The following is a 113,300-nucleotide window of genomic DNA, read 5'->3' on the forward strand; positions in this document are numbered from 1 at the left end:
GGCCCAGATCGGCGAAAGCTTCCGCGCCTATGGCCGTCACGCCAATATGCGCGTCGCGGTGATTTTCGGCGGCGTCGGCTTCGGCCCGCAGCTCAAGGCGCTGCATGGCGGACTCGACGTGCTCGTCGCCACCCCCGGCCGCCTGCTCGACCATCTCTCGCAGGGCAATCTGCGGCTCGACAACACCACCGCCGTGGTGCTGGACGAGGCCGACCATATGCTCGATCTCGGCTTCCTGGTTCCGATCCGCAAGATCTTCGCCAAGCTGCCCAAGACCCGGCAAACCCTGTTCTTCTCCGCGACCATGCCGAGCGAAATCGCAACGCTCGCCGGCGAAATGCTGCACAACCCGATCAAGGTCTCGGTGGCGCCCGTCGCCAAGACCGCCGACCGCGTGTCGCAGCGGGTGATTCTGGTCGAGGGCTCGGGCAAGCGCGACGCGCTGATCCAGCTGATGAAAAACCCCGATTTCAGCCGCTCCATCGTGTTCACGCGCACCAAGCGCGGGGCCGATCGCGTCGCGGGCTTCCTCAATGACGCCGGCTTTTCCGCCGACGCCATCCATGGCAACAAGAGCCAGAACCAGCGCATTCGCGCGCTCGATGGCTTCAAGAATGGCGAAGTCGGCGTGCTGGTGGCGACCGATATCGCCGCGCGCGGCATCGATGTCGACGCCGTCAGCCATGTCGTGAATTTCGAACTGCCGGAAGTCGCGGAAAGCTATGTCCACCGCATTGGCCGCACGGCGCGCGCCGGCGCCGAGGGCGAAGCCATTTCGCTCTGCGACAACAGCGAGCGCGCCTATCTGCGCGCCATCGAGAAGCTCACCAAGCAGAGCATTCCGGTGACCGACCTGCGCCTGAACCCGCTTGCTCCGGAAGAGGCGCCCCCGGCGCGCGGAAAACCGCAGGGCCGTCCGGCGCATCGCCCCGACGACCGTCGCGGCCCGGCGCCGACGCGTCACGGCGACGCCCGCCGCGAACACGGCCGCCAGCAGGAGGCCAATCGCCCGGAGAGCCGCAGCGAGCGCCCGCGTCCCGCCGGCGGCGGCCAGCGTCCCGCGCGCAGCGGCGGCGCCTCGCGCAACGGCCCGCGCGGCTGAGGAAACAAAAAGGCCGGGGAAAACCCCGGCCTTTTCTCTTTTGCGACGCCTGAACCCGAAAAGTCCGCGACTTTTCTAGTGTCCTTCAAAAGCCAAAAGCGAGCGCACCGGCACGCCGAGGTCGCGGATTTTCTGGGCGCCGCCGAGTTCCGGCAGGTCGATCACGAAACAGGCGGCGACGATGTCCGCGCCCATCTGGCGCAGCAGCTTCACGGCGCCTTCGGCCGTGCCGCCGGTGGCGATGAGATCGTCGACCAGCAGCACCTTTTCGCCCGGCTTCACCGCGTCGCGGTGCATTTCCATCTCGTCCACGCCATATTCGAGGCTATAAGCCACCGAGACCGTGACATGGGGCAGCTTGCCCTTCTTGCGGATCGGGATGAAGCCGGCGGAAAGCTGATGCGCCACCGCGCCGCCGAGGATGAAGCCGCGCGCCTCCATGCCCGCGATCTGATCGATCTTCCGGCCAGCGAAAGGCTGCACCAATTCGTCCACGGCGCGGCGGAAGCTGCGCGCGTCGCCCAGCAGAGTAGTGATGTCGCGGAACATGATGCCCGGCTTGGGATAGTCGGGAATGGTGCGGATGATGGTCTTGAGATCAGTCTCGAACGTCATGACGGCGGCGGTCTTTCTCAATGGGAATGGCGGCGGCGCGGATATGCCGGTTTGAAGAACCGGCTAGGAGCGAACGCGACCAAAAGTCCGTTTAAAAAACGGGCGTCATGTGACGCCCTTTCGGCTTACGCGAGGGAATCCTTGAACGCGACGAGCCGCGGTCAAGGCGAACAGGTATCAAAGACGTCAGTCGAACAGGCTGGAGACGCTCTCTTCCTTCGCGGTGCGGGCGATGGCCTCGCCGATCAAGGGCGCGATGGTGATGACGCGGATATTGCTCGCCACGCGCACGGCTTCGGTCGGGAGGATGGTGTCGGTGATGACCAGCTCCTTGAGCCGCGACGACGAAATGCGCGCCACCGCGCCGCCCGAAAGCACGCCATGGGTGATATAGGCGCGCACGTCCTTGGCGCCCGCCTGCAGCAAGGCGTCGGCCGCGTTGCACAGGGTGCCGCCCGAATCGACGATGTCGTCGACGAGGATGCAGTTCTTGCCGTGAACATCGCCGATGATGTTCATCACTTCCGATTCGCCGGCGCGTTCGCGGCGCTTGTCGACGATGGCGAGCGGCGCGTTGATGCGCTTGGCGAGCGCGCGGGCGCGCACCACGCCGCCGACGTCGGGCGAGACCACCATGACATTGGAAAGATCAAGATTGGCCTGAATGTCGCGCACCAGCACCGGCGCGCCATAAAGGTTGTCGGTCGGAATGTCGAAGAAGCCCTGGATCTGGCCGGCGTGGAGATCGACCGTCAGCACGCGGTCGGCGCCGGCGCGCGTGATGAGATTGGCCACCAGCTTGGCCGAAATGGGCGTGCGCGGGCCGGGTTTGCGGTCCTGCCGGGCATAACCGAAATAGGGGATGACCGCCGTGATGCGCCGCGCCGAGGCGCGCCGCAGCGCGTCCGTCATGATCAAGGCTTCCATCAGATGGTCATTGGTGGGAGCCGAGGTGGACTGAACGATGAAAGCGTCTTGTCCGCGAACGTTTTCCTGGATTTCGACGAAGATTTCCATGTCGGCGAAGCGACGCACCTGACATTTGGTCAGCGGAACGCCAAGATAGGCCGCGATCGCTTCAGTCAGGGGGCGATTGGAGTTGCCCGCCAGAATTTTCATTGCACCAGCCATGACGCTGCCTTTGCCTTGCCCGACTTCGGGCGCGTCTTAGCAGGGGGTTGAACAATGAACAATACGACTGCGGGACGCTGTCGTGATTTTGTTAAGAATCACGCGCGATCAACGGGCCGGCGCATAGGACAGGGCCTGCGGGGGCGGTGCGTCGAGGGAGGCCGGAGCAACGGCGTTTTTGACCGCGTCATTGGCGTTTTTAGCGGTGGCGGCGAGGGCTTCCGGCGTATTGGAGAGAAAAGCGGCCAGTTCGCTGGCGCTGCGCTGGGCGAGCGCGGCGAGCGCGGCGGAATCCACCAGCGACCAGGGATCGGGCGCGGCGCCACGGAGCGCGATTTCGTCGTTCAGCCTTTGCGCGCGATGATTGGTCCGGTCATAAATGTCCCAGACGCAGGTGAGTCGCGCTCCGCCATCGACGGGAAAGGCGGAGATATAGCCTCGGACGAGATAGCGCGCGGCGGCCGAATCGGTCAGCGCGACATCCTGCTGCCCGGCGGCGGCGTTGAAATAAGCCATGAACTGGCTTTGCAGCGGCGCCGGCGCGCCCTCCATCTGGGTGATGGCGATGGCGGCGGGACGGGGGCTGTAGCCCGAGGCGACGATCTGCGCGCCGGGCGCGGCAGATGTGGAGGCTGCGGGGCTGACATGTTCGTTGCAGCCGGATAGCGCCAGCGCCGCGATGACGGCGGAAAAGGGGATGAACCCGCGAAAAAGCGCTGACACAGCCGCCATGAAATTTCGCCCCTGACGAATTATTGACTATTCGTTAATGAAAGAGCTAGCCGCAATTGTGACGGACGTCCAGCCCCGGTTGCGCTTTTGCTTAAGGGGGCCATTTCACGGCGGCCTCAAGACGCTTAAATGAAGGCCATGAGCCGCACCAAGAACCCCATCGACCTGCCGCCGCCGGAGCCTTTCGAGGCAGAAGACCTCGCGGCAGAAGACCTCGCGGAAAGCGCCGAAGACATCCTGATCGACGAATCGGACGCCGAGGAAAGCTCGGGGGTCGAGCTCGACCTGGAGGGCGAGGCCGGCGCCGCCTCGCTCAAGCGCGGCCTGCGGGCGATTCGAGACCATTGGAAACACGCGCCGATGAGTCCGGGCGTCTATCGCATGCTCGGCGAAGGCGGCGAGGTGCTATATGTCGGCAAGGCGAAAAGCCTGCGCAAGCGCGTCGCCTCCTATACGCGCTTCGCCGGCCACACCAACCGCATTGCGCGGATGATCGCGCTGACCGCGTCGATGGTCTTCGTCTCGACCCGCACCGAGGTCGAGGCGCTGCTGCTTGAATCCAATCTCATCAAGCAGCTCAAGCCGCGCTTCAACGTGCTGATGCGCGACGACAAGAGCTTCCCCTATATCCTGCTAACCCGCGACGAGCGCGGCGCGCGGCTCACCAAGCATCGCGGCGCGCGCAGCCTCAAGGGCGATTATTTCGGGCCCTTCGCCAATGTCGGGGCGGTCAACCGCACGCTCAACGTGCTGCAGCGCGCCTTTCTGCTGCGCTCCTGCGAAAACTCCTTTTACGACAATCGCTCGCGGCCTTGCCTGCTGTTCCAGATCAAGCGCTGCGCCGCCCCCTGCACTGGGGAAGTTTCGCAGGAGCAATATTCCGAGCTGGCGTGCGAGGCGCGCGACTTCCTGGCCGGAAAATCGCGGGCGGTTCGCGAGCGGCTCGCGGGCGAGATGAACGAGGCGTCGGAAAAGCTCGAATTCGAACGCGCGGCGCGGCTGCGCGACCGCATTTCCGCGCTCGCCGCCATTCAGGGACAGCAGGGCGTCAATCCGCGCGGCGTCCCGGAGGCCGACGTTTTCGCCGTGCATGAAGAGGCCGGACAGTTCTGCGTCGAGGCGGTGTTTTATCGCGCCTGTCAGAACTGGGGCAATCGCGCCTATTTCCCGCGCGCCGACCGCACGCTTACGCCCGGCGAGGTGCTGGGTCCCTTCATCGCGCAATTTTATGCCGAGCGGCCGCCGCCTGGGCTGGTGCTGCTCTCGCATGCGGTCGAGGAGTCGGCCTGGCTGTCCGAGGCCTTGTCGCAGCAATACCAGCACAAGGTCGAAATTCATGTGCCGCAGCGCGGCGAGAAGCGCGAGATGGTGGTCGACGCCCAAAACAACGCCCGGGAGGCTTTGGGCCGCCGCCTTGCCGACAGCGCCAGCCAGACGAAGCTGCTGGAGTCGCTTGGCGCCGCGTTCGGCATGGAGAAACCGCCGCGACGCGTCGAGGTCTATGACAATTCCCACATCATGGGCAGCTCCGCCATAGGCGGAATGGTCGTCGCGGGGCCGCAGGGCTTCGTGAAAAACCAGTACCGCACCTTCAATATCAAAAGCGAACTCACGCCCGGCGACGACTACGCCATGATGCGCGAGGTCCTTTCGCGCCGCTTCTCGCGTCTGTTGAAGGAGGCCCAAGAGGAGAGCCAAGCGCCAGCGCCCTCTGACCCCGACGCCTTTCCGCAAGCGCCCGATCTGATCCTGATCGACGGCGGGCGCGGCCAGTTCGAGGCGGTGCGGGCCGTGATCGACGAGCTGGGCGTGACGGGCGTGACGCTGGCCTCCATCGCCAAGGGCGCCGACCGCAACGCCGGCCGCGAGACCTTTTTCGTCGCCGGGCGCGAGCCGTTCAAACTGGCGCCGCGCGATCCGGCGCTTTATTTCGTGCAGCGGCTGCGCGACGAAGCGCATCGCTTCGCCATCGGCACGCATCGGGCGCGGCGCAAGAAGGAATTTGCGAAAAACCCGCTTGATGAAATCGCCGGAATCGGGCCGGCGCGCAAAAGGGCTTTGTTGCAAGCCTTTGGCACGGCCAAATCCGTGGCGGCGGCCGCGCTGGCCGACATCGAAAAGACGCCCGGCTTTTCCGCAGCCACCGCCAAGCTGGTGTTCGACCATTTCCATGAAAAAGGGTGAGGGAAGGGGCGCGGCGCTTTCGCTCGGAAAAAGCCGTTGACGCGGCTGCGCGAAAAAGCTTCCCTCCGGCGATGTTATTCCGCCCCGTTCGCACCGGCGCCAGCCGCACTTTCAATCTGCCGAACATTCTGACGTTCGGCCGGGTCGTGATCGTGCCGGCGGTGGTGGCCTGCCTGTTCTGGCCGGACGAATATGCCTTGCGCTGGACGGCGCTCGGTCTGTTCATCGTCGCGGCGATCACGGATTTTTTCGACGGCTACCTCGCCCGCGCCTGGGGGCAGCAATCGGCGCTCGGCCGCATGCTCGACCCCATCGCCGACAAATTGCTGGTCTCGGCGGTGCTGCTCATTCTCGTCGCCGACGGCACCATCAAGAGCTGGTCGCTCTGGGCGGCCATCGTCATCCTCTGCCGCGAAATCCTGGTGTCCGGCCTGCGCGAATTTCTGGCCGAGCTGAAGGTCTCGGTGCCGGTCAGCAAGGTCGCCAAATGGAAGACAACCATGCAGATGATTGCTTTGGGCTTCCTCATCGCGGGCCGCGCGGGCGAACTCGTCCTGCCGGGGACCACGCGGATCGGCCTCTTCCTGCTCTGGATTTCCGCGATCCTCACGCTTTACACCGGCTGGGACTATATGAAGGCCGGGATCAAACATGTGGTCGAGGAATGAGGCTGGTCTATTTCGCATCCCTGCGTGAGCGCATCGGCAAGTCCGAGGAAGAGCTGGACCTGCCCGACTCCTTGCGCACCATCGGCGAATTGATCGACTGGCTCGCCGCGCGCGACGAATTCTACGCCGCCGCCTTCGCCAAGGGCATTGCCCGCGCCGCCATCAACAAGAAGCATGTCAAGCCCGAGGCGCTCATCGCCGGCGCGCGCGAAATCGCTTTCTTCCCGCCCATGACGGGGGGGTAGGCGCCATGATTCCGCGAAAGATCCGTGTCCAGAGCGAGAATTTCGACGCCGCCGCCGAGAGCGCGGCTCTGACCGAGGGGCGGCGCGACATTGGCGCCATCGCCTCCTTCATCGGCTTGTGCCGCGACGAGGCGGGGACGCTCGAAGCCCTTGAGCTTGAGTATTATCCGGGCATGGCGGAGGAGGAGATCGCCCGCATCGCGGACGAGGCCGAGCGCCGCTGGCCGTTGCTTGGCGTGACCGTGATCCACCGTCACGGCCGGATCAGACCCGGTGAGCAGATCGTGCTGGTGCTCTGCGCCAGCGCTCATCGCGCGGCGGCTTTTTCCGCCGCTGAATTCCTGATGGATTTTCTGAAATCCCGCGCGCCTTTCTGGAAGAAAGAGCATCGCGCCGACGGGACGCAAGGCGAATGGGTCGCCGCCAAGGACGCCGACGAAGCGGCGCTGGAGCGGTGGAGCCGCGACGCCTGAAACGGCGGGCGGAAGCCGCGCCGCGTCCGGACTCCGCTCAGAGCCGTTCGATCTTGCGCGCCGCCTCGTCGATCAAGTCCGCGATTTCGAACAGGATTTTCTTGTCGGGTTCGCTCGAAAGGCGCTGGCCCAGAGCGGTCTTCAGATTTTGCATCGCACGGGCGACAGGGCCAGCTTCCATAGGCCGGGCGCGGTCGCCGAGGGCGTCGAGTCGCGCCAGCGCCGCATCGGCCTCCCGGCGATGTTCGCCCAGAAAACTCTTGCCGGCTTCGGTGAGCGTGAACTGCCTTTTGGCGCCTTCCGAGGCCTGGGCTTCGATATGGCCGATTTCCTCCAGAAGGGTGAGGGTCGGGTAAATGATGCCCGGGCTTGGCGCATAGGCGCCGCCGGTGCGCGTTTCGATCTCGCGGATGAGGTCATAGCCGTGACGCGGCTCCGTTTCCATCAGCGCAAGCAAGACGAGCTTCAACTCGCCGCCGTCAAACATGCGGCGCTTTTCGCCGCGGCCGAAGCCATGCCGGCCGAAGAACGGGCCTTCGCCGGCCTCGAACATGCGGCGTCCCCGGCGGGAAGGGCGGTCGAAGGGGCCGTCAGCCATGGATGCATCCTTGTTGTGGAAAAACGGCCGATGGCCGTGCCGGTCGGAATGAGGGCCGCGCCCGCGTCCGCTGAATTGTTCAAACATGTGTTATCTCCGATATATCTTTTTGCAGGTTGTGAAAAGTCTCCGAACCTTCCGCAGTCATGGTTTGGGGGATTCGAAGGCGGAGCAAGTCGTTCTTAGCTCGCTCTTGAACGAGACAGATATATCTTAGATATGAAACTGTCAACAGGGTCGTTGTGCAACAAAAAAGGCGCCGGACGTGGAGCGTCCGGCGCCTGGCCGCCAAAGCGGCTTGATCCTTACAGAGTCTTGCCCCTCAGAGGGAAATATCCGCAGAAACGGCATTCTCGGCCGGCTCGACTTCCCTCGTATAGGCTTCAATCAGCGTGCGCGAAATCGCGCCGGGGGTGAAGTGGTAAGGCCCGATCTCGGAAACGGGCGTGACCTCCGCGCCCGTGCCGCAGATGAAGCATTCGTCGAAGCTTTCCAGCTCCTCGGGCATGATGCGGCGTTCGTTGACCTTGATCCCATTCGCCTTGGCGAGGCCGATCACGGTTTGGCGAGTGATGCCATTCAGGAAGCAATCGGCGATCGGGGTATGGATTTCGCCATCCTTGACGAACAGGATGTTCGCTCCGGTGCATTCGGCGACGCGACCCTGCCAGTCGAGCATCATGGCGTCGGCATAGCCGCGCCGTTCCGCACGATGTTTCGAGATCGTGCAGATCATGTAAAGGCCGGCGGCCTTGGAGGCGCAGGGCGCGCAGGCCGGATCGGGGCGGCGATATTCGGCGATGTCGAGGCGGATGCCCTTCATCTTGGTGGCGATATCGAACATCGAGGGCCAGTCCCAGACCGCGATGGCGACATTGATCGTGGCGTGCTGCGCGGAAATGGCCATCATTTCAGAGCCGCGCCAGGCGACCGGGCGCACATAGCAATTGGTGAGGCCGTTTTTCGCGACGACCAGATCCTTGGCCGCGTCAAGCTCCTCGACCGTATAGGGAATTTCGAAATCGAGCAGTTCCGCCGATTTCTTGAAGCGCTCGGAATGCTCGCGCGACTTGAAGATGCGGCCGCCATAGGCGCGCTCGCCCTCGAACACGCAGGAACCGTAATGCAGCCCGTGGGAGAGGACGTGCAATTTGGCGTCTTTCCATTCTACGAGGGCGCCGTTCATCCAGATGAAACCGTCGCGCTGGTCAAATGGCAGAACCGTCATGGCATGATCCTCGTAAAACGTCCCTGTGGGGAGGCTTGACTGCTAACAACCGACCTGAAATATGTCAATAGAACTGACATAATTTGCAGGACGCCGGACGGGAGACCGCATGGCAGACGCTTTGCCGAAGAAAAGCGCGCAGCCCGAGACGAAGGACCAGTCGCCGCAGCCCGAGCCGATGTTCGATCTGATCGAATTGTTCTTCTTCGCCTATCGCGATTTCGTCGGCGACGCCGACCGCCTGCTGACCCGCTATAATTTCGGCCGCGCCCATCACCGCGTGCTTTATTTCGTCGACCGCCGCCCGGGCCTTTCCGTGGCGGAGCTGCTGGATCTGCTGAAAATCACCAAGCAAAGCCTGTCGCGCGTGTTGAAGGACCTGCTCGATCAGAATTACATCGAGCAGCATCCGGGACTGCTCGATCGCCGCCAGCGCCTGATGTTCCCGACCCGGAAGGGCGAGGCTCTGGCGCTTGAGCTGGCCGAGCTTCAGTCGCGCCGTTTCGCCCGCGCGCTCGAAATCCTGCCCGGCGGGGCGCGCGCCCAGGGCGCCGCCTTCCTCGCCGCCATGTGCGATCCAGCCATGTGCGACCCGGCCACATCCGACCCGGTCATATGCGATCCCGCGAGGGGTTCGAATGTGAAAGGCGATCCCGCGACCGGAGGCGCGTCATGACTGAAGCCGACAACCTGCCGCCGGCCGACGACGCCTTGCATCTTCTGGTAGTCGACGACGACCGCCGCATTCGCAATCTGCTCAAGCGCTATCTACAGGGCGAGGGCTATCGCGTGACGGCCGCCGAAAGCGCCGAGGATGCCTACGCCCATTTGCGCGGGCTGCATTTCGATCTCATCATTCTTGACGTCATGATGCCCGGCCAGAGCGGCTATGAATTCGCCGCCCAGATCCGTGCCGAGAACGCGCCGCTTGCGGAGGCGCCGATCCTCATGCTGACCGCCCGTTCCGAGACCGAGGACCGCGTGAAGGGGCTGGAGGCCGGCGCCGACGATTACATGGCCAAGCCCTTCGAGCCGCGCGAGCTGGCCCTGCGGGTCGCCTCGATCCTGCGCCGCGCCGCGCCGCGCATGGTCGCGCAAAGCGCGCCCGGTCAGAACGCCGTGCGCTTCGGCGAATTCACATTCGACCCGGATCGCGGCGAATTGCGCCAGGGCGACGAGGTGATCCGCATCACCGAGCGCGAGCGCGACATGCTGCGCCTGTTGCTTGAGACGCCCGGCGAGGCCGTGTCGCGCGAGGCTTTGGGCGGCGGCGGCGGAGCGGCCAATGAGCGCACGGTGGACGTGCAGGTCAACCGGCTGCGCCGCAAGATCGAGACGGACCCGGCCAATCCCCTCCATCTCCAGACGGTGCGCGGCTTCGGCTACAAGCTGGCGATCGACCGATGAATATTGTCGCGCGGGCGCTTGTCGAGACGCGGCGGCTCTGGCGCGGATTCGCGCGGGGGCTGGCCGCCGTCATGCCGAAGGGGCTTTACGCCCGCGCGCTGCTCATCGTCATCCTGCCGATGGTCGTGCTGCAATCGGCCATCGCGCTGGTCTTCATGGAGCGCCACTGGCAGACGGTCACATTCCGCCTGTCCAATGCGGTGACGCAGGATATTGCGGCGCTGATTGACATCTATCGCGATTTCCACAGCCTCGATCCCGATAACAGCAAGTTCGAGGGGATCGCGCGCTACCGGCTCAATCTCGATGCGGAAATCCTGCCGCCCGGGCCGCTGCCACCGACCCTGCCAAAGCCGTTCTTCTCGCTGGTGGACCGCGCCATGTCGAGCGAGATCGAGAGGCAGATCCGCCTGCCGTTCTGGATCGACACGGTCGGGCGTTCGGATTTCATCGAAGTGCGCGTCGATATGGGCGAGGCCATCCTGCGGGTCGTCGCGCGGCGTAGCCAGGCCTATGCCTCCAACACGCATATTTTCATCATCTGGATGGTCGGTACGTCGGTGGTGCTGATTTCGGTGGCGATCCTGTTCCTGCGCAATCAGATCAAGCCCATTCTCGCGCTCGCCGACGCGGCGGAGGAATTCGGCAAGGGCCGCGAGGTCGAGTTCCGCCCGCGCGGGGCGCGCGAGGTGCGGCGCGCGACCTATGCCTTCCTCGAAATGAAGCGGCGCATCGAGCGCGCGATGGAGCAGCGCACGACGATGCTCAATGGCGTCAGCCACGATCTGCGCACCATTCTCACGCGATTCAAACTGTCGCTCGCCTTGCTTGGCGACGAGGCCGACGTGCAGGAACTGTCCGGCGACGTCGATGAAATGCAGCGAATGCTCGAAGCCTATCTCGCCTTCGCGCGCGGCGACATTGGCGAGGCGGCCTCGCCGACCGACATTCCGGCCATGCTCGAAACCCTGCGCCAGGAATCCGAGCGGCTCGGCCATGACACGGAAGTGATCTATGGCGGCGAGCCCATCGCCACGGTGCGGCCGGACGCCTTCAAGCGTTGCCTCGCCAATTTGTTGAACAATGCGGCGCGGCACGGCGACAGGATTCGGCTCGAAGGCTCGTGCGACGAGAAATTCCTGCAAATTCACGTCGATGACGACGGGCCGGGCATTCCGGCGGAAGCGCGCGAAAAAGTGTTCCGGCCCTTCGTGCGGCTCGACGAGGCGCGCAACCAGGACGAGGGCGGCACGGGCCTCGGACTGTCGATCGCGCGCGACATCGCGCGCTCGCATGGCGGCGAAATCTTTCTCGGCGCCAGCCCGCTCGGGGGCCTGCGCGCCAGCGTGCGGGTGCCGGTCTAAATCCCTTTCGTTCGCGCTTCGCCTGTGCGAAAGGCTAGGATAATGCGATGGCCGTTCAAGGAGCGCCCGGAATGAATCTCGTCGATATGGCCCTGGCCGATCTCTCTGGCGCGGAGACCTTTCCGCTCGACGCGCTCCTGACATTGCGCCAGAAATGGCCCTCCGCGCGCGAGCCCTTGTTCGCGGCGCTGAACGCTTTCGCCTCGGGCGCCGACCGTTCGCCTGAAAATGCCGAAAAGGTGTTTTTCGGCCTGCATCTGATGGCGGAAAAGCGCGAGGCCGAGGCCTGGGCTCCGCTGCTGTCCGTAGCGATGGAAGGCGCGCCGCTTTATGACATGATCGGCGACGCCGCCTCGGAAACCATGCCCGCCATTCTGCTCAGCCTTTATTCCGGCGATCTAGCCGGGCTGAAAAAGCTGATCGAGGCGCCCGCGGCGGACGAATGGGCGCGCGTCGCGGCGCTGGAAGCCTTCTGCGGGCTGGCCGCCAATGGCGAAATTCCGCTGGAAGACGCCAAGACCTATCTCGCGCAATGTTTCGACAGCCTGCAGCCGCGCGAAGCCCATCCGATCTGGTATGGCTGGCAGGGCTGCGTCGCCTTGCTCGGCCTGAGCGAATTGGAGCCTTCGGTCGCGCGGGCCTTCCGCCAGGGCTATGTCGACAAGAATGTGCTGAATTTCGAGGATTTCCAGACCGAGCTGCGCGCCAATCGCGCCGCGCCTGATCGTCGCGAATTATTCGAGGAGCGCGGAATCAAACCGATCGACGACGCGCTGGAGACCTTGTCCGTCTTCGAGGAAGAGGACGAATCCGAGCCCGAAACGCCAGCGGAAAACAAGTTCCGCGACGTGGGCCGCAATGATCCGTGCCCCTGCGGGAGCGGCAAGAAATTCAAGAAATGCTGTTTGGTTGGGGAGTGAGGGTGCAGGCGGCTCACGGATTTATCGGTTGACGAAGATCCGTTCCGCCAGCCCGATCAGCGGTGCCGCGAACGGCGCGAGGCGGCGGCGGGCGCCCTCGACGCGCTCCACAAGTTCCTCGCCGCGCGCCAGCTCCTTGTCGAGTGCGGCCATGGTTTTGGCCCCGTCCTCGCTGTCGTCGGCGAGCCAGACATGGAACACGTGGGTCCAGGACAAGGCGAGGCCTTGCAGCTTCAGCGTTCCGAGCGGGCCTTCGCTGTTGAGCCCGGCCGCCTCCAGCATGAAGCGCAGCGAATTGAGCGCAAGCTGGTTGAGCGCGGGCAGGGCGAGCGGATCATGCATCGCCCAGTCATTGATGTTTTTCAGCGCCGCCTTATAGGGCGCCATGGCGTCGAAGCGCCGCATCAGCACGTCGAACAGCCGGTCTTTGGGGCTCAGGTCTTGGGGGCTCTCGCCGGCAAGCTTTTCGCCGCCTTCGAGTACGATCTTGTCGATGCGCCGCGAAAAGCCGCCCAGAACGGCGCCCTTGGAGGGGAAAAAGTCGCGGAATTGCGCGAGCGTGATCCCGGCGCGGTCGGCGACATCGGCGAGTGAAATCTCGTCCCAGCCTCGCTCGGCCGCCAGCCCCATCAGCGCGTCAATGATTTTCTCGCGCGGGTCGCTTTTGGCTTGTGGGCCTTTTTCTTCGTTCTTGGCCTTGCTCATCGGCGCGCTCCCGCTTGACTGCCGCGAACATGGGGCAAAAGCCGCGCCGCAGCAAGCGCGCACCCTCAGCCGGACAATTCTCCGGCGCGCTTTTCGGCGGCGGCGGTCGCGCGAGCCATCAGCGCGGCGAGGCCGTCCGGACCCATCAGCACATCGAGCGCGGCCTGGGTCGTCCCGCCGGGGGAGGTGACGTTCTTGCGCAAGATCTCGGCGGAGATCTCGGGCGAGCGATGCAGCAATTCGCCCGAGCCTTCGACCGTCGCGCGCGCCAGCCGCAAGGCGAGATCGGGGGGGAGGCCCAGCGCGGCGCCGGCCTCGGCCAGAGCCTCGACGAGGTGAAACACATAGGCGGGGCCGGAGCCGGAAATGGCGGTGACCGCGTCGATCAGCTTTTCCTCGCCGACCCATTCCACGCCGCCGACCCCAGCCAGCAGGCTTTGCGCCGTGTCGAGCTGGGCGCTTGTCACATCTGCGCTGGCGAAAGCGCCGGTGATCCCGCGTCCGATGGCGGCGGGCGTATTGGGCATGGCGCGGACGATAGCCCTGGCCGGCAGGCGCGCGGCCAGATTTGCGACGGTTTTTCCCGCCAGAATGGAAATCAGCAGGCTGTCGGCGGAAAACAGCGGCGCAAGCGCAGGCGCGGCGGCCTCCAGCATTTGCGGCTTGATCGCAAGCACGATGGTTTGCGCGGCGGCAGGGGCGGGATTGAGCGCAAAGCCTTTTTCCGCCGCGAGACTGTTCAGGGCGTCGGACGGATGCGGCTCATGAACGGCGATAGCGCGCGGCGGGATTCCGGCGCCGAGCCAGCCACCGAGCAGGGCGAGGCCCATCTTGCCGGCGCCGACCAAGGCGAGCGAGGTTTCGTCGCCCATCACGCCTCGCCGCGCGTGTCCATCAGCGCGCCTTCCAGCGCCTCGGCGGCGTTCTTGCCGGCCCAGACCACGAACTGGAACGCCTGGTAATAGCGTTCGCAGGCTTCTGTCGCGGCGGCCAGCGCCGCCTCGCATTGCGCGTCATTGGGCTCGGCGCCGCCGGCGAGCAGGATGGCGTGACGGAACATCACGACGCCGTCCTTGGACCAGACGTCGAAATGGCCGATCCACATATGTTCATTGATGCGCGCGACCAGATTGGCGGCCTCGGCGCGGCGGCGCTCCGGCACCTTGAGATCGAAGGCGCAGGCGAGATGCAGCGCCTCGCATTGCGGCAGCCAGGTGAAGGCGACATTGTAATCGGCCCAGACGCCCGCGACGCAGATGGAGATCTCGTCGGGATCGTCGCGGTCGAAGGCCCAATCCCTCAGGGTGGCGATCCGTTCGACGACGTCGACCGGGTGCTCGACCCTGTCGTTCAGTTCAATTCCAGAGAGCAACATCTACAGGTCCTGGGCGCGAGCGGCGCGGCAAAGTAAAGGAACGCGGCTTGATACTCGTGCAAACTCCGGACCCCCGACTCGGCTGTTTCAGCAGCCGAATCACCGGACAAAATCAATATAGTCAGATTTGCCCGGCGACGGAATCCTGTCCGCGTCTCGGGTTAAGTTGCTGGATTCGCGTGGATTCGTCCACCGGACCTGAGGCGGCGTCCACAGCTAAACGCGAATTCAGCTTTTCTTTTCGGTTTCCGCGAGCTTCGCCTCGAGTTCGGCGATGCGGCGCTCCAGCGCGTCATTGGCGTTGCGCGCGGCGACAGCCATGTCGCGCACGGCCTCGAATTCCTCGCGGTTGACGATGTCCATGTTGGCGAGCAGGCGCTCGACCTGGGTCTTGATGGCGGCCTCCGCCTCGCGGCCGAGGCTGCGCGCGGCGCCGGCGGCGTCATTGAACAGGCGCGACATGTCGTCGAAGAAGCGATTGGGCGAGGCGCTCATGAACAGGCTCCAGATGTTTCAGGCCAAGGGGCATTGAAAATGACCCTTGGTTCCGCGCTGGCTGGCGCGGCGGCGGCTGACGCCGCCTGGCGCCCCGCTCTTTGACGCGTCAAAGAGCGGGGCCGACAGGATTGTGCCGCAGACATGGGCGCCATTTCGCCCGAGCGCAAGAATTTTGTTGAACGGCTTTTACACAGCCGGCCTATTCAGGCTCTTGAAGCCCGGCGCTGGCCGCTTTACTCCGGCGCTTCATCTCACGGGACGCCGACATGCCGCTTTTCCTGATGAATTATCCGGTGATCGATCCGGTGATGGTCAATCTCGGGCCGCTGCCGGTGCGATGGTACGCCATGGGCTATATCGTCTCGCTCCTCGCGGGATGGTTCATCGCGACGCGGCTCGCGCGCAGCGACGCGCTCTGGGGCGGGGTCAGGCGTCCAGTGCCCAAAAGGCTCGACGATCTGCTGGTTTATGTCGCCTTCGGCGCTGTGCTCGGCGGGCGCATCGGCTATGCGCTGTTTTACAACCTGCCCTTTTTTCTTGAAAATCCGCTGGAGATTCCGGCGGTCTGGAAGGGCGGCATGGCCTTTCACGGCGGGTTGGCCGGGGCGACGCTCGGCGCCTGGCTGTTCGCCCGACGCGAGAAAACGCCCTTCTTCAGCGTCGCCGATCTCGTTTGCGCGGTGGCGCCCATCGGCCTGTTTCTGGTCCGCATCGCCAATTTCATCAAGCCGGAGCTGTGGGGGCGGCCTAGCGATGTCGCCTGGGCCATGGTCTTCCCCGGCGCGGGGCCGCTGCCGCGCCATCCGAGCCAGCTTTACGAGGCCGGTCTGGAAGGGCTCGCGCTCGGGCTTGTCATGGCCATTGCCGTGCGCGCCGGAGCCTTCCGGCGACCCGGCTTGACCTCGGGTCTTTTCATCGGGCTTTATGGCGTAGCGCGCATATTCTGCGAGTTTTTCCGTGAGCCGGACGCCCAGCTCGGCTTTCTGTTCGGCGGCGCGACCATGGGCATGCTGCTGTCGGCGCCTCTGGTCCTGTTTGGCGTTGTTCTGATTCTTTATTCCCTGCGCCGCGCCCGGCGCGCGGCAAATGATTTGGCGGCGGAGGGACCATGACCGAAACGCAGGAACGCGCGCATCAGGAGCGCAGCCTCAAGGACGACATCCGCGAAATCGTCGCCGATGAAGGGCCGATCTCGATCGAGCGCTATATGGCGCTCGCCCTGACCCATCCGACCAAGGGCTATTACACCACCCGCAATCCTTTCGGCGTTGAAGGCGATTTCGTCACCGCGCCCGAAATCTCGCAAATGTTCGGCGAATTGATCGGCCTGTGGGCGGCGGAAATCTGGACCTTGATCGGCGCGCCGCCGCGCATCCGGCTGGTCGAACTCGGCCCGGGGCGCGGCGCCCTGATGGCCGACGCCCTGCGCGCCGCCCGAGCGGCGCCCGATTTTTTCCAGGCGATCGACGTTCATCTGGTCGAGGCCAGCGACCTGCTCGCCGAGCAGCAGCGGCAGGCGCTCCGCGACAGCGGCAAGCCCGTGACTTGGCACAAGGGCCTCGACGAAGTCCCGCAAGGCCCGGCGATCTTCATCGCCAATGAGTTTTTCGACGCTTTGCCGGTGCGCCATTACCTCAAGACGGCGAAGGGCTGGCGCGAGCGGCTGGTCGGGCTCGACCCGGAGGGCGAACTGGCCTTCGGACTGAGCGAAGAGACCGAGCCTTATATCAAGGCCAAGGCGGAGGACGGCTCCATTCTCGAAATTGGCGCCGCCGCGCAGCGCCTGATGACCCAGATCGCCGCGCGCATCGTCACCGAAAACGGCGCGACCCTGGCCATTGATTACGGCTATGCCCGCACGGCCTTCGGCGAGACCCTGCAGGCGGTCAAGGCGCATCAATTCGTCGATCCGCTGGCGGAGCCCGGACAGGCCGATCTCACCACTCATGTCGATTTCTCCGCGCTCGCCCGCGCAGCGTCGTCCGCCAACGCCCGCGTCCATGGGCCGGTCGAGCAGGGCGCCTTTCTGCGCGAGCTGGGAATCTTTCAACGCGCGGAAACGCTGAAACGCAATGCGACGCCGGAACAGGCGGCGCAGGTCGATTCCGCTCTGGCGCGGCTGATCGGCGACGCCGCGGATGAAATGGGCGCCTTGTTCAAGGTGCTGGCCGTGACCCGGCGCAGTGTAAAAGAGGCGCCGGGCTTCGCGCCGGCGGGGGCGGAAGCGTGACGGAAGAAATCTTGCGCGCGGCCATTCGCGCGCCCGTTCTCGATGGCGCCGCCCACGCTTTTTTCACCCGGCAGGGCGGGGTGTCGCAGGGCGTTTATGCGACGCTCAATGGCGGCGTCGGCTCCAATGACGATCCCGTCGCCGTGGCGGAAAACCGAGCCCGAATGGCGCGCGCGCTTGGCGTCGCGCCGGAAAATTTCCTTGTGCCTTATCAGATCCATTCCGCCGACGCCCTGGCGGTTTCGGCGCCCTGGCCGGAGGGCGAAAGGCCGCGCTGCGACGGGCTGGTGACGGCGACGCCGGGCCTCGCTTTGGGCGTGACAGGCGCCGATTGCGGCGTTCTGCTCTTCGCGGACAAAAGTGCGGGCGTCATCGGCGCGGCCCATTCCGGCTGGAAGGGCGCGCTGACCGGCATGGTCGAGGCCCTCGTCACGGCCATGGAGTCCCTCGGCGCGCGGCGGGCGAATATCGCCGCCGCTCTGGGGCCGACCATCGCGCAGCAAAGCTATGAAGTCGGGCCGGAGTTTTTCGCGCGTTTCGAGGCCGAGGACGCGAGCTTCACGCGTTTTTTCGCGCCCTCCGGCAAGCCGGATCATTTCCTGTTCGACCTGCCGGGCTTGATCGAAATGCGCGCGGAACGCGCGGGGATTGGCGCGTTCGAAAACCTGCGCCTCGACACTTATACGGATGAGGCCCGCTTCTATTCCTATCGCCGCAAGACCCATCGCGGCGAGGCCGATTATGGCCGTCTCGTCGCCGCCATCGCCCTGCCGGAATAGGCGGAGCCATGTTTCGTATCGCCGCCGTCCTGATCGCGCTCGTGGCGCCGCAAGCGGCCCAGGCGGCGGCGCCGCTCTGCGGCGTGGCGGCCGGCGAGATCGATGGATCGCTGCGCGCTTATTCGCCTCGGAAAGAGGCGCGCTATCCGGCGCAGCGCATTTCGATCCGCAACGCGGTCTTGCAGCATCCGGCGGCGGGCCTGGATTTCGGCGCCAGGATCGATGTCGCGGAGCTTGCGGCTTTTCCCCTGACCAAGGCGGATCGCGCCGCTTTCGACAACGCCTTGTCCTATGTCTATCGGGCAGGAGGTGACAAGGGACTGGTCATGCTCGACGCGGTCGCGGGCACGGCCCTGTGCCACAATCCCTTCCTTTTCTCGCGCCGGTCGGGGGCGTGGACCCAGGTGAAAATTCCCGAAGCGGAGCCGTTTTCGCTCTGCGCCTCGGGCGGCGTTGCGCTGGGTTCCATTGTGGCCCAGGCGTTTTACGCCCAGACGAATGACGATTTTCTCGAATCCGACGAGCTGACGATATTCCCCTTCGCCAAGGATTCGCTCAGCGAAGCCTGCGTCATCGCCGCGCATTACCAGATCCTGTTCGAGACGGCCGAGCGCTTTTGCCAGGAGCCGGGTCTTTGCCAGGATTATGCCGAGAAAGCCGCCTCCTGGGCGGAGCGGTTGCGAAGCTTCGGCAGTGTCGAGGCGCCCGAGTTGACGCCGGCCAAGGCCCCGGATTTGAAGGATGAGCGGGATGAATTGCCGCTGTTCGGAGCCAAGGAAAGCGCGCTGGTTCCCCAGCCTTTCCGGTTCGATGGCGCCGAAACATGGTTTGCGCTGAAGGACGACCCGCGCGCGGATTTCCTGCGGCTTGGGCCGGCGCATGACGGCCCAAGGAATATGGCGAATTGGGACGCCTTCACCCTCGCGGCGCTCTACAAGGGCGGCCAGCCCGTGGCGAGCTTCGTCGTCGAGAAACGTCGCGGCGCGTTTCAGGACCTCGGCCTTTATGAAAGCCTTGGCCCGCAAGCGACGCCCTCGGCCGTCGTCGCGGCGATCTATCGAACCGCGGCGGGCGTCGGCGGCGATTATTCCCATTCGATCTCGGTGATCGCGGATCCGCGCAGCCGCGCCCATTATCTGTCGGAACGGCTTCAGCGCGAACTCAAGGAGATGGATGCGCGCACGCCAGCCGGCGACGCGCCCGATCTCGATTTCGACCCCGTCACCGGCAGCCAGGACCCCGACGTGCGCGGCCTCAGGATCGCGACGGAAGCCGAAGGCGCCCAAGTGGCGAGTGTCCGCGTGGAATTTCATCGTGGCGACGCCAAGGGCAGGCCGATCGTCCTGCTCTATACCCTGACGCGTGAAAGCGGCGGCTGGCGGGTTGACGATATCGCGGAGCAAGGCAAGGGCGGCTGGCGCCTGAGCGCCATCCTCAAACGGCGCTGACAGCGTCTCTCACGTCCCGCGCGGTTTGGCGCGGGCGGTGGCGATAGCGGCGGCAGGGTCGTCAGGCCAGAGGTGGCGCGGATAGCGGCCCTTCATTTCGGCCTTCACCGCCGCCCAGGACCCTTTCCAGAAGCCGGGCAGGTCGCGCGTGATCTGGATCGGGCGATGGGCGGGGGAGAGCAGGTGCAGCGTCAGCGGCGCGCGGCCCCCGGCGAGGCTTGGATGTGTCGAGAGACCGTAAAGCTCCTGCACCCGCACCGCCAGAACGGGACCTTCGGCCGCGCCATAGTCCAGCGCGATGGATGAGCCGGCGGGGGTGTGGAAATGGGTCGGCGCCTCGTCCTCCAGCCGGCGGGCGAGATCCCAGGGGATCAGCGCGGCGAGGGCGGCGTCGAATTGCTGCGGCCCGATGTCGTCGAGTTTCTGGAGGCCGAGAAGGTAAGGCGCGAGCCATTCCTCCGGCGCTTGCGCCAGCGCCGCCTCGCTGAGGTCGGGCCAGGGGTTGTTCTCGCCCTCGCGGGCGTTGCGGGCGAAAGTCTCGCGCAAAAAACCAACCCTGTCGCGCGTCTGCCGCTGGGCCTTGCTCCAGCCAAGCCGGTCAAGCCCATGAGCCGCCGCACCGCGCGCCAATATTTGCGCATTGTCCGGCGTGGCCTCGACGGGGAGGTTCTTTTCGGCAAGCACCAGCGCGCCGAAGCGCCGCGCCTCGCGCCGCCGCAAGGCGCCGCTGGCCGGGTCGAAGCGCGTCTCGTCGCGCAGGGCGATCTCGGAGGCGAACAGATTTTCGAATTCGGTCTCGTCCAGCTCGGCGGCGGCGACGATGCGGCCCGCGCCGGCACGGCCCGCCACCTCGGCGACCGCGAGCAGCCTTGCGCGCCCCAGCGCGATATGCGGCTCCAGGCTCGCGGCGCGGCCATTGGCCATCAGGAAATCGCCCAACTTGCCGCGTGGGCGGGCGATGCGGTCCGGAAAAGCCAGGGCGACCAGCGCGCCGGCCGATAGCGCACGTTTCTCGGCTGTTTCGCCAAGCTCCCGCGCCGCCGAGCGCAGCGAATGTTTCCAGCCGTGGGCGAGGCGGCGGCCGTCCTTGCTCCTCGGCGAATTGTCGCGAATGAAACGGTCCAGCCTGTCGCCGAGATCGGGAGAATCGCCGCCCAGCCCCCGCTCGGTCAGCACTACGGCGAGTTCGCAGGCTTCTTCGCCAACGCCGAAGGCTTCCGCCTGCAAGGCCATGCGGGCGAGACGGGGCGGCAAGGGCAGGCGCCGCATGGCTTTTCCGCGCGGCGTGATGGCCCCTTCGGCGTCCAGCGCGCCCAGCTCCTGCAACAAGGCGCGGGCCTCGGCGCAGGCGGGCGCGGGCGGCGGATCGAGCCAATTCAGCTCGCCCGGGTCACGCGCGCCCCAGGCGGCGAGATCCAGCAGCAGGCCGGAGAGATCGGCGGCGAGGATTTCTGCTTGCGCGAAGGCGGGCAGGGCTCCGGTCCCGGCCTCCTCCCACAGCCGGTAGCACACGCCCGGCGCCGTGCGGCCCGCGCGGCCCCGCCGCTGGTCGGCGGCGGCGCGCGAGACGCGCAGGGTTTCCAGTCGGGTCAGGCCAAGGTCCGGCTCGAAGCGCGGCGCGCGGACAAGGCCGCAATCGATCACCACGCGCACGCCGTCGATGGTGATGGAGGTTTCGGCGATGGAGGTCGCCAGCACGATTTTGCGCCGCCCTTCCGCCGCCGGTCGGATGGCGCGGTCCTGCGCCGCGCGCTCCATTGCGCCGTAAAGCGGGCAGATGTCGATGGCGGGATCGCGCGTTTTCTCATCAAGCAGGGCGGCGAGCCGCAAAATCTCGCCCTGTCCGGGCAGGAAGACCAGTAGCGAGCCCTGCTGTTCCGCCAAAGCGCGCCGCACCGCGCGGGCGGCGGTGTCCTCGATGCGCTCGCGCGCGTCGCGGCCGAGATAGACCGTCTCGACCGGAAAGGCGCGGCCCTGCGATTCGATGACCGGCGCGTCCCGCATCAGGCTGGAGACGCGGGCGCCGTCGAGCGTCGCCGACATGACCAGCAGGCGCAGATCGGGCCGCAGCGCCGCCTGCGCGTCGAGCGCCAAGGCGAGGCCGAGGTCGGCGTCGAGCGAGCGCTCGTGAAATTCGTCGAACAGCACCGCCGCGACGCCCTCCAGCGAGGGATCGTCGAGGATCATGCGGGCGAAGACGCCTTCGGTGACCACTTCGATCCGCGTCTTCGGCCCGCTCAGCGACTGCAGGCGGACTTTTAGGCCGATCGTCTCGCCCAGAGGCTCGCCGAGCAGGCTTGCCATGCGCTCGGCGGCGGCGCGGGCGGCGAGGCGGCGCGGCTCCAGAACCACAATCTTGCCATCGCCGCGCCAGGGGGCGTAGGCGGCGGACTCGAGCAGCGCCAGCGGAACGCGCGTGGTCTTGCCGGCGCCCGGCGGCGCGACCAGCACGACGCATGGGGACTCGACCAGCGTCGCGCCGAGAAGGGGCAGAACCTCTTCGATCGGCAAGGCCGGGGCGGAATGCGGGGGCGATGCGCTACGCATGCCGCCTCTTGCCAGCATTCGCCGCGCGGGGCAATCGCCCGTGCCGAAAGGCGAAGTCCTGCCCCCTTCTCCCCCAAGGCGGAAAGGTTTATAGCTCTGCCTTGGTCACGCCTCGGTTCGGCCGCCGCCAGGAAGTATTCATGTCGCAAGACGCTGTCCCCACGCCTGCCGCCGTCACGCCCGCCCCCGAATCCGTTCAGCAGCCGGCGGACGCCCCGGAGCATCCGGAAGGCTTCTGGACCATGCTGCTCGGATCGATGGGCGTGGTCTATGGCGATATCGGAACCAGCCCGCTTTATGCGCTGAAAGCCGCGCTCGACCATATGAAGGCCGACGGCGTGGTCGAATCCGAGGTCATCGGGATCGTCTCGCTGCTAATCTGGGCGCTCGTCTTCGTCGTTACGCTTAAATATGTCTTCTTCCTGATGCGTGCGGACAATAAGGGCGAAGGCGGCACGCTGTCGCTGATGGCGCTGGCGCAAAATGCGCTCGGCCGGCGCTCCAAGCTGATCTTCCTTCTCGGCGTGGCCGGCGCGGCGCTGTTTTCGGGCGACGCCATCATCACCCCGGCCATTTCCGTGCTTTCGGCTGTCGAGGGCCTCAATACGGCTTCGACCGCGTTCCAGCCCTATGTCCTTCCGATCGCCGTGGTGATTCTGGTCACCCTCTTTGTTGTCCAGAGCAGCGGCACGGCCAAGGTCGCGACCTATTTCGGCCCGATCATGGTTGTGTTCTTCGGCCTGATCGGCGCGCTGGGGCTTTATCATATCGCCGACGCGCCGCGCATCCTTCACGCCTTCAATCCCGTCAACGGCCTCTCCTTCCTGTTTGGCCACGGCGCGGCGGGCTTCGTCACGCTCGGCCTCGTCTTCCTGGCCGTCACCGGCGCCGAGGCGCTCTATGCCGACATGGGCCATTTCGGCCGCAAGCCGATCCAGATCGCCTGGCTCTGCTTCGTCCTTCCATCGCTGGTCTGCAATTATCTCGGGCAGGGCGCGCTGGTTCTGAATTCGCCGGAATCGGTCAAGGACCCTTTCTATTTGATGGCGCCAGCCTGGGCGCTCATCCCCTTCGTTGTGCTCGCCACGGTCGCCACGGTCATCGCCAGCCAGGCCGTCATCACGGGCGCCTTCTCTTTGTCGCGTCAGGCGATCCAGCTCGGCCTGCTGCCGCGTCTCGAAATCCAGCATAAATCCGCGACGACGGAAGGCCAGATCTTCGTCCCGCGCGTCAACCGCACCTTGCTGATCGGCGTGTTGCTGCTGGTTTTCCTGTTCCGTAGTTCCGAGAATCTGGCCAATGCCTATGGCATCGCCGTCACCGGAACCATGGTGGTGACGACGAGTCTCGCCTTTTTCGTGGTTTGGAAGCTCTGGCGCTGGCCGCTCTACTTCGCCATTCCTTTCATTGGCTTCTTCCTCGCCATCGACGGCGCCTTCCTGGCAGCCAATCTGGTCAAGGTGCTGGAAGGCGGCTGGGTGCCGCTGAGCCTGGGCTGCCTGTCCATGATCGTGATGTGGACCTGGGTGCGCGGCACGGAGCTGCTGGCGAAAAAGACCCATCGCGACTCGATCCCCACCACGGATCTCATCCGCATGATGGAGAAATCCAAGACGACGCGCGTGCCCGGCACGGCGGTCTTCCTGACGGGCGATCCCAATGTCGCGCCCTCGGCGCTCATGCATAATCTCAAGCACAACAAGGTGCTGCACGAGCGGGTGGTGATCATGAATGTCATCACCAAGCCGACCCCGCGCGTCTCGGAAGCGAACCGCTTCGAGATCGAGAAGCTCTCGCATGACTTCATGCGCGTGACGCTTTACTTCGGCTATATGGAAAGCCCGCGCGTGCCCGCCGCCATGGCGCTGATGCGCAAATGCGGCGTCAAATTCGACATCATGACCACGTCCTTCTTCCTCGGCAAAAGGACGCTCAAGACGTCGCCGGCCTCGGGCATGCCGCCATGGCAAGACAAGCTTTACGTCGGCCTGTCGAAACAATCGACCAACGCCACGGATTTTTTCTCCATCCCGTCCGATCGCGTGGTCGAACTGGGCGCGCAAGTCACGATCTGACGCCTTGACCTGAACGCGCCGCCGGGCAAAGAGGTCTTTCCATGCTTCCGCGCATGAGTAACCCGGAACTGATCCTGTTCCGATCCTTCCAGGCGAAAAGCGCGCGCTATCTCGAATTCGGCTGCGGCGGTTCGACGGTCCTCGCCAGCGCCGACGCCAAGGAGTGGATCGTCGCCGTCGATTCCTCGGAAGAATGGCTCCAGCATGTGGCGGCGGCATGCGCGACGGCCCCGACGGCGCCCGAACTGGTCTTCGCCGATATCGGAAAAATTGGTGATTGGGGCTATCCGGTTGACCCGGCGGCCCGGCCGCGATGGGCCGGCTATCATTCCGATGTCTTCCAAACGCTCCCGAAGAGCCGGGACGCCGATTTCATCATGGTCGACGGCCGTTTCAGGGTCGCCTGTTTCGCGCAGGCGATTCTTCACTGCCCGGCGACGGCGCTCATCGGCTTTCACGATTTTAAATCGCGGCCGCAATACCACATCGTGCGCGAGCTGGGGCGCGAGATCGCCACGATGGAAGACATGTCCGTATTCGCGCCGCTCGAAGGCGCGCGCGAGAGGGCGATCCAGATCCTGGACGCCTTCAGGGAAAATCCCGCCTGAGGCTTACTCCGTGAATACAATCGTCTTGGAGCCGTTGATCAGCACGCGGCTTTCGATGTGGTAGCGCAGGGCGCGCGCCAGCACGCGGCGTCGCTCATTAGACACAGTCGACCACGCATTATTGTCCAGAGCACACGAACATGGGGGCATGGCGTCGGATTTCACCGGCTCTGTCCCCGACCGCCCCCATCACAACGAAAGCCAGCGCCGCACTATCGATGCGCGCGGCGCTGGCGTAGCCTTCACGGAAATTGGAAGTCTTATGTAACTGAATACTATTCGAAAGCAGGCAACCAATCGCCGCTAGCAGACTGTTAGCTAAAACGCCACTCGCAAATAAGCGTTATTTTATTCAAATGTTAAGCTTACGCAAGTCAGCGCGAACGGAGCGTTGCCATGATTAGCTTGATCATCATTTATGGCGATATGCCATTTCAAAAATTAGTCGTATAATAACTTAACAGTAGCGTTCCCAGCCAAAATTATTCAGCTTCACCTTTGCAGAGCTCCAACTTCGATACGCCTATCGATTTTAGGAGACAAAATGGGTTCTCCTGGTCCTGTCACCACCCTGCACTATGCCGCGAACGGGAATTTTGTGAACGGCGTTTATGCGCCCGGCGCCGACGGTTTCAACCTTGCCGACGTCGGCTCCGCGGATGAACTCAAGGCGCTGCCGGCGGGGGTCAAGGGACTCGTCTGGCTCGGCATGACCGACGGCGTGACGCCAGCGTTCATCGCAGCCGTCACCGCCTGTATCGGCAATCCCAACCTTTATGGGTTTTATCTCGCGGACGAACCGGATGGAAGCGCGACTATTGCCGCCAACCTGAAGGCCGAGGCCGATTATATCAAGGCGAACGCGCCCGGCGCCGTCACCTACATGACCGAGCAGAACCTGAGCGGCGACACCAGTCCGACGTTTTATTACACCCCTGCAAATACGGACATCGATCTATTCGGCCTCGACCCCTATCCGGTGAACACGAACGTCCCGAACAGTCTCGATTACACAATCATTCCCGCCGCCGTGGCGGCGGCCGAAACGGCCGGCATTCCACTGGCCGACATTGTGCCCATCTATCAAGCCTTCGGCGGCGGGTCCTATTCGACCTATATCTTGCCGACCGCCGAGCAAGAACAGCAGATTCTGGCGACATGGGCTTCAGTCGTTCCCAATCCGTCTTTCGACTACGCCTATAGCTGGGGCGTCCAGGAGAGCGATACGGCGCTGAGCAACGATCCATCTCTTCAGGCCGTTTTCGCCATCCAAAACGCAGGGGGCAGCGCTCCGACGCCGCCAGCGGCTCCGACGATCACGACCCCAGCCAATGGCGGGACCTACGCCACCGCGACGCCAGTCATCGCGGGAACGGGGATCGCCGGCGACACCGTGACGATTTCTATCGATGGAGCCGTCGCCGGCTCGACGGTCGTGGCGGGCAGCGGAAGCTGGAGCTACACGCCGACATCGCCATTGAGCGAGGGCGGCCACACGATCACAGCGACCCAGACCGACGCCGCCGGCGTCACCAGCGCGCCCAGCGCCGCTGATGGCTTCATCGTCGACACATTGACGACCGAAAGCGCGATTGCCGACGTTGCGGTCACAATTGGAACGGACGGCAAGATCTACATCAACAGCGCCAATTTCAACGGCGGTTCGACCATCTTGACGGGCAAAGCCGAAGCGGGTGACAGCGTGACGGTGAGCGTCAATGGCGGCGCAGCTTTGACGGCGACGGTCGCAACGGACGGCAATTGGTCGGCAACCCTCGCCGGCCTGACTGACGGCGCCAGCTATTCCGCGGTGGCGACGGCGACCGACCCGGCGGGCCACACGGCGCAAAGCCCCGTTTTCACCCTCACCGTCGATGCCACGTCTCCCGCCGCGCCTATGTTCAATGCGCCGACCTACGCCGGGACCGCTTCGAGCGGTCACTGGAATTTGAGTGGCGTGGCGGAGACCGCCAGCACTGTCAAAATCTACGACAGAACGCAGATCAGTTCGAGCAATCCAAGCGGACTGCTGGCGACTTTGCTCAACAGCGCCGCGAATGGCGCGTGGTCCTATTTAGGTCTTGCGTCAAATTCCAAGAACAGCCGAAGCGCGGCGCACGATTTTTATGCCACCTCCACCGATGCAGCGGGCAATGTGGGCGCTCCATCCGGCGATTATTGGATCGGGACGTCGGGCAACGACACATTCACCTTCGGATCGGAGCCGACGCTGCTCAACGGCGGCGTATGGGGAAACGGCGGGTCCGACATAATCGCGTTCAGCGCGGCGGCGACGTTGACCGACGCGGACTTCGCCAATGTCCGCCTTGGCGGTCTCACTCTGCCTTCGGGCGCGACGGCCAACAGCACAAAGATGACGCTGACGCTGAGCGGCGCAAGCGCCGTCACCTTGGGGACCAACGCATCCAACGCCAAAATATCGGCAATCGGTGTCGGCAACGGAAACACCAGCATTACAGACAGCAATCCGGGGACATTGACCGTCAACGGCGCGGCGCTCGGCTCCGGCAAGACGCTGACCTTGACCGGCTCCGGTCCCGTGACCGTCACTGGCCTGACCGGCAATCTGGACGCGAGCGGCGACAGCGGCGCTCTGACCATCACCGCCACCGGCACGACGCCGCAAACGGTCAAAACCGGCTCGGGCGCGATCGCCATCGCCGACAGCGCCGCTGGCGGCGGCGTCACCGTCGACGCGACGGCGCTCCGATCCGGCACGCTGACGCTATCCGGCTCGGCGGCCGAAACCGTCAACAATCTCGTCGGCAATATCGCGGCCACAGCATTGAGCGGAACCCTGAATGTCACGACTGGCGCGACAACGGCGCTGAGCATCGCCACGGGCTCGGGCGCCGCCACCATCAACGCCAGCGCGATGACGTCTGGCGAGACCCTGACGCTGACCGGGAGCCGCGCGGCGACTGTGTCGGTCGGTGGCAACCTCAACGCCGGCGCGGACAATGGCGCCATTACCGTCGTCACCACTGGAACCGCTGGGCATACGATCCTGACCGGCGGCGGCAAGGACACGATCACCGCCAGCCATGGCGGCGACACAATCCAAGCCGGTGGCGGTGGCGACAGCATCAACGTCCTGGGTCGCTCCGTGAATGACGTCTTCATCTATAGCGCCGTAGGCGACTCGCTTAACACCTCAAGCGGCCATGACACGATCACAGGATTCCTCGCAGCCGGCGATACCGTGAATTTCTCGGGGATCGATCCAAGCCTGACCGATGTCGGCCTGCTGGGCGGCGCGATTGCCGCGCACTCCTTCGGGTGGGGGTATTCAGGCGGCTCGGCGAAGATATACGTCAACAACACCGGCGGCGCGTTGTCGACCAGCAGCACGAGTCTCATGGAAATCACATTGACGGGCGTCTCGACGGGCCTGTCGGCGTCAAACTTCGTCGCGTGATTTCCATAGACACAAAAACCAGACCCGAGGCGGCAACCGCCAGGGGTCGTTCCTTCACTCGATCGCACCCTCGCCCCATTGCCTGGCCTGGTATCAACGCGTTGACCGATGTATCGGAGATTGGCAAATGACCGCTCGGGGTCACGAGCGTTGGTTCATTTCCCGATCGGAACGTCCGCTTGGGGTGCGACAGCCGCCGGCAGGACTTTCACGTCATAAGACCGCAAAGAGCCGACTGCCGCCGTTGTCCAAGATGCCGCTGACGGTCGCCAAGCGACCGAGCTTGACCACTGAATATCGTTTCGTGGGCGAGAGCCGGATAGGAACGGTTCAGATCAACAGCCGCAATTCCGCGCAGCCGACTGGCTCATCAAGAGAAAGCTTATTCCGTAAACACAATCGTCTTGGAGCCGTTGATCAGCACGCGGCTTTCGATGTGGTAGCGCAGGGCGCGCGCGAACACGCGGCGCTCGATGTCGCGGCCCTTGCGCACGAGGTCGTCCGGCGCGTGGCGATGTGAAATCCGCTCGACGTTCTGCTCGATGATCGGGTCTTCGGGAATGGCCGCGTGCGGCGGAAAGCGGAAGGCGCGGCAAACGGTCAGCCGGGTGACCGTCTCTATCTCAGCTTGACGACGACCTTGCCTTTCGAACGTCCCGCTTCGACGTAGGCCAAAGCCTCCTTGGCGGCGTCGAATGGGAAGATTCGGTCGATGACCGGGCGAATAACGCCTGCTTCAATGAGCGCCGTGATCTTGCTCAGCTGCTGCCCGTTCGCCTGCATGAAAAGAAACGAATAGGTGACGCGATGGCGGCTGGCCTTTTTGCGGATGCCAAAGCTCAAAAAGCGCATGACCTGTTGCAAAAACCAGCTCGATCCATTGGTCTTAGCAAACTCGGCGTCGGGCGGACCGGAGACCGAGACGAGTTTCCCGCCTGGTTTCAGCACGCTCAGGGATTTCTCCAGCGTGTCCTTGCCCAGACTGTTCAAAACGACATCGTAACCGCTCAGGACGTTCTCGAAATCGTCGTTCTTATAATCGATGACGATGTCAGCGCCGAGGCTCTTGACCAGTTCGATATTCGCCGCGCTCGTTGTCGTCGCCACCGTCGCGCCGACGTGCTTCGCCAACTGAATCGCGAATGTTCCCAAACCGCCAGATCCGGCATGGATGAGGACCTTCTGTCCCTTCTTCAGTTGCGCTCTTTCAACCAGCGCTTGCCAAGCCGTCAGCGCCACCAAGGGAATAGAGGCGGCTTCTTCCATGGTGAGGTTCTTGGGCTTCATCGCCACATCAGCCTCATCCATGGCGATGAGTTCCGCGAAAGCTCCGATCCGGTCTTGGCGAGGCCGCGCATAGACCTCATCGCCCGGCTTGAACGCTCGCACTTCGGGTCCGACCCCTATCACGACCCCGGCAACGTCATTGCCCAAAATGAGCGGCAGGCGATAGGGCAAGATGAGCTTGAACTCTCCGTCCCTGATCTTTGAATCGAGAGGGTTCACACCGGCGGCGTGGACCCGAACCAACACGTCGCGGTCCCGCAGCTCGGGGTCCGGCATGTTGCCGAATCGCAACTGATCGTTGCCTCCATAACGCTCGACGAAGACCGCCTTCATGGATTCTTACCTCTCGCCAGCCGGAACCAATTCCTTCGACGCTTTCCAGAGTTGACGGTTGATAAAATTGGGAGCGAGCCGACGCATGAATGCCGCCTGGTTCGATTGGCCTGGCCGGATTTCAGCCTTGCCCGCCTTGAGGGCGGCGAAGGTAAGCTTCACCAACTCGTCGGTGGTGATCATGCTGATTTCCTCTGGAAACTCCGAAGTCATGTCGGTCCGTACCGCAGGCGGCATCAGTTCGATGACTTCGACGCCCGAATCCTCCAACTGGAACCGCAGCGACTGGGTGTAGGAATGGACCGCCGCCTTGGTGGCGCTGTAGATCGGCAGCGCCGGCACAGGGGCAAAGGCGAGGACAGACGACACATTGATCACCGTGCCCTTGTGCGCGGTGAGGATGTCGATAAGCGCCGAGGTCATCCGGATCACGCCGCCGACATTGACATCAATCTCCGCCGTCATCCCGGCAAGGTTGGTCGCCGGCTCCCTGAGGTTCTTCGGCATGCCGACACCGGCGTTGTTCATCAGCACATCGAGCCTTGGGAATTCTGCCTTCACGCGCGCCGCCAGAGCGGCAATCTGCGCGTGATCGGCGATATCGCTCTGAATCGTGTGGAGGTTGGGATACCGCGTTTTCACCTCGTCAAGCGCCGCCTGGCGGCGGCCCGTGATGATGACCTTGTTGCCGAGCTCAAGGAACTTGAGGGCGAATGCCAGGCCGATGCCGGCGGACCCGCCTGTGATGAGGATAGTGCGATCGGTGAGTCTCATGGAAATCCTCGCAAATTGACCACGACTGGAGATTGCATTATGATCAATTATCAATAATATGATCGTAATGCAATCGGAAAACCATGGGGGATGGGGTGCGCTACGAAAAGGGCCGGAAGGACGCGACGCGACAAAGGATCATGGAAGTCGCGGCCGAACGTTTTCGCAGTGATGGCATCGCTGCGTCGGGGCTTGCAGCGATCATGGGCGACGCCGGGCTGACGAACGGCGCCTTCTATCCGCATTTTCAATCGAAAGGGGATCTCGTCCGGGAAAGCCTCGCAGCGGCGATGGACGATCAGTCCAACCTGCTGCGGGAGATCATTGCAGCGGGAGGCATGGAAGCCGCTATCGCCGCCTATCTGTCGCCAGAGCATCGGGACAATCCGGGGACAGGCTGCACGCTGGCGGCGCTCTTGCCGGAGCTTGCGCGCCAGCCGCTCGACACGCGTAGTGTTTGCTCGGAGCGATTTCTTGACGCCGTGCGCGAGATAGCGTCGGCGCTTCCTCCAGACGCCCGGGATCCGGAGGCCGTGACGCTTGGAATCTATGCGACGCTTATTGGGACACTTCAGCTGGCCCGGGCTGTCAATGGGACGGCGTTGTCGGATCGGATCCTCGCGGCAGGCGCAGATGCGGCCCGGGAGCTCGTGTGTCGCGGATTGGGGGATCGCGCTTGAACGACGCCGCAGTGCTCAAGCGCCAGTCTGGTGGGGTCGTGCATCGCCCTGTTTCATGCCGACTTCGTCCCGAATGTCGGCAACGCGTCGACATGAGACGGTCGTCGACCTCATCCAAGAAGACCGCAAAGAGCCGACTGCCGCCGTTGTCCAAGATGCCGCTGACGGTCGCCAAGCGACCGAGCTTGACCACTGAATATCGTTTCGTGGGCGAAAGCCGGATAGGAACGGTTCAGATCAACAGCCGCAATTCCGCGCAGCCGACTGGCTCATCAAGAGAAAGCTTATTCCGTAAACACAATCGTCTTGGAGCCGTTGATCAGCACGCGGCTTTCGATGTGATAGCGCACGGCGCGCGCCAGCACGCGGCGTTCGATGTCGCGGCCCTTGCGCACGAGGTCGTCCGGCGTGTGGTGATGTGAAATCCGCTCGACGTCCTGCTCGATGATCGGGCCTTCGTCGAGATCCGAGGTCACGTAATGGGCGGTCGCGCCGATGACCTTCACGCCGCGCGCATGGGCCTGGTGATAGGGGCGGGCGCCCTTGAAGCCGGGCAGGAAGGAATGATGGATGTTGATGCAGCGTCCCGAAAGCTTGGCGGCGAGCCCGTCCGACAAAATTTGCATATAGCGCGCCAGCACGACCAGTTCGGCGCCGGTTTGCTGCGCCAGCGACCAGATCTGCGCTTCCTGCTCCATCTTGGTTTCGCGGGTGACGGGCAGGTAATGAAAGGGAATATTCGCGAAATCGAGATGCTTGTAGGCCTCGCGCGGATAATTGGCGACGATGGCGACGATGTCGATCGCCAGTTCGTCGATCCGCCAGCGATAGAGCAAGTCGGCGAGGCAGTGATCGAATTTCGACACCAGGATCATCACGCGCGGGCGATGCGAGGCCGCGCGCAGGGTCCAGTCCATGCCGAATTCCTCGGCGAGCTTCGCAAAGCTCACCCGCCAGGCCTCGATATCGGCGTCGGGGCGCACCGGATTGATCTCGATGCGCATGAAGAACTGATTGGTCTCGACTTCGTCGAACTGGCGGGAATCGCCGATATTGAACCCGGCCTCGAAAATATGGCCGGCCACTCGCGCGACGATGCCAGGCCTGTTCTGGCAGGTCAGCAGCAGATGATGGACATCGCTGGCGGGGGGCGGCGAGGCGGTCGAAACGGCGCTCTTCTTGGACTGAGGCTTGGAGGCCATGGCGAACTTTCACAGCGGCCCGCCGACTTGGCGGGAATTGCCGCTGTTTAGCCCCAAGGCCGCCAAAAGTCGATGCGAAGCAAGACGTCGTTTCGAGCGAAAATGCGGCTCAGCGCCGCGACGCGCGCGCCCGGGCCATGACATAGGCCGGAAGCAGCACCGGAGCGGAGGCGCCGCCGCCGCGATCCGATTGTTCTTCCACCGGCAGCAGCATGACGGCGGTGGCGCAGACGACGCCGCCGAAGAACATGCCGAAGCCTCCAAACAACAGCGCCAGCCCCTGCAACTCGAGATCCGAGCGCAGCATCAGGTCGCGGATGCCGGCCATGTTCGAAGCCAGCACCAGCCCCGCGCAGGCGAAGCCGACCGCCCAGCCGAGCATCCAGTTGGAGATCATCAGCCGGACAAGGCGGCTCTGAATTCTGCTGTTGCGATTCTGACGCATGGCGCAGTCCCCGATCGTTCGTTGATCGACAAGTCTATCCCAAAACAAGATTGGCGCCAGAGTGAAAAATCAGGCTCTGTCGGGGTCGAGGCGCAAAATTTGTGCGCGGGGGCCCAGAACTTCTTCCGCCAGACCCAGGATATGGTCGTGATGCGTGAAGAGGATGGGTTGAATTGTCGCACTCGCGGCGGCGAGCGCCCTGAAGCCCGCCGCGGCGCGGGAATTGTCGAAACTGGCGAAAAGATCGTCGCCGACGAAGGGCGGAGCCTCGGAGCGCGCCGCGTAATCCTCCAGAAAGGCCAGCCGCAGGGCGAGATAAAGCTGGTCGCGCGCGCCTTCGCTCAAGGCGGTCAGCTCCAGAGCCGCGCCATCGGCGCGCAGGGCGCGCAAATGCAGCCGGTCGTCCTCGCCAAAATCCTGGCCGAGACCGGCGTAACGCTCTTCGGTCAAGCCGGCGAAAAGCTCGCCCGCGCGCTTGAGCAGCGGGTCCTGCCGTTGGCCGCGCCGTTTCTCCAGCCCCGCGCCGACCAACAGGCCCGCGAGCTTGAGCACCGCCCAGCGGCGGGATTGCTCGGCGATTTCGGCCCGCGCGCTCTCGCGCTGGAAAATGGCCGTCTCGGCGCCCGCGCTTTGTTGCAGGCGCGCCAGCTCGTTTTGTTTGGCGCTCTGCTCGGCGAATGCTTCGCGCGCGCGGGTTTTGCGCTCGTCGCTCTGGCGTTCGATTGCGCCGAGGCGGATCAGGGCGGCGTCGGCGTCGAAATTTTCCGCCTCGCGCGCCAAAGTCTCTTCGTCCTGCCCCTCCGCGACGAGAGCCAGACTGCCGCATTCCGCGCCGATCGCCAGAGCCGCCGCCTCCCGCGCTCCAAGCCGCGCGGCGAGGAGTCCAGGCTCGCAGGAGAAGCCGAAATGCGCGCAGAGGCTTTGCAACTCGGCTTCGGCTTGGTCGCGCGCCGCATCGGCCAGCCGCGCCGCCTCGTCGCCAGCGGCCAGGGCCTTTTCGGCGCGGTCGCGCAGCACCGCCTTTTCCCTTGCTTGCGTCAGCCTGGTCCGCAATTGCGCCGCCGCAGCCTCCACCGGGCGCGAGGGAATGTCGCGCGCGCAAAGCGCCAGCAAGGCGTCGAGGCTGTGTTCGAAACCGGCAAGGTCCTTGCGGATCGCGTCGACGCGGGTCTCAAGCTCCTGCTCGTCGCGCAATTCGCCGGGCAGGGCGCGCCAGAAGGCGATGCGCGCTTGCGCTTCCTCGAAACCCGCATCGGGATCGAGCCGAAGCGCGGCAAGCGCGGGACGCCAGTCGCCGCGCCAGGCTTCTTCCGCATGGTCCAGCAGCGCCAGTTGCTCTTTGAGCTTGGCGATGCGCTCGGGCGCGTCGGCCAGCCTCGCGCGAGCCTCGCGCGCCGTCGCCTGTGTCTTGGCGATCTCGTCGATCCGAGCCGCAATGCGTCGCGCCGTCGCGCCCGCGTCGAGATCCATCGCCGCAAGCCCGCATTCGGCGGCGAGCGCCTGCAAGCCGGGGAGGATGCGCGCCAGCGTCCCGCGCAGCTCTTCCGCGCGGGCTTGATTGCGCCGCAAGGCGTCGCGGTCTTCGATGAGCTGGTCCGCCTTGCCGCGCCAGAGCGACATGTCGCGCGGCGCAGCCGGCTTGACGCCGCAGCCTCGCCAGCTTTCGGACCATGCAGCCTGTAGCCGGGCGCCTTCCTCCGCCAGCGCGGCGAGCGCGGCGTCGGCGCGCTCCATTTCCGCCTGCGCCGCAACGATTTTTTCACGCTCGGCCTCAGCCGCCGCAGCTTGCGCGGCATTGGCGAGCAGGGCGTCGGCGCTGCGGTCGGCTTCAGCGGCGAGGCTTTCGAACAGGCGGGCCTTATCGCTCAACCGCGCGCGATCCGCCGGCGCATCGCCGCCGACAAGTTCTCGCAAGGCAAGCCATTCCTCGTCGCGGCGCGCGCGCGCCGCGCGCAACTCGGCGAGGCTGGCGAGCGGGCCTTGCAGCTCCAGCGCCCGCAACCGCGCGCTGGCTGCGAGGCGCTGCGCCTCGGCCTCCTGCGCCTTGGCGCGGGTTTTGGCTTCGCGCGCGGAAAAATCCTCGAAGAGGCGCGCCGTCCGGGCGATCGCCGCCGCGTCGGGGCTCTGGCTGCGCGCGAACAGGTCGAGGTCGCTCAGGGCCGGCGAAAGCCGGGCGCATTTTTCATTCAGCGCGCGGGAGTCGTCGGCGCAGGCGCGCGAAAAATCGCGGAATGTGGTGTCGAGGCTCTCGACCTCGCCGAAAGCCCGCAGCTTTTCCCGCAAGGCTTCGGCTTCGAGCAGAGTGTCCTGCGGCTGGGCGCGCAGCGCGGCGAAACGGCCGGCTTCCTCGGTGAGCGCGCGTTGGGGCTGGTCTTTCCGCGCCAGTAGATCCCGCCCCCGCGCGACAAGCTTTTCGGCGCGCAGCAATATGGCCGCGTCGGGCGCGGCTGCGCGCAAATTTTCGAGCCCCGACAGCCCGCACGTCTGCGCCCTGAGATCGAGACTTTGCCGCGCCTCGCGCAGCGCCTTTTCGCGGCGGGGCAGGTCGGCGGCAGATTTTTCATAAGCGCCGCTGGCGCGAATGAGGTCGTCGATTTTTCCCGATTCCGCGAGCAGCGTGGCGTCAGGCGCTGCGGCGTCCCGCTCCTGGCGGGCGGCCTCGCGCATTTTGAGCGCCTGTTCGGCTTTCTCCGTCGCGCTGTCACGCGCCGCGAGCAGGCCCGCCAGCCTTTGCGCCTGCTCGGGGGAAATGGCGGCGAGATCGTCATATTGCGCGGATTGGGCGCGCAGCAGCGCGAGGCGGCGCAGGATCGGCGCGGCCTTGCGTAGGCGCTCCAGCCGCAGCGCCTCGGCTTGCGCCGCCTTCTCGGCGTGCTCGATTTCGGCGAGCTGTTCGCTGGCCGAAGCGATGGCCTCGCTCAGAGCCTTGAGCGTCGATTCCGAAACCAGCGCCTCGCGCTCCAGCTTGCGCGCGGCGTCAAAGCGATCGAGCGCCTGATAGAAGGCGCGATGGCCGGCCTTTTTCGTGTCGAAGATTTTCTCGGCTTCCGCGTCGAGACCGGCGCGCAGTTCGAGCAAGCCGCGCAGGCCGGAGGCGGCGGCGAACAGGCTCGCGCCGATTTCGCCCTCCGCGCGCAGCATGTCATTGCCGCCTTCGCGCAGATTTTTGGCGTCAAGGCCGAAGGCGCGGTCGAAGATATCGCGCGTGGCGGCGCCGAGAAAAGGCGCCAAAGCGTCGTCGGGCAGGACGGCGCCGGACGCGTCGAGCAATGTGTTCTTGTCGCCGCGCCTGCGGAAGTATTGCAGGATCTGGCCGTTGCGCCCGCGCAGCGTTGCTCCGAGGCGCATGTCCTTCGGCCGCAGGAAAGTGATACGGCGCGGCGCGCCATAGAACAGGTCGCCGAGCGCGGCAAGCGCCGAGGATTTGCCCGCTTCATTGGCGCCATAGACGATATGGACCTGCGCTTCGGGGTCGAAACTCAGCTTCAGGCCGTTGAACGGGCCAAAGACGTCAAGCGTGAGGTCGAGCAGCCTCATGACGCGGCGCCGCCGCGTTCCGCCCGCGCCAAAGCGAGGTCGCGCGCCTCGCGCAATAGCGCGTCGAGTTCGTCGCTCAGGCGCGGCGCCGGAGCCGGAGTCTTGGCCTCGACGGCGGCCAAGGCCGCGAGGGCGGCCTCGCGCAGGCTGGAATCGGCAAAACATTCGTCCAGCAAAGCGGCGAAGTCGAAATCGCTGTCGAGGCGCGGTATGGCGGGCGGCGGCGCAGTTTCGAGAATGAAGCGCTCCAGCGCGATATCCTCATGCGCGCGCTGGGCCGCCGCCTCGATCTCGTCGCGCCAGCGCGCGGGGTCGGCGGCCAGTTGGCCATGCAGCGGGCTGGCGCCGCCAATGCGAATGCGCAAAGCGAGCAGCCGGCCCTCCGCCAATGCGACCTCGACGCGCGCTTGCGCTTCCACCGCGCGCAGCAGGCTTGCGGCATCATCATGGGCGGCGGCGTCGAGCGTAATTTCCGCAAATCGCGCGCGATCGACGATCAGCCGGCGCGGGGGGGCGGCGCGGCCATCCTCGACATCGACCAGAACCGCGCCCTTGGGACCGGTTTCGCGAATGCTGCGGCCTTGCAGATTGCCGGGAAAGACCACCCAGGGGTCCTGCGCCGCCACTTCATGGGCGTGGACATGGCCGAGCGCCCAGTAATCGTAATTTTTCGCGCGCAGGTCGTCGAGCGTGCAGGGCGCGTAGGCGGCGTGGCCGGGGCGCCCGTCGAGCGAGCTGTGCAGCACGCCGATATTGAACCAGCCGGGCTTCGGCGCCGGGTAGGCTCGGGCGAGGTTTTCGCTCTCGACGCGATCCGCGAAGCCGCGCCCGTGCAAGACGACGCGCAGATCCGGCAATTCGAAGCTGCCGGGCCGCCGGGTCGGAAATTGCCTGGCCAGATCGGGTAGGACGAGGCTTCGGGTGACGACGGAATCGGCGTCATGATTGCCCTTGAGCAGAAAGATCGGAATTCCCGCCTTGGCGAGCCGCGCGATCTGGCGGTTGAAGAACAGGGCGATGGAAGCGTCGCGCCAGTCGCCGTCAAAGATGTCGCCGGCGAAAATGGCGAAGGCGATTGGCTCCTCCAGCGCCCGGTCGATCAGGTCCGTAAAGGCCTCGCGGCTGGCGCCCGCGAGGCGCGCGGCCAGATTTTCGTCGCGCAGGCTCAGGCCCTTGAACGGGCTGCCCAGATGAAGATCGGCGGCGTGGAGGAAGGTGAAGCGCATGAAAAGACCGGCGGCGGCGATTCGCCTTGTTCCAGTCTAGGCGCTGCCGGGAGGCGAAAGAAGAGACCCCCTTGTTTTGCGGCGCCAAACTTGCTCTTTTGACCGCGAAAAAACGGAGTCGCGATGAAGACCTGCGTCATCCAGATGAATTCGACCAGCGACAAAGCCGCGAATCTGGCCCAGGCGCGGCGCTTGATCGAACAGGCCGTGGCGCTGGAAAATCCGGACTGGATCGCACTTCCCGAGGTGTTCGATTTCCTCGGCGGCTCCAAGGCCGAGAAATTCGAGGCCGCCGAAGTCCTCCGCGAAGGGCCGGCCTATGCTCTTTGCGCCGAACTCGCTGCGAAACATGGACTCTTCATCCACGCCGGCTCCTTTCTGGAAAGGGACGCCGACGGCGAGCATCTCTCCAACACCACCGCCGTGTTCGACCGTCAAGGCCGGGAAATTGCGCTCTACCGCAAGATCCACATGTTCGACGTGACCACGCCGGATGGCGCGTCCTATCGCGAAAGCGCCGTGTTCAAGCCCGGCGAGCAGGTCGTGACCTATGAGGCCGAGGGCGTGACCTTCGGCTGCGCGATCTGCTACGACATCCGCTTTCCGGCGCTGTTCCAGGCGCTGGCGGCGCGCGGCGCGCAGGCCATCGTGCTGCCCGCCGCCTTTACGCTCCAGACCGGCAAGGACCATTGGGAAGTTCTCTGCCGCGCCCGCGCCATCGAGACGCAATGCTATTTTCTGGCGCCTGCCCAGGTCGGCGCCCATCGCGTGAAGGACGAAACGCGCCTGACCTATGGCCATTCGCTGATTTGCGACCCGTGGGGCCACAAGATCGCCATGGCGTCCGATGGGCCGGGCTTCGTCACGGCGCGGCTCGATCTCGCGCTCGTCGCCAAGGTGCGCGCCTCCATCCCGGTCGCGGCGCAACGGCGCGAGTTTTTCTCATGAACTGGTCCGATTTCGCGCTGACGCCCGAGCAGATTTCCGCCATCGAGCTGAGCCTGCGGGTCGGCCTCGCCGCGACCTTTTGCAGCCTGCCCTTCGCGGTTCTCGTGGCCTATGCGCTGGCGCGCTGGAATTTCCCCGGCAAGATGCTGTTCGACGCCTTCGTCCATCTGCCTTTGGTGCTGCCGCCGGTGGTCACGGGCCTCGTGCTGCTGCTCACCTTCGGGCGCAAGGCGCCCGTGGGCGCTTTTCTCGCCGATCATTTCGGCATTGTGTTCGCCTTCCGCTGGACGGGCGCGGCGCTGGCCTCGGCGGTGATGGGCTTTCCTCTAATGGTGCGGGCGATCCGCCTGTCGCTGGAGGCGGTCGATCCCCGGCTGGAGCGCGCGGCCTCCTCGCTCGGCGCGCCGCCTCCCGCCGTTTTCCTACTGGTCACGCTGCCGCTCGCCGCGCCCGGGCTGATCGCCGGCGCGGTGCTCGGCTTCGCCAAGGCTCTGGGCGAATTCGGCGCGACGATCACCTTTGTCTCCAACATCCCCGGCGAAACGCGCACCATTCCGGCCGCGATCTACACGCTCACCCAGACGCCCGGCGGCGACATGGGCGCGCTGTCGCTTTCCGTCATCGCCGCCGGTCTGGCCATTGGCGCCCTGGTCGCGTCGGAATTGCTCGCCCGCCGCATGCGGCCGCGCCGGAAAGTTTCGTCATGATTGAAGTGGACGTGGCGCTCAGCCGCGGCGATTTCGACCTGAACGTCTCTTTCGCGAGTTCGGCGGGCGTCACGGCGCTGTTCGGCCCGTCCGGCTCCGGAAAATCGACGCTGATCGACCTCATCGCCGGTCTGGCGCGGGCGGATCGCGGCCGCATTGTCGTCGGCGGGCGCGTGCTGGCGGATAGCGAGAAGGGAATCTTCCTTTCGACGCGCAAGCGCCGCGTCGGGCTGGTGTTTCAGGACGCCATGCTGTTTCCGCATCTCAATGTGCGGCAGAACTTGCGCTTCGGCGCCTTTTTCGCGCCGCGCGGCGCACGGCGCCTGCCGATGAGCGAGGTCGTGGACAAGCTCGGCATCGGCGCGCTGATGGACCGTCGCCCGATCGATCTTTCCGGCGGCGAACGCCAGCGGGTCGGGGTGGCGCGGGCGCTGCTCGCGGCGCCGGACATTCTGCTGATGGACGAGCCCTTCGCCTCGCTCGATGTGGCGCGGCGCCGCAAGGCGATGGGGCTGGTGGAAATGACCCGCGACCTGTTCGGCATTCCGATCGTGCTGGTCTCGCACCAGATCGAGGAGGTCATGCGGCTGGCCGGGCAGGTGGTGATGATCGAGCGCGGCAAAATCAAGGAAGTTGGCGCGCCAGAGGCGATCTTCGCCAGCGCCCGCCCGGAAAATCCCTCCGAGCGTTTCGGCGTCGGCTCAAGCCTCACCTGCACGGCGTCCGATTTCGACGCCCGTTACGGGCTGACCCGGCTGCACCATCCGTCGGGCGAGATTTTTGCGGCGGGAAGCGTCGCCACGCCCGGAGCGGCGACGCGCATCTATGTCAAGGCGGTCGATGTCGCCTTGGCCCGCAAGCCGCCGCTGGAAACCTCGATCCGAACAGTGCTCAGGGGAAAGATCATACGCGTCGCGGGCGGCGAGGGGCCGCTGGCTCTGGCCCTGCTCGAACTGGCGGGCGGCGAGCAGCTTTACGCCTCGCTGACGCGCATGGCGGCCGATGAATTGCAGCTTGCGCCCGGCGTCGAGGCGTTCGCGCTGGTCAAGGCGGTGGCGCTCGACGAGCGCGAAATGGCGGCCGGCTGAACCCGGCTCAATGACTTGCACAAACTTTACATGCGAAGACACAGAGCCTAAACCGGCGCTCCGCAACGGAGGGCGCGATGGAAAATTTCGTCAAGGCCCGGGCCGCGGCTGACGCGCTTCTCGCCCGTATACGCGTCAAGCCGGTCGTCATGGGTATTTTGAATGTCACGCCGGATTCCTTCTCCGACGGCGGGCGCTTCGTCGCGGCCGAGGCGGCCCTGACCCACGCCCGGGCGATGATGGCGGCGGGCGCGGACATGGTCGACATTGGCGCGGAATCGACCCGGCCTGGCTTCGTCCCGGTGGAAGAAGCCGAGGAATGGGCGCGGCTGGAGATGGTGCTGCCTCTCCTGATCGAAGACGTCGATTTGCCCGTTTCCATCGACACCACCAAGGCGGCGATCGCCCGCCGCGCGGCGGCGCTCGGCGCGGCCATGATCAACGACGTCTCCGGACTGCGCGCGGACCCGGCCATGGCCGAGGTCGCGGCGGAGAGCGGCGCGGCTCTGGTCGTGATGCATCATTGCGCCGAGATCGACCCGGACCGCGACATTATCGCCGACATGTTCGCCTTTTTCGACGAGACGCTGGAGCTGGCGCGGGCCGCCGGCATCGCGCGTGAAAGAATCGTGCTCGATCCCGGCATAGGCTTCGGCAAGAGCCTGCGGCAGAACCTTCTCGCCATCGACGCCTGCGGCCCGCTCGGAGAGAAATTCGGCCTGCCCGTCCTGATCGGCACCTCGCGCAAGAGCTTTATTGGCGCGCTCTCGCCTGCGCCCGCAAAAGACCGTCTCGCAGGGACTCTTGCCGCCCATTTGCGCGCCTTCTCGCGCGGCGCGGCGATCTTTCGCGTCCATGACGTGGCGGAACATGTCGCCGCCCTGAAAATCTGGAGCGAAATTGACCGCGCCTGAGGAGCACCGCATTGGTCTCGGCCTCGGCGCCAATCTCGGCGACGCGGCCGCCAGCCTGCGCCGCGCCGTGGCCTTGCTGCGGGAAGCAGGACTGGCGTTCGACGCCGTCTCGTCGCTCTACGCCACAAAGCCCTGGGGCGTGACCGACCAGCCGGATTTCGTCAACGCCTGCGCTCTGGCGCGGACCACGCTCGATCCGCTGCCGCTGCTCGACCTGATCAAGGCGACGGAGCAGGCGATGGGCCGCCGCGAGACGCGGCGATGGGGTCCGCGCGTCATCGACATCGATCTGCTCTTTTACGACGATTTGCGCTGGCGCGACGAGCGGCTGACCCTGCCGCATCCCGGCGTGCTGGAGCGCGCCTTCGTGCTGTTGCCGCTGGTCGAAATCGCGCCCGATCTCGTGCTGGAAGGGACGCGGCTGTCGAGCGCGGCGGCGGCAGCCGACGCGCGGGGAATCACCCGCCTGTCGCCATTTTGATATGCCTTTCTGCATCGCTCACGGCATTTAAGCCGTAGGCGGAACAATTACTTAATGAGTTTGACCGAAACTAGGCGCACCGGAGCCCACGAGCGGTCCGCGGCGGCGTCCGCCATTCGCTTGGTGTTGTTCACAGCGCGATACAGGCGCGGCGCCCCGGGAAAGTGACCGGGTTCGTGTATGTGTCTAGTCGTAATCGTCGATGATCGGGCGACCAACCGGGCGATCTATACCCAGCTGGCCCGCTCGATCGGCCAGGGTGTTGATGTCCGCGCCTTTGGCGACCCGGAGGAAGCCCTGAGCTGGCTGGCGGTCAATCGCGTCGATCTCATCGTCACCGATTACGAAATGCCGCGCATCGTCGGCGACGAATTCATCTCGCGTTTCCGCGGCCTGCCCCATTCGGGCGGCGTTCCGATCATGATGGTGACGATCAATGACCGCAGGCAATTGCGGTTGCGGGCGCTGGAGAGCGGCGCGACCGACTTCTTGCAGGCGCCGGTCGATCATTGCGAATTCCTCACTCGCGCCCGCAACTTGCTCAAGCTGAGCCGGGGCGCGGCGGCGCCCGTTCAGCCCGCCGGAGTTCAGCCCGTGCCCGAGCCGGACGACCAATGGGACGACGAGACCCGCCGCCTGCTCGATCGCTGCGGGCAGGGCGGCTACGCCTTTCATTTCATCGAGATTTCATTGGCCGATCAATCGCTGGACCTCACCCCGGCATTGACGCGGCACCTGCGCGGCGACGATCTCGCCATCAGGATCGATCCGTCGCGCTATGTCCTGCTGCAAGGCCAAGTCAGCGGGCCGCCCGACGCCCGCGCGCTGGCGCGGCGGATGGTCCGCGCGCGCTCGTCCTTCAAGGGCGTCGCCGCCTTCAGCATCGGCACCGCGCTCCCGCGCGGCGGCGAAGGCGCGCCCCGCCAGCGCGCGGCGGAATGCCTGCGCGAGGCGCGCAGGTCGGCCCGCGAAGCCTGGCGCGTCGAGAATGTGTCGGCGCCGCTGGAACAATGGGGACTGGCGCCCATCGTCGAACTTCGCACTGGCGCCTTGGCCGGCGTGCAGGTGATGAACGGCGGGTCGCCGGCAGAAGCGAGCGGCGAGGGGAGCGGCTTGCGCGTCGCGCTCGCCTGCGCTGCGGATGTGCGGCTGTCCGGCGACGATTCCTTCCGGATCGGACTTCGCCTCGGCTTCGGGCCCGAGAGTCTCGACGATTTCCTGCCGCGCTTGCCGCAGCGGCTGGCCGAGGCCTGCGTCAGGCCGTCGCGGCTCGACCTCATTATTTGCGCCGGGGAAATCATTGCGGACGCCGCTCGCGCGCGGCCGGCGCTTGCGACGCTCACCATGGCAGGCGTCAGCCTCACGCTCGACCTTGGGGGTCTCGCCCAAGCGGGGCGCCGCCCGTCCGAGCTGATTGACGCTTGCGAGGAGGCGCTCGCCCTGACCTGCGACGGCGCGCGGCCCCAAACCCGGCGCCCCGAGATCAGGCTCCCTTGCCAAAGCGCCGATGGCGTCGAATTGGCGCGCGACCTTTGCGGCGCCATCGAGCGCGCCTGCGCGGGGGACGCCTTGAAGCGCGCGCCCTTGCTGCTCGCCGACGGGGTTCCCTCGGCTGCCCTGCTGAGCGCCCTGCGCCGCGCGGGCGCGAGCCGCGCGCAAGGCCCCTGTTTCGGCGCGCCTTTCGCCTGGCGCGACCTTGGCGCGCTGCTCGCCGCGCGCCATGTCGCGCCCGCGGGCGCCCCGGCGCTTCAAATCGAGGCGCGCCGGGCATGAAGGACATTGCTTCCAGGATTCGCTCCGCATGGGCGGGAGCGACAACGCGCGCCTATGCGCTGGCGTTGCGCCGCTTCGGCCTCGCGCGGCAAAACCCCGAGCAGGGGATTATTTTCAACCGCCTGTGCCTGGCGCTGGTGGTCTTGTTCGCCGCGTCCCTGCACGCCCATTTCGGAGGGGCGACGGCGCGCAGCTATCTCGTTCGGGGCCTACCGTGGCTTGAGGCCTATATCCTGCTCGTCGGCCTCACCCAGGCGCATCTTGCGATCTGGCCCGCGCCCAATCCGGTCCGACGGATCGTTTCAGTCTGCGCCGACGTCATCTTCGTTTCCGTCGGCCTCAGCCAGGGCGACGCCGCCTCGGCCTATCTTGCGACGCTCTATTTCTGGCTGATCCTCGGCTATGGGGTGCGATTCGGACTGGCTTATATGGGCGTCGCCGTGGCCAGCTCGGCGGTCGGGTTCGCCTTTGCCATCTGGAAAACGCCGTTCTGGCAGGAGAACGCAGCGCTTTCGGTCGGACTGTTCTGCTCGCTGATCGTCATACCGGCCTATGGCGCGCTGCTTCTGGGGCGGCTCAACGAGGCCCGGGCGGAGGCCGAGCGCGCCAATCGCGCCAAGACCCTGCTGCTGGCCAATGTCAGCCATGAATTGCGCACGCCGCTGACCGCGATCCTCGGCCTTGGCGAATTGCTGAAGCAGACCGGCCTCGACGCGGGCCAGCAGGATATGGTGCGGACGCTTTCTGGCGCGGCGCAGATTTTGTTGCGTCACATCGAGGCGCTGCTGAGCGTTTCGCGCGACGAGATCGGCCGCGCCGCGCCGCGCCTGGAGCGCGTCGATCTGTTCGCCGTGCTGCTGTCCTTGCGCGACTTGCTCGTGGTGGAGGCGGACAAGAAGGCCTTGCGGCTGGGCCTGTGCCTCGAGGCCGGCGCGCCGCAATATATCCGCGCCGAGCCGGGCCTTCTGCTCGATATCCTGCAGAATCTCGCCGGCAACGCCGTCAAGTTCACGCCGGCGGGCGTGGTGGCGATCGGCGTCCGCGCCATGCCGCGCGATGGCGGCGAAATACGGCTCCGCTTCGAGGTGCGCGACACCGGCATCGGGATCGACGAGGACGCCCAGCAGCGGATCTTCGACGCTTTCGTCCAGGCCGGGCCGGAGATTGCGCCGCGCTTTGGCGGCAGCGGCCTCGGCCTCGCCATCGCCCGGCGCCGGCTCGAGGCCCGGGGCGGCCGCATCGGGGTCGAAAGCGCGCCCGGCCAGGGCGCAATGTTCTGGTTCGAACTGACGGTCGAACGTGACGCGGCCGCGCCTTCGGCGGCGGAATCCGCGGTCGCGCCCGCATTGCGTCTCGTCGGCTTGGGCGGCGGCGGTCGCCGCCAGCGGCGCGAGCCGGTCTGCGTCGTCGCGCCGAAGCCGTTCGATACGCTCAGGCTGGCCCGGCTCTTCGCCGTCTGCATGGTCGCCCCAGAGGGCGAGGCCGACCAGATCGCCAAAGCGCAAAGAATGACCGTGCGGTTGAGCAGGTTGGCGAGCGGGGCGCCCGAACCCGCCGACACCTTCGAAATGAGATCGCCGAGCCTCGCGGGCCGCAAGATCCTGCTGGCGGAGGACAATGGCGTCAATCGCCGCATCCTCGCGGCCATGCTGACCAGCGGGGGCTTCGAGACGACCTGCGTCGAAGACGGCCATGCGGCGCTTGACGCCATGCTGAACGGCACCTTCGACCTGATTCTGCTCGACCTGAACCTGCCACGGATCAATGGCCTCGACGCCGCGCGGCTCTATCGCTTCGGCGTTCCGGACAGCCGCCGCGCGCCGGTGCTGGCCCTGACCGCGGACGCCAGTCCCGAGCGCCGCCAGGAATGTCTCGAGGCGGGCATGGGCGCCTGCCTGACCAAGCCGATCGCGCCCGACGCCTTGCTGGCCGCCATCGACGAGGCGCTGCTCGCGGCCGAGGCCGGGCGCGTGCAAGCCGCGCCGGCGGCGCCCGCGCCGCCCGCCCAAGCCGAATCCGCGATGATCCTCGCGCCGGAGGCGTTCGACGCGCTGGCGCGGCTCGGCGGCGAGGATTTCCTGCGCGAATTGATCGCGCAATTCATTGCCGAAGGCGCCCAGATCGCGGAAAACATGGTCGTCGCGGTGGAGCAGGGCGATCATGCCGCCTTCCGCCGCGAGGCGCATGCATTCGAGAGCAGCGCCGGCAATGTCGGCGCGGTCGCGCTGGCGCGGCTGTGCCGCAGCTGGCGCGCCGCCGCGCCCGAGGCTTTCGCGCTGTATGGCGACGATTATCTGGACGATCTGCGCGCCGAATGGGCGCGCGCCACATGCGCCCTTAACGAGGCGCTTGCCCGCCGCGCGGCGCCAAAGCAGGCGCCTTCTCGGAGGCGCGGCGCGGCGGCCTAGAGCTTTGCGCTAGAACTTGCCCTGCCGGTAGTCCTCATAGGCCTGCAACAATTCAGCCCGCGTGTTCATGACGAAGGGACCGCCCCAGGCGATGGGCTCGCGCAAGGGCCGCGCCGCCAGCAGAAGCGCCCGGGCGCCTTGCGGGCCGCCGGTCAGCGCCGCTTCGCCGCCGCCGCCGAGCGCGGCGAGGCTCAGGGCGTCAAGGGTTAAGGCGCCGGATTGGCCCGGCGCCGAGGCCGAGCCCTCATAAAGCGCGAAAAAAGCGGCGTGGCCTTCGGGCAGGGGCTGGCGAAATTCACCGCCCGGCGCCAGTTCGACATCGAAATAGCGGGCGTCGACATGGGGCGCGCGGACCGGCCCCTCGACGCCGGTCGCGCCGGTTCCGGCGACGATCTTGACGCGCGCGCCGTCGCGCTGCTCCACCGGGATTTCCGCCGCCTTGAACTCCTGATAGGCGGGCGGCGCCATTTTTTCGGCGGCGGGCAGATTGATCCAGAGCTGGAACCCCCGCATCAGGCCTTCGTCCTGCTCGGGCATTTCGGAATGGATCAGGCCGCGTCCCGCCTTCATCCATTGCACGTCGCCGGGTTCGATCACGCCGGAATGGCCGTGATTGTCCCAATGCCGCATCCGCCCGGCCAGCATATAGGTCACGGTTTCGAAGCCGCGATGCGGATGGTCGGGAAAGCCGCCGATATAATCGCCCGCGCGCTCCGAGCCGAAATAATCCAGCATCAGGAACGGGTCGATCGGGTCCTGCGCGCGGGAGCCGATCAGGCGAGTCATCTTGACGCCAGCGCCGTCTGACGTCGCCTCGCCGCGAGTCACGGCGATGATTTTGCGCGTTGTGGTGTCATGTGCAACTGTCATCTCGTCTCCTGTAAGCGGGGAGATTGGGACGCGGGGCGGCGCCTGCAAGACGCGGCGAGAGCCTCCTGCAAAACAGCAAGGGCTTCGACCGGCTCTCTCAGGCGGGCTTGGCCGGACAGAAGGATTCGTACAGCACGCCGATGAGCTTGCGCGCCCTTTCGTCTGACAGGGCGTAATAGATGGTCTGGCCGTCGCGGCGGGGGCGGACCAGTCCGTCCTTGCGCAGCAAAGCGAGATGCTGTGAAATCAGGCTCTGCCGGGCCGCGAGCTTTTCGGCGATGTCGCCGACCGGGGACTCACCCTGGGCCAGCAGGCACAGGATTCGCAACCGGACCGGATTGGCCAGCGATTTCAGAAATTCGCTGGCCTGCTCGGCGGCTTCGGCCAAAGCGGCCGGGTCGACCGCGCCAGCGTTGACAACGCCAGCGTCCACCGTCCCGCTGGCGGCGGGATTGACGGGAGCGATAGCGTGCGGCTTGGAGCGCGGGACTGGGGGCATGATCGGGCCATCGTTTCCGAGGCGCGGGCGTCTGTCAATTCGGCAAAGCCGCAATTCGCCGGGCGCCGGCGCGAATTATCCACAATAGGGCTTTCGCCGGATTTTGACCCGCGCCCCCCGCAGCGTTAAAAGCGCGGCCCGCACGGAAATGGAGTCGCCGATGATTTCGATCGCCCGCCGCATCGCCCAGGAGCTGAAGGTGGAGGAGCGGCAGGTCGCGGCCGCCGTGGATCTGCTGGACGCAGGTTCGACCGTGCCTTTCATCGCCCGCTACCGCAAGGAGGCGACCGGCGCGCTCGACGACACCCAGCTGCGCAATCTTGAGGAGCGGCTGCGCTATCTCCGCGAGCTGGAGGACCGCCGCAAGGCGATTCTCGACTCGGTGAAATCTCAGGACAAGCTGACGCCTCAGCTTGAAGCCGAGATTCTCGGCGCGGAGTCCAAGGCCAAGCTCGAAGACATCTATTTGCCTTACAAGCCGAAGCGCCGGACCAAGGCGACCATCGCCCGCGAGGCGGGCCTCGCCCCGCTCGCCGCCGATTTGCTCGCCGATCCCATGCGTGATCCGCGCGGGGAAGCGGAAAAATATGTCGATGAGGATAAGGGCGTGAAGACGCCGGAAGAGGCGCTGGACGGCGCGCGGGCCATTCTGGTCGAGCAATTTTCCGAAAAGGCGGATCTGATCGGAACCTTGCGCGAAGCCTTCTGGTCGCGCGGGCGCATTGTCTCGAAGGTGCGCGACGGCAAGGCGCAAGAGGGCGCGAAATATGCCGATTATTTCGATTTCTTCGAGCCGCTGACCAAGCTCCCCTCGCACCGCATCCTGGCTTTGTTCCGCGGCGAGAAGGAGGAGATGCTCGATCTCGCACTGGAGCCGGAAAGCGCGGCGGACGCCGCCGCCCAAGGCGACGCCAATTATGAGCGCGCCATCGCCACAAGCGTCGGAATCGCCGATCGCGGGCGTCCGGCCGATAAATGGCTGAGCGATTGCGCGCGCTGGGCCTGGCGCACGCGGATCAAGATTTCGCTCAGCGTCGATCTGCGCGCCCGGCTGTGGCAGAATGCCGAGGACCAGGCGGTCAAGGTCTTCGCCGGCAATTTGCGCGATCTGCTGCTCGCCGCGCCGGGCGGGCCGCGCGCCACCATGGGGCTGGACCCCGGCTTCCGGACGGGGGTCAAGGTGGCGGTTGTGGACGCCACCGGCAAGGTTGTCGAAACCGGCGTGATCTATCCGCACGAGCCGCAGCGGCGCTGGGACGACGCCCTGCTCGCGCTTGGCCGGATGTGCCGTCTGCACAAGGTTGAGCTGATCGCCATCGGCAATGGCACGGCCTCGCGCGAGACCGACAAGCTCGCAGCGGAACTCGTCGCCAAACTGCCCGAACAGAAGCTGATCAAGATCATGGTGTCGGAGGCCGGCGCCTCGGTCTATTCGGCCTCGGCCTTCGCCGCCGCCGAACTGCCCGAGCTGGACGTAACCCTGCGCGGAGCCGTTTCCATCGCCCGCAGGCTACAGGACCCGCTGGCGGAACTGGTCAAGATCGACCCGAAGTCGATCGGCGTCGGGCAATATCAGCACGATCTCGCGGAGGGCAAATTATCGCGTTCGCTGGACGCTGTGGTCGAGGATTGCGTCAATGCCGTCGGCGTCGATCTGAACACGGCCTCAGCGCCCTTGCTGGCGCGGGTCTCGGGGCTCGGCGCGAATCTTGCCGCCAATGTGGTCGCCCATCGCGACGCCAATGGCCGCTTCCGTTCGCGCGACCAGCTCAAGAAAGTGCCGCGTCTTGGCGCCAAGGCGTTCGAGCAATGCGCGGGCTTTTTGCGGATTCGCGACGGCGACGACCCGCTCGACGCCTCCGGCGTTCATCCCGAAGCCTATCCCTTGGTGCGCAAGATTCTCGCGGCGACGAAAAGCGATATTCGCGCCCTGATCGGCGATTCCAAGACCTTGCGAGGCCTGTCGCCGAAGAATTTCGTCGATGAAATCTATGGCGCGCCGACGGTGACCGACGTTCTGCGCGAATTGGAAAAGCCCGGCCGCGACCCGCGTCCCGAGTTCAAGACCGCGTCGTTTCAGGAAGGCGTGGAGAAGCTTTCCGACCTCAAGCCCGGCATGGTGCTGGAAGGCGTGGTGACCAATGTCGCCGCCTTCGGCGCTTTTGTGGACATAGGCGTGCATCAGGATGGGCTTGTCCATATTTCCGCCATGTCCAGGAGCTTTATCAAGGACCCGCGCGAAGCTGCCAAGCCTGGCGACGTAGTCAAGGTCAAGGTGCTGGAGGTGGACGCCGCCCGAAAGCGCATCGCCCTGACGATGCGTCTCGACGACGCTTTCGACGCCCGCTCGGGGCGCAACGCGCCGCAACCGGAGCGAGGCCTGGCGCGAAATGCGCCGCCAGAAGGCAAGGGAGCTGTCCCCGGCCGAGACCCCTCGCGTCCTGTGGCGGGCAACGCTTTTGCTGAAGCCTTTGCGCGCGCTGGCGCGCCGAAGGACAAGGCGCCTCGCAAATGAGGCGAGAAAGGAACGTCTTGAGTCGTAAACCAAAACCGTTCCTTTCAGGCCACACATTCGGAAAATCGCACATGCCGACCCCCGCCCGGGCTGACACCCCGTCAAATTCCCGCTAAGTCCGTTCTAATGAAAACCGCCGCTGGATTTGCCCTGCTGCTGGGGCTGACCTTGTTCGCCGCGCTGACCCTCTATGAGGGCGCCGACGATGTCGCGCACGCCCTCGCTTCCGTGGGCTTCGGCGCCTTGTGGGTCGCGGCCATCCGCCTCTCGCAGACCTTCCTGTCCAGCTTCGCCTGGCGCGCCCTGTTGCCGAAGCCGCGGCCAAAGCCCTGGCTGTTCTGCAAATTGCGCTGGGTGCGCGAATCCATCAACAATCTGCTGCCCGTGGCGCAGATTGGCGGCGACCTTCTCGGCGCCCGCCTTCTGCGCGCCAATGGCGTCCAGGGCGGCATGGCCTCGGCCAGCGTCATTGTCGATCTGTTGGCCCAGACGGCGACTCAGGTCGTCTTCACGGTGGTCGGCGTGTTCTTCCTGCTCGACAGCGGCGCGGACACCGACCTCACCTTTGGAATTCTCGCGGGCATGGTCATCATGACGCCGGCGCTGGCCGGCTTCTGGCTCGCGCCGCGCCTTCTCGCCATGGGCTGGCTCGACAAGGTCGCGGAACATGTCGAGCGCCGCACCGGCTGGGATTCGCTGAGCGGCCTGCCGGCTCTGCGCGCGGGGCTGGACGTCATTCTGCGCCGCCGCTCCGCCCTCACCACCGCCCTGCTGATCCACATGTCCATCTGGTTCGTCGGCGCGCTGGAAATCTGGCTGGCGCTCTATCTGCTCGGCGATCCGCGCTCCTTCGCCACGGCGATCACGATCGAGAGCCTCGGCCATGCGGTCAAGGCGGCGGGCTTTCTCATCCCCGGCGCCTGGGGCGTGCAGGAGGGCGGTTTCATCGCGCTTTGTGCGGCCTTCGGCATCGGCTCTCCCACAGCCATCGCCTTGTCTCTTGTGAAGCGCATCCCGGATTTCGTCTGCGGCGCGCCAGGCCTCTGGGTCTGGCGGCGCATGGAAGGCTCCAGCCTGCGCGATTTCTTTTTCCGCGAAAAGCTCGCGGGCCGTGAGGAGCCCCATGGTCTTTGATCGCCGTTTCTTTCTCGCCGCCCTCGCGACCTTGCCGGCCTTCGGCGCAGCGCGCGCCGACGATTCCGCCGAGGCCGTGGCCGCCGTCAAGCAATTGCAGGATGGCCAGCTCGAGGTGATTCAGAAACTGGGGCAGTTGAGCGTGAAGCAGCGTTACGACGCGCTTCGGCCCGCCATCGGCGCCACCTTCGACCTGCCCGCGATGGCCAAGACAGTGTTCGGCTCCGGCTGGGACGCGCTGACCGACGCGCAGAAGGCGGAATGGGCGGTAGCTTTGGGCGATTACGTTACCGCCTCCTATGCCGCGCGCCTTGACGGCTTCAACGGCAAGGGGTTCGAACGGGACGACAAGACGCAGACCCGCGACGGGAATGTCGTGGTCACAACGAAGGTCATTCTCGCGGCTGGCGCGCCCATGCCGCTCGATTATGTCGTGCGGCCGACGCCGCAGGGCTGGAAGATCGGCGATATTCTCGTCGATGGTTCGCTGAGCGAGCTGGCGCAATGGCGCCGGTCGCTGCGCGGGCTTGGCGATAGCGGTTTCGCGGCGTCGAAGGCGACGTTGCGGCAGCGCACCGAATCCTTTTTGACGCCCTGAACGATCCGGGTGGAGGCATGCAACAGGTTTGGCTCGATTTGGCGGATATGACCGCCACAGCGCCGCTCGCGACGCTGTTTTGCGCTTTGGCGATCGCGGCCTGCCTTTACACGCTGCTGTCGGTGGTCAGCCTCCGGCGCTTCGCCCGCCGCCCCGCGCCGGTCAAGCCCTGGAAGTCGCCGGGCGTGAGCGTTCTCAAGCCGCTCTATGGGGCGGAGGAGGGGCTCTACGAAAATCTCCTCAGCTTCTGCCGCCAGAGCTATGCCGGGCCTGTCCAGATCCTGTTCGGCGTTCATGAGGCCGACGATCCGGCGGCAGCCGTGGCGCGGCGCATCGTTGCAATGGCCCGTGCGGGCAAGATCGAGGGCGCGCCGGCCAAGCTCACCGTCGAACTCGTGATCGATCCGGCGCGGCACGGCGCCAATGGCAAGGTTTCGAACCTCATCAACCTGTCCGGGCGCATCGAGCATGAGCTGGTGGTGCTCGCCGACAGCGACATCATGGTTGTGCCGACCTATCTCTGCCGTCTGGCCGCAGCCTTGCAACGGCCTGGCGTCGGCCTCGTCACCTGCCTCTATCGCGGCATGCCCCTCGCGGGCCTGTGGGCGAAGATCGGCGCCATGGGCGTCGATTACGGCTTCCTGCCGAATGTCGTGACGGGCGTGGCGCTGAATATGGCGCGGCCCTGCGTCGGCGCCACGATCGCCCTGCGCCGCGTCACCCTGGAGGCCATCGGCGGTTTCTCGGCGATCAAGGATCAGCTCGCGGACGATTACGCCCTTGGCGAAGAGGTGCGCAAGCGCGGCTTGAACGTGGTCCTGGCCGATTTCGTCGTCGGGCACGCTCATTCCGAGCGTGATTTCGCCGAAGTCTGGCGGCGCGACATGCGCTGGGCGCGTACGATCCGCGCGCTCGATCCGCTCGGCTATCTGGGTCTGGCCGTCTCGTTCCCCGTAGCCTGGGCCTTGCTCGCCCTTCTCGCCAGCGGCTTCGCGCCGGCTGCGATGATTTTGATGGCGACTGCGCTGCTATGCCGGATGATCCTGCAGGACGAGGTCGACCAGCGATTCCCGGGCTTCCGGCACGCCCTCTGGCTCGGGCCGGTGCGCGACATGTTCAGCTTCGCCATTTTCGTCGGCAGTTTCATTCCCGGCCAGGTTCACTGGCGCGGGCGCGATTACGCCCTGGGCGAGGACGGGATCATGGCGCCGGTTGGCGCCGAACCATCGGGCGAGGCGGAAGCCGAGGTCGCCTGATCTAGGCTTGACCTATGAGGGCCGGGTCAGGAGCCAACGCGACGCCGAGCTCATGCGAGGGGCTCCGTAATCGCGATGGGTCGCGATTACGGAGAAATGCTCTCAGCCTTCCAGATAGAGCTTGGCGCCCTTTTCCAGGAATTCCGCGCTTTTTTCCGCCATGCCTTGTTCCGCCTGCGCGGTGGCGATGGCCTTGGACTCCTCGCGCAGGTCCTGCGTGATCTTCATCGAGCAGAATTTCGGCCCGCACATCGAGCAGAAATGCGCGACCTTATGCGCTTCCTTGGGAAGGGTCTCGTCGTGGAATTTGTGGGCGGTGTCGGGATCGAGGCCGATGTTGAACTGATCGTTCCAGCGGAAGTCGAACCGCGCGCGGCTCATGGCGTCGTCGCGCAGGCGCGCGCCCGGATGGCCCTTGGCGAGATCCGCCGCATGGGCGGCGATGCGATAGGTGATGACGCCGGTCTTGACATCGTCGCGGTCCGGCAGGCCGAGATGTTCTTTCGGCGTGACATAGCAGAGCATGGCGGTTCCGAACCAGCCGATCATGGCCGCGCCGATCGCCGAGGTGATGTGGTCATAGCCCGGCGCGATATCGGTTGTGAGCGGCCCGAGGGTATAGAAGGGCGCCTCGCCGCATTCGCGCAATTGCTTGTCCATATTGTGCTTGATCTTGTGCATCGGCACATGGCCGGGGCCTTCGATCATGACCTGGCAGCCCTTGTCCCAGGCGATTTTCGTCAGCTCGCCCAGCGTCTCCAGCTCGGCGAATTGCGCCGCATCATTGGCGTCGGCGTTGCAGCCGGGCCGCAAGCCGTCACCGAGCGAGAAAGAGACGTCATATTTGCGCATGATGTCGCAGATCTCGTCGAAGCGCTCGTAGAGGAAGCTCTCCTTGTGCTTCGACAGGCACCAGCGCGCCATGATCGAGCCGCCGCGCGAAACGATGCCGGTGACGCGGCTGGCCGTGAGCGGCACATAGGCGAGCCGCACGCCGGCATGGATGGTGAAATAATCGACGCCCTGTTCGGCCTGTTCAATCAAAGTGTCCTTGAACACTTCCCAATCGAGCTTCAGCGCGTCGCCATCGACCTTTTCCAGCGCCTGATAGATCGGCACCGTGCCGATCGGCACGGGCGAATTGCGCAGGATCCAGTCGCGGATATTGTGAATATTGCGGCCGGTCGAGAGGTCCATCACCGTGTCCGCGCCCCAGCGGATCGACCAGACCATTTTCTCGACTTCCTCGGCCACCGAGGAGGTGACGGCCGAATTGCCGATATTGGAATTGATCTTCACCAGGAAATTGCGGCCGATGATCATCGGCTCAAGTTCGGTGTGGTTGATATTGGCCGGGATGATCGCGCGTCCACGCGCGATTTCCTGCCGCACGAATTCCGGCGTCACGAATTCCGGGATCTCGGCGCCGAAGCTTTCGCCGTCCTTGATGCGCTCGGCGGCCTCGGCCAGCGCGGTCTCGCGGCCAAGATTCTCGCGATGCGCGACATAGATCATCTCCTCGGTGATGATCCCGGCGCGGGCGAATTCATATTGGGTGACGAGCCCGCCTTCCCGGCCGCGGCGCAGAATGCGCTGGGCGGGGCAGGGCGCGACCAGAGCCTCGGCGGAGACATTGCCATTGTCCTCGGCCTTCACGGCGCGGCCCGGATAGGTTTCGAGACCCTCGCGGCGGGCGATCCAACTCTCGCGCACCTGCGGCAGGCCGGCGGCGAGATCAACGCGGACATCGGTCTCGGTATAGGGGCCGGAGGGGTCATAGACGCGCAGCGGCGGCTCGCTACAGGATGGATCGAGCGGAATTTCACGCACTGGCACGCGCATGTCCGGCGAACAGGCGGGGGAGAGATAGATTTTTCGCGAGCCGGGCAGGGGGCCGGTGGTGACGGTTTCCGGCGTGCGGACGTTCTTGGAATGGACGTTCATCACTCTCTCCCACGCATTTTGATTATGGCGCAAGAAAGAGACGCGGCTTTGCCGCCCGCCTTCCCTGCGCTGGCATTATCCAGATCAGGTCAATGGGTTTGATCTCAGCCGCCCTTCAGGCAGCACCCCATGGCTCGAATTTTTGAGGCTAGCAGGGTTGCGAAGGACGCGCAAGCTTGGGCGGTTTCGTCAATTGGCACCAGCTTTTTGCAGCCGTTATGGCGCGGTATAGGCGCCGGGCGCGCGCAAGATTGCGAGCCCCCGGCGGTATTGGCGGACGACAAGGCCGCCGTGTCAGTTCCAGGGCATCGGGCCGTAATCCGGGCCGACCGGCACGATATTGCCGATCGGGTCCTCGACCAGGCGGGAATAGTTGTTTGAGCGGTCAACTTCGCCCGGGGTCGGCACATTGCCGGGATTGAGCCAGTCCTCGTTCGACGTGACATAGGCCGGCAGGGGGATGCCCTTGCGCGGATGCACGGTCAGGCTCGACTGGGCTAGAGCCGAACCCAGCGCCGCAACGGCGCAAAACCCGGCCACGCCAGCCGCCAGAAAGCTTTTACGCATCTCAACCTCTTTTCAAGCTTCGAGCGCGGGACGGCTCACTTTTGCGCCGTGGGCGAGAAGGAATGCAGAAGCACGGCGAAGCGATGTTTCTGGGCGGCGTCCATGCTGGCGAACAAGGGCGCGGCGGCGTCCGCGACCCGGTTTAATTCGGCGCCGCGCGCGGAAAAATCCCGGGCGGCGAGCTTCATGCCAGAGACGACGTCGTCCTTGTCGCGGAAGGCGGCGGCCTCTTTCACATCGGCGACCTGGCGCGCCGCGCGCGCGGCGATGACCTCGCGAACGATCTTTTCCAGATTGTCCCAATCCTTCTGCTGCGCCGGGGTCAGCTGCAATCCCGTCTTCACGGCGGCGATGCGCGCTTCGATGAGAGTCAGGCGGTCCGCCTCGCTTTGCTGCGCCTGCGCCGCGGCGTCGGCGGATTGCGCCGCAGCCGGATGCGCCAGAGGGAAAGCCAGCAGACCCGAGATGGCGGCGGCGAAGAGAAAGTGTTTCATGGAGCCCTTCTTCAAAAAGCAGAAACGGTGAAGCCGAATTCGGTGCCGACCATGCCTCCATTTGACCGCTTCCACAAGCCTGAGCTTCGCTTCCCGCGCTCAAGGGGTCACGGCGTCATCAGCACCGGGGTTCCGACGCTGACCCTGTCGTAAAGATCGATGACGTCCTCGTTGCGCATGCGGATGCAGCCATGCGAAACGGCGCCGCCGATGGAGGCGCGCATGCGCTGGGTCGAGCCGTGAATGGCGATGTCCGAGCGGTCGAGCGTGATGGCGCGGGCGCCCATCGGATTGTTCGGCGCGCCGCCCCTGACGCGGTCGGGCAGGTTGGGCGCCTCGGCTCTGACGTCGGGCGGCGGAATCCAGTCCGGCCGGACATATTTTCCATTGACGCTGGCCGTTCCGGACCATTCCGAGCCGCGTCGGGGCACGCCGACCGGATAGGAGATCGCTTTTCCGTCGCCCAGCACGAAAAACAGCTTTCGCCGGGCCGTGTCGATCACGATGGTTCCGGGCGCGGCAGAGGTTTCGTAGCGCACTTTTTCCCGGGCCGCCCCGGCTCCGGGCAGCGCCAGAGCGCCCGCCAGCAGGGTCGAGATGAAGACCAGACGCAGGATCAAAGGGCGCCTCCGCGCATTCCGCCATAAAACCTGAGCGTGGCATTTTCCGCGCCCCCTGTCACCGCCGCTTCCGGCAGCCTCAGGGCTTGCTCGATGGTCCTGCTTGCGCAAAGGCGGGCGCGGTTCCAGACTGCCGGGAAAAGAACGATCGGATCGGGGAGAAAAAGATGAGGCGCGGGCTCTTTCTGGCCATAAGTCTCGCCGCTGGTTCGGCCGCGCTCGCTGGCCAGGCGGCGCTTGGGGCGGACGCGGCCCTCGCGGGCGAGGCGGCGCTCGATGGCGTCAAGGACATCGTCCTGCATATGGAAGACGGCAAGGCGCTCACCGTCGGGACGGTGACCTTCACGTCGGACGGCGACAGCTCGCGCTTCAAAATCGACTTCGACGACACCAAATTCACGCAATATTTTCTGTCCATGCGCGAGTTCAAATGTATCGAGGGGCCGGAAATTCTCTGTCACGTGCCCTATCCCTATCCTAATCCTCGGGTCGTGACGGCGCGGGACCTGTCCTGGCTCGAACATGACTTGCTATTCGTCTACAAGCGCCCGGCGGATTACGGCGCGAAAATGGCTCACGGACTGGTCTATTCTCTGACCATGACTTCCGACGGCTTCATCGGGAAGCCGCAATCGATCGACCTCGACGAGATCGCGAGCCCGCCGGCGGATCTGGGCACCGCCTTTTTCACGGGCGAGCATCGCTATCATATCCAGCCGGGGACGCGCTGGTTCGAAAGCGTGACCATCGAGCCGCATCGTTGACCCTTCGCAAGGCGTTTTGCCCGCAAGGGTTTATAGTGCGGCTGATTCAATCCGAGGCGGCCAATTCGAGGCGGCGTTACGGGGTCAATCATGCGCACCATAGACGAATCCACCCCTTCCATGCCGGATATCAATCCGCAGAAAGTCTGCTTCATCGCCGCCAAGGCGCGCGAATTATTGAGCGAGGACGAAGGCTCGAAGCCCGACGCCTCCAATGCGACAGACGACGGCGAACGCTCGATCCTGACCGACGCAGCCTATGGTCCGGTTCATGCGGAGCTTAAGCAGTTCGTCGATGACCTCGACGTGGACGAGGCGACCGCCCTTGTCGCCCTGCTGTGGATCGGGCGCGGCGATTTCGAGCCGAAGGACTGGGAAGACGCCGTCGCCCAGGCGCGAGAGCGCAGTGAAACGCCGACCGTCGGTTACCTTCTTGGCGAACCCTTGCTGCCGGATTATCTGGAAGACGCGCTGGCCGCCTTCGGCCATTCCTGCCGGGATTTCGATGTCGGCCCCGACGCCGACGTCTGATCGCGCCCCAATTTGCTGACGAGAAAGTTTATGAACCCTGCCAGGATCGCGCCTGTCGCGCTTTGCCTTGTCCTCACCCTTGGCGGCTGCGCCAGCCCGCCCCCGTCTGGGCCGAGCGTGAGCGCCGTCGCGGAACAACAGGTCAGCGACCGCAAATTCGCCCGGGACGCTTCCGACTGCAGGGCGCGCGCCCGGGCCGCGACGGAACAAGCCGCCGCCGTGGCGGGTCAGTTCGGCCTGCAAGGCCAGTATGATTCGGCCTATGCCGATTGCATGCTCGCGCGCGGCTATGCGGTCTCGGAGCGCGGCCCGCGCTTCGCGGATGGACCCGGCGTCCGCGTTTACGGGCCGGGTCCCTATGTCTATGGCCCGGCCACCGTCTATAGCTGGGGCGTGGGCGTCGGCTTCTGACCGCGTTAGATGCCGTCGCCGTCGTTGAGTGCTTCCTCGCGCTCAGCCGTCCGTTTGGCCGCCGCGCGACGCGAGGCGTTGCGGCGATAATCGGTGTAGAACCCGCGCGCCAGCGGCCGCAGGACCGCGTCGGCGAGGCCGAGCGCAATGCCGGTGGCGGCGCTCGCGCCAAGCGCGACGGCGCCGAGGCCGACGCACAACCCGCTGAACAGCGCGGGCGCGAGCTTGCCCTGAAGCTTGGACTTCACCTGCGGCCAGATGGAAACCGCCTGCGCCGGCTTTTCCACCGTCTCGCCCGCGCCGGGCGCCCCCTTGGGGTCGATCAGGCCGAAAGCCACGGTCTCGTTGGTGATGCGGTCGATCAGGATGAAGCCGCCGAGATCGCGGCTGTCGCGATAATCGGCGAGGATCATCGGGCGGTCGAAACGCAGCGTTGCGAGGCCGATTTCGTTGAGGCCGAGCGGACGCGCCGGCGCCGCCTCGAAGGTGTGAATATCGACCAGATGATGAATTTTGGCGATGGTGGCGTTGGCCGTGCGCGCGCCGAGCTTCACGATATAGGACGCGCCCGGATGCATGTCGGTTTCGGCCGTCCATAGCAGGCGGGCCTGCGACTGCGAGGCGATTTCCGGCTGCCGCCCGGCGGCGGCGAGTACGTCGCCGCGCGAGACGTCGATCTCGTCGGCGAGGGTCAGCGTCACGGATTGCCCGGCGATCGCGATGTCGAGATCGCCGTCCTGGGTCACGATGCGCTGCACGCGGCTGGTGCGGCCCGAGGGGAGCGAGGCGACCTCGTCGCCGACCTTGACCGCGCCGCTGGCGACCCAGCCGGAAAAGCCGCGGAAATCGAGATTGGGCCGGTTGACCCATTGCACCGGGAAGCGGAAGGGCGCCTCGCCCGGCTCGTCGCCGGCGGTCTCGACATTTTCGAGGAAACGCAGCAAGGGCTCGCCCTGGAACCAGGGCGTGCGGTCGGACAAGGCGGCGATGTTGTCGCCGTTCAGCGCCGAGATCGGCAGCGGCGCGATGGTGCGGAAGTTCAGGTCGCGCGCCATCTCGCGATAGGCGGCGACGATCTCGTTGAAGCGGGCCTCGCTGTAATCGACGAGGTCCATCTTGTTGATGGCCAGCGCCACATCGCGCACGCCGAGCATCGAGACGATGAAGGAATGGCGCCGCGTCTGCGGCAGGATGCCCTTGCGCGCGTCGATGAGAATGATCGCGAGATCGGCGGTGGAGGCGCCGGTCGCCATGTTGCGGGTATATTGCTCATGGCCGGGGGTGTCGGCGACGATGAAGCTGCGCTTGTCGGTCTTGAAATAGCGATAGGCGACGTCGATGGTGATGCCCTGCTCGCGCTCGGCGGAGAGGCCGTCCACCAGCAAGGCGAAATCGAGATTGCCGCCCTGGGTGCCGAATTTCTTGGAATCCCGGTCGAGCGCGGCGAGCTGATCGTCCGCGATCATCTGGGAATCATAGAGCATGCGGCCGATCAGCGTCGATTTGCCGTCGTCGACCGAGCCGCAGGTGATGAAGCGCAGCAGCGCCTTGTCCTGCACGCTGGCCGCCGCCGCCGGGGCGGGCGCGCCGGCGGGCTCTTTGACGCGGTCTGTTTCCGCCAGGGCGTAAGCCATCAGAAATAGCCTTCCTGCTTCTTCTGCTCCATCGAGGCGGAGCCGTCATGGTCGATGATGCGGCCTTCGCGTTCGGAGGTCTTCGAATTGCGCATTTCCGCGATGATTTCGGGCAAGGTCGAGGCCGTGCTCTCGACCGCGCCGGTGAGCGGATAGCAGCCGAGCGTCCGGAAGCGCACGCTCAGGTTTTCCACACTCTCGCCCGGGCGCAGCTCCATGCGGTCGTCGTCGCGCATGATGAGCGAGCCGTCGCGGCGCACCACGGGGCGCGGCTTGGCGAAATAGAGCGGCACGACGGGGATGTTTTCCTTGGCGATATAGTCCCACACGTCCGCTTCGGTCCAATTGGACAGCGGGAAAACGCGGAAGCTTTCGCCGGGGCGCTTGCGGGTATTATAGAGCCGCCACGGTTCGGGGCGCTGGTTCTTCGGGTCCCAGCGATGCTCCGCCGAGCGCAGCGAAAAAATGCGCTCCTTGGCGCGGGATTTCTCCTCGTCGCGCCGCGCGCCGCCGAAAGCGGCGTCGAAACCATATTTGTCCAGCGCCTGCTTGAGGGCTTGCGTCTTCATCACGTCGGTATGCAGGCGCGAGCCGGACGCGAACGGACCAACCCCCGCCTTCACGCCCTCTTCATTGATATGGACCAGCAGCTCCAGCCCCAGCTCCTTCACGCGCTGATCGCGGAATTCGATCATCTCGCGAAACTTCCAGGTCGTGTCGACATGGAGCAGCGGGAAAGGCGGCTTGGAGGGATAGAAAGCCTTCATCGCCAGATGAAGCAGGACCGCCGAATCCTTGCCGATGGAATAGAGGAAGACCGGCTTTTCGCATTCCGCCGCGACTTCGCGGAAGATGTGAATGGCCTCGGCTTCGAGCTTTTGCAGATGAGTGAGCTGGATCATGACTTGGTCAATTCCTTGGCCGATTCTTGGGCCAATTCTTGGGCCGATTCTTTCGCGCGCAGGAGGCTGCCGTCCTCGGCGACATGCAGCCCGCATTCCTTCTTGTCTTCGCTTTCCCACCACCAGCGGCCGGCGCGCTCGGGCTCGCCGGGCTGGATGGCGCGCGTGCAGGGCGCGCAGCCGATCGAAACAAAGCCTTTTTCGTGCAGCGCATTGACCGGGACGCCATTGGCTTCGCAAAAGGCCACGACGTCGTCGCGGGAGAAATCGAGCAGCGGGCTCGCCTTGATGAGATCGCGCGCCGCGTCATATTCGACATAGCGCAGCCCGGAGCGATGGTCCGACTGGTCGCCGCGCAACCCGACGATCCAGCCTTGCGCCTTGGCGAGCGCCCGGGCCAGCGGCTCGACCTTGCGAACATGGCAACAGGCCTTGCGCATGGCGAGACCGTAATAGAAGCCATTGATACCCTGATCGGCGACCAAAGCTTGCACGGCCTCGGCGTCAGGGTAAAAAGCCTTGATGCGGAAGCCGTATTTCTCTTCCGTCTTCTGCCAGAGATCATAGGTTTCGGGGAACATCCGGCCGGTGTCGAGCGTGGCGAATTCGATGTCGAGATCCTGCCCCCGAATCGCATCGGTCAGCGCCTGATCCTCGATCCCGAGGCTGGTCGTGAAGACGATGCGCCCGCCAAGCGCGTCGCGCAGCAGGCGCAGGCGCGCCGGGAGATCGGCCTTGGCGAAACTGGCGTTGAGTTCGTCGGCGAGGGCGCGAAGGTCTTCAGACATTTTTCGCTCCGTTCAGGTTCTTTTCGAGCGTCCGCGCGCGGCGGAGGTCGAGAATGCTCTCGCCCAGCCCGTGCTCGTGCTGATAGGCGAGGGTGATGCGGTTGCGCGCGGCGAGCCAATGTTCGACGGGCTGGCGCGCGGCGCTGGCGTCGGGAATCTCGACCTCGTCGAAGCCACAGGCCAGCGCCTGCGGGAACTGGTCCGAGAACAGCGGGCCGGATGCGCGCAGCAGTCCTGTAAAACCGTGTTCGCGCAATTGCCGGGCGAGCGAAAAACCTCGACCGTCGGCGGCGCTGGGAAAGCGGATCGCTATCAGCGCGAGCGTGCCGAAATAAGGCTCCAGCTCCGCCGTGCGGACATTGTTCTCGACCAGCACGCCGAGCGGCGCGCCGCCTTGGACGGCAAGTTCCGCTTCAAGCGCGGCCAGCGGAACGATCGGCGTCTTGCCGGCGATTTTCTCGCCGTCTTGAAGATGGGCGAAGGAATCGACCTTTTCGCCCTGGCGATCAAGCAACAGCATCGGCGATCTCCTTGAACGCGGCCTTGAAGGGCGCGAGGCCGAGACGGCGATAGGCTTCGATGAAGCTCTCGCCCGGCTCTCGCTGCGAAAGATAGACCGCGACGACGCGGTCGATCGCTTCCGGGACCAGCTCGGCGGGCAGGCCGGGGCCAAGCAATTCGCCAAGCGCGTAATTTTCGCCCGGATCGCCGCCGATGGTGATCTGGTAGGATTCCGCGCCCTTCTTCTCCAGCCCCAGAATGCCGATATTGCCGATATGGTGATGGCCGCAGGCGTTGATGCAGCCGGAGATCTTGATGCTGAAATCGCCGATCTCCTTCTGTTTCGCGGGATCGGCGAAATGCTCCGCCAGAGCCTGCGCGACGGGGATCGAGCGTGCGGTGGCCAGCGCGCAATAATCGAGGCCGGGGCAGGCCAGAATATCGGTAACGAGCCCGACATTCGGCGTGCCGAGGCCTTCGGCGCGCAGCACGGCGAAGATTTCTGGAACGTCGTCGAGGCGCACATGCGGCAGGACGATGTTCTGCATATGGGTGACGCGCGCCTCGTCGAAGGAATACTTCTCGGCGAGATCGGCGATGACGCGCATTTGATGCGAGGTTGCGTCGCCCGGCGCCTGGCCAATGGGCTTCAGGGAAATCGTCAGGGCCGTATAGCCGCGCTGCTTGTGGCGGAAGAGATTGTGCTCGACGAAACGCGCCAGTTCGGCGTCCGCGGCCTGGGCCTGTTCCAGCTTGCGCGAAACGTCGGGCAGACTCTCATAGGCGGGCGGCGCGAAAAAAGCGGCGATGCGCGCAAATTCCTGCGGATCGACGTCATTGCGCGGAGAATCGATCGCGGCGAATTCCTCCTCGACCTTGGCGCGAATGGCGTCGATGCCGATCTCGTGGACGAGGATCTTGATGCGCGCCTTATATTTATTGTCGCGGCGGCCTTCGAGATTATAGACGCGCAGCACGGCTTCCAGATAGCTGAGCAGCTTTTCGCGCGGCAGGAATTCGCGCAGAACCTTGCCGACCATGGGCGTGCGGCCGAGGCCTCCGCCGATCAGAATCTGATAGCCGACCTGCTGCGTCGCGGGGTCGCGCACGATGCGTACGCCGACGTCGTGGGACTTCAGCACCGCGCGGTCCTGCGTGGCGCCGGTCACGGCGATTTTGAACTTGCGGCCAAGCCATTCGAATTCCGGATGCAGGCTCGACCATTGCCGCAGCAGTTCGGCGATGGGGCGCGGATCCTCGAACTCGTCATGGGCGACGCCGGAGAAATGATCCGCGGTGACATTGCGGATGCAATTGCCGGAGGTCTGGATGCAGTGCATCTCGACATCGGCGAGCAGGCCGAGGATGGCCGGAACGTCCTTGAGCTTCGGCCAGTTGAACTGGAGATTCTGCCGCGTGGTGAAATGGCCGTAGCCGCGGTCATAGACGTCGGCGATATGTGCGAGCTGGCGCAACTGCCGCGCGTGCAACGTGCCATAGGGAACAGCGATGCGCAGCATATAGGCGTGCAATTGCAGATAGAGCCCGTTTTTCAGGCGCAGCGGACGAAATTCCTCTTCGGTCAGCGCGCCGGAAAGGCGGCGCTCGACCTGGCTGGCGAATTGCGCCACGCGTTCGCGCACCAGGCGCTCGTCGAATTCGTCATAACGATACATCGGTCAACCTCGCCGCTCTGGGCGTTTGAATTGTCGTCGCTCGGACCGCGACAGGTCGCGGCGATCGTCCTTCGCCGGATCGGATGAGGCCGGGCGTCAGTAATCGAAATCCGCCTGCTTGCCGAGATCGCGCCTCACGCTCGGGCCGTGCATGCGCAGAACCTCACGGTAATGGCGGGGAACCGGAAGGCCGCCCTCGCCAACCTGCACGTCGACCAGATAGGGATCGACGACTTTGCATTGGCGCAATTCGGTCGCGCCGAATGCCTCCAGGGCCTGAGCGGCGGCCTCGTCGCCGGCGACCAGGGCCTGACGGGGGTCGCGCGTCCATCCGCCTGCGACGGCGTAAACCACGTCGCCTTCCAGCAGGTCGTTGGCGACAAGGATCACCGGCAGGGGAGGTCGCTTCACGGCGGCCATATGAATTTCCTCATTTTGCTTCGGATGCGAATTTGCTTCAGACGCGCGAAAAAATTGCTTTCGCGCTGCTTGGGAGAGAATAATTCGGAGCGAATGACGTTTCAATGAGCAGAATAAGAAAATAATTTTGAATTTTGCTCATTTTGGAGATAGAAAACGCTGTTTTAGTAGATTGTCAGGCTCAAAAAGAAAAGAATTTACTGCCCACGCCTGAAATCGAAGCCGCTATCCGCTTCTGGCGCATTTCGCCATTCAGGCGCGGCGCGAGGCATGTTAGGAGATTGCCGAAAGAAAGGCGGGAGCTCCATGCGTTCGAGCGGAAAAACTCTGGTCACTGGCGCCACCGGTTTTGTCGGCGCGGCGGTCGCCCGCGCACTGATCGCGCGCGGCGAGCGCGTCGTCCTGCTGGCGCGCAAGGATTCGCCGCGCGGCAATGTCGAGGGACTCGACGCCGAAGTGGTCATCGGCGATCTGCGCGACGCCGTCTCGCTGCGGCCGGCCCTGCACGGCGTCGACAAGCTCTATCATGTCGCAGCCGATTATCGCATCTGGGCGCCGGACCCAAGGGATATCATCGAGGCTAACCGCGTCGGCGCGGGCAATGTCATGGCGGAGGCCCTGCGCGCGGGCGTGACCCGCATCGTCTATTGCTCATCGGTGGCGACGCTCAAGCTGAATATCGAGGGCAGCCCCGTCGATGAGACGTCGCCCGCCGCGCCGGACCAGGCGATCGGCGCCTATAAGAAGAGCAAGACCATCGCCGAGCGGCTGGTCGAAAAGCTGATCGCGGAGCAGGGCCTGCCCGCCGTCATCGTCAATCCCTCCACGCCCATCGGTCCGCGCGATATCAAGCCGACGCCGACGGGCCGCATCATCGTCGAGGCCGCCAGCGGCAAGATGCCGGGCTATATCGATACAGGCCTCAATCTCGTGCATGTGGACGATGTCGCCGCCGGCCATCTCGCCGCGATGGACAGGGGCCGCATCGGCGAACGCTATATTCTCGGCGGTCAGGACGCGCCGCTGGCTCAGATGCTCGGCGAGATCGCCGCGCTGGTCGGGCGCCAGCCACCCCGGCTCAAAGTGCCGCGTCGCCCCTTGTTTCCGCTGGCTTACGCGGCGGAGGCCGTGGCGCAGATCACGCGCAAGGAGCCCTTCATCACCGCCGACGCCTTGCGCATGGCGAAATACCGCATGTATTTCTCCTCCGCCAAGGCGGAGCGCGAACTCGGCTATCAGGCGCGGCCTTATGCGCAGGCTCTGGCCGACGCCGTGGAATGGTTCCGCGAAAAGGGCATGATCGCGTGAGCGTCGCTGACGTTCAGATCTGGCTCGGACTGCTGGTCCTTGCGATCTGGCTGGTTCTGGTCTTTGCGCGCGGAAATTTCTGGCGCTGCCTCGACCGCGACGATCTCGACGATCCGCCGCAGCCCGGCCAGTGGCCCAGCGTGGTCGCCGTCGTCCCGGCGCGCGACGAGGCCTCGGTCATCGCGACAAGCCTGGGCTCGCTGCTGGCGCAGGATTATCCGGGCGAATTTCACATTATTCTGGTGGACGACCAGAGCGCCGACGGCACGGCGGAAATCGCGCGCGCCTGCGCCGCCGGCGCCGGGCGTGCGGAACGGCTCGTGATCGTCTCCGGCGCGCAGCCGCCGCAGGGCTGGACCGGCAAAGTCTGGGCCATGGCGCAGGGCGTGAGGCTGGCACGCGAAACATTCGCTCCGCGCTATATCCTGTTCACCGATGCCGATATCGCGCATCGCCCGGACAATCTCCGCGCCGTGGTCGTGCGGGCGGAAGCCGGCGGTTATGGGATGGTGTCCCTGATGGCGACGTGGCGCTGTCAGAGCGCCGCCGAGAAATGGATGATCCCGGCTTTTACTTATTTCTTCCAGATGCTCTACCCCTTCCGCTGGGTCTCGGACGTGCGGAAAAGGGACGCCGGGGCCGCCGGCAATAGCATGCTGACCCGGGCCGACCTGCTCGAAAAGGCCGGCGGGATCGAATCCATCGCCAACGCCCTGATCGACGATTGCGCGCTCGGCGCCCGCATGAAGACCGTCGGGCCGATCTGGCTCGGCCTGTCGCAGCGGCTGCAATCGCTGCGCCCCTATCCGCGCTTCGTCGATATTCACAAGATGGTGTCCCGCTCGGCTTATGCGCAATTGCGCTTCTCGCCGGTCTGGCTCGCAGGCGCGGTTTTGGGCCTCGCGCTCACTTTTTTCGCGCCCGTCCTGCTCGCCGTTTCCGCCCCCGGAATCGCGGGCTTGTGCGGGATCGCGGCTTATGTGCTGATGAGCGTGAGTTTCGCGCCGATCCAGCGTTTTTACGGTCTGCCGCGTTGGCGCGCGCTGGTTTTGCCGCTTATCGCCGCGCTTTATATGGTCTATACGCTCGATTCAGCCCTGCAATATTGGCGCGGGCGCGGCGGCATGTGGAAAGGCCGCGCGCAGGCGCATGTTGCTTATCCAGCGCGCGAGGCGCGGAAAACCATCGAGACGGAGACGTCATGAGCGCCGCCGACAGCGCCGCCAAATCCGCGCCGGTCACGGCGGAAAGCCTGCGCTCGGGCAAGAGCGGCGGCGACGAGAATTTCCCCGTCGCCTCGCTGCTGATCGCCGCGCCTTTGCGTCCGGTGATCCTCGCCTTTTACGATTTCGTGCGCGCGGGCGACGACGTCGCCGACCATCCGACCCTGCCGCCTGAAACCAAGCGCGCGCTGCTGGACCAGCTCGACCGCAGCCTGATCGGCGAAAGCGACGCCGAGCCGCTCGGCGTGACCTTGCGCGCCAAACTCGCGGCGCGCGGCCTGACCGACCGCCACGCCCGCGACCTGCTCGACGCCTTTCGCCGCGACGTGGACAAGAACCGGTACGAGAGCTGGGACGAACTGATCGATTATTGCCGCCTTTCGGCCATGCCGGTCGGGCGCTTCCTGCTCGACGTCCATGGCGAGAGCCGCGACCTCTGGCCGGCGTCCGACGCCGTTTGCGCCGCCTTGCAGATCAATAATCATCTGCAGGATTGCGCCAAGGATTACCGCGCCATCGACCGCGTCTATGTCCCTCGCGACGCGCTGGCGGCGGCGGGCGCGCGGGTCGAGGATCTTGCCGCCGAAAAGGCGACGCCGGCATTGCGCGCGTGCCTGCGCGATCTCGCGGTGCGGAACCGCGCCCTGCTGGTAGAGGGCGCCGGCCTGCCGCGCGAGATCAAGGATTTCCGCCTCAGCATGGAGATCGCGGTGGTGGTGCGCCACGCCTTCGCCATCGCCGATCTGCTGATCGCGCGCGATCCGCTGAGCGAAAACGTGAAACTGGGCAAGGGCCAGATGCTGGCCGGCTCAATCATCGCTGCGGCCGGCGAGGCTTTTTCCCATCTCGCGGGGCGGAGGGCCTGATGTCCGCGGCGATCGACGAGGCGGCCGATGTCGCGCGCCAGCGCGCGCGCAAAAGCTCATTCTACCGGGCCATGGCGATCCTGCCGCGCGAAAAGCGCGACGCCATGTTCGAGATCTATTCCTTCTGCCGCGCGGTGGACGACATAGCGGACGAGGGTGGCGACAAGGCTACCAAAAAGGCCGGACTCGAGTCCTGGCGCCGGGCCATCGAGGCGCTTTACGACGGCGGTCACGCCGGCCTCGCGGAGGGGCTTGTCACGCCTTTGCGCGAGTTCAGTTTCGCACGCGAGGATTTCCTCGCCGTGATCGACGGCATGGAAATGGATGTCGACTCCGACATTGTCGCGCCGGACACGGCGACGCTCGACCTCTATTGCGACCGCGTGGCGAGCGCGGTGGGGCGGCTTTCGGTACGGGTGTTCGGCCTGCCGGAAGGCGAGGGAATAGCGCTGGCCCATCATCTCGGCCGCGCGCTTCAGCTCACCAATATTCTGCGCGACGTCGATGAGGACGCCGCCATCGGACGCCTGTATTTGCCGCGCGAAAATCTCGCCGCCGCCGGGATTCAGGACCCAACGCCGGAAAAGGTGACGGCGATGGCCAATCTCGACGCGATCTGCCTGCCGCTGCTGCAACAGGCGAAACAGCATTTCGAGCAGGCCGACGCCATCATGGCCGCGCAGCCCCGTGAAAAGATTCGCGCGCCGAAGATCATGAGCCTGGCCTATGGCGCGATCTGGCGGAAGTTGGAGGCGCGGGGCTTCAAACAGCCGCGCGAAAAAATCGGCACGCCGAAACTGGCGCTGGCGGTCGCGATCCTCCGTTACGGGTTTTTCTGATCATGGCGCGGGTTCACATCATCGGGGCGGGCCTCGCCGGCCTTTCGGCGGCTGTCGAACTCAGCCCCGGCGCGGAGATTTCGCTTTACGAGGCGGCGCCGCAGGCAGGCGGACGTTGCCGATCTTATTTCGATTCAAGTCTGAACATGACCATCGACAACGGCAATCACCTGTTGCTGTCGGGCAACGCGTCCGCTCTGGCCTATGCGAAAAAGATCGGCGGCGAGGCCAAGCTCGCCGGGCCGGACGAAGCGACATTCGATTTCTGCGACCTCGCGCGCAACCGGCGCTGGACGCTGCGGCCCAACGCCGGAAAATTGCCGTGGTGGATTCTCATGCCGGACCGCCGCGTGCCGAATACGGCGGGTCTGGATTATCTCGCTTTGGTCAGGCTGCTGTTCGCCAAACCGGACCAGCTGCTGCGCCCTGTGCTGGGAACGGGCGAGATCGCCCGCAACCTCTGGGACCCTCTCTTCATATCGGCGCTCAACACAGATCCCGCCGAGGCCTCGGCGGCGCTGGCCGGCGCTATCGTGCGCGAGACCTTCGCCGAGGGGGGCGACGCCTGCCGCCCGCTGGTGGCGGTCGAGGGTCTGTCGGCCGCCTTCATCGACCCGGCGCTGGACTTTTTGCGCGCGCGCGGCGCCGACATTCGCTTCGGCGCCAAATTGCGCGCGATCACATTTGAGGGCGACCGCGCGACCGCGCTCGATTTCGGCGAGGACGTCGTGACGCTCGCTCCGGAAGACAAGATCGTGCTCGCGGTGACGGCGCCCGTCGCGTCGGCTTTGCTGCCGGGCCTCAAGGCGCCGGACGAATTCCGCGCCATCGTCAACGCCCATTTCGCTTATCCGGCGCCGAAGAACATGCCGCTGCTGACCGGGGTGATCGGCGGGGCGAGCGAATGGCTGTTCGGCTTTTCCGACCGCCTTTCCGTGACCATCAGCGCCGCCGAACGCTTTCTGGCGACGTCGCGCGAGGAATTGGCCGACATGATCTGGGCAGAAGTCCAGGCCGTGGCGGGCTTTTCGGCGCCTTTGCCGGCGTGGCAGATCATCAAGGAAAAGCGCGCCACTTTCGCCGCCACGCCGAAACAGGACGCGCTCCGTCCCGGCGCCGGGACGCAATGGCGCAATCTCGCGCTCGCCGGCGACTGGACCCAGACCGGCCTTCCCGCGACCATCGAGGGCGCGATCCGCTCGGGCGTCGCGGCGGCGCGCCTCTGCGCCGATCGGTCGTTTTCTACCGCGTCCGCGCCTGGTCAATGACCCACTGGACCGGATCCGGCTCGAAGTCTCTGTTCTTCCACTCGTAAAAGGTCTTGACCGGGTTGAAGGCTGCGTTCGCCGTGGCGATCATCGGAGCGATATTGGGGTGCTGGGAGCAGAATTTCTTCACAAGCCTGTAATTCTCCGGCATGCGAAGGAAATCCTCGGACTTGCTCAATTTGGCGGACAAATTCGAAAAGCCCGCATGGTCGGCGCGCAAATTGGTTCCGCCCGTCTCGGATGTGTAGATATTCGTCACCAGGACGGCGAAATACTCCTCTTCGTCGCCATAGCCGCTCATCGGCCCCGTCAAGGTTTTTTGATTGAAGTCCCTGCCCGTGAAACGGGCCGAGTGAACAAGTTCATGCAGCAATATCTCGTCCGGTTTTGAACCGGGTCCACTCGCGCATGAACCGGTCATCCATGTATCGGGAGAGTAATGCACGGTCGCCCGTCCCGGCACGGTGAAAAATCCAGCCCTCATTTCGGGCCAATCCTCTCCGGGTTGGTTTCCGGTTGCGTTGCACACGCCGAATTGTTTCGCGTCCTGAGTATTCCATGGCACGATCTCGACGCCGCCATGCGCGGTGATTTTCCGAAAAATGGCGCGAGGAACGGCGAATTTGGAAAGCAACACCAGGATGTTGCTTAACTTAATCTCGTAAAGGCGCTGATCGGCACTGTTGAGACCGTCGCCGTCGATGACGATACCGAGATGAGGAAATTCCATACTCATGTTTTCCTCCCGACTTTTTCAGGCTTGTCGCGCGGGGCGCCGGACGCTTTTCAAGGCGCGTTTCTGAAAATTGCCGCACCACTTAAACCGCGGATCGCATAAAAGGTTCGGCGCCATCGAATCCGGGGCCATCGTTGCAAATTATCAAGGAAAAGCGCGCCACCCAGATCCCTTTTCCGCAACCATCGAAGGCGCGATCCGCTCTGGAATCGAAGCGGCCACGCTGCTGGCGTGACCATCGTCACGGTCACCTCTGCCAAGCTTGTGTTAAAATAACAACGGATCGCTTTGGAGGCGCGCCTGGAATCCCTCCAGCGCGCCTTGGGGAGATGGTCGCAATGGAACATTAAACCCGTTGCGCCGCGTTCGGGATTTTCAGCGCCGCAATTCTGTCGGCGCCCGCATTGGGGAACCGCGCATCTGAAGCGCAATGGGCTCCGCCGCCTCCGGACGGGCGCGGGCCTCCTCCGCCGCCCCCCGGAGGCAGGCGTCCTCCACCACCTCCGCCGGGCAGAGGCTGGGGCGGTCCTCCACCACCCCCGCCGGGCAGGGGCTGGCGTGGTCCTCCGCCACCACCGCCGGGCGGCGGCTGGGGCAGTCGCTGGACTTGCTGGTTGCGCCCGTCGCCTTGGGGTCCGCGCAGGGTCTGCGGCTGGCGCTGAGCCGATCGGGGCCGGGGCCTGCATATCGGCTCTCGGCTCTCGGCCCTCGATCCTCGCGGCGGGGCTGTTCAGGCTTTTTGCGAGTCGGGCTTTTTGCGAGTCGGGCGTTTTTGCGAGTTGAGCGTTTTTGATTGACTCGTGGCGGGCTTGGCCTATGTCGCTAGGCGAACGTCTTGCCGAAGGCTGCGGCTATCGGGACGACGGCGCGTGGTTTCGAATTTGCCGAGGCGGGCCTTGCAGAATTCCGCAGCATATGATGGAGCGCCGGCGCGTGCGGCGCGGCGCGGTCGCGGCGAGCTTGTCCGGCCGCGCATCGCCATTGTCGTCGGCATGAAGTCCGAGGCGCGCATCGCCGCCGCGGGCGCGGACCTGACGATCATTGGCGGCGGTTCGGCGGCGCAGGTGGAGCATGGCCTCGCCCGCGCCCATCATCGCGCGAGGGCGGATGGCAAGCCGCTGCATGGCGTGCTGAGCTTCGGCATCGCGGGCGCGCTGGCCCCGCATCTGCGTCCGGGCGATGTTTTGCTGCCGCACGCCGTCCATGCAGGCGGCAAGGCCTATGCTTGCCATGCGGGATGGACGGGCCAGTTGTCGCGTCATTTGCCGCATGCGCATAGCGGCGCACTGCTGGGCGTCGATCAGCCGATCCTGACGCCGGAGCACAAGCGCCGGCTGCACGGCGCCCATGGCGCGCTGGCGGTCGATATGGAATCGCATGGCGCCGCGCGTTTCGCGACCACGAACGGCCTGCCTTTCGCGGCTTTGCGCGCAATCGCCGATCCGCAGGGCCGCGCCATTCCCCCGGCGGCCATGGCGGGCTTCAAACCCGATGGAACGGCGGACATCTGGGCGGTTCTTGCCGCGCTCGCGCTCAGCCCGGGCCAGCTCGGCGGTCTGATCCGCACGGCCTTCGACGCCCGGGCCGGAATGGCCGCCTTACTCGGCAGCCGCCGTACGCTCGGGAGCTTTTTCGGCTTCGATGATCTCGTTTAGCCGTTGGCCGATCTGCGCCGTATAGGCGTATTCGGCAGGGCGCTGCTTGTCGAGCGGGATGTCCGGGGCGAAAGGGCCTTCCGTATTCACGCCGAATAGCGCGACCTTGAGCGCCGCGAAGGGATTCTTCACCGCATGGGTGACGGCGCTCGGCTCGAAGCCGCAATGCACCATGCAGTCGGCGCATTTCTCGTAATTGCCGACGCCGTAGGAATCCCAATCCGTGGTCTCCATCAGCTCCTTGAAGGTCTTGGCGTAGCCTTCGTTGAGCAGATAGCAGGGACGCTGCCAGCCGAACACCGTGCGCAGAGGATTGCCCCAGGGCGTGCAATGATAGGTCTGGTTGCCGGCCAGGAAATCGAGAAACAGCGACGACTGGAAAAAGGCCCATTTGCGGCCCTTGTCGCCGCGCCGGAAGATCGCGCGGAACAATTCCTTGGTCTTGTTGCGGTTCAGGAAGTGGTCCTGATCCGGGGCGCGCTCATAGGCGTAGCCGGGCGAGACGGTGGCGCTGTCCACGCCCATGCCCTTGAGCGTATCGAGGAAGCCGGCGACGCGCTCGGGGTCGGCGTCATTGAAGAGGGTGCAATTAATGGTGACGCGGAAGCCTTTTGCACGGGCGGCCTTGATGGCGGCGACGGCGCGGTCGTAGACGCCCGCCTGGCAGACGGATTTGTCGTGCATCTCGCGGTCGCCATCGAGATGGACCGAGAAATTAAAGGCTTGCGAGGGTTCGAACTCGCTCATTTTCTTTTCGAGCAGCAAGGCGTTGGTGCAGAGCGTGACGAATTTGCCGCGATCCAGCGCGCCGCGCACGATCTTGCCGATTTCCTTGTGCAGCAGCGGCTCGCCGCCGGCGATCACCACCACGGGGGCGCCGCATTCGTCGATCGCCTCCATGCAGTCTTCATAGGGCAGGCGCTGGTTCAGGATCTTGTCGGGATAGTCGATCTTGCCGCAGCCGGCGCAAGCGAGATTGCAGCGGAATAGGGGTTCGAGCATCAGGACGAGGGGATAGCGCTTCCGTCCGAGCAAATGCTGCTTGAGGATATAGGCGCCGATCCGCGCCCCCTGAATCACCGGGATTCCCATTGCCGCTCCTCTGGCGTCGGCGCCCCGCGCCTTTGAATTGTCAGCTTTCCAACGGACCAATAGGCCGAATAAGCCTTTTGTCGCAAGCAAAAACCTGGCTGCGCCAAATGGTCTGGAGACGAATAATGCGCTGGGCTGGTTCCCTTTCCCGCAAAAATAAAGCAGTTTCCCAGCGCCGGCGGCGGCGATCATGCCTGAATCGCGCTGGTGTGGGAATGACATGACCGACACTGACGAGTTTCTTCACCCGGACGCCGAAGAGATCGGCATTGTCGCGCGAACCGTCGCCTTCTGCGCCGCTCACAAGTTCCTGGTTCTGGCCCTTTCGCTCGTTGTGACCGTCCTCGCGGGGCTTTACGCGGCGGACCGCTTCGCCATGAGCACCGACCTCAACAAGCTCATCAATCCCGATTTGCCTTGGCGCCAACGTGAGATTGCGCTCGGGAAAGCCTTTCCTCAGCGCGAAAACATGATTCTGGCGGTGCTCGACGGGCCATCGCCGGAACTGGCGACCAAAGGCGCGCTGGCGCTGGCCGAGGCGCTCAAGCCGCAGACGCAGTTTTTCGCGGGCGTCACCAGCCTCGAAACCAGCGATTTCTTCCGCCGTAACGGCCTTTTGTACCTTCCGGCCAAGGAGGTCGAGGCGAAGACGGACCAGCTGATCGAGGCCCAGCCCTTCCTTGGGGCGCTGGCCAAGGACCCCACCCTGCGCGGATTTTCCGGCGCGCTCGGCCTGATGGCGCGCGGCGGAAAGGAGGCCGCGGGCCTCGCCAAGCCGCTCGAAAGCATCGCCGGCGCGGTCGAGGCCGCCAATGCCGGAAAGCCGAGCGATTTTTCGTGGTCGGCCTTGTTCTCGGGCGAACCGCCGGCGGCGCGCGACAAGCGGCGCTTCCTGATGGTCAAGCCGGTGATGGACTTTTCCGCGCTGGAGCCGGGCGCTGATGCCGCCGACGCCTTGCGCGCGACCGCGCAGCAGATCGGCCTGACGCCGGAGACTGGCTACCGCCTGCGCCTGACCGGCGACGTGGCGCTGCAGGACGAGGAATTCTCGACGCTGGCCGAAGGCGCGGCGCTCAACAATAGCCTCATGGTTCTGGCGGTTCTCTTCATCCTCTGGCGCGCCTTGCGCTGGGGGCGGCTGATCCTCGCCGTGATGGTCAATCTGGTGATCGGCCTGGCCGTCACCGCCGCGCTGGGCCTTTGGATGGTCGGGTCGCTCAATCCCATTTCCGTCGCCTTCGCGGTGCTCTTTGTCGGCATCGGCGTGGATTTCGGCATTCAGTTCTCGGTGCGCTACCGCGAAGAGCGCTATCGCGACGATAATGTGCAGCGCGCCCTGAATTCGTCGGGCGCGAAAGCCAGCCTGCCGCTGGCTCTGGCCGCGGCCGCGACGGCCGCGGGCTTTTATTCCTTCATCCCGACCGATTATCGCGGCGTCTCGGAACTTGGCCTGGTCGCTGGCGGCGGCATGATCGTCGCCTTCCTGACTTCGATCACGGCGCTGCCGGCCCTGCTGGCAGTCTTGAAGCCCCCGTCCGAAACGAAGCCTGTCGGCTACGCCTTCCTCGCGCCGCTCGACGAATTCCAGATGAGCCATCGCAAAGGCATCATCGCGGCGGCGCTCGGTCTGGCTTTGCTCGGCTCGCCGCTGTTGACCAAGGTGCGGTTCGACTACAACCCGCTCAATCTGCGCAGCGCGCAGACTGAATCGGTGGCGGCCCTGCTCGATCTGATGCAGGACCCGCACACGAGCCCAAATATCATCGAGGTTCTGGCGCCGTCGCTGGCGGCGGCGGACCAGCTCGCGGTCAAGCTGCGCGCCCTGCCTCTGGTCGAGGGCGTGACCAGCCTGTCGGATTTCGTGCCCGAGGATCAGGCGCCCAAACTCGCGGCAATTTCGGAGGCGCGCGGCCTGCTCGGCCCGAGCCTCGATCCCGGCCGCCCGCGTCCGGCCTCGGACGCCGAGGACGTCCAGGCTCTCGCTGGCGCCGGCGCGGCTTTGCGCAAGGCGGCGGGCGAAAGTCAGGAGCTGGCGCCGCTCGCCCGCCTCGGCGTGGCGCTCGAACGCCTGAGCCAGGGGCCGGAGCCGGCCCGCGCGCTCGCCCGGGCGTCGCTGATCGCGCCAATGCAGGCCTTGCTCGACGACGTGCGCCTGACCCTTCAGGCCGGCCCGGTCACGATCGACAATCTGCCGCAGGAGCTGCGCCGCGACTGGATCACGGCGGACGGGAGGGCGCGGCTTGAGATCGCCCCGCGCGGCGACAAGAACGATTACGACAAGATGCGGCCCTTCGTGGATCAGGTTCTGGCGGTCGCGCCCGACGCTTCCGGCGCGCCGGTTTCCATCCTCGCCTCGGGCGACACCGTCATTCGCGCCTTCATGGAGGCGGGCGCGCTGGCCCTGATCTCGATTTCCCTCCTGCTGTATCTGGCGTTGCGCCGGGTCGGCGACGTCGCCTTGACCCTCGCGCCGCTGCTGCTCGCGGGCGTCTATACGATGGAAATCTGCGCCCTGATCGGCTTGCGGCTGAATTTCGCCAATATTATCGCACTGCCTCTGCTGCTCGGCCTCGGCGTCGCCTTCAAAATTTATTATGTGATCGCCTGGCGGGCCGGCTCGGCCAAATTGCTGCGCACGGGGCTGACGCGGGCGATCTTCTTCAGCGCCATGACCACGGCCACCGCCTTCGGCAGCCTCTGGATGTCCAATCATCCCGGCACGTCGAGCATGGGCAAGCTGCTGGCCCTGTCGCTGGCCACCACGCTCTGCGCGGCGGTCCTGTTCCAGCCGGCCCTGATGGGCCCGCCGCGCGCCCGCAAGACGCAAGATCAGGAGGAAGTCGAGGAGGAAGCGGAGGACGAGGCCAGGGAGGAAGCCAAGGTGGAATCGAAGTGACCGCGACGCCCGCAAAGATCGGCGTCCTGACCATTTCCGACCGCGCCAGCGCCGGAATCTACGAGGATGTTTCCGGCCCCGCCATCGCCGAATGGCTCGGCAAGGCCCTGTCCGTGCCCTATGAACTAGACGTAAGGGTGATCCCAGACGGTTTCGAACGCGTGCGGGACGAGCTGATCGACATGGCCGACAAAGCGGGCTGCTGCCTGGTCCTGACCACGGGCGGCACCGGGCCGGCTCCGCGCGACCTGACGCCGGAGGCGACTCTCGCCGCCGCCCACCGCGAAATGCCCGGATTTGGCGAGCTCATGCGCATGAAAAGCCTGGAGCAGACGCCCACGGCCATCCTGTCGCGCCAGACGGCGGCCCATCGCGGCGCCTGCCTGTTCGTGAACCTGCCGGGCAGCCCCCGTTCGATCGATCTCTGCCTCAAGGCGGTCTTTCCGGCCATCCCCTATTGCGTGGAGCTGATCGGCGGCGCATGGCTGGACACGCATGGGGATTTTGTCAAAACAGTGCGGCCGATGAAAAAATAGGCTGAAGCGCTGCTTTTTCACCCATGGAATTTTTCTTCGGGCGACTATGATAATCTGCGCCGGTCGCTAAAATTTAGGCAGCGTCGCCTCCGGGCGACGTGGAGTCGGTACGGGTTGTTCAGGGGGAGTAATGCTGGGACCGACGCCGGGGAGCGCCTCGAACGCCAAGGCGAGGCGCCTGGTGGAGATGACGGCGGCTTATCGGCCGCTTGACGGCGCGCCCGATGAATTCATTGGCGCGGACGGACGTCCGCGCGGTCATTGGCTTGAATTTTTTGACAAGATGGCGGGGCTGGGCGGCGATGACATCGCTCGCCGTTTCGAGGCCATCGAGCGTAATATCCGCGAGCAGGGCGTGTCCTATCGCGCCTATGGCGAGACGGTGGACCGCACCTGGCCGCTCAGCCACATGCCGCTGCTGATCTCGGAACAGGACTGGGCCGTGATCGAAGCGGGCGTCACCCAGCGCGCCGAGGCCTTCGAGGGACTGCTCGCCGATCTCTATGGCAAGGGCGAACTGGTTTCCGAAGGCTTTCTGCCCGCCGCGGCGGTGACCGGCAGCGCGGATTTCCTGCATCCGATGGTCGGGGTCAAGCCGCGCGGCGGCCGCTATCTCAGCCTTTACGCCGCGGATCTCGGTCGCGGGCCGGACGGCCAGTGGTGGGTGCTCAACGACCGCACGCAGGCGCCCTCCGGCCTCGGCTATGCGCTGGAAAATCGCCTCAACCTGTCGCGCGCCTTCCAGACGATCTACCGCGACATGAACGTGCCTCGGCTGGCCCCGTTTTTCCAGGCCTTCCGCGCCGGGCTGGCGGGGCTCGCCAGCCGTTCGGAGCCGCGCATCTGCCTGCATACGCCGGGTCCTTTCAGCGAAACCTATTATGAGCAGGCCTATCTCGCGCGCTATCTCGGCTTCGTTCTGGTCGAGGGCGCGGATCTCGTCGCGCGCGACGGCCTCGCCCATGTCCGCACCATCGCGGGCATGAAGCGCGCGGACGTGATCTGGCGCCGCATCGACGCCGATTTCGCCGATCCGCTGGAGCTGAAGGGCGGCTCTCAGCTCGGCGTGCCGGGCCTCGTCGAGACGATCCGCCAGGGCAATGTCGCGGTCGCCAACGCACTCGGCGCCGGCGTCGCGGAAACCCCGGCTCTGCTGGGCTTCATGACCTCCATCGCCGGCCATCTGCTCGGCGAAAAGCTGATCCTGCCGACCATCGCGACCTGGTGGTGCGGGCAGGAGGCCGAGCGCGAATATGTGCTCGACCGTCTGGAGGACATGGCCATCGCCCCGGCTTTCGGCGCCTCGACCTCCCGCACCCTGCTCGGCCGCTCGGTCGTGGCGGGCGAGTTGACGAAAGTACAGCGCGACAAGCTCGCCAACGCGATCCGCGAACGCGGGGCGGATTTCGTGGGCCAGGAGGTCGTGCGCCTCTCGACCACGCCGGTCTGGGTCGAGAACAGGCTGGAGCCGCGTCCCTTCGTGCTGCGCGTCTATGCGGCCGTGGGTCCGGACGGCAAGTTTCAGGTCATGCCCGGAGGCTTCTGCCGCATTTCCGACCGGGTGGATTCGCGCGCCCTCGCCATGGGGCAGGGGGTGCAGACCTCCGACGTCTGGATCGCGGGCAGCCGCCCGGTCGAGCCGACCACGCTGCTGCCGCGCGGCGACACGGTTTCGATCCGGCGCATCATGGGCAATCTGCCGAGCCGCGCCGCCGACAACCTGTTCTGGCTTGGCCGCTATATCGAGCGCGCCGAGGCGACCTTGCGCCTGATCCGCTGCCTGACGCGGCGGGCGATCGAAAACGAGGACATGTTCCAGGAAGGCGCCGCCACCACGCAGCGCCTGCGCAAGCTGCTCGCCGACTGGGGCGCCGTGCCGGCCAAGCTCAAGGTCCCCCTTACGCCGCAGGGCTTCCTCAACGCGGCCATGTTCAACGTCGACGAATATGGCTCGGCGGTGTCGCTGGCCCGCGCCTCCCAGCGCACGGCCTCGGTGATCCGCGAACGCCTGTCGAGCGACACGTGGCGCATCGTCGTCGATCTGGGCCAGAAGCTGGAAGACGGCCGGGTTCCGCTCGACGAGCCGGAAATCCTAGAGCTGACAGACGGCGCGCTCCAGGCATTGGCCAGCATTTCCGGGCTGGCGCAGGAAAACATGAACCGGGTCGCCGGCTGGCGTTTTCTCGAAATCGGCCGCCGCCTCGAGCGCGGCGTCAACACCTGCCGCTTCATTCGCGCCTTCGGCATGGAGCAGGCCCGCGCCGCCGATTTCGATGTTCTGCTCGACCTGGTCGATTCGCAGATCACCTATCGCTCGCGCTATATCGCCGGCGTCGCGCCTTATCCGGTGCGCGACATGGCGCTGCTCGATCCCTATAATCCGCGTTCGGTCGCTTTCCAGACGGAAAAACTCGCCGAGCATATCGGGACGCTGCCGGTGCTGAAGCTCGACGGCATGCTGGAGGCGCCCAACCGCATCGCGATCGAGGTCAACGCCGATCTCGCCACCAAGGTCGCCGCGTGCATCACGGCGGAATTTGTCATATCGGTCGAGCGTCGACTCATGGGTCTCGCCGACGCCGTCGCCGCGCGCTATTTCTTGCAGGGCGCCCATGCGGCGCAGGCGGAAAAACAGGTGGGACTCGCATGATTTACGACATCCGCCACGTCACCACCTATAGCTATGAAAGGCCGGTGGCGTTTTCGCTCTGCGCCTTGCGGCTGCGGCCGACCAGCCGCGCGGGCCAGCGCGTGATCGACGTCAAGATCGACATCGATCCGCCGGCCGCCAGGCGCATCCAGCGCGAATGTTTTTTTGGCAATAGTTTCGAGATCGTCCGCATCGAGTCCGAGCATCGTGAGCTTTCGGTCACGGCGCGGGCGCGGATCGCAGTGTCGCGGCCCGTCGCGCCGGCGACCACGTCGAGCTGGGAGGAGGTGCGCCAGCTCGCCTTCAGCGTCGAGGATCTTGGGCCGCAATCGCCAGCCCATTTCATTTACGCCAGCCGCGCCATCACGCTCGATGAGCCGGTCGTGGCCTATGCCCGCGAGAGTTTCCCGCCCGGACGCGAGATTCTGGACGGCGCCGTGAATCTGATGGAGCGGATCTGGGACGATTTCGATTACGATCCCAAGGCGACCCTGGTCTCGACCCCGCTCGGCGAGGCGTTCGAGAAGAAGCGCGGCGTCTGCCAGGACTTCGCCCATATCATGATCGCGGGCCTGCGCGGCATCGGACTGCCGGCGCGCTATGTCAGCGGCTACCTGCGCACGGTGCCGCCCGCGGGCCAGGAGCGGCTCGAGGGCGCCGACGCCACTCACGCCTGGGTCGCGGTCTGGTGCGGGCCGTTTGACGGCTGGGTCGGTCTCGATCCCACCAACAAGATTCTGGTCGGCGACGACCACATCATTCTGGCCGAAGGTCGCGACTATTCGGACATCTCGCCAATCGACGGCGTCATTCTCTCCTCTGGGGGGCAGGACATCGATGTCGGCGTCGACGTCATCCCGGTCGCGTCGGAAAGCGTCCCCCAGACCTTCGGCTAAACCCGCCGGAAAGACTATGGCGCCTCTTTTTTAAGCTGGTCGCCCGCTGCGCCGACGAAAAGCCTGCAATTCGGACGTGACAGGCCCGCGCTTCAATCAGCATAAATGGAACAGCTCGCCGCCAAGAAAGGCACTCGCCGCAATGGCCATCCTCGCGAAACTCCACCACGCTACCCGCTATTCCTATGACCGTCCGGTCACTCTCGGCCCGCAGATCGTCCGGCTGCGTCCGGCGCCGCATTGCCGCACCCCGGTACTGGCCTATTCGCTGAAGATCCAGCCGGAAAACCACTTCATCAACTGGCAGCAGGACCCGCACGGCAATTATCTGGCGCGGCTGGTCTTCCCCGAACCGACCGACGAATTCTCGATCACGGTCGACGTGCTCGCCGAAATGGCGGTCTATAACCCGTTCGACTTTTTCATCGAGGAATATGCGCAGACGGTTCCGTTCAAATATGCCGAATCGCTGACGAAGGACATTTCCGCCTATATCGGCGCCGATCCGGCCGGACCGCTGCTCCAGGCCTATCTCGACACGATTCCGCGCAAGGAAACGCCCACGGTCGATTTCCTCGTCGCGCTGAACACGGCGCTGCAACAGAAGATCAAATATCTTGTTCGCATGGAGCCCGGCGTCCAGACTCCGGAGGAGACGCTGCAGCTGGCCTCCGGCTCCTGCCGCGACACCGGCTGGCTGCTGGTCCAGATCCTGCGCCATCTGGGCTTCGCCGCGCGTTTCGTCTCCGGCTATCTCATCCAGCTCAAGCCGGATGTGAAATCGCTCGATGGTCCGTCGGGCACGGATCACGACTTCACCGATCTGCACGCCTGGGCCGAGGTCTATATTCCCGGCGCGGGCTGGGTCGGCCTCGATCCCACCTCCGGCCTGTTCGCGGGCGAGGGCCATCTGCCGCTTGCCGCCACACCGCATTATTCCTCCGCCGCGCCGATTGAGGGCTATATCACCGGCGACGCCCACGCCGATTTCGGCTTCGAGATGACGGTGGAGCGGATCGACGAGAAGCCGCGCGTGACCGCGCCCTTCTCGGATGAGGCCTGGGAGGCGCTGGACGCGCTCGGCAAGAAGGTCGACGTCGATCTCAACGCCCAGGACGTGCGCCTGACCATGGGCGGCGAGCCGACCTTCGTCTCGATCGACCATTATCAGGCGCCGGAATGGAACACCGAGGCCGTCGGCCCGACCAAGCGCAATATCGCCGACGATCTGACCCGCCGCCTGCGCGAGGCCTTTGCGCCCAATGGTTTCCTGCATTACGGCCAGGGCAAGTGGTATCCGGGCGAAAGCCTGCCACGCTGGACCTTCTCGATCTACTGGCGCAAGGACGGCCAGCCGATCTGGCGCAACCTCGATCTGATCGCGCGCGAAAAGCCCGCCGTCTGGGCGACGCCCGATCAGGCGCGGCAGATGTGCGAGACCATCGCCGCCAAGCTGGAGATCACCGAGGATTACATCATCCCGGCCTATGAGGATCCGGCGGAATGGGTGCTCAAGGAGGCGGAGCTTCCGGTCAATGTGACGCCGGGCGATTCCAAGCTCGCCGAGGCGGAAGAGCGTGCCCGCTACGCCCGCGTGTTCGATCAGGGTCTCAATGTTCCGACCGGCTTCGTCCTGCCGGTGCAGCGCTGGAACGCCCAGACGCGCCAACGCTCGTGGATCAGCCAGAAATGGCCGCTGCGCCGCGGCGCCCTGTTCCTCAAGCCCGGCGATTCCCCGGTCGGCTTCCGCCTGCCGCTGGCCTCGCTGCCCTATATTCCGCAGAGCGCCTATCCCTTCGTCGTCGAACAGGACCCGACGGAATGGCGCCGCGCGCTGCCTTCGGCGGACGATATCGCGCAGAAATACCGGCGCGGCAATTACGAGACCGACCGGCAGGTCCTCAACCAGCAGCTGCTGGGCTTTTCAGCTGATGTCCGCACCGCCGTCGCGGTCGAGCCGCGTGACGGACGCCTGCATATTTTCATGCCGCCGGTCAGCTATCTCGAAGATTACCTCGAACTGCTCGCGGCGGTCGAAGCCAGCGCCGCCGATCTCGGCATGCCGGTCCATATCGAAGGCTATCCGCCCCCTCTCGACTGGCGCTTGCAAGTCATCCGCGTCGCGCCGGACCCGGGCGTGATCGAGGTCAACGTCCATCCGTCCGACAATTGGGACGAACTCGCCGCGATCAGCCGCCAGCTATACGACATGGCCCGCGAATGCCGGCTGGGGACGGAAAAATTCATGGTCGACGGGCGCCATGTCGGAACCGGCGGCGGCAATCATGTCGTCATCGGCGGCGCCACGCCCAATGATTCGCCCTTCCTGCGCCGTCCCGACCTGCTCAAGAGCCTCGTGGTCTATTGGCAGCGCCATCCGGCCCTGTCCTATCTGTTCTCCGGCCTGTTCATCGGCCCGACCTCGCAATCGCCGCGCGTGGACGAAGCGCGGCACGACTCGCTCTATGAGCTGGAGATTGCGCTGGCCAATACGCCGCGCCCCGGCGAGGGCCAATGCCCCGCCTGGCTGGTGGACCGCCTCTATCGCAACCTGCTCACGGACGTCACCGGCAACACCCATCGCGCCGAAATCTGCATCGACAAGCTCTATTCCCCGTCGGGTCCGACGGGGCGTCTGGGACTGGTCGAGTTCCGCTCGTTCGAAATGCCGCCGGACGCGCGCATGTCGCTGGCGCAGCAGTTGCTGCTGCGCGCCCTGGTTGCCTGGTTCTGGCGCGAGCCGCAGGAGGGCGAACTGGTCCGCTGGGGCACCAGCCTGCACGATCGTTTCATGCTGCCGCATTATGTCTGGCAGGATTTCCTCGACGTGCTCGACGACCTCAAGCGCGCGGGCTATGACTTCGACCGCGAATGGTACCGCGCGCAATTTGAATTCCGCTTCCCCTTCTATGGCCAGGTCGAGCATTCCGGCGTGAAGCTCGAAATCCGGCAGGCTCTGGAGCCCTGGCATGTCATGGGCGAAGAGGGCGCCGTCGGCGGCACGGTGCGTTTCGTCGATTCCTCGGTCGAGCGCCTGCAGGTGCGCGTCGAGGGCTTCAATGAGGAGCGCCATATCGTCACCTGCAACGGCCGTCGCCTGCCGCTCGGCTCGACGGGCCGTCGCGGCGAGGCGGTCGCGGGCGTGCGCTTCAAGGCCTGGCAACCTTATTCCGGCTATCACCCGACCATCTGGCCGCATACGCCCCTGACCTTCGACATCATCGACAAATGGAGCAAGAGGTCGCTGGGCGGCTGCGTCTATTACACGGCCCATCCCGGCGGCCGCAATTACGAAACCTTCCCGGTCAATTCCTATGAAGCCGAGGCGCGACGCCTCGCGCGCTTCCAGGATCATGGCCATACGCCGGGCAGGGTCTGGCTGCCGTCGGCGGAAGTCACCGGCGACTTCCCGACCACGCTCGACCTTCGCCGTCCGACCGGGGTGTGAGGCGACCTCCCTTCTCCCCTCGCGGGAGAAGGTGGTCCGAAGGACCGGATGAGGGGGCCGGGGGCCCACGATTTTCTCCCTCATCCGTCTTGCCACTTCCAGCGGCGATCCACCTTCTCCCGCCATAGCCCGTCGAAAGACCGGCGTTCCTTCGAACGCCCTACGGGAGAAGGGCCGTTCAAATCGGGGCGTCGGGCTTAACTTGAAGGAAAGACGCGCGCGTTACGCTGCCGCGTCGCCTTCAGGAATGCCCGATGACCGAAAACGTCTCTGCGCCCGCCGCCTTGCGCCTGCGCGATCTGCGCAAATCTTTCGGCAAGCCCGCTGTGGACGGGCTCGACCTGACAATCCAACCCGGCGAATTCTACGCCTTGCTCGGGGCCAATGGCGCCGGCAAGACCACGACCCTGCGCATGGTCGCAGGCCTGTTGCAGCCCGACAGCGGCGAAGTCTCGATTTGCGGGATCGACGCGCGGCGCAACCCGCTGGAGGCCAAGGCGCTTACCGCCTGGCTGCCCGACGAGCCTCTGCTCTATGACAAGTTGGCCCCGCTCGAATATCTGGAATTCGTCGCCGGGCTCTGGGGCATGGATTCGGGCGAAGCCGGCGCCCGCGCCGAAGACCTGCTGCGCCGCCTCGGCCTGTGGGAGCAGCGCAATCAGCGTTGCGAAGGTTTTTCACGAGGCATGCGGCAGAAGGTGGCGCTGGCGGGCGCGCTGATCCACGCGCCGCGCCTGCTGATGCTGGACGAGCCCTTGACCGGGTTAGACGCTGGCGCCTCGCGTCTGGTCAAGGACATGCTCGCCGAACAGACGCGGCAGGGCGTGGCCGTGGTGCTGACGACGCATATTCTGGAAGTCGCCGAAAAGCTCGCCGACCGCATCGGGATCATCGCCGATGGCAAATTGATCGCCGAGGGCGATCTCGGGCAATTGCGCCGCCTGAGCGCTCAAAACAGTGCTGAACGCAGCGCGAGCCTTGAAGACGTGTTCCTCGACCTCACCGCGCGCGGAGTCGCCGCGTGATCCCGCGCTCCCTATCGCTTGCTCGCCTCGTCCGCCATGATCTCGCCATTTCCTGGCGGCGCCTGTGCGGTTTCCTGCGCGCGAAAACGACGACCCGGGCCTTGATCGTTCTGGGGCTGGCTTCGGCGCTGCTGCATCTCGTCGCCTGGCCCTTGGCCTTGGGGTTGCTGGCGCTGGAGGCGCGCGACGGCGCCGTCGCGCTCGACGGGCTGGGCTTCGTCATCGTGCTGCCCTGGCTGATGTCGCAGGGCCTCACGGGGGCGACGCGGGCGCTCTATTCGCGCGGCGATCTTGATCTGCTGCTGTCCGCGCCTCTGCCGCCGCAAAAAATCCTGGCCTCGCGCGCGCTTTCGGTGGCCATCGAGAGTTTTGGCGCAGTCGGCATGTTCCTGTTGCCGGTGGCCAATATGGCCGCGATTCTGGGCGGCCCGCGCTGGCTCGCCGTCTATCCCGCGCTTGCGAGCGCGGTCCTGATGGCGACGGGCGCGAGCTTCGCCGCGACGCTCGGCCTGTTCCGGCTGCTCGGACCGAAGCGTACGCGCGCGGCCACGCAGGTGATCGCGACGCTGGTCGGCGCCTGGTTCGTGATCTGCGCGCAGATCTTCAATTTCATTCCGGAGGATAGCCAGAAGGCGTTGCGGCAGGCGCTCGCCCATCCCGCGCCGGGAAGCTGGCTCGATCCGCAGGGCGCGTTGTGGCTGCCGGCCCGCGCGGCGGCGGCTGAAGGACGCGCGCTGGCGCTCTGGGTCCTGCTGGGCTGCGGCGCCTTCATGCTGGCGGTTCGCGCGCTCGGTCCCGCCTTCGCGCGCGGCGCGCTGATCGCGGCGGGCGAGGGGAGGGCGCGGGCGGCGAGCCGCGACGGCAGCTTCCGCTGCGAGCGCGCTGGCGCCCTGCGGCGCAAGGAATGGCGGCTGCTCGCGCGCGATCCCTATTTGCTGTCGCAGATTCTGCTACAATCGCTTTACACCCTGCCGGTGGCGCTGATCATCTGGAAGAGCCTCGGTCCCAACGGCTCGGTCGCATTTTCCGTCGCGCCAGCGCTCGTCGCCATCGCCGCACAATTGAGCGCCGCGCTCGCCTTCCTGGCGGGTTCGAGCGAGGACGCCGGCGATTTCGTCGCAACGGCGCCGGTTCCGCCCGGTGAAATCCTGCGCCGCAAGATCGAAGCGATCGCGCTTCCCGTCGCGCTGCTGCTGGCCCTGCCGCTCGCCGGCGTGGCCTTCGCCGCGCCGCGCATCGGCCTCGTGACGCTCCTTTGCGCGGCGGCGGGGGCGGCGTCCACCGCCATTTTGAATTTCTGGAAGCCACTGGAAAACCGGCGCGGCGATCTCATCAAGACCCACGCCCAGAACAAGCTGGTCGGCCTCGTCGAGCATGGGCTTTCGATCTGCTGGGCGCTGGCGGCGTTGCTGCTCTGCCTTGGCTCCTGGACGGCGTTGGCGCCGATCGCCCTCGCGCTGGCCCTGTTGTGGGCGAACAAGCCGCGCGCGCCGGGCGTCAAGGCTTTCGCGCCGGCCTGACGGCCAGGGAAGCATTCCGCCAGAGGCCCTTGCCGCCAGAGGCCCTTTTGCCGCCAAAAGAAAAACGCCGGCCCCTGGGGACCGGCGCCAAGTTGGCCGCCTTCACGCGGTTTCCCACGGAGAGCAGCCTTCGACATCGCGCTTTAGCTGCGCGACATCATATAGAGCAATTGCGTCTCGAAGGCCGGGATCTTGGTCGCGCCAAACGCGCGCAAGGCGGCGGGCGCGTCCACGGCGACCACGGAATATCCGCCGGCAGCGCTTTTTTCCATCAATTCCGAAATTTCTTCCGCAAAGGCTTTCGCCGGATCGATTTTCGCCGGCAGATCCTGCGGCGACCATTTAGCAGCCCAGCCCCAGATCGTGTCGTGCCCGGCCGGAATATTGGCCGATATGAAATCCTGTGGGAGGTAGGGCCTCCCATTCTCATAAGGCATCATGTTTCCTCCCGCGAAAATGGCTGCCCAAACAGGCGCGGCCTCTCGCCTATGCTGTTGAATTAACCAGCCCGGTTCGTTCTTCTTTTCGAATTGGAACGCGCCCGTTTGCCGCTTTTAACGGTCTTGTGCTTTAGTCGTACCACAGTGTGTAGTATCGTGTAACAGGAATATGAACGCCGGCAATTGACCCAGCGCAAATTCAGCGCTCGATTGCGGCCTCGGGAATCCGATAGGCCGAACTGGCCTTGACCCGCTCCATGGCGAAGCGCGAGGTCACTTTTTTGAGCGGCGCCGCCGAAATGAGCCGTTGGTAGAAACCATCATAGGCGGCGGTGTCGGCGACGACGACGCGCAGCAAATAGTCGACGTCGCCCGCCATGCGGTAGATGTCCATCACCTCGGGCATAGCCGAAACAGCGGCGGCGAAACGCGCGAGCCAGGGCCGGGAATGATCCTCCGTCTCGATGGAGACGAAGACAGTGAGGCCGAGGCCGATCTTTTGCGGATCGACGAGGGCGACGCGCCCCAGGATCACGCCCGCGCTTTCCAGCTTCTGCACGCGCTTCCAGCATGGCGTCGGCGACAGACCAACCGCCCGCGCGAGATCCGCGACGGCGATATCGGCGTTCTCCTGCAGAATGGTCAGGATTTTACGGTCGATCGCGTCCATGCCCTTCTCTCGGCCCCCTCTCGCCTCCGCGCGGACTGTGACGAGATTATCGGCGCAAGGCAATCATTGCTGGCCGTGCCAGCTCGCCTGACGGCAGACATCCACCTTCAGCACGGCGGCCGCGTCTTCCCGGGCGTAGCCGAAGGCGGCCGCGCGCCGGGGCGCCGCGCCGGCGAAATCGAGCCCGAGGGCGATCCGCAAATATTCGTCGCGCGGGCAACAACCGAGCGCGGGGTCGAAACCGACCCAGCCGATCGGTTCGACAAAGACTTCCGCCCAGGCGTGATGCGCGCCGGCGCGGCCGACGCCCTCATCGCCGAGAAAAAAGCCCGAAATGAAGCGCGCCGGGACATCGACGCCGCGCGCGGCCGCGACGAAGACCTGGGCAAGTTCGCGCGCGGAGCCGGTGCGCGAGGCGAAGACTTCCTTGGCCGGACGCGGCGACTCTCCTTCGCCCGGCGCGAAGGCGCAGGCCTCGTTCAGGGCGGCGTTAAGGACATGCATCCGGCCGAGCGGATCCTTTTCGCCGGACAGAGCGTCCTGTGCGAAGGCCAGCAGGTCCTTGTCGGCTTGCGTGGCCGCAGTGTCGCGCAGATAGACGTCGAGCGGCATTTTTTCGGGGAGACCGCGCACGACGCCAGCGACGTCATAGGTCTCGATATCGCCCTCGGCCATGATGCTCAACTGCTCCAGCGGGCCGTCATGGCAGCAGGAATGGACGATATTGCCGAAAGCGTCCTCGCTGCGGCGCATTCGCGCATCCGGCAGGACATCGACGCGCCAGTCCTTGATCTCCTGGCCATCGAAGCCGCGCGGAGTCAGACGCAGAACCTGATTCACCGCGCGAACCGGCTCGGCGCAGGAAATTTGGAGATGATACTGGATAGAGGCGCGCATGGAGCAAGAGTCTCCCGCTGGCTGATTCGACCTTGTTGTTATAGCCGCCCGGAAAGCCGCAGTCCCTCCGGCCGAAAGGCTTAGCCGATCAAATATTGTTCGGCGATCTCGGTCCCGAGCCGGTTGTTGTCGGTGACGAAGCCATCGACGAATTCATGCAGGCCGGATTGGAAAATATCCTTGATCGAGGTGCTTTCCAGGCGTCGCTTCATATTGCGGGCGTGGCGCTGGGCCGGTCCCTGGCGGCCATATTGATTGCCGATGGCGTCGAGGAAACGCACGATATTGTCGCAGCAGGACAGCAGCGAGCGCGGCATCTCCTGGCGCAGGATGAGCAGGTCCGCGACGTTCCAGGGCTTGATGCTCTCGCGATAGACCCAGTGATAGGCGGTGAGCGCGGAGACCGAGCGCAGGATCGCGGTCCACTGGAAATAATCGACAGAGCCGCCGACGGCTTCCTGCTCGGGCAGTAACACGTGATATTTCACGTCGAGCACGCGGGCGGTGTTGTCGGCGCGCTCGACATAGACGCCAAGGCGCGAGAAATAATAGGCGTCGTTGCGCAGCATGGTGCGGTAGCCGGAGCCGTCGTAAAGGCTCGACGTCTGCTTGACATATTCGAGGAACTTGATGAGTTCCTCGCGGTCGATCCGGCCCAGCTCCTTCTGCACAGCTTCGAACTTCTTCAGCTCGAGCCAGGCGCTGTTGATGCCTTCCCACATTTCAACGGTGAGCGCAGTACGTACCGCGCGGGCATTGGTGCGGGCGAATTCGATGCAATTACGGATGCTGGAGGGATTGCGCGCGTCAAAGGCCAGATAGGCGATGACGCTGGCCTCGTCGGGCTCCGGGAAATGCTCGTAGAAGGTCTCGTCGGCGCCCGACGCGATCAGGACGCTCTGCCATTCGTCCTGGGCGGAGGCGTAGGTCTTGGGCAGCGCCGCGATGCGGCTGGAGGCCTCGATCAGGCGGGCGAGGAAATCCGCGCGCTCCAGATAGCGCGAGACCCAGTAGAGATTGTCGGCGGTGCGGGAAAGCATGGGGCGACCTTGACAAGATTGGGCAAGAATGGCGTTGCGCGGATCGCCCACGAAGGGCGGCGATCCGCGTCGGGGCATCAGGGCGTGGCGGCGTCCGTCTCGAGCACCCAGGTATCCTTGGTGCCGCCGCCCTGGCTGGAGTTGACGACCAGAGACCCTTCCTTCAGCGCGACGCGCGTCAGGCCGCCGGGTACGACGCGCACCCCGTCGGAGCCGGAAAGAACGAAGGGGCGCAGGTCGACATGGCGCGGCGCGACGCCGCCGAGGAAGGACGTCGGGCAGGTTGAAAGCGACAGGGTCGGCTGCGCGATGAAATTGTCCGGCGCGGTTAGGAGCTTCTTGCGGAAGTCCTCGATCTGCTCCTTGGTCGCGTGCGGCCCGACCAGCATGCCGTAACCGCCCGAGCCATTGACCTCCTTCACCACTAATTCGGACAAATGGTCGAGGACATATTTCAGCGCGTCCGGCTCGCGGCAGCGCCAGGTGGAGACATTCTTCAGCTTCGGCTCCTCGCCGAGATAGAAGCGGGTGATCTCTGGCATGTAGGTGTAAATGGCCTTGTCGTCGGCGACGCCCGCGCCGACCGCGTTGGCCAAAGTGACATTGCCGGAAAGATAGGCGCCCATCAGCCCGGCGGCGCCGAGCACGGAATCGGGATTGAACACGAGCGGATCAATGAATTCGTCATCGACGCGGCGATAAATCACATCCACCCGCTTCGGACCCTCGGTGGTCCGCATATAGACGACGTCGTCCTTCACGGTGAGGTCGCCGCCTTCGACAAGCTCCACGCCGAGCTTGTCGGCGAGGAAGGAATGTTCGTAATAGGCCGAATTGAACTGGCCGGGCGTCAGCACCACGATGTTCGGCTCGCTCGGGCATCTCGGCGGCGCCACGGAGCGCAGCGAGGCGAGCAGGGAGTCGGGATAGTTCTCCACGGGCATGACGGCGTGTTCCGCGAAGAGATCGGGCGCCAGCCGGATCATCATTTCGCGGTTCTCGAGCATGTAGGAGACGCCCGACGGCGTGCGGCAATTGTCTTCCAGGACATAGAAATCCTGGTCGTCGACGCGCACGATGTCGATTCCGGCGATATGGGTCCAGATGTCGTGCGGCGCGCGATGGCCCTGCATTTCGGGCCGGTAGCAGTCGTTGCGGAACACGAGGTCCGCAGGGATCACGCCGGCGCGGATGATTTCCTGCGCGCCATAGACGTCGGTCAGGAACATGTTCAGCACCTTGACGCGCTGAACCAGTCCCGCTTCGAGCCGCAGCCATTCGTCATGGCCGAGCAGGCGCGGGATGATGTCGAAGGGAATCAGCCGCTCGGCGGCTTCCTTGTCGCCATAGACGGCGAAGGTGATGCCGATGCGGCGAAACAGCATTTCCGCCTGTTGCCGGCGCGAATCCAGCAGTCCGGGCGGGGACGTCTCCAGCCATTTGGCGATGCGGCTGTAAAGGGCGCGCGCCGCTCCGTCGCCTTTGGTCATTTCGTCGAAACAGGGCAAGGTCATCGGCTTGATCGCCTTTTTGGAATTCATTGCTGGCCTTTTGCGCCGCGAGCGCAAACCGGCCCGGGATTTCGTGATTGTCAGTCTGAATCGCCTGCGCCGGTTGCGCTTTGACCTAACTTAAATGCCGCGTCGCGCGATTTGACAGTCTAAATTTTAAGCTCGGCGCCCGATAGCGTGCGTATGAAGGTTTCGATCGCGATTGCTGCATAAAAAACAGGCGCCAGCGCCGCTGGCGTGTAAACACCTCCCTTACCGAAGTTTCACAAATCGCAATTTGCTTGCGGACGCCGCGACGCGGTAAAAGCGCGCGTGGTCCCGAGAGGCTGCGGCGCGAAATTGGTCGAGTCGATGCGCAAATTCGTCTTCATTATCGTTTTCGTCATTCTCGCCGCGCTCGTCGGCGGGATCTATCATTTTCATTTCAATCTCAAGCCGGAGTTCGCGCGCGCCGCGATCTCCTCAATGCCGCGCCCCGTGGCCGGCGTCGCGGTGGAGGAAGCGCGGGCCGAAAACTGGGCGTCGAGCGTGTCGTCGATCGGCACGTTCCGCGCGGTGCCGGGCATCGACGTCTCCAGCCAGGTGGCGGGGGTCGTCGCGGAAATCGCATTCGAGAACGGGCAGGACGTGCAAAAGGGCGCGCTGCTGGTGCGGCTTGACGATTCAACCGAGCAGGCCGACCTGCGCTCCAATCTCGCCATGCTGAAAAACGCCAATCTTGCCTATGAGCGGCAGAAGTCGCTCTCGGCGAGCGGCGTGGGGGCCAAGGCCAATTTCGACCTTGCCCAGGCCGTTCGCGACCAGGCCGCCGGCGCGGAGGACCGCACCCGCGCACTGATCGGCCAGAAGACCATCCTGGCCCCCTTCGCGGGGCGGCTTGGCATCCGCAAGGTCGATGTCGGTCAATATGTCGCCGCCGGCGCGGCGATGGTTTCGCTGCAGCAGCTCGATCCGATCTATCTCGACTTCCAGGTTCCCGAGCAGAATTACGCGCATCTGGCGGCTGGCCAGGAGGTGGTGGCCGATGTCGACGCCTTCGCTGGCAAGACCTTCCGCGGCAAGATCAGCAATATCGACGCGCGGGTCGATCCCGCCACGCGGTCGGTTCTGGTGCGGGCGGAATTCGCCAATCCCGACAAGAAGCTGATGCCCGGCATGTTCGGCCATGTCGATTTCGCCACCGGCGAGGCGGCCAAAGCCGTCACCGCGCCGCGCACGGCGGTGGCCTTCTCGCTTTATGGCGATTCCGTCTTCGTCGTCGTTCCGGACGACGCGGCCAAGGGCTTCGAGGGCCCGCTTCATGTCGAGCGCCGGACCGTCAAGGTCGGCGACGCCCGCGAAGACCGCATCGTCCTGCTGGAGGGCGTCAAGCCCGGCGAGAAGGTCGTGGCCGAGGGCCAGATCAAGCTGCAGCCCAATGCGCCGGTCAAGATCGACGCGGACAAGCCGATGAAGCCCCAGGCCGTCCGGCCGCGGGAATAAAGCGGCGCGCCTTCCTTCGCCGCTTTTGTCGAGACCGAGACCCAGAGACCGCAACCCATGGGCGCTTTTACAGATCTGTTCATCCGCCGGCCGGTCCTCTCGATCGTGGTCAGCTTGCTGATCCTGCTGATCGGCGCGCAGGCTGGCTTCAACCTTCAGATCCGGCAATATCCGGCGCTGTCCTCGGCGACCATCACCGTCACGACGACCTATCCGGGCGCTAACGCCGATTTGATCAAGGGCTTCATCACCACGCCGATCGAGCAGGCGGTGGCTAGCGCCGAGGGCGTGGACACGCTGGTGTCCAATTCGCAGCAGAACGTCTCGACCGTGACGCTCAACCTGCGTCTCAACGCCAACGCCGACCGCGCGATGACCGATGTCCTCGCCAAGGTCGCGCAGGTCAAATATATCCTGCCGAAAGAGTCGAACGACCCGGTGGTGGTCAAGCAAACCGGGCAGGGCACTGCGCTGCTCTATATGTCGTTCAATTCCGACACGCTGACCCCGCCGCAGATCACCGACTACATCACACGCGTCATCCAGCCGCGCCTGCAGACGATCGACGGCGTCGCCAGCGCCCAGATCATCGGCGGGCAGAATTTCGCCATGCGCGTCTGGCTCGATCCTGACAAGATGGCCGCGCGCGGCGTCACCGCCGCCGATATTCGCAACGCGCTGCTGGCCAATAACTTCACCTCCGCCGCGGGCCAGGTCAAAAGCGACTTTACCCAGACCAGCATCAACGCCCTGACCTCGCTGGAGACGGCGCAGGCTTTCGCCCAGCTCACCATTTTCAACAAGGGTGACGCCCTGGTGCGCCTCGGCGACGTCGCCCATATTGAACTCGGGCCGGAAAGCGTTGATTCCTCAGCGGTGTTCGATGGGCTGAAGGCGGTCTTCATTGGCATCTACGCGACGCCGACGGCCAATCCGCTGACGGTGATCGAGGACGTGCGCAAGGCATTCCCCGCCATTCAGGCGGCTTTGCCGTCGGGCGTGAAGGGGGCCATCGCCTATGACGCGACGGAGTTCATCCGGGCGTCGATCGACGAAGTCGCCAAGACGCTGCTGGAAGCGGCGTTCATCGTCATTATCGTCATCTTCCTCTTCCTGGGCGACCTGCGCTCGACCTTGATCCCGATCATCACGATTCCGCTGTCGATGATCGGCGTCATGGGTTTCATGCTGCTGCTCGGCTATTCGATCAATCTGCTGACGCTGCTCGCCTTCGTACTCGCGATCGGCCTCGTGGTTGATGACGCCATCGTCGTGGTCGAGAACATCTATCGCCATATCGAGGACGGGTTGTCGCCCAAGCAGGCGGCGCTGGTTGGCGCGCGCGAAATTGCCGCGCCGGTCGTCGGCATGACCATCACGCTCGCGGCGGTCTATGCTCCGATTGGCTTCGTGACCGGCCTGTCCGGCGCGCTGTTCAAGGAATTCGCCTTCACCTTGGCCGGTTCGGTCGTCGTCTCGGGCTTCATCGCGCTCACACTGTCGCCGATGATGTGCTCGAAGCTGTTGCGCGCGCACGAGCGCCACGCCCCCGGCGCGGTGCGAACGGGTCGGCGCAGTTTCGTGGAAGTGCTGGACGATCTGTTCGAGGGCTTGCGCCAGCGCTACGAGCGCCTGCTGCACAGGACGCTGAATTTCCGCGCACTGACCATCCTGATCCTCGTTGGCGTGCTGGCGCTGACCGGCGTGCTTTATGTGTCGACGCCGCGCGAATTGGCCCCGGAAGAGGACCAGGGCATCCTGCTGACCATGGTCAAGTCGCCGCAATACGCCAATCTCGACTACCTCGAAAAAGTCACGACGCGCCTGCAGACGAATGTCTTCGACAAGGTCGACGAGAAAAGCCACGTCTTCATGATCAACGGCTCGCAAGGCGTCAATACCGGCATCGCGGGCCTGCTGCTCAAGCCGTGGAGCGAGCGCAAGCGCTCCCAGAGCCAGATCATGCAGAGCCTCCAGCCCATGCTGGCCGATCAGACCGGCGCGCAGATCTTCGCCTTCGCGCTGCCGGCCTTGCCCGGCTCAACCGGCGGACCGCCCGTGCAATTCGTCATCCGCACGGCCGGCGATTACCGCACTCTGGCGGGGGTGCTCGAAAAGCTGCAGGACGAGGCCCGCAAGAGCGGCCTGTTCATCTTCACCGACGGCGACCTGAAATTCGACACGCCTCAGGTCGAAGTCAAGATCGACGCTGGCAAGGCGAGCAGCCTCGGCGTCACCATGCAGGATATCGGCGCGACGCTCGCCACCTTCCTCGGCGGCAATTACGTCAACCGCTTCAATCTGGACGGCCGCTCCTATCAGGTCATTCCGCAGACTCCACGCGATTTCCGCCTGACCAATGACTGGCTCAAGCGCTATCAGCTGCGGACCGCGAGCGGCACGCTGATCCCGCTTTCGACCGTGGTGTCCATCGAGGAAAAGACCCAGCCCAATGCGCTGACCAGCTTCCAGCAGCTCAATTCGGCGACGCTCTCGGGCGTTCCCTTCCCGGGCCATACGCTTGGCGAAGTGCTGACTTTCCTGGAGAGCAAGGCCAAGGACCTGTTCCCTGAAGGCTATAGCTATGATTTCCAGGGCGAGAGCCGCCAGTTCAAGCAGGAAGGCAATACGCTGGCGCTGGCCTTCGTCTTCTCGCTGATCGTGATCTATCTGGTGCTCGCGGCGCAGTTCGAGAGTTTCCGCGATCCCTTCATCGTGCTGGTCGCGCTGCCGACCTCGATGTTCGGCGCTTTGCTGCCACTCAATATCATGGGCGTGTTGGGCGCGGCCTCGATCAATATTTATACCCAGATCGGCCTGATGACGCTGATCGGCCTGATCTCCAAGCACGGCATCCTGATGGTGGATTTCGCCAATCAGATGCAGCGCCGCGAAGGCCTGTCGCCGCGCGAGGCAATTGAGCATGCGGCGGGGGTGCGGTTGCGCCCGATCCTGATGACAACGGCGGCCATGGTCGTCGGCATGATTCCGCTCATCATGGCTTCGGGCGCCGGCGCGCGCAGCCGCTCCGCCATCGGCATCGTGATCGGCGCGGGCATGAGCGTCGGCACGATTTTCACGCTGTTTGTCACGCCGGCGGTCTATTCGCTGCTCGCGCGCAAGCACGACCGGAGCGAATTATTCGAGGCCGAGACCGCCGGAAGCGAGGGCGCGGCCGTACCGGGCGAGAAGCTGGCTGCCCATTAGGACGTTTCGCGCGGCTGGGACGCCTCAGAGTCTTTCGACGGAAATGCTTTCGATCATCCGCAGGGCCGGATTGAAGGACACATTGAGCTGATGCGTCCGCCGCGTGGCCCCGAGGTCGAAAACCTCGCGCGGCGTGATCGCGACCATATGCTCGCCGTAGCAGACCGAGACAAAGCCGCCATGGGGTTCGAGATTTGCGGCCAGCCGGGCGAATAGCGCCGCATATTTCTTGTCGAGATGGATATTGCGCGCCGGTGTGTCGCAATCGATTACGAGGCATTTGCCTTTGAAATAGGTCACGAAACGCGACCGCGTCGGCTGAAATTCCGGCGGCAGGGAGTCGTCGACTAGCCAAAGGCATTTGAAGTCGCGGCATTCCTCCGGCCGGGTTTCATAAATCCTGCAACCCTTGCCGATGTCGCAATGCGGGCACCAGGTCAGGTTTTTTTTCTGGACCGCGCCGACGCCCAGAACCTTGCAGCATAAACTACAGTCGCCGCAGCTCCGCCCCATGAAATCTCCCTTCTCTCCTTCGACCCACGATAATATACGCGATTTTGCCCCGCTTTGCTCAAGACGCGGCTTGACGCGTCTCAGGGTTCGATCACCCAGTAGGCCGCCCCGGCCTTTTCGCGCGCCGGCAGGCCGCGTCCCGTCGCCGCCGTCTCGCGATTGACGATCTTCCGGAAATCCTCGATCGCCTTGGGCTCGTCGAAGACATAAGAATGGCCGGACAGGCGGGTGTCGACGGATTCGACGCCCCCGGTCACCAGGATATTGGCGCCGCCGCTGCCGGCGCGCGGGGCTTTGTGATAGCTCTCCGAAATCAGGATCGCGCGGTCATATTCCGACGCATAGAGCGTACGCAGCGCCCCGATCTTGCGGGCCTGGCGCAATTGTTCACGAAAAACATCCTGCGAAATGTCAGGCGCGGCGAAGACGGCGGCGCCAATGCGTATGCTGGACTTCGCCTGCGCGAATTCGCGCAACATCTGCAAAAGAATGCGGTTGCCCATGCTGTGGGCGACGAAATCGATCTGAAAATCCGGCGCGATCGCCGCGATCTCGCTCACCAGTTCAGCGAGATGCGGCTCGCTCCAGGCGTTGGAATCCTCGTCATAGGCATAGGAAAAGGCCGAACCCTCCGAGGGCCAGCTCCAGCCGACGATGGCGCCGTCATAGTCGAGATCCGAAGCCACTTGCAAGGCGCGCCACATCAGGCCGGAGAAATCGATGTTGAAGCCATGGATGACGAAGAGAATCTTGCTGGCGCCTGCGGCGCGGGTTCGCGCGACGATTTCCCGGGCGCAGTCTTCCACGCCCTTGACGAGGCTGAGGGGCGCGGCCGGCAGACTCGGCTCGCCGGAATGGCGGGCCGGCGAGCCGAGATAGCCGCAGCTGAACTCGAATGGATCGAGACGGCGGGCGCCGAAGCGGGTCGCCAGATTACCCATCTTTTCGTCATTGCGGTCGGTCGCGAAGAGCACCGGCGAATTCCGCGCCATTTTCGGCCCGGCGGCGGTCGCGGCGGGCGTCTGGCCGTGAACCTCGATCTCGGCCTTGCGCCACAGCGCGGTTTCCTCCGTCATCGCCGCTTCGCCGCCGCCGCCCGCGCGCATGGCCAACTCCATCTGGGCGCCATGTTCGAGCTGGTTGAATTCGACATTGGGCGCCTGAAGGAAGGCGGCCTGGCGCGCCATGAGGCCGGAATTAGCGTCGGCCCGGGCCTGTTCTGCTGCGGTCTTGATCGCGTTCTTCTCGATTTCCCGGGCCCGCCGCCAGGAATCCGGCGCGGCGGCGAGCAAGCCGGTCTCCTGCCAGCCGATGGTTAGATAGAGCTTGCCATTCATGCTGGCCGCGAAACCGGAGATCTCGTCGCCGAGATGCGTCTCGATCGCATTGGCGCCGTCGCGCCCCATCGCCGACATCGCGCCAGCCGGATGCGCCCCTGCGGCGGATAGGATCCTGGCGTCGGGCGCACCGTCCTCGGCCGCGACCTTGAGGCGCGCGAAATCCTCCTCCGAGCGGATCGGCTCATGCGTGAGAAGATAGGCAATGGAATGGGTCCAGATTTTCAGCGGAAACAGGCCCGACCGGCTGGCGTCGGCGGTCGCCGCCATGCCGAGGAAGGAATCCTGCATCAGAAAGACCTCCTCGGCGGATTTGAACATGAAGGGCCGGGTCAGCAGCGTCGTCGCCGCGCCTGAATTCTGCAGGGCGCGGCGGTTCTCGCCGTCGAGCGCGAAGACGGCAAGGTCCGCCTCGCCTTTTTCTAGCGCCGCCAAGGCCTCGGCGTCGCTCGCCACTGGCTTCGGCGCGACGGTCACGCCCGCGCCAGCCAATATCTTGCTGGCCAGCAGGCTTTTCACGAAAATGTCTTCCGCGAAGGCCGAGGGCACGGCCAGACGGATTTCCGCCGCGCCGGCCGGGGCGGCGAGGCAAAGCAAGGCGAGGATGACGGCGAGGCGGAGCGGCATGGGTCTGGTCCGGCGTTGAGCAACTGAAATGGATACGCGGAGGCCGTCGCAAAGGTTACATCATTTCACGCGCCGAACTGAACTCGCATCCGAACGCGCGGCTTTATTCGGCGCTTTTGCGCCAAAACTGGGCCTTTCCATGCCCGTAATTTAGGTTTTGCACAAAAAAGCAGCTTGCTCCCTGAGGGAGCAGGAGTAAGAAAAAAGTCATCGAAAAACGACGCCAGACAGATCGGGAGATATTCGATGCAGACGGTCGAGGAATTTCTGGCCTACACCATTCACCTTGAACAGGAAGCTGCGGCGCGTTTCGGCGAACTGGCCGACGCCATGGAAGCGGGCGGCAACAAGGAAGTCGGGCAATTGTTCCGCCGCCTGGCGGATTATTCGCGCCTGCACCTCGCCGACGCCAAGGCCCGCGCGGGCTTCCGCGACATTCCGGAGATCGCGGCCCAGGATCTCGTATGGCCCGATCTCGAAAGCCCCGAGGCCGCGGCGATCTGGGGCGCGGACCCGATGTTGAGCCGTCGCGAGGCGCTCGAAATCGCGCTGGCCGCCGAAAAAGCCGGCCATGATTATTACAAGTCGGTCCTCGACAGCACGGACGATCCGGAGATCAAGGCCCAGGCCGCCGAATTTGTCAATGAAGAGGCGGAGCATGTCGCCGAGCTGAAAAAATGGATCGCCGCCGCCGACTCCGTCCAGTCCGCATCGGCCGAGTGAGCGGGAGGCTGCGTGGCGCGTCAATAAGTTTGCGCTGCGGCCGTCTCATGCGCTAATCAGCCGGGACCTGTTTTCCCGCCCCGGCTTGTCATGAAAAATATAGATCCCGTCGCGCGTCGGCGCACCTTCGCCATTATTTCGCATCCCGACGCCGGCAAGACCACGCTCACCGAAAAGCTGCTGCTGTTCGGCGGCGCGATCCAGCTCGCGGGCGAGGTGCGCGCCAAGGCCAACCGCCGTCAGACCCGCTCGGACTGGATGGGCATCGAGCGGGAGCGCGGCATTTCGGTGGTCACCTCCGTGATGACCTTCGAATATGGCGACTGCGTCTATAACCTGCTCGACACGCCCGGCCACGAGGACTTCTCCGAAGACACCTATCGCACGCTGACGGCGGTCGACAGCGCGATCATGGTGATCGACGCCGCCAAGGGCATCGAGGCGCGCACGCGAAAACTGTTCGAAGTCTGCCGGCTGCGCGACATTCCGATCATCACTTTCGTCAACAAGATGGACCGCGAGTCGCGCGACGTTTTCGACCTGCTTGACGAAATCGAGAAAACGCTGGCGCTCGACACCGTGGCGCTGACCTGGCCGATCGGGCGCGGCCGAAGCTTCGCCGGAACCTATGATCTGCGCGCCAATATCGTGCGCCGACTGGAAGAGGACGCGGAGCCGATCAAGGTCTCCGGCCCGGACGATCCGAAAATCGAGGAAATCTCATCGACGGCGGACGCGCTGCTGGCGGCCGAGGAAATCGAGCTGGCGCGCGAGGCGCAAAAGCCTTTCGACGTCGCGGCCTTTCTCGAAGGCCATCTCACGCCAGTCTTCTTCGGCTCGGCGCTGAAGAAATTCGGCGTGCAGGACCTAATTGACGCGCTCGCCGAATTCGCCCCGCCGCCGCAGCCCGTCGCCGCATCGACCCGCACGGTCGATCCGCGCGAGAACAAGATGACCGGCTTCGTGTTCAAGATTCAGGCGAATATGGACCCCAACCACCGCGACCGCATCGCCTTTCTGCGCGTGACCTCGGGCAGGCTGCTGCGCGGCATGAAGGCGCGGCTGTCGCGCACCGGCAAGAATATCGCGCTCAACGCGCCGCAATTCTTCTTTGCGCAGGACCGCCAGCTGGCCGAAGAGGCTTTTGCGGGCGATGTGGTCGGTATTCCCAATCACGGCGCGCTGCGCATCGGCGACACCTTGACCGAGGGGGAGAATCTGGTCTTTCGCGGCGTGCCCAGCTTCGCGCCCGAAATTCTACACCGCGTAAAACTCGGCGACGCCATGAAGGCCAAGAAATTGCGCGAGGCCTTGCAGCAGATGGCGGAGGAGGGCGTGGTGCAGCTCTTTTTGCCGCATGACGGATCGCCCGCCATGGTCGGCGTCGTCGGCGCGCTGCAACTCGACGTGCTGAGCGAACGCCTGCAAGCGGAATATGGCCTGCCGGTCAGTTTCGAGACCAGTCGGTTCGAAATCTGCCGCTGGGTGAGCGCCGACGATACGGCCGAGCTGGAGAAATTCGTGCGCGCCTATCCCTCGTCCATGGCCAATGATCTCGACGGCGCGCCTGTCTTCCTCGCGCAATCGGCATTCAACCTGCGCTACGACCAGGAGCGCTGGCCGGCGATCAAGTTCGACGACATCAAGGATTACCAGGTCGGCAAGGCTTGAGGACATGCGCCGTCGCGCCACGCAAGCTTGGTCCGAAGCGGCGGGAATGCGCCCAAAAGCCGGCGCGCTCCTGCAGTGAAAAATTTACTATGCCGTTGATTTGAATAAAATTTTCTGCAGCATCAAAATGTGTCATTTTAAAACACGCGCCATTTCCGGCGTTTTCAATTGATCCAGACAAGTATTCATTTGAAACAGGTTTGCATTGGAAAGGCTTAAAAGACTTATTTCGAGCACGTTAAACGACAAAAGTGGTGTTTTTGCCCTGCATTGAAAATAGTTTTTGCATGGCTAGATTGCATTCCACAAGACAAAACCTTGCGGAGTGGTCTCAATGTATCGGGATGGCGCGCCACATGATGCCGTCGCTCACGTCGACGGGCATGCGATCAATATTTGCACGCTTGATGACGCCGTCGCCTGTGTGCGGGCGCGCCTGAGGGCTCGCAGAGGTTTCAATTTCGCCACGCTCAATCTCGATCATCTGGTCAAGCTGCGTTCGGATTCGGCTTTCGGCGCGGCTTATGAGCGGATGAATTTCGTATCGGCCGACGGGGCGCCCATCGCCGCCCTGGCGCGTCAGCAGACGGCGGCTGTCCGCCGCGCCACGGGCGCCGATCTTCTTGTTCCGCTCTGCCGCATGGCGGCGCGCGACAAAATCCCGGTCGCCTTGTTTGGCTCCACGCCCGAAAGCCTTGCGGCGGCGGCGGATCGGCTGCGGGCGCTGGCGCCCGGGCTCGATGTGGTTTACGTCGCCAGCCCCGCGTTCGGCTTCGATCCCTTCTCCAGCGCGGCGGACGCCGCCGGCGCGGCGATCGCCGCGAGCGGCGCGCGCCTCTGCTTCGTTTGCCTTGGCGCGCCCAAGCAGGAGCTTTTCGCCGACCGCGTGGCGCGGAGCCATCCCGAAATTGGATTCGTCTGCGTCGGCGCGGCGGCGGATTTCCAGTCGGGGGCCCAGGTCAGAGCGCCAGTCTTCGTCCAGTCCGTCGGCATGGAATGGGCGTGGCGCCTCGCGACCCAGCCGCGCCGCATGGCGGGACGCTATTTTCAATGCGCGGCGCTGCTGGCGGGATTGCGGATCGAGCAGAGCCTCGCCTCCCTTCGCGCGAAGGGCCAGCGGGCGCTCGAATCGGTGCGAAATGGCGTCATAATGTTGTTCCACGGCCACGCGCTCCAGCCGAATGGCGCCGGATGGCCGGTAGAAAGGCGTTTGGCGCGAAAAGCGCCTTGACGCGCCTGCGGTTCTTTGCGCATCGTCGACCGCGTTCGCAGCCGGGGGATTCCATGCAGCCTACGCGTCGCGCCATTGTGGCCGCCACCATCTTTTCGTTCTGCGCGAGCTTGGCTTTGTCGCTCTGCGCGGGCGCGGCCGTCGCCCGCCCGCTCCAGCCCGCGGAAGAATTCTTCACGCTTCCCTATGATGGCAGGATGCCGGCCTGCGACGACTGGATCACGTTGCAGGAGATCGCCGCGCGGCTGCATGACGCCGAAGCCTTCGGCTTCAATTCGCCATTGCAGATCACGGGTTTTACCGCCATTCGCGAGACCGGCTTCCGCAGCAATGGCCCCGATCTGGTTCCCCGCCGTTTCTGCGCGGCAAGGGCCATGTTCAACGACCAGCGCGAGCGGACGCTGAAATATAATCTCATCGAGCGCGGCGGTTTCGCAGGAATCGGCCGCGGCGTCGAATGGTGCGTCATCGGCCTCGACCGCTATCACGCCTATTCGCCGAATTGCGACGGGGTCGGCCCGTAAGGCCCCACCGGGCGGCGGGGTGAAGATGAAGCGCCTGCTTGTCGCTGCTTTGCTGGCCTTCGCTTCGACCCAGGCGCTGGCCGCCAGCGACTGCATTCTCGACAATTGCGCCGACCAAAGGCCCTCGCGGGACGCGCCTGACTCGGCGCGCGATTCGGCGCCCGCGCAGGACGCCCCGCCGTCGCGGCAATGGCCCGGTCCGCGCGGCGGCGGCGGCGCGCCCTCCGGCGATTTCGATTTCTACGTACTGGCTTTGTCCTGGTCCCCGGCTTTCTGCACCACGGGCGGGTCGCAGCGGTCACCAGCCCAATGCGCGCCGGGCGCCAATCCCGGCTTCGTCACGCATGGGCTGTGGCCGCAATATCAGAACGGCTATCCCAGCCGCTGCGGCGGCGATGGCTTCCTGCCTTTTTCGGTCCTGTCCGGACTGGGCGACCTCTATCCCGATCAGGGTCTCGCCCGTCATGAGTGGCGCCAGCACGGCCTGTGCTCCGGCAAAAGCCCCTCGGGCTACTTCGCCGACGTCCGCGCAGCGCGCGACGCCATCGCCATCCCCACGGCCTTCAAGGGGCCGCAAGAGGATCGGCAGGTCTCGCCGCTCGACATCCAGCGCGCCTTCATCGACGCCAATCCCCGGCTTCGTCCGGGCATGATGGCGGTGGTTTGCCGGCGCGGGACGTTTCAGGAGGCGCGATTCTGCCTGTCGCGGGATCTGCGGTCTTTCGTCGCTTGCCCGGAAGTCGTGCGTCAAGGCTGCCGCAGCCAGAGCATCGTGATGCCCACCGCGCAATGAACTATCGCCACGAGTTCCATGCGGGCAATTTCGCCGATGTCCTGAAACATGCGGCCTTGACGCGCGCTCTGCTTTACCTGCGCCGCAAGGACAAGCCGTTCCGCGTCATCGACACCCATGCCGGCGCGGGCCTTTACGATCTCGCGGGGCCGGAGGCGGCGCGCTCCAACGAGGCGAAGGACGGGATCCTGCGCCTGCTTGACGATCCCGTTCCCGGCGCTGCCGGGGACTTGCTGGCGCCTTATCTCGAAGCGGTCCGTGCGGCTGGCGCGCCGAAATTTTATCCCGGCTCGCCTTTGATCGCGCAGGCGCTGATGCGCCCGCAAGATCGCGCGGCCTTCTGCGAATTGCTGCCGCAAGCCGCGCAAGACTTGCGCCGGGCGCTGGGCCGCGACCCGCGCGTCAAGGCCATCGAGATCGACGGCTATACCGGGCTCAAGGCCTATGTCCCGCCGGTGGAACGGCGCGGTCTCGTGCTGATCGACCCGCCCTTCGAGCGGCGGGACGAATATGAGCGCGCTTTCGACTCGCTTCAGGCCGCGCTGCGCAAATGGCCGGGCGGGACCTATATGGTCTGGCAGCCGGTGAAGGAGCCGGAGGTGGCGGCGGCCTTCTGCCGCGCCATCGCGGCGGAGGCGCCCGATTGCCTGCGCGTCGATCTTCAGGTCGAGGCGCCGCAGCCGGGCCGGCCGTTGGCGCGCACCGGGCTGCTGATCGTCAATCCGCCCTATGTGCTTGAACAGGAATTACAAATACTTCTTCCCGCGCTGACGCTCGCGCTGGCGCGCGGGCCGGGCGCGGAATTTTTCATGGAGCGTTACGGCGCGGCTTGAGCGCGAGGTTTCGCCCGGCGCCTTGGTTGGAAGAGTCGAGACTTGCCAAGCGACGGATTCTGCCGCAACTTGATTGCAATTGGGGGAGGCTTCGCTTCGGCGAAGGGGCTGACGACAAAAAAATGCGCAGCCCGTCTTGCGATAAGAAGCATTTATAAAGCAAGGCGATCCGCCAATCGGCCGACTGTTTCGGACCGGGTGGACTGCATGTTGGAATTGCAATCCAGCGCCGCGCCGGCGCCCTGCCCGAACCATCGGCCACGACCGGAGGAAAAGCGTCATGGCGCAAACGGGCACAATCAAGTTTTTCAATGTCGACAAAGGCTATGGCTTCATCAAGCCCAACGACGGAGGGAGGGATATTTTTGTCCACATCACCGCTGTCGAACAGGCGGGTCTCGCCTCTCTGAACGAGGGCCAGACGATCACCTTCGAGATCGAGCCTGACAAGAAGGGGAAGGGGCCAAAGGCGGTCAATCTGCATCTGGAATGATCGCGCGCGGCGGCGCGCGTAAGACGCAAAGCGTGAAAGACTTGCAGCTTGCGCGAGAATTGGTATCGCCTTGGGCGTTCCGATTCTCGCGCAGATGTCACGCGCCGCCGGAGTTCGCGCCATGAAGCTGTATTATTCGCCGCCTTCGCCCTATTCGCGCAAAGTGCGCATCGTCGCGTCGCTGCTCGGTCTTGATAACAGGATCGAACTGGTCGTCACCGATACGGTCAATCCGCAGGACGCCATTCGCCAGAAAAATCCGCTCGGCAAGATCCCGACGCTGGAACGCGATGACGGAATTTGCGTCTATGACAGCGCGGTCATCGTCGCTTTCCTGGACGATCTCGCGGGCGGCGGCCTCATCCCCCGCGAAAGCGAAGCGCGTTTCGCCGCGCTGACGCTTGAAGCCCTGGCCGACGGCCTGGCCGACGCCAGCCTCCTGCAAGTCTATGAAAACCGGATGCGCGAGGCGAACGAGCGCAGCGCCAGCTGGGTCGCGCTTCAGCGCGGCAAGGTCGAGCGCGCCCTCGCCACGCTCGAGGCCGCGCCGCCGGCGACTGTAGCTGCGCCCGCGCAGGCGAATATTGGCGCGGTCGCGCTGGCCAGCGCGCTGGGCTATCTCGACCTGCGTTTCGAAGGCGCCTGGCGCGCCGGCCATCCCCGTCTCGCGGCCTGGCTCGACGCCTTCGCCGCCGCCGTCCCGGCCTATGCCGCGACGGGGGCGTGACGAGCTGGGCCTGAAAACATGCGCCTGAACGGAAAAGCCCGGCGCGAGGCCGGGGTCTAAGTCGTCGGGAGGTCTTTTCTTGGGGCAAATCCTGCCCGCGGCCGGCCGCTCGGATCGGCGGCCGCGGGAGGTTAACGCGATTGCGCGCGTCAGAACTTGTAGTTTACGCCGGCGCGCAACAGATTGATGTTGGCGCCCACCGACGACACGTTCGGCGTGCCGGTGAAATAGGTATTGGAGCCGAAGGACGTGTAAATATATTCCGCCTTGGCGGTGATGTGGGGCGTGATCGCATATTCGGCGCCGAAGCCCAGGGCAAAGCCATTGGCCCAATAGGATTGGTCGGCGACGGAGCCGCGCGGGACATTGTTGAGAACGCCGCGAATGCTGGCGCCAGCGTAGCCGCCCGTCCCAAAGATCAGGATCCGGTCCATCGTATAGCCGAAACGCGCGCGAATCGTGCTCATGTTCTGGACGATGCCGGTCGAGGTCACGCCAGGGTAGACCGTGGCGTCGGACGCGATGCGGGACCAGTCGAAATCGGCTTCGCCGCCCATCAGCAGATTGCCGGACTGATAATTATAGCCGGCGGTGACGCCGAGCAGCCAGCCCTTGGGATCGCTGCCGAAATAGGGCGCGCCCGTGCCGTTGTACGTGCCGATGCCGACGCCCGTGTTCAGGCCGGCGTAAAGGCCGGTCCAGGTGAAAGAGGGCGGATAGTCGTAATTGCCAGGCGCGGCGCTGCGATAGGGCAGATCGGCGGCCTGCGCCAGCGAGGCGATGCACATCGCCGCTCCGCCGATCACGGCGATCGAAACCTTTTTCATCACACAAACTCCAGATCGAGCCTCGGTAAGGGGCCGTCTGGAGTGATTTAGAATTGCAATGGTAATTGGAGTGTAAAAATAAATGGTTTACCGATGTTAGTGAATTTGTTGTCCGCATGGCGAAGATTGCATTAAAGGGCGCCGGGCCAATTTAACCAAATTTTTTCAAGCTTATTTAGTTAAATATATTTCTATTTCAATCACTGACCTTTTCATGGCAAGTCGAGTGACAAAATATGTTGGTTAATAAAGATATTATGTTTGAACTTGCCGAATAGAATTGCGCTTTGCGCGTCAATCGGCGCTGGGCAGGCGGCGCATGGTGAATTCGATGCGCCCGTCGGCAAGCTCCCGCCAGGACTCGATTTCCGTCATATAGGCGGCCTTGGGAAAGGAGGCGAAGATTTCGCGCGCTTTTTCGCGCGCCTTCTCCCGAGGCAATGTGTAGGACTCGCGCCTGAATCCGTCCTCGCGCCGGCCGCGCGGGACCCGCTGGAGATTGGCGGCCATGCGCGCGGCGATGTCGCCTGGCTCTTTGCGTTCGATGGCCATTCGCGTCCTGTAAGGGCGTTAACTCAATTCTCTTTGACCGCGACTCATCGCGGTCAAAGATTCCCTCGCATAAGCTCGGCGGCGCAGTCGCGCCTAACCTCGACACAGAGGCAAGCCTCTGTGTCGAGGTATGATCCGCATGAAATTAAACCATTAATGGCGTGGCCGCGTCCAGCTGGATTCTTGCAGCTCAGGGCCGCTACCTCCCGCGCCGCAGGATTCGTCGATCAGGGCGGCGATGCTTTTGGGATCCTGCGGGAAGCCGGCTCGAATCCATGCCGCCTGCAGGCGCTTCAGACTCGCGCCGAGTCCTGCGCCCTGCTTGACGCCGCGCGCGATCAGATCCGTGGCGGCGAAGGGGACTTTCGGCGCCGGCGTATCGCGCAGAAAGGCGTCGGCGGCGAGAAATTCCTGGTCTTCCGGCGCGGCCGGGCCTTCGGCCTGGACCAGCATGAGGCCGTCGCGCGCCGCCTGCGCTCCATGCAGGAATAATTGTTCGCGCAACTGCGCCGCCGCCGGCGCCTCGCTGACGCCGTGCCAGGCGGCCGCCACGTTGGCCATGCCTGCGAGGCGGCGTCTTTGGGCGCGCGACAAGCGCAGAGATTCCGTCAGGCGTTCGGAATCGGCTTCGCTGTGCAGGGCGAGGGCGGCCAGCGACAGCAGCGCGTCGGTGGCGCGGCGCGTTTCGAGCAGCGCGGTGAGGCGGCGATAGCGCGCGGGCCAGGGCGCGACGCCCAGAAAACTGAGAAGGCCGGCCTTGCTCATGGCCTCGACGACGGCGCGGGACCGGGGCGAGGCCAGGATTTTCAGCATCTCGCCGCCCAGCCGCTCGCGCGATAGATTTGCGATCCCGGCTCGTTGGGCGATGCAGGCGGCGAAACCTTCCGCGTCGAGCGGGCCTTCGCCGTAAATGCCCGAGAAGCGGAAAAAGCGCAGGATGCGCAGATAATCTTCCGCGATGCGCTGTTGTGGATCGCCGATAAAGCGCACCCGCCGCGCGGCGAGATCGTCCAGGCCGCCGACATAATCGTAAAGCCGGCCCTTGGCGTCCACCGAGAGGGCATTGATCGTGAAGTCGCGGCGCCGGGCGTCGGCGGCGAAGTCGCCGCCAAAACGCACGATGGCGCGGCGCCCGTCGGTCTCGATGTCCTCGCGCAGTGACGTGACTTCGAAATGGGCGCCCTCGAGGATAAGCGTCACGGTGCCGTGGTCGATGCCGGTCGGCACGACGCGGACGCCCGCGCGCTCGGCTTTTTCGACGATGGTTTGCGGCTCGGCCGCGACCGCGAGGTCGATGTCGGCGATGGGCTGGCCGAGCAGGGCGTTGCGCACGGCGCCGCCGACGATGCGCACTTCGTCGCCCTCCAGCGCGGCGAAGACCTTGTGCAGTCCTCGGCGGCCGAGCAGGGCCTTGAGGGCCTCTTCGTGATCCGCCGTCACTGGAAGCGTCCCGGCGTCAGGCGGCCGTTTTCAATATGGGCCGGAACATAGACGCCCGTGCTGCTCGCGCCGAAAAAGCCCGCATAAAGAAAGCCCGCGATCGCCAGGCAGAGGCCGGCAAAAGTCAGCCAGAACAAGGCGCCGCGAGACCAATGGGCGACGACCAGCGGATGACGGGAGCGGTAAATGAGGAACAGGGCATAGAGGAGGAAAGGCGCGGCGAACAGGCCGAGCGATTCGAGCAGCGAACGCGCCATTTAGGGATAAAGCCTCTCATAAAGATTGCGGATCATGCCCGCCGTCGCGCCCCAGATATAGCGGTTTTCATAGGGCATGGCGTAAAATTGGCGGCGTTTCCCCTGCCATTCCCTGAAATGGCGCTGGTGGTTGGCGCCGTTCATCAGGAAGGACAGCGGCGTTTCGAAAACTTCGTCCACCTCTTGCGCGTTCACCGAGAGGTCGAAAGGCGGATGCGCGATTCCGACCAGCGGAAAGACGCGGAAGCCCGTGCTGGTCTGATAGGGATCGAGGCAGCCGAGAATTTCGACCTTGTCGCGCCCGAGGCCGATTTCCTCGTCCGCCTCGCGCAGCGCGGCATCGAGCGGGGATTCGCCCGGCTCGATCTTGCCGCCGGGAAAGGCGATCTGGCCGGAATGGTCGCGCAGCGACCCGGCGCGCCGGGTCAGCAAGAGGCTCGCCTCGCTCTCGCGAAAAACCACCGCCGCGAGCACGGCGGCGGGACGCGCCGGCGCGGGCAGCAGAGCGGCTTCGCCGGGCAGGGGCTCGTTCAGCTTATGGTCGCCATGATGCGGCCGCATCATGGGGTCGAAAGCCTCCTCCGGCCAGCCTTGGCGCAAATGCGCGCGGGCGCGCGCCAGGAAATCCGCCGCGTCGAAAGACCCGCTCATGTGAAATCCGCGATGTCGCGCATGGGCGCCATCGTGAAAAAGGCGCCGCCGGAAAACACGCCGAACATTTCCTCGCCCGCTATGTCCCGGGCTTCGCCCCAGGCGACGAGATCATAGAACAGCGCGCGCTTCACCAAAGCCCATAACTCGCCGCGCACCAGCACATAGGGCTTCAGCCCGCCGCTTTCGCCCGGCAGGAATTTCAGCGGGTTCTTCGCGGAAATCTCGACCCATTCCTCGACATTGGTGCGCAGCCGCAGGATTTGGCCAGCGCCCTCGCCCTCGCGCAGAAGTTCGACGCCAAGGAAGGGCGCATCCTCCACCACGATTCCGACGCGCTCCACCGGCGTCACCAGCACGAAGCGCTCGGGGTCCTTGCGCAGCACGCTGGCGAATAATTGCACCAGAGCCGGGCGGCCGATTGGCGTGCCGTTATAGAACCAGGTCCCGTCGCGGGCGATGCGCATGTCGATCTCGCCGCAATAAGGCGGGTTCCACAAATGGACCGGCGCCGGCCCCCGGATTTTTTGCGCCGCGGCGAGACCCTGCAGCGGATCGGAAAGGACGCCGGGCGCGGACTTGGGGTTATCGTTCATCATCGGCCTTCAAAGGCGGGCGCGCCGCCTTGATTTGGGCGGCATTTTACGCCGTGAATGGAGAAGCGGCGCCTATTATCTGGTTCTCCGGCGGCGGGAGCCAGCCTATATTGGCGCCGCAGGCCCGACAATGCAGCCGCCGAATCGCGGACGGCGCCGCAACAGGAGATTTCTGGCATGAACGCCGAACCCGCCCACCGGGCCGAGACCATCCCTCTGACGGAAAGCCAGATCGAGGCCCGGGCGCAGCAGGCGCTCGACTCCCTGGCCGTTGCGCGCAAGGCCATCGGCGCAGCGATCTTCGGCCAGGAGCTGGTGGTGGAGGAGGCGCTGGTCACCTTGCTTTCGGGCGGCCACGCGCTTTTCGTCGGCGCGCCGGGGCTCGCCAAAACGCTGCTGGTCGATACGCTCGGGCGCGTGCTCGGCCTCCACGCCAATCGCGTGCAGTTCACGCCGGACCTGATGCCCACCGACATTCTCGGCTCGGAAGTGCTGGAGGAGGGCGCCGACCATCGCCGCGCCTTCCGCTTCATCAAGGGGCCGATCTTCGCGCAATTGCTGATGGCCGACGAGATCAACCGCGCCAGCCCGCGCACGCAATCGGCGCTGCTGCAGGCCATGCAGGAATATCACGTCACCATCGCGGGCGAGCGTTATGACCTGCCCAGGCCGTTCCATGTGCTGGCGACGCAGAACCCCTTGGAGCAGGAGGGCACTTATCCGCTGCCGGAGGCGCAGCTCGACCGTTTCCTGTTGCAGATCGACGTGCCCTATCCGCAACGTGACGCCGAGCGGCGCATCCTTATCGAGACGACCGGACAGGAGCGTCCGGCCCCGCAACAGGTGATCGATGCCGCCGGGCTGATGGAAATTCAGGCTCTGGTGCGGCTGATGCCGGTCGGCGCCGCCATTGTGGACTGCATTCTCGATCTCGTGCGCGCGGTGCGCCCGGGCGACGGCGATCCCGAACTGACCAGGCATGTCGCCTGGGGGCCGGGACCGCGCGCCGCGCAATCCTTGATGCTGGCCTGCCGCGCCCGGGCCCTGACGCAGGGGCGGCTCGCGCCGAGCAAGGCCGACGTGCTGGCTCTGGCCGGGCCCGCGCTCAAGCATCGCATGGCTTTGACCTATAGCGCCCGCGCCGATGGCGAGACCATCGACGCCGTCATCGAGCGGCTGAAGCAAAGATTCGGCTGATGGCCTACAACGCCCGGAACGCCTTCGACTTCCTGCCGCCCGAAGCGGCGCTGCCCGATCACGAGAAGCGGCGCCAGGCGCTCGATCTCGCGCGACGGCTGCCGGCTCTGGCTCTGTCCGCGCGGCAGGCGGCGGCCTCGGCGCAGGCCGGCCTGCATGGGCGCCGGCGCGCGGGCATGGGCGAGAATTTCTGGCAGTTCCGGCCCTTCATTCCCGGCGAGGCGGCGCAGAACGTCGATTGGCGCCGCTCGGCCCGCGACGACCGGCTCTATGTGCGCGAGCGCGAATGGGAGGCGGCGCAGGTGCTGTGGGTCTGGTCCGATCTCTCCGGCTCGATGAATTACCGCTCAGCCCTGGCCTCGCAGTCCAAGCTGGAGCGCGCGCTTGTTCTGGCTCTGGCTCTGGCGGATTCTTGCGTGCGCGCGGGCGAGCGCGCCGGATGGCTCGGCCTGACCCGGCTGACGGCGGCGCGCGATATTGTCGACAGCCTCGCCGTCGCGCTGATCGCCGAAGGCCGTCTCAACGGCGAGAGCTTCGACGACCTGCCTCGCGCCGCGCCGCTGCGTCCGCGCGAAAAGGCGGCGCTGATCGGCGATTTTCTGGTCGAGCCGGCAGCCTTCGCCGCCTGCCTGCAAAGGCTCAGCGTCCAGGGCGCGCGCGGCCACGCCCTGATGATCTTCGATCCCGCCGAAGAGGCCTTTCCCTTCTCCGGCCAGACCGAATTCTACGACGAGGCGGGCGACCTGCTTCGCGCTGGCCGCGCCGAGGATTATGCCACCGTCTATCGGTCGCGGCTCGCTGCCCACCGCGACGCCCTGGCCGGGTCCGCGCGGGCGCTGGGCTGGACCTTTTCGCTCCATTCGACCGAGCGGCCAGCCTCCGAGGCCTTGCTTAACCTGCGACTGGCGCTCACTGCGGATGGCGCACGATGAGCTTGTTTTCACTCGCCTTTTCCGCGCCTTGGGCGTTGCTGGCCCTCGCCGGGGCGCCGCTGCTCTACCTGCTGTTGCGGGTGACGCCGCCGCCGCCGCAACGCGTCGCCTTTCCGCCGCTCAAGCTCATTCTCGATCTGAAAAAGCCCGACGCCACGCCCGCGCGCACGCCGCTCTGGCTGTTGCTGCTGCGCATGGCGCTGGCCGCTCTGGTCGTGCTCGCCATGGCCGGGCCGGTGTTGACGCCGAAGGGCGCGCCCGTCCTGAAGAGCGGCCCGCTTCTTCTGCTGGTCGACGATGGCTGGACGGCGGCGAGTGACTGGACCCTGCGTCTTCAGGCGGCGGAAGCGCGGCTTGAGGCAGCGGCGCGCGACGGCCTGCCCGCAGCGGTGATGAGCTTTTCCGAACCGCCCGCCGAGGCGCTGAACGCGCAGGACGCTTCGGCGGCGCTCGCCCGGCTGCGGGCGCTGAAACCCAAGGCTTTCCTGCCGTCCCGCGCGCCGTCCTTGGTCGCCATCGGCGCCTTCCTGACAGCCAATCCGACGGCGCAGCTTGTCTGGCTGACCGATGGACTGGAGGATTCCGACGGCGCGTCTTTCGCCGCGCAGCTCGCCGCTCTCGCGCCGGATACGGAAATCCTGCGCAATCCGCGCCCTGTTCAGGTCATCGCCGGCGCGGATAATGGCGCGACGGCGCTGGAGGCGCGTCTTGTGCGCTCGGCGCCGGGCGGCGCGGCTGCGGGACGCATGCGCGCGACGGACGCCAAGGGCGCTTCGATTGGCGAAGCGGAATTCGATTTCGCCAACACATTGGCCGCCAAGGCGTCATTCGCTCTGCCTGCGGCCTTGCGCAACGAGATCGCGCGGCTGGAAATTCTTGGCGAAAACTCCGCCGGCGCCGTGCTGCTGTTGGACGCGGGATCGCGCCGCCGCCGGGTCGGGCTGGTCGCGGGCGCCACGGGCGAGCAGCCGCTACTATCCGCGCTGCACTATTTACGCGACGCGCTCTCGCCTTTTGCCGATCTGCGCGAGGCCAAGCCTGGCTCCAGCGATCCGGTCGGCCAATTGCTCGACGAGGGCGTGGACGTGTTGATCCTGGCCGATGTCAATGTCGCCGCGCCGGCCTTGCGCGCGCGGCTCGACGCATTTCTTGCCGCGGGCGGAACGCTGGTTCGTTTCGCGGGGCCGCGCCTCGCCTCCGGCGGCGACGATCTCTTCCCCACGCGGTTGCGGCGCGGCGGGCGTACGCTCGGCGGCGCGCTGTCCTGGGACAAGCCCAAGCCGCTGGCGCCTTTCGAGGAGGCGAGCCCCTTTTTCGGCTTGACGCCGCCCGCCGAGGCGACGGTGTCGCGTCAGGTTCTGGCCGAGCCCGACGAAGGCCTGCCTGCCCGGACCTGGGCGCGGCTTGCTGACGGCACGCCTCTGGTCACGGCCGACAAGCGCGGTCCCGGCACGCTGGTCCTGTTCCATGTTTCGGCGGACGCCGGCTGGTCGAACGTGCCGCTGTCGGGCCTATTCGTCGACATGTTGAAGCGAATCGTCGATCGCGCCGGGCTGGTCGGCAAGGCGGGCGAAGCGGGGGCCTTCCTGCCGCCCTGGCGTCTGCTCGACGGCTTCGGCGCGCTCGGAACGCCGCCCGCCAGCGCCAAGCCGCTGCCGGCTGCGGGATTGGCGGCGCCGGACGCCGACCATCCCGCCGGGCTCTATGGTTCGGCCGCGGCGCCGCGCGCGCTGAACGCCTTCAATCGCGGCATGAGTCTCGCTCCGCTCGACCTCGCGGGGCTGAAATTGCGTCAGACCGAACTGGTGGCGCCGCGCGCCGTCGATTTGCGGGCGCCGCTGCTGATCGGCGCCTTCATTCTGGCGCTGGCGGA

100 protein-coding genes, 1 pseudogene and 1 riboswitch (2 of these 102 only partly in view) are annotated in these 113,300 nt (G+C 65.2%); of the genes and pseudogenes, 57 read left to right on the top strand and 44 right to left on the bottom strand.

All coding sequences use genetic code 11. The features are described 5' to 3' along the window. Positions 1-1,102 carry the 3' portion of a DEAD/DEAH box helicase gene (locus QZ409_RS20715; protein WP_296715139.1) on the top strand. 263 nt of this gene lie to the left of the window's left edge, so 1,102 of the gene's 1,365 nt are visible here — the last part of the coding sequence; its start codon lies off the left edge, out of view; it ends in the stop codon at positions 1,100-1,102. A gap of 75 nt (positions 1,103-1,177) precedes the next feature. On the opposite strand, the gene QZ409_RS20720 is transcribed toward QZ409_RS20715, so the two are convergent. From QZ409_RS20720 to QZ409_RS20730, 3 genes are all read right to left on the bottom strand, one after another. Continuing rightward, complete coding sequence (locus QZ409_RS20720; protein WP_296715140.1) at positions 1,178-1,717, bottom strand: adenine phosphoribosyltransferase; 540 nt, start codon at positions 1,715-1,717, stop codon at positions 1,178-1,180. 186 nt (positions 1,718-1,903) lie between these two features. Further along, positions 1,904-2,836 (bottom strand): ribose-phosphate pyrophosphokinase, encoded by a 933-nt coding sequence (locus QZ409_RS20725; protein ID WP_296715564.1) that lies wholly within the window; start codon positions 2,834-2,836, stop codon positions 1,904-1,906. A gap of 120 nt (positions 2,837-2,956) precedes the next feature. After that, positions 2,957-3,580, bottom strand: a complete 624-nt coding sequence (locus tag QZ409_RS20730; RefSeq protein WP_296715141.1) for a hypothetical protein — start codon at positions 3,578-3,580, stop codon at positions 2,957-2,959. A gap of 138 nt (positions 3,581-3,718) precedes the next feature. Here QZ409_RS20730 and uvrC point away from each other — a divergent pair, with 138 nt between their 5' ends. The 4 genes from uvrC to QZ409_RS20750 all read left to right on the top strand — a co-directional run bounded on the left by uvrC (position 3,719) and on the right by QZ409_RS20750 (position 7,150). Next, entirely contained in the window at positions 3,719-5,764 is a 2,046-nt protein-coding gene (uvrC, locus tag QZ409_RS20735) for an excinuclease ABC subunit UvrC (RefSeq protein ID WP_296715566.1), read from the top strand. A gap of 71 nt (positions 5,765-5,835) precedes the next feature. Continuing rightward, a complete protein-coding gene (gene pgsA, locus QZ409_RS20740; protein ID WP_296715143.1) occupies positions 5,836-6,432 on the top strand; it encodes a CDP-diacylglycerol--glycerol-3-phosphate 3-phosphatidyltransferase in 597 nt (198 codons plus the stop codon). Then, a complete protein-coding gene (gene moaD / locus QZ409_RS20745) occupies positions 6,429-6,677 on the top strand; it encodes a molybdopterin converting factor subunit 1 (protein ID WP_296715145.1) in 249 nt (82 codons plus the stop codon). Before pgsA ends, moaD begins: the two co-directional genes overlap by 4 nt. Before the next feature lie 5 nt (positions 6,678-6,682). After that, positions 6,683-7,150, top strand: a complete 468-nt coding sequence (locus QZ409_RS20750) for a molybdenum cofactor biosynthesis protein MoaE (protein ID WP_296715147.1) — start codon at positions 6,683-6,685, stop codon at positions 7,148-7,150. A 37-nt stretch (positions 7,151-7,187) separates the two neighbouring features. Here the strand turns inward: QZ409_RS20750 and QZ409_RS20755 are convergent, their stop codons facing one another. Beyond that, on the bottom strand, positions 7,188-7,748 hold the full coding sequence (locus QZ409_RS20755; RefSeq protein WP_296715149.1) for a PadR family transcriptional regulator: 561 nt from the start codon (positions 7,746-7,748) through the stop codon (positions 7,188-7,190). Positions 7,749-8,070: 322 nt separating this feature from the next. Further along, positions 8,071-8,976 carry a branched-chain amino acid aminotransferase gene (locus QZ409_RS20760; protein WP_296715151.1) on the bottom strand — a complete coding sequence of 302 codons (906 nt, stop codon included), beginning with the start codon at positions 8,974-8,976 and terminating at the stop codon, positions 8,071-8,073. A gap of 109 nt (positions 8,977-9,085) precedes the next feature. Here QZ409_RS20760 and QZ409_RS20765 point away from each other — a divergent pair, with 109 nt between their 5' ends. From QZ409_RS20765 to QZ409_RS20780, 4 genes are all read left to right on the top strand, one after another. Then, a complete protein-coding gene (locus QZ409_RS20765; RefSeq protein ID WP_296715154.1) occupies positions 9,086-9,652 on the top strand; it encodes a MarR family winged helix-turn-helix transcriptional regulator in 567 nt (188 codons plus the stop codon). Continuing rightward, a complete protein-coding gene (locus QZ409_RS20770) occupies positions 9,649-10,383 on the top strand; it encodes a response regulator transcription factor (protein ID WP_296715155.1) in 735 nt (244 codons plus the stop codon). The genes QZ409_RS20765 and QZ409_RS20770 overlap by 4 nt, the downstream gene beginning before the upstream one ends. After that, positions 10,380-11,747, top strand: coding sequence for an ATP-binding protein (locus QZ409_RS20775; protein WP_296715157.1), 1,368 nt, complete (start codon positions 10,380-10,382; stop codon positions 11,745-11,747). The genes QZ409_RS20770 and QZ409_RS20775 overlap by 4 nt, the downstream gene beginning before the upstream one ends. 71 nt (positions 11,748-11,818) lie before the next feature. Next, positions 11,819-12,667 (top strand): DUF1186 domain-containing protein, encoded by an 849-nt coding sequence (locus QZ409_RS20780; RefSeq protein WP_296715159.1) that lies wholly within the window; start codon positions 11,819-11,821, stop codon positions 12,665-12,667. Between the two features lie 21 nt (positions 12,668-12,688). On the opposite strand, the gene QZ409_RS20785 is transcribed toward QZ409_RS20780, so the two are convergent. From QZ409_RS20785 to QZ409_RS20800, 4 genes are all read right to left on the bottom strand, one after another. Beyond that, complete coding sequence (locus tag QZ409_RS20785; RefSeq protein ID WP_296715162.1) at positions 12,689-13,372, bottom strand: TetR/AcrR family transcriptional regulator; 684 nt, start codon at positions 13,370-13,372, stop codon at positions 12,689-12,691. Between the two features lie 65 nt (positions 13,373-13,437). Then, positions 13,438-14,244 (bottom strand): pyrroline-5-carboxylate reductase, encoded by an 807-nt coding sequence (gene proC, locus QZ409_RS20790; protein ID WP_296715164.1) that lies wholly within the window; start codon positions 14,242-14,244, stop codon positions 13,438-13,440. Further along, positions 14,244-14,747: a YbjN domain-containing protein gene (locus QZ409_RS20795; RefSeq protein WP_296715167.1), complete on the bottom strand. Its 504-nt coding sequence runs from the start codon at positions 14,745-14,747 to the stop codon at positions 14,244-14,246. Before QZ409_RS20795 ends, proC begins: the two co-directional genes overlap by 1 nt. Positions 14,748-14,975: 228 nt before the next feature. After that, entirely contained in the window at positions 14,976-15,242 is a 267-nt protein-coding gene (locus tag QZ409_RS20800; RefSeq protein WP_296715169.1) for an accessory factor UbiK family protein, read from the bottom strand. 269 nt (positions 15,243-15,511) lie between these two features. Here QZ409_RS20800 and lgt point away from each other — a divergent pair, with 269 nt between their 5' ends. From lgt to QZ409_RS20820, 4 genes are read left to right on the top strand one after another with little or no spacing between them, the layout of a single operon-like run. Continuing rightward, positions 15,512-16,357: a prolipoprotein diacylglyceryl transferase gene (gene lgt / locus QZ409_RS20805; protein ID WP_296715171.1), complete on the top strand. Its 846-nt coding sequence runs from the start codon at positions 15,512-15,514 to the stop codon at positions 16,355-16,357. After that, positions 16,354-17,475, top strand: a complete 1,122-nt coding sequence (locus tag QZ409_RS20810; protein WP_296715173.1) for an SAM-dependent methyltransferase — start codon at positions 16,354-16,356, stop codon at positions 17,473-17,475. Before lgt ends, QZ409_RS20810 begins: the two co-directional genes overlap by 4 nt. Continuing rightward, positions 17,472-18,254: a peptidoglycan editing factor PgeF gene (pgeF, locus tag QZ409_RS20815; RefSeq protein WP_296715176.1), complete on the top strand. Its 783-nt coding sequence runs from the start codon at positions 17,472-17,474 to the stop codon at positions 18,252-18,254. The genes QZ409_RS20810 and pgeF overlap by 4 nt, the downstream gene beginning before the upstream one ends. Before the next feature lie 8 nt (positions 18,255-18,262). Then, positions 18,263-19,702: a hypothetical protein gene (locus tag QZ409_RS20820; protein WP_296715179.1), complete on the top strand. Its 1,440-nt coding sequence runs from the start codon at positions 18,263-18,265 to the stop codon at positions 19,700-19,702. 9 nt (positions 19,703-19,711) lie between these two features. On the opposite strand, the gene hrpB is transcribed toward QZ409_RS20820, so the two are convergent. Further along, entirely contained in the window at positions 19,712-22,249 is a 2,538-nt protein-coding gene (hrpB, locus tag QZ409_RS20825; protein ID WP_296715181.1) for an ATP-dependent helicase HrpB, read from the bottom strand. A 140-nt stretch (positions 22,250-22,389) separates the two neighbouring features. Here hrpB and QZ409_RS20830 point away from each other — a divergent pair, with 140 nt between their 5' ends. The 3 genes from QZ409_RS20830 (at position 22,390) to QZ409_RS20840 (ending at position 28,371) form a co-directional block, all read left to right on the top strand. After that, positions 22,390-24,324: a potassium transporter Kup gene (locus QZ409_RS20830; RefSeq protein WP_296715183.1), complete on the top strand. Its 1,935-nt coding sequence runs from the start codon at positions 22,390-22,392 to the stop codon at positions 24,322-24,324. Between the two features lie 41 nt (positions 24,325-24,365). After that, a complete protein-coding gene (locus tag QZ409_RS20835) occupies positions 24,366-24,932 on the top strand; it encodes a hypothetical protein (protein ID WP_296715185.1) in 567 nt (188 codons plus the stop codon). Positions 24,933-25,476: 544 nt separating this feature from the next. Next, complete coding sequence (locus QZ409_RS20840; protein ID WP_296715188.1) at positions 25,477-28,371, top strand: Ig-like domain-containing protein; 2,895 nt, start codon at positions 25,477-25,479, stop codon at positions 28,369-28,371. A 382-nt stretch (positions 28,372-28,753) separates the two neighbouring features. Here the strand turns inward: QZ409_RS20840 and purU (QZ409_RS20845) are convergent. The 3 genes and pseudogenes from purU (QZ409_RS20845) to QZ409_RS20855 all read right to left on the bottom strand — a co-directional run. Then, positions 28,754-28,921 (bottom strand): annotated as a pseudogene (purU, locus tag QZ409_RS20845) (formyltetrahydrofolate deformylase); the annotation flags it as partial. Between the two features lie 68 nt (positions 28,922-28,989). Then, positions 28,990-29,991, bottom strand: a complete 1,002-nt coding sequence (locus QZ409_RS20850) for an NADP-dependent oxidoreductase (protein ID WP_296715190.1) — start codon at positions 29,989-29,991, stop codon at positions 28,990-28,992. Positions 29,992-29,997: 6 nt separating this feature from the next. Beyond that, entirely contained in the window at positions 29,998-30,765 is a 768-nt protein-coding gene (locus QZ409_RS20855; RefSeq protein ID WP_296715192.1) for an SDR family NAD(P)-dependent oxidoreductase, read from the bottom strand. Positions 30,766-30,860: 95 nt separating this feature from the next. On the opposite strand from QZ409_RS20855, the gene QZ409_RS20860 reads away from it, so the two are divergent. Beyond that, positions 30,861-31,445 carry a TetR family transcriptional regulator gene (locus tag QZ409_RS20860; RefSeq protein WP_296715194.1) on the top strand — a complete coding sequence of 195 codons (585 nt, stop codon included), beginning with the start codon at positions 30,861-30,863 and terminating at the stop codon, positions 31,443-31,445. 284 nt (positions 31,446-31,729) lie between these two features. On the opposite strand, the gene purU (QZ409_RS20865) is transcribed toward QZ409_RS20860, so the two are convergent. The 4 genes from purU (QZ409_RS20865) to QZ409_RS20880 form a co-directional block, all read right to left on the bottom strand. Continuing rightward, positions 31,730-32,647, bottom strand: coding sequence for a formyltetrahydrofolate deformylase (purU, locus tag QZ409_RS20865; protein WP_296715196.1), 918 nt, complete (start codon positions 32,645-32,647; stop codon positions 31,730-31,732). Between the two features lie 109 nt (positions 32,648-32,756). Beyond that, positions 32,757-33,092: a hypothetical protein gene (locus QZ409_RS20870; protein WP_296715198.1), complete on the bottom strand. Its 336-nt coding sequence runs from the start codon at positions 33,090-33,092 to the stop codon at positions 32,757-32,759. 69 nt (positions 33,093-33,161) lie between these two features. Continuing rightward, positions 33,162-36,629 (bottom strand): YhaN family protein, encoded by a 3,468-nt coding sequence (locus tag QZ409_RS20875; RefSeq protein ID WP_296715201.1) that lies wholly within the window; start codon positions 36,627-36,629, stop codon positions 33,162-33,164. Further along, positions 36,626-37,855, bottom strand: a complete 1,230-nt coding sequence (locus QZ409_RS20880; RefSeq protein WP_296715203.1) for a DNA repair exonuclease — start codon at positions 37,853-37,855, stop codon at positions 36,626-36,628. Before QZ409_RS20880 ends, QZ409_RS20875 begins: the two co-directional genes overlap by 4 nt. A gap of 123 nt (positions 37,856-37,978) precedes the next feature. Between QZ409_RS20880 and QZ409_RS20885 the strand changes: the two genes are divergently transcribed. From QZ409_RS20885 to QZ409_RS20915, 7 genes are all read left to right on the top strand, one after another. Continuing rightward, positions 37,979-38,803, top strand: coding sequence for a carbon-nitrogen hydrolase family protein (locus tag QZ409_RS20885; protein WP_296715205.1), 825 nt, complete (start codon positions 37,979-37,981; stop codon positions 38,801-38,803). Next, a complete protein-coding gene (gene modB, locus QZ409_RS20890; protein ID WP_296715207.1) occupies positions 38,800-39,510 on the top strand; it encodes a molybdate ABC transporter permease subunit in 711 nt (236 codons plus the stop codon). Before QZ409_RS20885 ends, modB begins: the two co-directional genes overlap by 4 nt. Then, entirely contained in the window at positions 39,507-40,598 is a 1,092-nt protein-coding gene (gene modC, locus QZ409_RS20895) for a molybdenum ABC transporter ATP-binding protein (protein WP_296715210.1), read from the top strand. Before modB ends, modC begins: the two co-directional genes overlap by 4 nt. A 77-nt stretch (positions 40,599-40,675) precedes the next feature. Then, positions 40,676-41,512, top strand: coding sequence for a dihydropteroate synthase (gene folP, locus QZ409_RS20900; protein WP_296715212.1), 837 nt, complete (start codon positions 40,676-40,678; stop codon positions 41,510-41,512). Beyond that, entirely contained in the window at positions 41,499-41,993 is a 495-nt protein-coding gene (folK, locus tag QZ409_RS20905; RefSeq protein WP_296715213.1) for a 2-amino-4-hydroxy-6-hydroxymethyldihydropteridine diphosphokinase, read from the top strand. The genes folP and folK overlap by 14 nt, the downstream gene beginning before the upstream one ends. A 180-nt stretch (positions 41,994-42,173) precedes the next feature. Further along, positions 42,174-43,766 carry a response regulator gene (locus tag QZ409_RS20910; RefSeq protein ID WP_296715215.1) on the top strand — a complete coding sequence of 531 codons (1,593 nt, stop codon included), beginning with the start codon at positions 42,174-42,176 and terminating at the stop codon, positions 43,764-43,766. Continuing rightward, positions 43,763-46,174, top strand: coding sequence for an ATP-binding protein (locus QZ409_RS20915; RefSeq protein WP_296715216.1), 2,412 nt, complete (start codon positions 43,763-43,765; stop codon positions 46,172-46,174). Before QZ409_RS20910 ends, QZ409_RS20915 begins: the two co-directional genes overlap by 4 nt. A 9-nt stretch (positions 46,175-46,183) precedes the next feature. Here the strand turns inward: QZ409_RS20915 and QZ409_RS20920 are convergent, their stop codons facing one another. Together QZ409_RS20920 and QZ409_RS20925 are read right to left on the bottom strand one after the other, a co-directional pair. Continuing rightward, positions 46,184-47,044 carry a pirin family protein gene (locus QZ409_RS20920; RefSeq protein ID WP_296715218.1) on the bottom strand — a complete coding sequence of 287 codons (861 nt, stop codon included), beginning with the start codon at positions 47,042-47,044 and terminating at the stop codon, positions 46,184-46,186. A gap of 97 nt (positions 47,045-47,141) precedes the next feature. Beyond that, a complete protein-coding gene (locus QZ409_RS20925) occupies positions 47,142-47,543 on the bottom strand; it encodes a metalloregulator ArsR/SmtB family transcription factor (RefSeq protein WP_342394862.1) in 402 nt (133 codons plus the stop codon). A gap of 160 nt (positions 47,544-47,703) precedes the next feature. Between QZ409_RS20925 and QZ409_RS20930 the strand changes: the two genes are divergently transcribed. The 4 genes from QZ409_RS20930 to hpnI all read left to right on the top strand — a co-directional run bounded on the left by QZ409_RS20930 (position 47,704) and on the right by hpnI (position 53,046). Continuing rightward, positions 47,704-50,058 (top strand): Tex family protein, encoded by a 2,355-nt coding sequence (locus QZ409_RS20930; protein ID WP_296715220.1) that lies wholly within the window; start codon positions 47,704-47,706, stop codon positions 50,056-50,058. Between the two features lie 126 nt (positions 50,059-50,184). Further along, positions 50,185-51,192: a lysylphosphatidylglycerol synthase domain-containing protein gene (locus QZ409_RS20935; RefSeq protein ID WP_296715222.1), complete on the top strand. Its 1,008-nt coding sequence runs from the start codon at positions 50,185-50,187 to the stop codon at positions 51,190-51,192. Then, entirely contained in the window at positions 51,182-51,790 is a 609-nt protein-coding gene (locus tag QZ409_RS20940) for an ABC transporter substrate-binding protein (protein ID WP_296715224.1), read from the top strand. The genes QZ409_RS20935 and QZ409_RS20940 overlap by 11 nt, the downstream gene beginning before the upstream one ends. Before the next feature lie 17 nt (positions 51,791-51,807). After that, positions 51,808-53,046, top strand: coding sequence for a bacteriohopanetetrol glucosamine biosynthesis glycosyltransferase HpnI (hpnI, locus tag QZ409_RS20945; protein WP_296715227.1), 1,239 nt, complete (start codon positions 51,808-51,810; stop codon positions 53,044-53,046). Positions 53,047-53,148: 102 nt separating this feature from the next. On the opposite strand, the gene thiC is transcribed toward hpnI, so the two are convergent. The 4 genes from thiC to QZ409_RS20965 form a co-directional block, all read right to left on the bottom strand. Continuing rightward, entirely contained in the window at positions 53,149-54,990 is a 1,842-nt protein-coding gene (gene thiC, locus QZ409_RS20950) for a phosphomethylpyrimidine synthase ThiC (protein ID WP_296715230.1), read from the bottom strand. A gap of 44 nt (positions 54,991-55,034) precedes the next feature. Next, a riboswitch (TPP riboswitch) is annotated at positions 55,035-55,130 on the bottom strand. A 154-nt stretch (positions 55,131-55,284) separates the two neighbouring features. Continuing rightward, positions 55,285-55,557, bottom strand: coding sequence for a hypothetical protein (locus QZ409_RS20955; RefSeq protein WP_296715232.1), 273 nt, complete (start codon positions 55,555-55,557; stop codon positions 55,285-55,287). A 35-nt stretch (positions 55,558-55,592) separates the two neighbouring features. After that, a complete protein-coding gene (locus tag QZ409_RS20960) occupies positions 55,593-56,051 on the bottom strand; it encodes a Spy/CpxP family protein refolding chaperone (RefSeq protein WP_296715234.1) in 459 nt (152 codons plus the stop codon). A gap of 107 nt (positions 56,052-56,158) precedes the next feature. Further along, on the bottom strand, positions 56,159-56,671 hold the full coding sequence (locus QZ409_RS20965; RefSeq protein WP_296715236.1) for a L,D-transpeptidase: 513 nt from the start codon (positions 56,669-56,671) through the stop codon (positions 56,159-56,161). A 167-nt stretch (positions 56,672-56,838) separates the two neighbouring features. Between QZ409_RS20965 and QZ409_RS20970 the strand changes: the two genes are divergently transcribed. The 3 genes from QZ409_RS20970 (at position 56,839) to QZ409_RS20980 (ending at position 58,377) form a co-directional block, all read left to right on the top strand. After that, positions 56,839-57,435, top strand: coding sequence for a hypothetical protein (locus QZ409_RS20970; RefSeq protein ID WP_296715237.1), 597 nt, complete (start codon positions 56,839-56,841; stop codon positions 57,433-57,435). Between the two features lie 90 nt (positions 57,436-57,525). Continuing rightward, positions 57,526-57,966, top strand: coding sequence for a DUF3775 domain-containing protein (locus tag QZ409_RS20975; protein WP_296715239.1), 441 nt, complete (start codon positions 57,526-57,528; stop codon positions 57,964-57,966). A gap of 30 nt (positions 57,967-57,996) precedes the next feature. Then, positions 57,997-58,377, top strand: a complete 381-nt coding sequence (locus tag QZ409_RS20980) for a hypothetical protein (RefSeq protein ID WP_296715241.1) — start codon at positions 57,997-57,999, stop codon at positions 58,375-58,377. A gap of 5 nt (positions 58,378-58,382) precedes the next feature. On the opposite strand, the gene cysN is transcribed toward QZ409_RS20980, so the two are convergent. The 6 genes from cysN to QZ409_RS21010 all read right to left on the bottom strand — a co-directional run bounded on the left by cysN (position 58,383) and on the right by QZ409_RS21010 (position 64,298). Then, a complete protein-coding gene (cysN, locus tag QZ409_RS20985) occupies positions 58,383-60,011 on the bottom strand; it encodes a sulfate adenylyltransferase subunit CysN (RefSeq protein ID WP_296715243.1) in 1,629 nt (542 codons plus the stop codon). Then, the gene (gene cysD, locus QZ409_RS20990; protein WP_296715247.1) at positions 60,011-60,913 is read right to left on the bottom strand and encodes a sulfate adenylyltransferase subunit CysD; all 903 of its coding nucleotides are present in this window, start codon (positions 60,911-60,913) and stop codon (positions 60,011-60,013) included. Before cysD ends, cysN begins: the two co-directional genes overlap by 1 nt. Continuing rightward, positions 60,910-61,701 carry a phosphoadenylyl-sulfate reductase gene (locus tag QZ409_RS20995; protein WP_296715249.1) on the bottom strand — a complete coding sequence of 264 codons (792 nt, stop codon included), beginning with the start codon at positions 61,699-61,701 and terminating at the stop codon, positions 60,910-60,912. The genes cysD and QZ409_RS20995 overlap by 4 nt, the downstream gene beginning before the upstream one ends. Next, positions 61,694-62,221, bottom strand: coding sequence for a DUF934 domain-containing protein (locus QZ409_RS21000; protein ID WP_296715250.1), 528 nt, complete (start codon positions 62,219-62,221; stop codon positions 61,694-61,696). Before QZ409_RS21000 ends, QZ409_RS20995 begins: the two co-directional genes overlap by 8 nt. After that, positions 62,208-63,878, bottom strand: coding sequence for a nitrite/sulfite reductase (locus tag QZ409_RS21005; protein WP_296715252.1), 1,671 nt, complete (start codon positions 63,876-63,878; stop codon positions 62,208-62,210). The genes QZ409_RS21000 and QZ409_RS21005 overlap by 14 nt, the downstream gene beginning before the upstream one ends. 96 nt (positions 63,879-63,974) lie before the next feature. Further along, a complete protein-coding gene (locus QZ409_RS21010) occupies positions 63,975-64,298 on the bottom strand; it encodes a DUF2849 domain-containing protein (protein WP_296715255.1) in 324 nt (107 codons plus the stop codon). Between the two features lie 306 nt (positions 64,299-64,604). On the opposite strand from QZ409_RS21010, the gene hpnA reads away from it, so the two are divergent. From hpnA to hpnE, 5 genes are read left to right on the top strand one after another with little or no spacing between them, the layout of a single operon-like run. Further along, complete coding sequence (gene hpnA / locus QZ409_RS21015) at positions 64,605-65,606, top strand: hopanoid-associated sugar epimerase (RefSeq protein WP_296715256.1); 1,002 nt, start codon at positions 64,605-64,607, stop codon at positions 65,604-65,606. Further along, positions 65,603-66,811, top strand: coding sequence for a glycosyltransferase (locus QZ409_RS21020; RefSeq protein WP_296715258.1), 1,209 nt, complete (start codon positions 65,603-65,605; stop codon positions 66,809-66,811). Before hpnA ends, QZ409_RS21020 begins: the two co-directional genes overlap by 4 nt. Further along, complete coding sequence (gene hpnC / locus QZ409_RS21025; RefSeq protein WP_296715261.1) at positions 66,808-67,695, top strand: squalene synthase HpnC; 888 nt, start codon at positions 66,808-66,810, stop codon at positions 67,693-67,695. Before QZ409_RS21020 ends, hpnC begins: the two co-directional genes overlap by 4 nt. Beyond that, positions 67,695-68,534, top strand: a complete 840-nt coding sequence (hpnD, locus tag QZ409_RS21030; protein WP_296715264.1) for a presqualene diphosphate synthase HpnD — start codon at positions 67,695-67,697, stop codon at positions 68,532-68,534. The genes hpnC and hpnD overlap by 1 nt, the downstream gene beginning before the upstream one ends. Continuing rightward, positions 68,534-69,802 (top strand): hydroxysqualene dehydroxylase HpnE, encoded by a 1,269-nt coding sequence (gene hpnE / locus QZ409_RS21035; protein ID WP_296715570.1) that lies wholly within the window; start codon positions 68,534-68,536, stop codon positions 69,800-69,802. The genes hpnD and hpnE overlap by 1 nt, the downstream gene beginning before the upstream one ends. Here hpnE and QZ409_RS21040 read toward each other — a convergent pair. Next, positions 69,777-70,538, bottom strand: a complete 762-nt coding sequence (locus QZ409_RS21040; RefSeq protein WP_296715266.1) for a hypothetical protein — start codon at positions 70,536-70,538, stop codon at positions 69,777-69,779. The genes hpnE and QZ409_RS21040 overlap by 26 nt on opposite strands. 896 nt (positions 70,539-71,434) lie before the next feature. On the opposite strand from QZ409_RS21040, the gene QZ409_RS21045 reads away from it, so the two are divergent. Beyond that, positions 71,435-72,193 (top strand): phosphorylase, encoded by a 759-nt coding sequence (locus QZ409_RS21045; protein WP_296715268.1) that lies wholly within the window; start codon positions 71,435-71,437, stop codon positions 72,191-72,193. Here QZ409_RS21045 and hpnH read toward each other — a convergent pair. Next, positions 72,137-73,285, bottom strand: a complete 1,149-nt coding sequence (gene hpnH / locus QZ409_RS21050; RefSeq protein WP_296715270.1) for an adenosyl-hopene transferase HpnH — start codon at positions 73,283-73,285, stop codon at positions 72,137-72,139. The genes QZ409_RS21045 and hpnH overlap by 57 nt on opposite strands. 220 nt (positions 73,286-73,505) lie before the next feature. Between hpnH and QZ409_RS21055 the strand changes: the two genes are divergently transcribed. The 7 genes from QZ409_RS21055 to QZ409_RS21085 all read left to right on the top strand — a co-directional run bounded on the left by QZ409_RS21055 (position 73,506) and on the right by QZ409_RS21085 (position 86,256). Continuing rightward, entirely contained in the window at positions 73,506-76,181 is a 2,676-nt protein-coding gene (locus QZ409_RS21055) for an MMPL family transporter (RefSeq protein ID WP_296715272.1), read from the top strand. Then, positions 76,178-76,717, top strand: a complete 540-nt coding sequence (gene mog, locus QZ409_RS21060; RefSeq protein WP_296715275.1) for a molybdopterin adenylyltransferase — start codon at positions 76,178-76,180, stop codon at positions 76,715-76,717. Before QZ409_RS21055 ends, mog begins: the two co-directional genes overlap by 4 nt. Positions 76,718-76,847: 130 nt before the next feature. Then, positions 76,848-79,367 (top strand): circularly permuted type 2 ATP-grasp protein, encoded by a 2,520-nt coding sequence (locus QZ409_RS21065; RefSeq protein WP_296715277.1) that lies wholly within the window; start codon positions 76,848-76,850, stop codon positions 79,365-79,367. Next, positions 79,364-80,263: a transglutaminase family protein gene (locus QZ409_RS21070; RefSeq protein WP_296715279.1), complete on the top strand. Its 900-nt coding sequence runs from the start codon at positions 79,364-79,366 to the stop codon at positions 80,261-80,263. Before QZ409_RS21065 ends, QZ409_RS21070 begins: the two co-directional genes overlap by 4 nt. A 142-nt stretch (positions 80,264-80,405) precedes the next feature. Continuing rightward, the gene (locus QZ409_RS21075) at positions 80,406-83,711 is read left to right on the top strand and encodes a transglutaminase family protein (protein ID WP_296715281.1); all 3,306 of its coding nucleotides are present in this window, start codon (positions 80,406-80,408) and stop codon (positions 83,709-83,711) included. A 254-nt stretch (positions 83,712-83,965) separates the two neighbouring features. Next, the gene (locus QZ409_RS21080) at positions 83,966-84,736 is read left to right on the top strand and encodes an ABC transporter ATP-binding protein (protein ID WP_296715284.1); all 771 of its coding nucleotides are present in this window, start codon (positions 83,966-83,968) and stop codon (positions 84,734-84,736) included. Continuing rightward, a complete protein-coding gene (locus tag QZ409_RS21085) occupies positions 84,733-86,256 on the top strand; it encodes a hypothetical protein (protein WP_296715285.1) in 1,524 nt (507 codons plus the stop codon). Before QZ409_RS21080 ends, QZ409_RS21085 begins: the two co-directional genes overlap by 4 nt. 143 nt (positions 86,257-86,399) lie before the next feature. Here the strand turns inward: QZ409_RS21085 and QZ409_RS21090 are convergent, their stop codons facing one another. The 5 genes from QZ409_RS21090 to QZ409_RS21110 form a co-directional block, all read right to left on the bottom strand. Beyond that, positions 86,400-86,696 carry a hypothetical protein gene (locus QZ409_RS21090; RefSeq protein WP_296715287.1) on the bottom strand — a complete coding sequence of 99 codons (297 nt, stop codon included), beginning with the start codon at positions 86,694-86,696 and terminating at the stop codon, positions 86,400-86,402. A 199-nt stretch (positions 86,697-86,895) separates the two neighbouring features. Then, the gene (locus tag QZ409_RS21095) at positions 86,896-87,366 is read right to left on the bottom strand and encodes an Lrp/AsnC family transcriptional regulator (protein ID WP_296715288.1); all 471 of its coding nucleotides are present in this window, start codon (positions 87,364-87,366) and stop codon (positions 86,896-86,898) included. 63 nt (positions 87,367-87,429) lie between these two features. Further along, positions 87,430-88,263 carry a transglutaminase family protein gene (locus tag QZ409_RS21100; RefSeq protein WP_296715289.1) on the bottom strand — a complete coding sequence of 278 codons (834 nt, stop codon included), beginning with the start codon at positions 88,261-88,263 and terminating at the stop codon, positions 87,430-87,432. Between the two features lie 80 nt (positions 88,264-88,343). Beyond that, the gene (locus QZ409_RS21105) at positions 88,344-89,303 is read right to left on the bottom strand and encodes an alpha-E domain-containing protein (protein WP_296715291.1); all 960 of its coding nucleotides are present in this window, start codon (positions 89,301-89,303) and stop codon (positions 88,344-88,346) included. Positions 89,304-89,380: 77 nt separating this feature from the next. Further along, the gene (locus QZ409_RS21110) at positions 89,381-90,817 is read right to left on the bottom strand and encodes a circularly permuted type 2 ATP-grasp protein (protein WP_296715573.1); all 1,437 of its coding nucleotides are present in this window, start codon (positions 90,815-90,817) and stop codon (positions 89,381-89,383) included. Positions 90,818-91,165: 348 nt separating this feature from the next. Here QZ409_RS21110 and QZ409_RS21115 point away from each other — a divergent pair, with 348 nt between their 5' ends. Together QZ409_RS21115 and QZ409_RS21120 are read left to right on the top strand one after the other, a co-directional pair. Then, positions 91,166-92,296 (top strand): efflux RND transporter periplasmic adaptor subunit, encoded by a 1,131-nt coding sequence (locus QZ409_RS21115; protein WP_296715295.1) that lies wholly within the window; start codon positions 91,166-91,168, stop codon positions 92,294-92,296. Positions 92,297-92,353: 57 nt separating this feature from the next. Continuing rightward, entirely contained in the window at positions 92,354-95,503 is a 3,150-nt protein-coding gene (locus tag QZ409_RS21120; RefSeq protein ID WP_296715298.1) for an efflux RND transporter permease subunit, read from the top strand. Between the two features lie 24 nt (positions 95,504-95,527). Here QZ409_RS21120 and QZ409_RS21125 read toward each other — a convergent pair whose 3' ends face one another. Continuing rightward, positions 95,528-96,016, bottom strand: coding sequence for a hypothetical protein (locus QZ409_RS21125; RefSeq protein WP_296715300.1), 489 nt, complete (start codon positions 96,014-96,016; stop codon positions 95,528-95,530). Positions 96,017-96,096: 80 nt separating this feature from the next. Next, positions 96,097-97,980 carry an alpha/beta hydrolase gene (locus QZ409_RS21130; protein WP_296715301.1) on the bottom strand — a complete coding sequence of 628 codons (1,884 nt, stop codon included), beginning with the start codon at positions 97,978-97,980 and terminating at the stop codon, positions 96,097-96,099. A 246-nt stretch (positions 97,981-98,226) separates the two neighbouring features. On the opposite strand from QZ409_RS21130, the gene QZ409_RS21135 reads away from it, so the two are divergent. The 8 genes from QZ409_RS21135 (at position 98,227) to QZ409_RS21170 (ending at position 104,975) form a co-directional block, all read left to right on the top strand. Beyond that, positions 98,227-98,703 (top strand): ferritin family protein, encoded by a 477-nt coding sequence (locus QZ409_RS21135; RefSeq protein WP_296715303.1) that lies wholly within the window; start codon positions 98,227-98,229, stop codon positions 98,701-98,703. A gap of 90 nt (positions 98,704-98,793) precedes the next feature. Then, a complete protein-coding gene (locus tag QZ409_RS21140; protein WP_296715306.1) occupies positions 98,794-100,374 on the top strand; it encodes a peptide chain release factor 3 in 1,581 nt (526 codons plus the stop codon). Between the two features lie 334 nt (positions 100,375-100,708). Then, positions 100,709-101,605: a WecB/TagA/CpsF family glycosyltransferase gene (locus tag QZ409_RS21145; RefSeq protein WP_296715308.1), complete on the top strand. Its 897-nt coding sequence runs from the start codon at positions 100,709-100,711 to the stop codon at positions 101,603-101,605. 53 nt (positions 101,606-101,658) lie between these two features. Further along, positions 101,659-102,129, top strand: a complete 471-nt coding sequence (locus QZ409_RS21150; protein ID WP_296715310.1) for a hypothetical protein — start codon at positions 101,659-101,661, stop codon at positions 102,127-102,129. Between the two features lie 25 nt (positions 102,130-102,154). Then, positions 102,155-102,922, top strand: a complete 768-nt coding sequence (locus QZ409_RS21155; RefSeq protein WP_296715313.1) for a ribonuclease T2 — start codon at positions 102,155-102,157, stop codon at positions 102,920-102,922. After that, on the top strand, positions 102,919-103,755 hold the full coding sequence (gene rlmJ / locus QZ409_RS21160) for a 23S rRNA (adenine(2030)-N(6))-methyltransferase RlmJ (RefSeq protein ID WP_296715316.1): 837 nt from the start codon (positions 102,919-102,921) through the stop codon (positions 103,753-103,755). The genes QZ409_RS21155 and rlmJ overlap by 4 nt, the downstream gene beginning before the upstream one ends. Before the next feature lie 280 nt (positions 103,756-104,035). Next, positions 104,036-104,248, top strand: coding sequence for a cold shock domain-containing protein (locus tag QZ409_RS21165; RefSeq protein WP_296715319.1), 213 nt, complete (start codon positions 104,036-104,038; stop codon positions 104,246-104,248). Between the two features lie 121 nt (positions 104,249-104,369). Further along, positions 104,370-104,975, top strand: a complete 606-nt coding sequence (locus QZ409_RS21170; RefSeq protein ID WP_296715331.1) for a glutathione S-transferase N-terminal domain-containing protein — start codon at positions 104,370-104,372, stop codon at positions 104,973-104,975. A gap of 149 nt (positions 104,976-105,124) precedes the next feature. On the opposite strand, the gene QZ409_RS21175 is transcribed toward QZ409_RS21170, so the two are convergent. The 6 genes from QZ409_RS21175 to QZ409_RS21200 form a co-directional block, all read right to left on the bottom strand. After that, complete coding sequence (locus QZ409_RS21175) at positions 105,125-105,802, bottom strand: outer membrane protein (protein ID WP_296715333.1); 678 nt, start codon at positions 105,800-105,802, stop codon at positions 105,125-105,127. Between the two features lie 294 nt (positions 105,803-106,096). Beyond that, entirely contained in the window at positions 106,097-106,354 is a 258-nt protein-coding gene (locus QZ409_RS21180; protein WP_296715336.1) for a hypothetical protein, read from the bottom strand. 153 nt (positions 106,355-106,507) lie between these two features. After that, positions 106,508-107,794 carry a CCA tRNA nucleotidyltransferase gene (locus tag QZ409_RS21185; RefSeq protein WP_296715337.1) on the bottom strand — a complete coding sequence of 429 codons (1,287 nt, stop codon included), beginning with the start codon at positions 107,792-107,794 and terminating at the stop codon, positions 106,508-106,510. Then, positions 107,791-108,051, bottom strand: a complete 261-nt coding sequence (locus QZ409_RS21190; RefSeq protein WP_296715338.1) for a DUF6111 family protein — start codon at positions 108,049-108,051, stop codon at positions 107,791-107,793. The genes QZ409_RS21185 and QZ409_RS21190 overlap by 4 nt, the downstream gene beginning before the upstream one ends. After that, positions 108,052-108,702 carry a CoA pyrophosphatase gene (locus tag QZ409_RS21195; protein WP_296715340.1) on the bottom strand — a complete coding sequence of 217 codons (651 nt, stop codon included), beginning with the start codon at positions 108,700-108,702 and terminating at the stop codon, positions 108,052-108,054. Beyond that, positions 108,699-109,298, bottom strand: coding sequence for a DUF1285 domain-containing protein (locus QZ409_RS21200; RefSeq protein WP_296715342.1), 600 nt, complete (start codon positions 109,296-109,298; stop codon positions 108,699-108,701). The genes QZ409_RS21195 and QZ409_RS21200 overlap by 4 nt, the downstream gene beginning before the upstream one ends. A gap of 177 nt (positions 109,299-109,475) precedes the next feature. On the opposite strand from QZ409_RS21200, the gene QZ409_RS21205 reads away from it, so the two are divergent. The 3 genes in view from QZ409_RS21205 to QZ409_RS21215 are tightly spaced (each overlapping or abutting the next) and all read left to right on the top strand, a layout consistent with a single transcriptional unit that may run on beyond the window. After that, positions 109,476-110,495, top strand: a complete 1,020-nt coding sequence (locus QZ409_RS21205; protein WP_296715343.1) for a MoxR family ATPase — start codon at positions 109,476-109,478, stop codon at positions 110,493-110,495. Beyond that, on the top strand, positions 110,495-111,427 hold the full coding sequence (locus tag QZ409_RS21210; RefSeq protein WP_296715344.1) for a DUF58 domain-containing protein: 933 nt from the start codon (positions 110,495-110,497) through the stop codon (positions 111,425-111,427). The genes QZ409_RS21205 and QZ409_RS21210 overlap by 1 nt, the downstream gene beginning before the upstream one ends. Next, on the top strand, positions 111,424-113,300 hold the 5' portion of the coding sequence (locus QZ409_RS21215; RefSeq protein ID WP_296715345.1) for a DUF4159 domain-containing protein. The gene runs 886 nt beyond the window's last position; 1,877 of the gene's 2,763 nt are visible here — the first part of the coding sequence; its start codon is at positions 111,424-111,426; its stop codon lies off the right edge, out of view. The genes QZ409_RS21210 and QZ409_RS21215 overlap by 4 nt, the downstream gene beginning before the upstream one ends.

This window comes from Rhodoblastus sp., assembly GCF_019449565.1.
In the GTDB taxonomy this organism is placed as follows: Bacteria; Pseudomonadota; Alphaproteobacteria; order Rhizobiales; family Beijerinckiaceae; genus Rhodoblastus.

Coding starts and splice junctions, on each gene's coding strand:
- QZ409_RS20720 (WP_296715140.1), bottom strand. CDS start 1,717: ATGACGTTCGAGACTGATCTCAAGACCATCATCCGCACCATTCCCGAC.
- QZ409_RS20725 (WP_296715564.1), bottom strand. CDS start 2,836: ATGAAAATTCTGGCGGGCAACTCCAATCGCCCCCTGACTGAAGCGATC.
- QZ409_RS20730 (WP_296715141.1), bottom strand. CDS start 3,580: ATGGCGGCTGTGTCAGCGCTTTTTCGCGGGTTCATCCCCTTTTCCGCC.
- uvrC (WP_296715566.1), top strand. CDS start 3,719: ATGAGCCGCACCAAGAACCCCATCGACCTGCCGCCGCCGGAGCCTTTC.
- pgsA (WP_296715143.1), top strand. CDS start 5,836: ATGTTATTCCGCCCCGTTCGCACCGGCGCCAGCCGCACTTTCAATCTG.
- moaD (WP_296715145.1), top strand. CDS start 6,429: ATGAGGCTGGTCTATTTCGCATCCCTGCGTGAGCGCATCGGCAAGTCC.
- QZ409_RS20750 (WP_296715147.1), top strand. CDS start 6,683: ATGATTCCGCGAAAGATCCGTGTCCAGAGCGAGAATTTCGACGCCGCC.
- QZ409_RS20755 (WP_296715149.1), bottom strand. CDS start 7,748: ATGGCTGACGGCCCCTTCGACCGCCCTTCCCGCCGGGGACGCCGCATG.
- QZ409_RS20760 (WP_296715151.1), bottom strand. CDS start 8,976: ATGACGGTTCTGCCATTTGACCAGCGCGACGGTTTCATCTGGATGAAC.
- QZ409_RS20765 (WP_296715154.1), top strand. CDS start 9,086: ATGGCAGACGCTTTGCCGAAGAAAAGCGCGCAGCCCGAGACGAAGGAC.
- QZ409_RS20770 (WP_296715155.1), top strand. CDS start 9,649: ATGACTGAAGCCGACAACCTGCCGCCGGCCGACGACGCCTTGCATCTT.
- QZ409_RS20775 (WP_296715157.1), top strand. CDS start 10,380: ATGAATATTGTCGCGCGGGCGCTTGTCGAGACGCGGCGGCTCTGGCGC.
- QZ409_RS20780 (WP_296715159.1), top strand. CDS start 11,819: ATGAATCTCGTCGATATGGCCCTGGCCGATCTCTCTGGCGCGGAGACC.
- QZ409_RS20785 (WP_296715162.1), bottom strand. CDS start 13,372: ATGAGCAAGGCCAAGAACGAAGAAAAAGGCCCACAAGCCAAAAGCGAC.
- proC (WP_296715164.1), bottom strand. CDS start 14,244: ATGGGCGACGAAACCTCGCTCGCCTTGGTCGGCGCCGGCAAGATGGGC.
- QZ409_RS20795 (WP_296715167.1), bottom strand. CDS start 14,747: ATGTTGCTCTCTGGAATTGAACTGAACGACAGGGTCGAGCACCCGGTC.
- QZ409_RS20800 (WP_296715169.1), bottom strand. CDS start 15,242: ATGAGCGCCTCGCCCAATCGCTTCTTCGACGACATGTCGCGCCTGTTC.
- lgt (WP_296715171.1), top strand. CDS start 15,512: ATGCCGCTTTTCCTGATGAATTATCCGGTGATCGATCCGGTGATGGTC.
- QZ409_RS20810 (WP_296715173.1), top strand. CDS start 16,354: ATGACCGAAACGCAGGAACGCGCGCATCAGGAGCGCAGCCTCAAGGAC.
- QZ409_RS20820 (WP_296715179.1), top strand. CDS start 18,263: ATGTTTCGTATCGCCGCCGTCCTGATCGCGCTCGTGGCGCCGCAAGCG.
- hrpB (WP_296715181.1), bottom strand. CDS start 22,249: ATGCGTAGCGCATCGCCCCCGCATTCCGCCCCGGCCTTGCCGATCGAA.
- QZ409_RS20830 (WP_296715183.1), top strand. CDS start 22,390: ATGTCGCAAGACGCTGTCCCCACGCCTGCCGCCGTCACGCCCGCCCCC.
- QZ409_RS20835 (WP_296715185.1), top strand. CDS start 24,366: ATGCTTCCGCGCATGAGTAACCCGGAACTGATCCTGTTCCGATCCTTC.
- QZ409_RS20840 (WP_296715188.1), top strand. CDS start 25,477: ATGGGTTCTCCTGGTCCTGTCACCACCCTGCACTATGCCGCGAACGGG.
- QZ409_RS20850 (WP_296715190.1), bottom strand. CDS start 29,991: ATGAAGGCGGTCTTCGTCGAGCGTTATGGAGGCAACGATCAGTTGCGA.
- QZ409_RS20855 (WP_296715192.1), bottom strand. CDS start 30,765: ATGAGACTCACCGATCGCACTATCCTCATCACAGGCGGGTCCGCCGGC.
- purU (WP_296715196.1), bottom strand. CDS start 32,647: ATGGCCTCCAAGCCTCAGTCCAAGAAGAGCGCCGTTTCGACCGCCTCG.
- QZ409_RS20870 (WP_296715198.1), bottom strand. CDS start 33,092: ATGCGTCAGAATCGCAACAGCAGAATTCAGAGCCGCCTTGTCCGGCTG.
- QZ409_RS20875 (WP_296715201.1), bottom strand. CDS start 36,629: ATGAGGCTGCTCGACCTCACGCTTGACGTCTTTGGCCCGTTCAACGGC.
- QZ409_RS20880 (WP_296715203.1), bottom strand. CDS start 37,855: ATGCGCTTCACCTTCCTCCACGCCGCCGATCTTCATCTGGGCAGCCCG.
- QZ409_RS20885 (WP_296715205.1), top strand. CDS start 37,979: ATGAAGACCTGCGTCATCCAGATGAATTCGACCAGCGACAAAGCCGCG.
- modB (WP_296715207.1), top strand. CDS start 38,800: ATGAACTGGTCCGATTTCGCGCTGACGCCCGAGCAGATTTCCGCCATC.
- modC (WP_296715210.1), top strand. CDS start 39,507: ATGATTGAAGTGGACGTGGCGCTCAGCCGCGGCGATTTCGACCTGAAC.
- folP (WP_296715212.1), top strand. CDS start 40,676: ATGGAAAATTTCGTCAAGGCCCGGGCCGCGGCTGACGCGCTTCTCGCC.
- QZ409_RS20910 (WP_296715215.1), top strand. CDS start 42,174: ATGTGTCTAGTCGTAATCGTCGATGATCGGGCGACCAACCGGGCGATC.
- QZ409_RS20915 (WP_296715216.1), top strand. CDS start 43,763: ATGAAGGACATTGCTTCCAGGATTCGCTCCGCATGGGCGGGAGCGACA.
- QZ409_RS20920 (WP_296715218.1), bottom strand. CDS start 47,044: ATGACAGTTGCACATGACACCACAACGCGCAAAATCATCGCCGTGACT.
- QZ409_RS20925 (WP_342394862.1), bottom strand. CDS start 47,543: ATGCCCCCAGTCCCGCGCTCCAAGCCGCACGCTATCGCTCCCGTCAAT.
- QZ409_RS20930 (WP_296715220.1), top strand. CDS start 47,704: ATGATTTCGATCGCCCGCCGCATCGCCCAGGAGCTGAAGGTGGAGGAG.
- QZ409_RS20935 (WP_296715222.1), top strand. CDS start 50,185: ATGAAAACCGCCGCTGGATTTGCCCTGCTGCTGGGGCTGACCTTGTTC.
- QZ409_RS20940 (WP_296715224.1), top strand. CDS start 51,182: ATGGTCTTTGATCGCCGTTTCTTTCTCGCCGCCCTCGCGACCTTGCCG.
- hpnI (WP_296715227.1), top strand. CDS start 51,808: ATGCAACAGGTTTGGCTCGATTTGGCGGATATGACCGCCACAGCGCCG.
- thiC (WP_296715230.1), bottom strand. CDS start 54,990: ATGAACGTCCATTCCAAGAACGTCCGCACGCCGGAAACCGTCACCACC.
- QZ409_RS20955 (WP_296715232.1), bottom strand. CDS start 55,557: ATGCGTAAAAGCTTTCTGGCGGCTGGCGTGGCCGGGTTTTGCGCCGTT.
- QZ409_RS20960 (WP_296715234.1), bottom strand. CDS start 56,051: ATGAAACACTTTCTCTTCGCCGCCGCCATCTCGGGTCTGCTGGCTTTC.
- QZ409_RS20970 (WP_296715237.1), top strand. CDS start 56,839: ATGAGGCGCGGGCTCTTTCTGGCCATAAGTCTCGCCGCTGGTTCGGCC.
- QZ409_RS20975 (WP_296715239.1), top strand. CDS start 57,526: ATGCGCACCATAGACGAATCCACCCCTTCCATGCCGGATATCAATCCG.
- QZ409_RS20980 (WP_296715241.1), top strand. CDS start 57,997: ATGAACCCTGCCAGGATCGCGCCTGTCGCGCTTTGCCTTGTCCTCACC.
- cysN (WP_296715243.1), bottom strand. CDS start 60,011: ATGGCTTACGCCCTGGCGGAAACAGACCGCGTCAAAGAGCCCGCCGGC.
- cysD (WP_296715247.1), bottom strand. CDS start 60,913: ATGATCCAGCTCACTCATCTGCAAAAGCTCGAAGCCGAGGCCATTCAC.
- QZ409_RS20995 (WP_296715249.1), bottom strand. CDS start 61,701: ATGTCTGAAGACCTTCGCGCCCTCGCCGACGAACTCAACGCCAGTTTC.
- QZ409_RS21000 (WP_296715250.1), bottom strand. CDS start 62,221: ATGCTGTTGCTTGATCGCCAGGGCGAAAAGGTCGATTCCTTCGCCCAT.
- QZ409_RS21005 (WP_296715252.1), bottom strand. CDS start 63,878: ATGTATCGTTATGACGAATTCGACGAGCGCCTGGTGCGCGAACGCGTG.
- QZ409_RS21010 (WP_296715255.1), bottom strand. CDS start 64,298: ATGGCCGCCGTGAAGCGACCTCCCCTGCCGGTGATCCTTGTCGCCAAC.
- hpnA (WP_296715256.1), top strand. CDS start 64,605: ATGCGTTCGAGCGGAAAAACTCTGGTCACTGGCGCCACCGGTTTTGTC.
- hpnC (WP_296715261.1), top strand. CDS start 66,808: ATGAGCGCCGCCGACAGCGCCGCCAAATCCGCGCCGGTCACGGCGGAA.
- hpnD (WP_296715264.1), top strand. CDS start 67,695: ATGTCCGCGGCGATCGACGAGGCGGCCGATGTCGCGCGCCAGCGCGCG.
- QZ409_RS21040 (WP_296715266.1), bottom strand. CDS start 70,538: ATGAGTATGGAATTTCCTCATCTCGGTATCGTCATCGACGGCGACGGT.
- hpnH (WP_296715270.1), bottom strand. CDS start 73,285: ATGGGAATCCCGGTGATTCAGGGGGCGCGGATCGGCGCCTATATCCTC.
- QZ409_RS21055 (WP_296715272.1), top strand. CDS start 73,506: ATGACCGACACTGACGAGTTTCTTCACCCGGACGCCGAAGAGATCGGC.
- QZ409_RS21065 (WP_296715277.1), top strand. CDS start 76,848: ATGCTGGGACCGACGCCGGGGAGCGCCTCGAACGCCAAGGCGAGGCGC.
- QZ409_RS21070 (WP_296715279.1), top strand. CDS start 79,364: ATGATTTACGACATCCGCCACGTCACCACCTATAGCTATGAAAGGCCG.
- QZ409_RS21075 (WP_296715281.1), top strand. CDS start 80,406: ATGGCCATCCTCGCGAAACTCCACCACGCTACCCGCTATTCCTATGAC.
- QZ409_RS21080 (WP_296715284.1), top strand. CDS start 83,966: ATGACCGAAAACGTCTCTGCGCCCGCCGCCTTGCGCCTGCGCGATCTG.
- QZ409_RS21090 (WP_296715287.1), bottom strand. CDS start 86,696: ATGATGCCTTATGAGAATGGGAGGCCCTACCTCCCACAGGATTTCATA.
- QZ409_RS21095 (WP_296715288.1), bottom strand. CDS start 87,366: ATGGACGCGATCGACCGTAAAATCCTGACCATTCTGCAGGAGAACGCC.
- QZ409_RS21100 (WP_296715289.1), bottom strand. CDS start 88,263: ATGCGCGCCTCTATCCAGTATCATCTCCAAATTTCCTGCGCCGAGCCG.
- QZ409_RS21105 (WP_296715291.1), bottom strand. CDS start 89,303: ATGCTTTCCCGCACCGCCGACAATCTCTACTGGGTCTCGCGCTATCTG.
- QZ409_RS21110 (WP_296715573.1), bottom strand. CDS start 90,817: ATGACCTTGCCCTGTTTCGACGAAATGACCAAAGGCGACGGAGCGGCG.
- QZ409_RS21115 (WP_296715295.1), top strand. CDS start 91,166: ATGCGCAAATTCGTCTTCATTATCGTTTTCGTCATTCTCGCCGCGCTC.
- QZ409_RS21120 (WP_296715298.1), top strand. CDS start 92,354: ATGGGCGCTTTTACAGATCTGTTCATCCGCCGGCCGGTCCTCTCGATC.
- QZ409_RS21125 (WP_296715300.1), bottom strand. CDS start 96,016: ATGGGGCGGAGCTGCGGCGACTGTAGTTTATGCTGCAAGGTTCTGGGC.
- QZ409_RS21130 (WP_296715301.1), bottom strand. CDS start 97,980: ATGCCGCTCCGCCTCGCCGTCATCCTCGCCTTGCTTTGCCTCGCCGCC.
- QZ409_RS21135 (WP_296715303.1), top strand. CDS start 98,227: ATGCAGACGGTCGAGGAATTTCTGGCCTACACCATTCACCTTGAACAG.
- QZ409_RS21140 (WP_296715306.1), top strand. CDS start 98,794: ATGAAAAATATAGATCCCGTCGCGCGTCGGCGCACCTTCGCCATTATT.
- QZ409_RS21145 (WP_296715308.1), top strand. CDS start 100,709: ATGTATCGGGATGGCGCGCCACATGATGCCGTCGCTCACGTCGACGGG.
- QZ409_RS21150 (WP_296715310.1), top strand. CDS start 101,659: ATGCAGCCTACGCGTCGCGCCATTGTGGCCGCCACCATCTTTTCGTTC.
- QZ409_RS21155 (WP_296715313.1), top strand. CDS start 102,155: ATGAAGCGCCTGCTTGTCGCTGCTTTGCTGGCCTTCGCTTCGACCCAG.
- rlmJ (WP_296715316.1), top strand. CDS start 102,919: ATGAACTATCGCCACGAGTTCCATGCGGGCAATTTCGCCGATGTCCTG.
- QZ409_RS21165 (WP_296715319.1), top strand. CDS start 104,036: ATGGCGCAAACGGGCACAATCAAGTTTTTCAATGTCGACAAAGGCTAT.
- QZ409_RS21170 (WP_296715331.1), top strand. CDS start 104,370: ATGAAGCTGTATTATTCGCCGCCTTCGCCCTATTCGCGCAAAGTGCGC.
- QZ409_RS21175 (WP_296715333.1), bottom strand. CDS start 105,802: ATGAAAAAGGTTTCGATCGCCGTGATCGGCGGAGCGGCGATGTGCATC.
- QZ409_RS21180 (WP_296715336.1), bottom strand. CDS start 106,354: ATGGCCATCGAACGCAAAGAGCCAGGCGACATCGCCGCGCGCATGGCC.
- QZ409_RS21190 (WP_296715338.1), bottom strand. CDS start 108,051: ATGGCGCGTTCGCTGCTCGAATCGCTCGGCCTGTTCGCCGCGCCTTTC.
- QZ409_RS21195 (WP_296715340.1), bottom strand. CDS start 108,702: ATGAGCGGGTCTTTCGACGCGGCGGATTTCCTGGCGCGCGCCCGCGCG.
- QZ409_RS21200 (WP_296715342.1), bottom strand. CDS start 109,298: ATGAACGATAACCCCAAGTCCGCGCCCGGCGTCCTTTCCGATCCGCTG.
- QZ409_RS21205 (WP_296715343.1), top strand. CDS start 109,476: ATGAACGCCGAACCCGCCCACCGGGCCGAGACCATCCCTCTGACGGAA.
- QZ409_RS21210 (WP_296715344.1), top strand. CDS start 110,495: ATGGCCTACAACGCCCGGAACGCCTTCGACTTCCTGCCGCCCGAAGCG.